Annotated in this window: 93 protein-coding genes and 3 tRNA genes (1 of these 96 only partly in view); 48 read left to right on the forward strand and 48 right to left on the reverse strand. The window is 73.0% G+C overall.

What is annotated here, in order from left to right; translation table 11 throughout:
- Positions 1-225: 225 nt before the first annotated feature.
- Positions 226-528 (reverse strand): CoA-transferase, encoded by a 303-nt coding sequence (locus tag LHA35_RS10260; RefSeq protein ID WP_226607948.1) that lies wholly within the window; start codon positions 526-528, stop codon positions 226-228.
- 304 nt (positions 529-832) lie between these two features.
- Positions 833-907 (reverse strand) — tRNA-Val (locus tag LHA35_RS10265).
- A 131-nt stretch (positions 908-1038) separates the two neighbouring features.
- Here LHA35_RS10265 and LHA35_RS10270 point away from each other — a divergent pair.
- Both LHA35_RS10270 and LHA35_RS10275 read left to right on the forward strand, forming a co-directional pair.
- The gene (locus LHA35_RS10270; RefSeq protein WP_226607952.1) at positions 1039-1923 is read left to right on the forward strand and encodes an N-formylglutamate amidohydrolase; all 885 of its coding nucleotides are present in this window, start codon (positions 1039-1041) and stop codon (positions 1921-1923) included.
- A 510-nt stretch (positions 1924-2433) separates the two neighbouring features.
- Positions 2434-3270 (forward strand): lytic transglycosylase domain-containing protein, encoded by an 837-nt coding sequence (locus LHA35_RS10275; RefSeq protein WP_226607955.1) that lies wholly within the window; start codon positions 2434-2436, stop codon positions 3268-3270.
- Between the two features lie 312 nt (positions 3271-3582).
- Here LHA35_RS10275 and LHA35_RS10280 read toward each other — a convergent pair whose 3' ends face one another.
- Positions 3583-4713 (reverse strand): CaiB/BaiF CoA transferase family protein, encoded by a 1131-nt coding sequence (locus LHA35_RS10280; RefSeq protein ID WP_226607957.1) that lies wholly within the window; start codon positions 4711-4713, stop codon positions 3583-3585.
- A 230-nt stretch (positions 4714-4943) separates the two neighbouring features.
- Between LHA35_RS10280 and zupT the strand changes: the two genes are divergently transcribed.
- The gene (gene zupT / locus LHA35_RS10285) at positions 4944-5738 is read left to right on the forward strand and encodes a zinc transporter ZupT (RefSeq protein WP_226607959.1); all 795 of its coding nucleotides are present in this window, start codon (positions 4944-4946) and stop codon (positions 5736-5738) included.
- Between the two features lie 135 nt (positions 5739-5873).
- Here zupT and LHA35_RS10290 read toward each other — a convergent pair whose 3' ends face one another.
- Both LHA35_RS10290 and LHA35_RS10295 read right to left on the reverse strand, forming a co-directional pair.
- Positions 5874-6839 (reverse strand): Bug family tripartite tricarboxylate transporter substrate binding protein, encoded by a 966-nt coding sequence (locus LHA35_RS10290; RefSeq protein ID WP_226607961.1) that lies wholly within the window; start codon positions 6837-6839, stop codon positions 5874-5876.
- A gap of 174 nt (positions 6840-7013) precedes the next feature.
- Entirely contained in the window at positions 7014-8183 is a 1170-nt protein-coding gene (locus tag LHA35_RS10295; protein WP_226607963.1) for an acyl-CoA dehydrogenase family protein, read from the reverse strand.
- Between the two features lie 167 nt (positions 8184-8350).
- On the opposite strand from LHA35_RS10295, the gene LHA35_RS10300 reads away from it, so the two are divergent.
- Entirely contained in the window at positions 8351-9271 is a 921-nt protein-coding gene (locus tag LHA35_RS10300) for a LysR substrate-binding domain-containing protein (RefSeq protein WP_226607965.1), read from the forward strand.
- Positions 9272-9360: 89 nt separating this feature from the next.
- On the opposite strand, the gene LHA35_RS10305 is transcribed toward LHA35_RS10300, so the two are convergent.
- From LHA35_RS10305 to LHA35_RS10315, 3 genes are all read right to left on the reverse strand, one after another.
- Entirely contained in the window at positions 9361-10989 is a 1629-nt protein-coding gene (locus LHA35_RS10305) for a thiamine pyrophosphate-binding protein (protein WP_226607968.1), read from the reverse strand.
- A gap of 75 nt (positions 10990-11064) precedes the next feature.
- Positions 11065-11487, reverse strand: coding sequence for a hypothetical protein (locus LHA35_RS10310; RefSeq protein WP_226607970.1), 423 nt, complete (start codon positions 11485-11487; stop codon positions 11065-11067).
- 1 nt (position 11488) lies between these two features.
- Positions 11489-12943 (reverse strand): N-acyl-D-amino-acid deacylase family protein, encoded by a 1455-nt coding sequence (locus tag LHA35_RS10315; RefSeq protein ID WP_226607973.1) that lies wholly within the window; start codon positions 12941-12943, stop codon positions 11489-11491.
- A 165-nt stretch (positions 12944-13108) separates the two neighbouring features.
- Between LHA35_RS10315 and LHA35_RS10320 the strand changes: the two genes are divergently transcribed.
- Positions 13109-14353, forward strand: a complete 1245-nt coding sequence (locus tag LHA35_RS10320; RefSeq protein ID WP_226607975.1) for an ABC transporter substrate-binding protein — start codon at positions 13109-13111, stop codon at positions 14351-14353.
- A 52-nt stretch (positions 14354-14405) separates the two neighbouring features.
- Here the strand turns inward: LHA35_RS10320 and LHA35_RS10325 are convergent, their stop codons facing one another.
- Positions 14406-15185 (reverse strand): SDR family NAD(P)-dependent oxidoreductase, encoded by a 780-nt coding sequence (locus LHA35_RS10325; RefSeq protein WP_226607984.1) that lies wholly within the window; start codon positions 15183-15185, stop codon positions 14406-14408.
- 205 nt (positions 15186-15390) lie between these two features.
- Here LHA35_RS10325 and LHA35_RS10330 point away from each other — a divergent pair, with 205 nt between their 5' ends.
- Positions 15391-16704, forward strand: a complete 1314-nt coding sequence (locus LHA35_RS10330; RefSeq protein WP_226607985.1) for a serine hydrolase domain-containing protein — start codon at positions 15391-15393, stop codon at positions 16702-16704.
- Between the two features lie 138 nt (positions 16705-16842).
- Here LHA35_RS10330 and LHA35_RS10335 read toward each other — a convergent pair whose 3' ends face one another.
- The 6 genes from LHA35_RS10335 to LHA35_RS10360 form a co-directional block, all read right to left on the reverse strand.
- Complete coding sequence (locus LHA35_RS10335; RefSeq protein ID WP_226607987.1) at positions 16843-18939, reverse strand: PQQ-dependent dehydrogenase, methanol/ethanol family; 2097 nt, start codon at positions 18937-18939, stop codon at positions 16843-16845.
- Between the two features lie 126 nt (positions 18940-19065).
- Positions 19066-20739 (reverse strand): hydantoinase B/oxoprolinase family protein, encoded by a 1674-nt coding sequence (locus tag LHA35_RS10340; RefSeq protein WP_226607991.1) that lies wholly within the window; start codon positions 20737-20739, stop codon positions 19066-19068.
- Between the two features lie 20 nt (positions 20740-20759).
- Positions 20760-21215, reverse strand: coding sequence for a DUF3574 domain-containing protein (locus LHA35_RS10345; protein WP_226607992.1), 456 nt, complete (start codon positions 21213-21215; stop codon positions 20760-20762).
- Entirely contained in the window at positions 21212-23296 is a 2085-nt protein-coding gene (locus tag LHA35_RS10350; protein WP_226607993.1) for a hydantoinase/oxoprolinase family protein, read from the reverse strand. Before LHA35_RS10350 ends, LHA35_RS10345 begins: the two co-directional genes overlap by 4 nt.
- Entirely contained in the window at positions 23293-24570 is a 1278-nt protein-coding gene (locus LHA35_RS10355) for a hydantoinase/carbamoylase family amidase (protein WP_226607994.1), read from the reverse strand. Before LHA35_RS10355 ends, LHA35_RS10350 begins: the two co-directional genes overlap by 4 nt.
- 238 nt (positions 24571-24808) lie before the next feature.
- Positions 24809-25600, reverse strand: coding sequence for an SDR family oxidoreductase (locus tag LHA35_RS10360; RefSeq protein WP_226607999.1), 792 nt, complete (start codon positions 25598-25600; stop codon positions 24809-24811).
- A 177-nt stretch (positions 25601-25777) separates the two neighbouring features.
- On the opposite strand from LHA35_RS10360, the gene LHA35_RS10365 reads away from it, so the two are divergent.
- Entirely contained in the window at positions 25778-26755 is a 978-nt protein-coding gene (locus tag LHA35_RS10365) for a 2-hydroxyacid dehydrogenase (protein ID WP_226608001.1), read from the forward strand.
- Between the two features lie 50 nt (positions 26756-26805).
- A complete protein-coding gene (locus tag LHA35_RS10370) occupies positions 26806-27771 on the forward strand; it encodes an MBL fold metallo-hydrolase (RefSeq protein WP_226608002.1) in 966 nt (321 codons plus the stop codon).
- Positions 27772-27775: 4 nt separating this feature from the next.
- Here LHA35_RS10370 and LHA35_RS10375 read toward each other — a convergent pair whose 3' ends face one another.
- The 4 genes from LHA35_RS10375 to LHA35_RS10390 all read right to left on the reverse strand — a co-directional run bounded on the left by LHA35_RS10375 (position 27776) and on the right by LHA35_RS10390 (position 31889).
- Positions 27776-28645 carry an amidohydrolase family protein gene (locus tag LHA35_RS10375; RefSeq protein WP_226608003.1) on the reverse strand — a complete coding sequence of 290 codons (870 nt, stop codon included), beginning with the start codon at positions 28643-28645 and terminating at the stop codon, positions 27776-27778.
- Between the two features lie 135 nt (positions 28646-28780).
- On the reverse strand, positions 28781-30343 hold the full coding sequence (locus tag LHA35_RS10380; RefSeq protein WP_226608004.1) for an EAL domain-containing protein: 1563 nt from the start codon (positions 30341-30343) through the stop codon (positions 28781-28783).
- Between the two features lie 67 nt (positions 30344-30410).
- Entirely contained in the window at positions 30411-30941 is a 531-nt protein-coding gene (locus tag LHA35_RS10385) for a carboxymuconolactone decarboxylase family protein (RefSeq protein ID WP_226608009.1), read from the reverse strand.
- A gap of 372 nt (positions 30942-31313) precedes the next feature.
- On the reverse strand, positions 31314-31889 hold the full coding sequence (locus LHA35_RS10390) for a peroxiredoxin (RefSeq protein WP_226608011.1): 576 nt from the start codon (positions 31887-31889) through the stop codon (positions 31314-31316).
- A gap of 279 nt (positions 31890-32168) precedes the next feature.
- Here LHA35_RS10390 and LHA35_RS10395 point away from each other — a divergent pair, with 279 nt between their 5' ends.
- The 3 genes from LHA35_RS10395 to ykgO all read left to right on the forward strand — a co-directional run bounded on the left by LHA35_RS10395 (position 32169) and on the right by ykgO (position 34541).
- Positions 32169-33098, forward strand: coding sequence for a hydrogen peroxide-inducible genes activator (locus tag LHA35_RS10395; RefSeq protein WP_226608013.1), 930 nt, complete (start codon positions 32169-32171; stop codon positions 33096-33098).
- A gap of 30 nt (positions 33099-33128) precedes the next feature.
- Entirely contained in the window at positions 33129-34352 is a 1224-nt protein-coding gene (acdA, locus tag LHA35_RS10400; RefSeq protein WP_264185468.1) for a 3-sulfinopropanoyl-CoA desulfinase, read from the forward strand.
- A 63-nt stretch (positions 34353-34415) separates the two neighbouring features.
- Positions 34416-34541 carry a type B 50S ribosomal protein L36 gene (gene ykgO / locus LHA35_RS10405; protein ID WP_043337704.1) on the forward strand — a complete coding sequence of 42 codons (126 nt, stop codon included), beginning with the start codon at positions 34416-34418 and terminating at the stop codon, positions 34539-34541.
- Positions 34542-34899: 358 nt separating this feature from the next.
- On the opposite strand, the gene LHA35_RS10410 is transcribed toward ykgO, so the two are convergent.
- A complete protein-coding gene (locus LHA35_RS10410; RefSeq protein ID WP_226608014.1) occupies positions 34900-35265 on the reverse strand; it encodes a hypothetical protein in 366 nt (121 codons plus the stop codon).
- A gap of 131 nt (positions 35266-35396) precedes the next feature.
- Here LHA35_RS10410 and LHA35_RS10415 point away from each other — a divergent pair, with 131 nt between their 5' ends.
- Positions 35397-36854, forward strand: coding sequence for an FAD-linked oxidase C-terminal domain-containing protein (locus LHA35_RS10415; protein ID WP_226608016.1), 1458 nt, complete (start codon positions 35397-35399; stop codon positions 36852-36854).
- On the forward strand, positions 36851-38047 hold the full coding sequence (locus tag LHA35_RS10420) for an FAD-binding protein (RefSeq protein ID WP_226608017.1): 1197 nt from the start codon (positions 36851-36853) through the stop codon (positions 38045-38047). The genes LHA35_RS10415 and LHA35_RS10420 overlap by 4 nt, the downstream gene beginning before the upstream one ends.
- A 253-nt stretch (positions 38048-38300) precedes the next feature.
- Here the strand turns inward: LHA35_RS10420 and LHA35_RS10425 are convergent, their stop codons facing one another.
- The gene (locus tag LHA35_RS10425; protein ID WP_226608018.1) at positions 38301-38804 is read right to left on the reverse strand and encodes a MarR family transcriptional regulator; all 504 of its coding nucleotides are present in this window, start codon (positions 38802-38804) and stop codon (positions 38301-38303) included.
- Positions 38805-39219: 415 nt separating this feature from the next.
- Here LHA35_RS10425 and LHA35_RS10430 point away from each other — a divergent pair, with 415 nt between their 5' ends.
- Positions 39220-39957 (forward strand): enoyl-CoA hydratase/isomerase family protein, encoded by a 738-nt coding sequence (locus LHA35_RS10430; RefSeq protein WP_226608020.1) that lies wholly within the window; start codon positions 39220-39222, stop codon positions 39955-39957.
- Positions 39958-40204: 247 nt separating this feature from the next.
- Here the strand turns inward: LHA35_RS10430 and LHA35_RS10435 are convergent, their stop codons facing one another.
- From LHA35_RS10435 to kefF, 3 genes are all read right to left on the reverse strand, one after another.
- The gene (locus LHA35_RS10435; RefSeq protein WP_226608022.1) at positions 40205-41785 is read right to left on the reverse strand and encodes an HWE histidine kinase domain-containing protein; all 1581 of its coding nucleotides are present in this window, start codon (positions 41783-41785) and stop codon (positions 40205-40207) included.
- A gap of 244 nt (positions 41786-42029) precedes the next feature.
- Positions 42030-43934 carry a monovalent cation:proton antiporter-2 (CPA2) family protein gene (locus tag LHA35_RS10440; protein WP_226608023.1) on the reverse strand — a complete coding sequence of 635 codons (1905 nt, stop codon included), beginning with the start codon at positions 43932-43934 and terminating at the stop codon, positions 42030-42032.
- A gap of 3 nt (positions 43935-43937) precedes the next feature.
- Positions 43938-44522: a glutathione-regulated potassium-efflux system oxidoreductase KefF gene (gene kefF / locus LHA35_RS10445; protein WP_226608025.1), complete on the reverse strand. Its 585-nt coding sequence runs from the start codon at positions 44520-44522 to the stop codon at positions 43938-43940.
- Between the two features lie 421 nt (positions 44523-44943).
- On the opposite strand from kefF, the gene LHA35_RS10450 reads away from it, so the two are divergent.
- The 3 genes from LHA35_RS10450 (at position 44944) to LHA35_RS10460 (ending at position 47796) form a co-directional block, all read left to right on the forward strand.
- Positions 44944-46071, forward strand: coding sequence for a helix-turn-helix transcriptional regulator (locus tag LHA35_RS10450; RefSeq protein WP_226608032.1), 1128 nt, complete (start codon positions 44944-44946; stop codon positions 46069-46071).
- Between the two features lie 271 nt (positions 46072-46342).
- A complete protein-coding gene (locus tag LHA35_RS10455) occupies positions 46343-46768 on the forward strand; it encodes a hypothetical protein (protein WP_226608034.1) in 426 nt (141 codons plus the stop codon).
- Entirely contained in the window at positions 46765-47796 is a 1032-nt protein-coding gene (locus LHA35_RS10460) for a hypothetical protein (RefSeq protein WP_226608036.1), read from the forward strand. Before LHA35_RS10455 ends, LHA35_RS10460 begins: the two co-directional genes overlap by 4 nt.
- Before the next feature lie 132 nt (positions 47797-47928).
- Here LHA35_RS10460 and LHA35_RS10465 read toward each other — a convergent pair whose 3' ends face one another.
- The 3 genes from LHA35_RS10465 to LHA35_RS10475 form a co-directional block, all read right to left on the reverse strand.
- Positions 47929-49026 carry a site-specific DNA-methyltransferase gene (locus LHA35_RS10465; protein WP_226608037.1) on the reverse strand — a complete coding sequence of 366 codons (1098 nt, stop codon included), beginning with the start codon at positions 49024-49026 and terminating at the stop codon, positions 47929-47931.
- Between the two features lie 351 nt (positions 49027-49377).
- Entirely contained in the window at positions 49378-49998 is a 621-nt protein-coding gene (locus LHA35_RS10470; RefSeq protein WP_226608039.1) for a ribonuclease HII, read from the reverse strand.
- Between the two features lie 152 nt (positions 49999-50150).
- The gene (locus LHA35_RS10475) at positions 50151-50546 is read right to left on the reverse strand and encodes a cupin domain-containing protein (protein WP_226608046.1); all 396 of its coding nucleotides are present in this window, start codon (positions 50544-50546) and stop codon (positions 50151-50153) included.
- Between the two features lie 172 nt (positions 50547-50718).
- Between LHA35_RS10475 and LHA35_RS10480 the strand changes: the two genes are divergently transcribed.
- Both LHA35_RS10480 and LHA35_RS10485 read left to right on the forward strand, forming a co-directional pair.
- The gene (locus LHA35_RS10480; RefSeq protein ID WP_226608047.1) at positions 50719-51516 is read left to right on the forward strand and encodes an HpcH/HpaI aldolase family protein; all 798 of its coding nucleotides are present in this window, start codon (positions 50719-50721) and stop codon (positions 51514-51516) included.
- A gap of 147 nt (positions 51517-51663) precedes the next feature.
- A complete protein-coding gene (locus tag LHA35_RS10485; protein ID WP_226608049.1) occupies positions 51664-52092 on the forward strand; it encodes a cupin domain-containing protein in 429 nt (142 codons plus the stop codon).
- A gap of 294 nt (positions 52093-52386) precedes the next feature.
- On the opposite strand, the gene LHA35_RS10490 is transcribed toward LHA35_RS10485, so the two are convergent.
- On the reverse strand, positions 52387-53502 hold the full coding sequence (locus LHA35_RS10490; protein ID WP_226608051.1) for a PA0069 family radical SAM protein: 1116 nt from the start codon (positions 53500-53502) through the stop codon (positions 52387-52389).
- A gap of 89 nt (positions 53503-53591) precedes the next feature.
- On the opposite strand from LHA35_RS10490, the gene LHA35_RS10495 reads away from it, so the two are divergent.
- Both LHA35_RS10495 and LHA35_RS10500 read left to right on the forward strand, forming a co-directional pair.
- Positions 53592-54278, forward strand: coding sequence for a TIGR04283 family arsenosugar biosynthesis glycosyltransferase (locus tag LHA35_RS10495; RefSeq protein ID WP_226608052.1), 687 nt, complete (start codon positions 53592-53594; stop codon positions 54276-54278).
- 37 nt (positions 54279-54315) lie between these two features.
- The gene (locus LHA35_RS10500; RefSeq protein ID WP_226608054.1) at positions 54316-54891 is read left to right on the forward strand and encodes a TIGR04282 family arsenosugar biosynthesis glycosyltransferase; all 576 of its coding nucleotides are present in this window, start codon (positions 54316-54318) and stop codon (positions 54889-54891) included.
- Positions 54892-55259: 368 nt separating this feature from the next.
- Here LHA35_RS10500 and LHA35_RS10505 read toward each other — a convergent pair whose 3' ends face one another.
- Positions 55260-55940, reverse strand: a complete 681-nt coding sequence (locus LHA35_RS10505) for an ankyrin repeat domain-containing protein (protein WP_226608165.1) — start codon at positions 55938-55940, stop codon at positions 55260-55262.
- A 236-nt stretch (positions 55941-56176) separates the two neighbouring features.
- Between LHA35_RS10505 and LHA35_RS10510 the strand changes: the two genes are divergently transcribed.
- A complete protein-coding gene (locus LHA35_RS10510; protein ID WP_226608056.1) occupies positions 56177-57196 on the forward strand; it encodes an acyltransferase family protein in 1020 nt (339 codons plus the stop codon).
- Between the two features lie 250 nt (positions 57197-57446).
- Here the strand turns inward: LHA35_RS10510 and LHA35_RS10515 are convergent, their stop codons facing one another.
- The 5 genes from LHA35_RS10515 to LHA35_RS10535 all read right to left on the reverse strand — a co-directional run bounded on the left by LHA35_RS10515 (position 57447) and on the right by LHA35_RS10535 (position 64974).
- Positions 57447-57794, reverse strand: a complete 348-nt coding sequence (locus LHA35_RS10515; protein WP_226608058.1) for a hypothetical protein — start codon at positions 57792-57794, stop codon at positions 57447-57449.
- Positions 57794-59887 carry a hypothetical protein gene (locus LHA35_RS10520; RefSeq protein WP_226608059.1) on the reverse strand — a complete coding sequence of 698 codons (2094 nt, stop codon included), beginning with the start codon at positions 59885-59887 and terminating at the stop codon, positions 57794-57796. Before LHA35_RS10520 ends, LHA35_RS10515 begins: the two co-directional genes overlap by 1 nt.
- Positions 59888-62629 carry a DUF4159 domain-containing protein gene (locus LHA35_RS10525; protein ID WP_226608061.1) on the reverse strand — a complete coding sequence of 914 codons (2742 nt, stop codon included), beginning with the start codon at positions 62627-62629 and terminating at the stop codon, positions 59888-59890.
- A gap of 409 nt (positions 62630-63038) precedes the next feature.
- Positions 63039-63953, reverse strand: coding sequence for a DUF58 domain-containing protein (locus tag LHA35_RS10530; RefSeq protein ID WP_226608063.1), 915 nt, complete (start codon positions 63951-63953; stop codon positions 63039-63041).
- Positions 63946-64974, reverse strand: a complete 1029-nt coding sequence (locus LHA35_RS10535) for an AAA family ATPase (protein ID WP_226608065.1) — start codon at positions 64972-64974, stop codon at positions 63946-63948. Before LHA35_RS10535 ends, LHA35_RS10530 begins: the two co-directional genes overlap by 8 nt.
- A gap of 233 nt (positions 64975-65207) precedes the next feature.
- Between LHA35_RS10535 and LHA35_RS10540 the strand changes: the two genes are divergently transcribed.
- The 6 genes from LHA35_RS10540 (at position 65208) to LHA35_RS10565 (ending at position 71004) form a co-directional block, all read left to right on the forward strand.
- Positions 65208-65741: a DUF1285 domain-containing protein gene (locus LHA35_RS10540; protein WP_226608067.1), complete on the forward strand. Its 534-nt coding sequence runs from the start codon at positions 65208-65210 to the stop codon at positions 65739-65741.
- 112 nt (positions 65742-65853) lie between these two features.
- Complete coding sequence (locus LHA35_RS10545) at positions 65854-66444, forward strand: CoA pyrophosphatase (RefSeq protein WP_226608069.1); 591 nt, start codon at positions 65854-65856, stop codon at positions 66442-66444.
- A 73-nt stretch (positions 66445-66517) separates the two neighbouring features.
- A complete protein-coding gene (locus LHA35_RS10550; protein WP_226608071.1) occupies positions 66518-66772 on the forward strand; it encodes a hypothetical protein in 255 nt (84 codons plus the stop codon).
- Positions 66769-67986 (forward strand): CCA tRNA nucleotidyltransferase, encoded by a 1218-nt coding sequence (locus LHA35_RS10555; RefSeq protein ID WP_226608077.1) that lies wholly within the window; start codon positions 66769-66771, stop codon positions 67984-67986. The genes LHA35_RS10550 and LHA35_RS10555 overlap by 4 nt, the downstream gene beginning before the upstream one ends.
- Positions 67987-67998: 12 nt before the next feature.
- A complete protein-coding gene (locus LHA35_RS10560) occupies positions 67999-69771 on the forward strand; it encodes an ABC transporter ATP-binding protein (protein ID WP_226608079.1) in 1773 nt (590 codons plus the stop codon).
- A 75-nt stretch (positions 69772-69846) separates the two neighbouring features.
- A complete protein-coding gene (locus LHA35_RS10565; RefSeq protein ID WP_226608081.1) occupies positions 69847-71004 on the forward strand; it encodes an MFS transporter in 1158 nt (385 codons plus the stop codon).
- A 40-nt stretch (positions 71005-71044) separates the two neighbouring features.
- Here LHA35_RS10565 and LHA35_RS10570 read toward each other — a convergent pair whose 3' ends face one another.
- On the reverse strand, positions 71045-72016 hold the full coding sequence (locus LHA35_RS10570; RefSeq protein ID WP_226608083.1) for a Bug family tripartite tricarboxylate transporter substrate binding protein: 972 nt from the start codon (positions 72014-72016) through the stop codon (positions 71045-71047).
- Between the two features lie 477 nt (positions 72017-72493).
- On the opposite strand from LHA35_RS10570, the gene LHA35_RS10575 reads away from it, so the two are divergent.
- A complete protein-coding gene (locus tag LHA35_RS10575) occupies positions 72494-72808 on the forward strand; it encodes a DMT family transporter (protein WP_226608084.1) in 315 nt (104 codons plus the stop codon).
- 320 nt (positions 72809-73128) lie between these two features.
- On the opposite strand, the gene LHA35_RS10580 is transcribed toward LHA35_RS10575, so the two are convergent.
- Positions 73129-73272 carry a hypothetical protein gene (locus LHA35_RS10580; protein WP_226608086.1) on the reverse strand — a complete coding sequence of 48 codons (144 nt, stop codon included), beginning with the start codon at positions 73270-73272 and terminating at the stop codon, positions 73129-73131.
- A 153-nt stretch (positions 73273-73425) separates the two neighbouring features.
- Between LHA35_RS10580 and sdhC the strand changes: the two genes are divergently transcribed.
- The 5 genes from sdhC (at position 73426) to LHA35_RS10605 (ending at position 78669) form a co-directional block, all read left to right on the forward strand.
- Entirely contained in the window at positions 73426-73875 is a 450-nt protein-coding gene (gene sdhC, locus LHA35_RS10585; protein ID WP_226608087.1) for a succinate dehydrogenase, cytochrome b556 subunit, read from the forward strand.
- 12 nt (positions 73876-73887) lie between these two features.
- Positions 73888-74304: a succinate dehydrogenase, hydrophobic membrane anchor protein gene (sdhD, locus tag LHA35_RS10590; RefSeq protein ID WP_226608089.1), complete on the forward strand. Its 417-nt coding sequence runs from the start codon at positions 73888-73890 to the stop codon at positions 74302-74304.
- Between the two features lie 22 nt (positions 74305-74326).
- Positions 74327-76138 carry a succinate dehydrogenase flavoprotein subunit gene (sdhA, locus tag LHA35_RS10595; RefSeq protein WP_226608091.1) on the forward strand — a complete coding sequence of 604 codons (1812 nt, stop codon included), beginning with the start codon at positions 74327-74329 and terminating at the stop codon, positions 76136-76138.
- Between the two features lie 14 nt (positions 76139-76152).
- Positions 76153-76935, forward strand: coding sequence for a succinate dehydrogenase iron-sulfur subunit (locus LHA35_RS10600; protein ID WP_226608092.1), 783 nt, complete (start codon positions 76153-76155; stop codon positions 76933-76935).
- Positions 76936-77085: 150 nt separating this feature from the next.
- Positions 77086-78669, forward strand: a complete 1584-nt coding sequence (locus tag LHA35_RS10605; protein ID WP_226608093.1) for an ABC transporter substrate-binding protein — start codon at positions 77086-77088, stop codon at positions 78667-78669.
- Positions 78670-78735: 66 nt separating this feature from the next.
- On the opposite strand, the gene LHA35_RS10610 is transcribed toward LHA35_RS10605, so the two are convergent.
- Positions 78736-79308 carry a peptidoglycan-binding domain-containing protein gene (locus LHA35_RS10610; RefSeq protein ID WP_226608095.1) on the reverse strand — a complete coding sequence of 191 codons (573 nt, stop codon included), beginning with the start codon at positions 79306-79308 and terminating at the stop codon, positions 78736-78738.
- 151 nt (positions 79309-79459) lie between these two features.
- Between LHA35_RS10610 and LHA35_RS10615 the strand changes: the two genes are divergently transcribed.
- Positions 79460-81364: a copper amine oxidase gene (locus LHA35_RS10615; protein WP_226608097.1), complete on the forward strand. Its 1905-nt coding sequence runs from the start codon at positions 79460-79462 to the stop codon at positions 81362-81364.
- A gap of 63 nt (positions 81365-81427) precedes the next feature.
- On the opposite strand, the gene LHA35_RS10620 is transcribed toward LHA35_RS10615, so the two are convergent.
- Together LHA35_RS10620 and LHA35_RS10625 are read right to left on the reverse strand one after the other, a co-directional pair.
- Complete coding sequence (locus LHA35_RS10620; RefSeq protein ID WP_226608098.1) at positions 81428-82819, reverse strand: amidase; 1392 nt, start codon at positions 82817-82819, stop codon at positions 81428-81430.
- Between the two features lie 29 nt (positions 82820-82848).
- Positions 82849-83610: a sulfite exporter TauE/SafE family protein gene (locus tag LHA35_RS10625; RefSeq protein ID WP_226608100.1), complete on the reverse strand. Its 762-nt coding sequence runs from the start codon at positions 83608-83610 to the stop codon at positions 82849-82851.
- Between the two features lie 92 nt (positions 83611-83702).
- On the opposite strand from LHA35_RS10625, the gene LHA35_RS10630 reads away from it, so the two are divergent.
- Both LHA35_RS10630 and LHA35_RS10635 read left to right on the forward strand, forming a co-directional pair.
- The gene (locus tag LHA35_RS10630) at positions 83703-84083 is read left to right on the forward strand and encodes a DUF2171 domain-containing protein (RefSeq protein ID WP_226608101.1); all 381 of its coding nucleotides are present in this window, start codon (positions 83703-83705) and stop codon (positions 84081-84083) included.
- Between the two features lie 147 nt (positions 84084-84230).
- On the forward strand, positions 84231-85157 hold the full coding sequence (locus LHA35_RS10635; protein WP_226608103.1) for a BKACE family enzyme: 927 nt from the start codon (positions 84231-84233) through the stop codon (positions 85155-85157).
- An 89-nt stretch (positions 85158-85246) separates the two neighbouring features.
- Here LHA35_RS10635 and LHA35_RS10640 read toward each other — a convergent pair whose 3' ends face one another.
- The gene (locus LHA35_RS10640; protein ID WP_226608104.1) at positions 85247-85855 is read right to left on the reverse strand and encodes a hypothetical protein; all 609 of its coding nucleotides are present in this window, start codon (positions 85853-85855) and stop codon (positions 85247-85249) included.
- Positions 85856-85891: 36 nt separating this feature from the next.
- Here LHA35_RS10640 and LHA35_RS10645 point away from each other — a divergent pair, with 36 nt between their 5' ends.
- The 4 genes from LHA35_RS10645 (at position 85892) to LHA35_RS10660 (ending at position 89826) form a co-directional block, all read left to right on the forward strand.
- Entirely contained in the window at positions 85892-86722 is an 831-nt protein-coding gene (locus LHA35_RS10645; RefSeq protein WP_226608106.1) for an aldo/keto reductase, read from the forward strand.
- A 3-nt stretch (positions 86723-86725) separates the two neighbouring features.
- On the forward strand, positions 86726-86983 hold the full coding sequence (locus LHA35_RS10650) for a hypothetical protein (protein WP_226608107.1): 258 nt from the start codon (positions 86726-86728) through the stop codon (positions 86981-86983).
- Between the two features lie 158 nt (positions 86984-87141).
- Positions 87142-88758, forward strand: coding sequence for a flavin-containing monooxygenase (locus LHA35_RS10655; RefSeq protein ID WP_226608109.1), 1617 nt, complete (start codon positions 87142-87144; stop codon positions 88756-88758).
- A gap of 15 nt (positions 88759-88773) precedes the next feature.
- The gene (locus LHA35_RS10660) at positions 88774-89826 is read left to right on the forward strand and encodes an alpha/beta fold hydrolase (protein WP_226608110.1); all 1053 of its coding nucleotides are present in this window, start codon (positions 88774-88776) and stop codon (positions 89824-89826) included.
- A gap of 131 nt (positions 89827-89957) precedes the next feature.
- Here LHA35_RS10660 and LHA35_RS10665 read toward each other — a convergent pair whose 3' ends face one another.
- The 6 genes from LHA35_RS10665 to LHA35_RS10690 all read right to left on the reverse strand — a co-directional run bounded on the left by LHA35_RS10665 (position 89958) and on the right by LHA35_RS10690 (position 103374).
- Positions 89958-90848, reverse strand: coding sequence for a DMT family transporter (locus LHA35_RS10665; RefSeq protein ID WP_226608113.1), 891 nt, complete (start codon positions 90846-90848; stop codon positions 89958-89960).
- On the reverse strand, positions 90845-92086 hold the full coding sequence (locus LHA35_RS10670) for a capsule biosynthesis protein (RefSeq protein WP_226608115.1): 1242 nt from the start codon (positions 92084-92086) through the stop codon (positions 90845-90847). Before LHA35_RS10670 ends, LHA35_RS10665 begins: the two co-directional genes overlap by 4 nt.
- A 235-nt stretch (positions 92087-92321) precedes the next feature.
- Complete coding sequence (locus LHA35_RS10675) at positions 92322-93122, reverse strand: formyltransferase family protein (protein ID WP_226608117.1); 801 nt, start codon at positions 93120-93122, stop codon at positions 92322-92324.
- Positions 93123-93147: 25 nt separating this feature from the next.
- On the reverse strand, positions 93148-94467 hold the full coding sequence (locus tag LHA35_RS10680) for an aminotransferase class I/II-fold pyridoxal phosphate-dependent enzyme (RefSeq protein WP_226608120.1): 1320 nt from the start codon (positions 94465-94467) through the stop codon (positions 93148-93150).
- Positions 94468-94747: 280 nt separating this feature from the next.
- The gene (locus LHA35_RS10685; RefSeq protein WP_264185469.1) at positions 94748-102085 is read right to left on the reverse strand and encodes a type I polyketide synthase; all 7338 of its coding nucleotides are present in this window, start codon (positions 102083-102085) and stop codon (positions 94748-94750) included.
- Entirely contained in the window at positions 102082-103374 is a 1293-nt protein-coding gene (locus tag LHA35_RS10690) for a glycosyltransferase family 4 protein (protein ID WP_226608122.1), read from the reverse strand. Before LHA35_RS10690 ends, LHA35_RS10685 begins: the two co-directional genes overlap by 4 nt.
- 239 nt (positions 103375-103613) lie before the next feature.
- On the opposite strand from LHA35_RS10690, the gene LHA35_RS10695 reads away from it, so the two are divergent.
- The gene (locus LHA35_RS10695; RefSeq protein WP_226608123.1) at positions 103614-104045 is read left to right on the forward strand and encodes a hotdog fold thioesterase; all 432 of its coding nucleotides are present in this window, start codon (positions 103614-103616) and stop codon (positions 104043-104045) included.
- A gap of 218 nt (positions 104046-104263) precedes the next feature.
- Positions 104264-104338 (forward strand) — tRNA-Thr (locus LHA35_RS10700).
- A 687-nt stretch (positions 104339-105025) separates the two neighbouring features.
- Here LHA35_RS10700 and LHA35_RS10705 read toward each other — a convergent pair.
- Positions 105026-105099, reverse strand: a tRNA-Gln gene (locus LHA35_RS10705).
- A gap of 176 nt (positions 105100-105275) precedes the next feature.
- Here LHA35_RS10705 and LHA35_RS10710 point away from each other — a divergent pair.
- The 3 genes from LHA35_RS10710 to guaB all read left to right on the forward strand — a co-directional run bounded on the left by LHA35_RS10710 (position 105276) and on the right by guaB (position 109428).
- Positions 105276-106385: a Ppx/GppA phosphatase family protein gene (locus tag LHA35_RS10710; RefSeq protein ID WP_226608124.1), complete on the forward strand. Its 1110-nt coding sequence runs from the start codon at positions 105276-105278 to the stop codon at positions 106383-106385.
- A gap of 14 nt (positions 106386-106399) precedes the next feature.
- A complete protein-coding gene (locus LHA35_RS10715) occupies positions 106400-107074 on the forward strand; it encodes an RlmE family RNA methyltransferase (protein WP_226608125.1) in 675 nt (224 codons plus the stop codon).
- A gap of 833 nt (positions 107075-107907) precedes the next feature.
- Positions 107908-109428: an IMP dehydrogenase gene (guaB, locus tag LHA35_RS10720; RefSeq protein WP_226608126.1), complete on the forward strand. Its 1521-nt coding sequence runs from the start codon at positions 107908-107910 to the stop codon at positions 109426-109428.
- Between the two features lie 83 nt (positions 109429-109511).
- Here guaB and LHA35_RS10725 read toward each other — a convergent pair whose 3' ends face one another.
- On the reverse strand, positions 109512-110297 hold the full coding sequence (locus tag LHA35_RS10725) for an SDR family NAD(P)-dependent oxidoreductase (RefSeq protein WP_226608127.1): 786 nt from the start codon (positions 110295-110297) through the stop codon (positions 109512-109514).
- Positions 110298-110511: 214 nt separating this feature from the next.
- On the opposite strand from LHA35_RS10725, the gene LHA35_RS10730 reads away from it, so the two are divergent.
- Both LHA35_RS10730 and LHA35_RS10735 read left to right on the forward strand, forming a co-directional pair.
- Complete coding sequence (locus LHA35_RS10730) at positions 110512-111180, forward strand: haloacid dehalogenase type II (RefSeq protein WP_226608129.1); 669 nt, start codon at positions 110512-110514, stop codon at positions 111178-111180.
- Positions 111177-112437: the 5' portion of an RsmB/NOP family class I SAM-dependent RNA methyltransferase gene (locus tag LHA35_RS10735; RefSeq protein ID WP_226608131.1), read on the forward strand. Its footprint extends 71 nt past the window's final position; only the first 1261 of its 1332 coding nucleotides appear in the window; it begins with the start codon at positions 111177-111179; the stop codon falls past the right edge of the window. Before LHA35_RS10730 ends, LHA35_RS10735 begins: the two co-directional genes overlap by 4 nt.

Genomic DNA, 112437 nt, shown 5'->3' on the forward strand with positions numbered 1-112437 from the left:
CGCGCCCGCACCTTCACCACATAGGACGGACTGACCAAGAGCCGCTCGGCCACCTCGCGTATCGGCTCGCCCTCGGCCGCCAGAACCCGATCCCGCAGGTCCTGCCCATAGGCCTGCCCACGACGCCACGCCATCGAAGCCTCCAGCCCAAGCTGGACACCTACGAATCACACCACCTCGCGCCGCAGCCAATCACAAGCCGATTCCAGCCAGGGCTACTCGGGTCTAATGGCCGCCGATGACGCGCCGCACCAGCCCCTCATGCCCGAGATGGTTGAGCCCGCGCTCCTTCCCGTCCCCCTGGCCGGCGGCGTAGATCAGCGTCAGGTCGCGCGGGTGGTGCTGATCGAGGAAGCGCTGCTCCAGCGCCGTCGCGATGGCCTCGGCGAAGCCGATGCCGACGAAGCCGCCGGTCGCCACCGTCGCGCCATCGCGGATGAGGCGGACGGCCTCCGCGGCGGTGACGACCTTGCTCAACCGGGTGATCTGCCCCCCGCCCAGCAGGGGATGCCCGCTCTGCGCCGCCACGGTTTCGTTGCCTCCCGGACAGGGTGCCTGGGCTGCGGCTGAAACAGGCCAGTGCGGGGCCGGTTCCGGTCGGCGCCCGTGCGGATGCGGCAGAAGGGAGCGCCCAGGCGATCCGGGTGGCATCATCCATGCGGGCCGGAAGGCGCCAGGTCGGCCGCCGCCTGGCGCGGGACGCGTGCCGGAGACCTGTCACGACCAGGCCGGCCACCGGGCATGGAAGCCCCGTGCGCGTCGAGGCTGCGGCGGCACATGCGCGGTTTGTCACCGCGCTCAGTTCCGAAAAGGCAGGATGTCCCGGAGCAGATGGTGGGCGCGACAGGGATTGAACCTGTGACCCCTACCGTGTCAAGGTAGTGCTCTCCCGCTGAGCTACGCGCCCATCGTCCGGGGTGGCGGTGTTTAGCCCGCCCGTTCGGGGTCGGCAAGCCTCTCGCGGCAATATTCATGGCAGTTGACGGCCTTTGTCGTGGATGACAGGGGACGGCGCCTGTGGCTTGATGGGCGCTGCCGATGGATCTCCCGCAGGACCTGACCCCCGCCCCGACGCTTGCCGCCGAGCCGCCGCCCTATCTGCTGACGCAGCCGGCACGGAGGAGCTCGCCGCTCGTCTTCGCCTCGCCGCATTCCGGCCGGCTCTACCCCGCCGATTTCGTCGCCGCCGCCCGGCTCGACCCCGTCGCGCTCCGGCGCTCGGAAGACGGTTTCGTCGACGAGCTCTTCGCCGCCGCGCCCGAGCACGGCGCGCCCCTGCTGGCGGCGACCTTCCCGCGGGTCTTCTGCGACGTGAACCGGGAGCCCTGGGAACTCGACCCCGGTATGTTCGACGGGCCGCTGCCGGCCTGGGTGAACACCGCCAGCCCGCGGGTCGGCGCCGGGCTCGGCACCATCGCGCGCGTGGTGGCGACGGGAGAGGCGGTCTATCGCCGCAAGCTGAGCTTCGCCGAGGCGGAGGACCGCATTCGCCGCTACTGGCAGCCCTACCACGCGGCGCTTGCCGCGCTGATCGCCGAGACCCGGGACGAATTCGGCTTCTGCCTGCTGATCGACTGCCATTCCATGCCGACCCACCCGGCCCAGGCCGGCAATCCGCCGGATTTCGTGCTGGGCGATGCGCATGGCACGGCCTGCGCGCCGCGGGCGACCCGGCTGGCGGAGGAATTGCTGTCCGGCCTCGGCTACCGGGTGCGGCGCAACGACCCCTATGCCGGTGGCTATGTCACCCGGCATTACGGCCGGCCGCGGGAAGGGGTGCACGCCCTGCAGGTCGAGGTCGCGCGGCCGCTCTACATGGATGAGGCGCGGATCGAGCGGCTGCCGCGCATGGCGGCGCTGCAGGCGGATCTGACGCGGGTGATCGAAGGGCTGACGCGCGCCGACTGGTCGGCGCTGCGCTGAGGCACCGCCCCGGATGCCCGGCAGGGCGCGGGGGAAGGCGCTGCGGGCCTGATGCTGGTGGCGCGCATGGCGCCCTGGTGGCCATGCGCGCAGGTCGCGGTCAGTCCCGCCGGCGACTCATCGCGGACCCGCTGGCCGACCGCGCGAGCAAGGGCCAGCTTCGGAATGCCCGGCACTGCAGGCCATGTGCGGGGGCAAGCCCCAACGTCACCGATTCAGGCACGACGGAATCGTGATCCCGCCCGGCGCCGGCGCGTGCCAAAAAAAAGGCGGTGCCGTGAGGCACCGCCGAGTTTAGGGAGGAAACGTCCAAGAAAACAGACAACCCGGCAACGCCGTGTTGCTGCGATGCACAAGTTAGGTGCCCGCACGGCGCCTGGCAAGGGGTTTTTGCGCTGCAGCATATTTTTGTTGCGGTCACCGCAGCCGGAGCCTCCGGCCTGCCAATTTTCCATTGCTGCCCAGCCATTTGTCACGTGCGGCTGCTGCCGCCCCTGAGGAGACCGCCGCATGCGCCTTGCCGCCGTCGCTGCCCTGGCCCTGGGACTCGCCGTGCCGACGGCCAGGGCGGAGCGGCCGGCGCCGCCCCCCATCGAACCGGGACAGATGTGCCAACAGGCGGTCCAGGCAGCCGAACGGGAGCACCGGCTGCCCGGCGGCCTCCTGCTGGCCATCGCCCGGGTGGAGTCCGGCCGGCCGGATTCCAGCGGCCGTGGCGGCGCCGGCTGGCCCTGGACCATCCATGCCGAAGGGCAGGGGCGCTATTTCGACAGCAAGGCGGAGGCGATGGCTGCGGTCGAGGCCCTGCGCGCCCGGGGGGTGAGGCTGATCGATGTCGGCTGCATGCAGGTGAACCTGCACCATCACCCGGAGGCCTTTCCCAGCCTGGAAGTGGCCTTCGACCCGGCGGCTAATGCCCGCTATGCCGCGCTGTTCCTGACCCGGCTCTATGCCCAGAGCCGCAGTTGGGAACAGGCGGCCGCCCATTACCATTCCCAGACGCCCGAACTGGCGGAAGCCTATCGGTTGAAGGTGATGGCTGCTTGGCCGGCGATGGCGGCCCGCCTGGCGGAGGAGCAGCGGCGCGCCCAACTGGTCGCGGCCTGGACCAATGGCCGCGTGGTCGAGGCGCGCCCGATCCGCGGCAACGGCTTCCAGGTGGTGGCCATGGCGAATGCGCAGGGGCAGCCGGCGGCGGGCCGCGGCCCGGGGACCCCCCTGCTGGTCATGGGCAGGCCGGTGCTGCGGCCCGGCCTGAACAGCACCCCGACGAGCACCGCGACACGGCCCACCACCACGCGGCGCCCCTTGCTGCTGGAAGTGGCGGAAGCACCGACACGGCGATAGGCCGAGCCGTCCGCGACGCGATCACGGACCTGCCGCGGATCGGCCTTCCGTAGGGCGCGCGCCGCGCTGCCGTCCGATCCCGGATGGCGGGAAGGCCCCGGTGCAGCCCCAGAGCGGCGTTCAGGCCCGATGGCTGGCGGCCGCATGCCCGCGATCCGCCGCCCGGCATCCCGCGCCCACAGCGGAACTGCGCCAGGGGCCGGCGGCCGCATGCCGGACACCAGGGCCATGGCGGGCCGCTGGGGAGCCTGGCGCCCCGGCCGGGCGGGCGGCTGCCATTCCGCCCGTGGCCTGCCCGGCAGACGGGCGGTGCTACCCGCCGAATTCCGCCCGGATCGCCGCCGAATGCTGGCCGATCGAGGGCACCGGGCCGAGCGCCCGCGGCCCCTCCGAAAGCCTGGCCGGCGGCGCGCCGATCTGCACCGGGCCGTTCGGCGTCTCCACCGTCACCCGCCGCAGCGCCGGGTGGGTCCGCAGCCCCTCGCAGTCATTGACGAAGCCATAGGCGGTATTGGCGCGCCGCAGCTTCGCCGCGCATTCCTCCCGTGTCAGGGAGGCGAACATGCGGGCGATATGCGCGTCCACCACCGGGCGGTTCGCCACCCGCTCGTTGTTCACGCGGTAGCCCTCCTGCTTCGGCAGCTCGGGCTCGTCCAGGAAATGCGCGCAGAAGCTGGCCCATTCCCGCTCGTTCTGGATGGCGATGAGGACGAGCTGGCCGTCCCTGGTCTCGAAGGCGCCATAGGGACAGATGGAGGGATGCGCGAGGCCGATGCGCGGCGGGTTCTTGCCCGTGCCCTCGTATTGCAGCAGCGGCACCGTCATCCAGTCCGCCATGCCGTCGAACAGGCTGACGGCGATGCCCTTGCCGCGGCCGGTGATGCCGCGCTCGATCAGCGCCTCCAGCACCGCGGCATGGGCGTGCATGCCGCAGGCGATGTCGCAGGCCGAGACGCCGACGCGCCCCGGCCCCTCGGCGCGGCCTGTGATGTAGGCGAGGCCGCTCTCCGCCTGCACCAGCAGGTCATAGGCCTTCATCGTGGCGTAGTCGCCCTCGTCGCCATAGCCCGAGATATCGACGGTGATGAGGCGCGGGTATTTCTCACGCAGCGCCGCGGAGCCGAAGCCCGCGCGCGCCATGGCGCCGGGGGCGAGATTCTGGATGAAGACATCCGCCTTCGCCAGCAGCCTCTCCAGCAGCGCCTTGTCCCCGGGGTTCTTGATGTCGAGGCAGAGGCTCTCCTTGCCGCGGTTCAGCCAGACGAAATAGCTCGACTGGCCCTTCGCCACCGCGTCATAGGCGCGGGCGAAGTCGCCCTCGGCGCGTTCGATCTTGATGACGCGCGCCCCCGCATCGGCGAGGCGGGAGGCGCAGTAGGGCGCGGCGACGGCCTGCTCCATGGAGACGACAAGCAGGCCCGCGAGGGGCTTCGATCCGGTCATGGCGCGCACTCTGGCCGAGGCGCCGGCTTCCGTCGAGGGCACGGGCGGCGATCCCCTGCCCGCCGCGGCGGGCGGGTCTTGACTTCAACCCCGCGCCGCCGTTCCTGCCGGGGAGCCTGGCTCCCGCTGTCGCTCGCTGCGCCGGGGCCAGGGCGACCCGAATGGCCTCGCGGGCGGTGCCATCCGGCCCGTGGCGATCCGCCCGCCGCCGGAGGAACCGCAGACCCATCATGTCCGGCCTGTTCTCAGAAGCCGCCCTCGTCGCGCTGGGCGTCACCGTGCTTGCGGGCCTGTCCACCGTCCTCGGCAGCCTCGCCGTCGCGCGGGCGGACCGGGCGGATCCGCGCCTGCTCGCCGTTGCCCTCGCCTTCGCCGGCGGCGCCATGGTCTATGTCTCGCTGGTCGAGATCCTGGGCAAGGCGGCCGTGGGGCTGACCGCCGAGCACGGGCTCCGCTGGGGGCATGGCCTGGCGACGCTGGCCTTCTTCGGCGGGGTGCTGGTCGTCATCGGGCTCGACCGGCTGGTGCCGAATCCGCATCCGGATGTCGCCGTCACCTCGCCGGCGGAGAAGAGAGAGCTTGGGCGCGTCGGCCTGCTGGCGGCGGCCGCGATCACCGCGCACAACCTGCCGGAGGGGATGGCGACCTTCTTCGCCACGCTCGAGGATCCGGTGCTGGGCAGCACGCTCGCCGTCGCCATCGCGCTGCACAACATCCCGGAGGGCATCTCCATCGCCGTGCCGGTCTTCTACGCCACCGGCAGCCGCTGGAAGGCCGGCATGGCGACCGTCGTGGCCGGCTTCGCGGAGCCGGTCGGCGCCGTTCTCGGTTATCTCGTGCTGGCCCCGATCCTGAGCCCGACCGTGATCGGGCTGATCTTCGGCGCCATCGCGGGCGTCATGGTGTTCCTTGCGCTGGACGAGTTGCTGCCCGCCGCCAAGCGCTATGCCGAGGGCCATGAGGCGACCTACGGGCTGATCGCCGGCATGGGCATGCTGGCGCTCAGCCTGGTGCTGTTGCGATAGGGGCCTGCGCGGGCCGGCAGGCGCCAGCCTGCCGGCTTCGGCGGATCTCCGATCCGACAGGCCGCGATGCCCTGGCCTGGCCATCGGGCCGGAAGACCATGCCCGGGGGAAGGGCAGCCGATGGTGCGCCCCCGCTCAGTCGAGCCGGATGCCAAGCTCCTGGATGATCGGGGCCCATCGCGCCGTCTCCTCCCGGATCATGTGCGCCATCTCCGTCCGGCCCCGGAACACCGCCTGCGTGCCCTGCGTCATGAAATTCGCCTGGATATCCGGGTCGGCGACCGCGACGCGGAAGGCCTCCTCCAGCCGCGCCAGCACTGCCTCCGGCGTGCCGGCGGGCGCGACGAAGCCCTGCCAGCCGGGCACGACCAGGTCGGGGAAGCCCTGCTCCGCCGCCGTCGGCACCTGGTTGAGCGCCGGGTGCCGCTCCCGCCCCAGGAAGGCGATGGCGCGGACGCGGCCAGCATCCACCTGCGCCTTGGCCAGGTTGAAGCCGTCGATCATCAGCTGGATGCGCCCGCCCAGCATGTCCTGCAGCGCCGGCGCGCTGCCGCGATAGGGGACGTGGACGATCTCGGCGCCGGACTGCTTGCGGAAGAGCTCGAAGCCGAGATGCGTGATTCCGCCGGCGCCGCCCGAGCCGAAATTGAGCTGCCCCGGCCGGGCCTTGGCCAGCGCCACCAGTTCGCGGAGGTCGCGCGCCGGCAGATCGGCCGGCACCATGACGAAGAGCGCGCCGGCAGTGACGGTGCCGATGGGCGTCAGGTCGCGCGCCGGATCGAAGGGCAGGTTGGCGTAGAGCAGCGGGTTGACCGCGATGACGCTGTTGTTGACGTGGCCGATGGTATAGCCGTCCGCCGCGCTCTTCGCGACCTCGGCGAGGCCGAGATTGCCGTTCGCCCCGCCGCGGTTCTCGACCAGGACGGACTGGCCGAGCAGCGGCTGCATCTTCTGCGCCAGCGGCCGGGCGACGAGGTCGGAGCCGCCGCCGGGCGGGAAGCCGACGACGATGCGGATCGGGCGGGTCGGGAAGCCCTGCGCGCGGGGCGCGGCCAGGGGAGCCACGGCGAGCGCGGCGGCAAGCAGGGTGCGACGATGCACGGCGTTCCTCCAGGGCGCGGCCGACTGTCGGGCCGCTGCCGCTGGCAGGATAATCAGGCCGCGCCGATGGCGCCAGGACGCTGCGCGGGCCCGGGCAGACCGCCTCCGGTCATGCCGGAGCGGATCGCGGCGGGGCGTGAACGTCCCGGCCTTGCCGCCCGGGGCGGCCGCGGGTCAGTAGCTCCGCGGCATCCCGAGAACATGTTCGCCGATATAGGACAGCACGAGATTCGTGCTGATCGGCGCCACCTGATAGAGCCGCGCCTCGCGGTACTTGCGCTCCACGTCGTATTCCTCGGCGAAGCCGAAGCCGCCATGGGTCTGGATGCAGGCCTCGCCCGCCGCCCAGGCGGCATCGGCGGCCAGCATCTTGCCCATGTTGGCTTCCTCGCCGCAGGGGAGGCCGGCCTCGAATTTCTCGAGGCCGAGCTTCAGCAGCGCCTCGGCGGCGCGCATCTGGGCATAGGCCCTGGCGATGGGGAACTGGACGCCCTGGTTCTGGCCGATAGGGCGGCCGAACAGCACGCGCTCCTTGCTGTAGTCCACGGCCTTCCGGATGAACCACTTGGCGTCGCCGATCGATTCCGAGGAGATCAGCAGCCGCTCGGCATTCATCCCGTCCAGGATGTAGCGGAAGCCCTTGCCCTCGAGCCCGACCAGGTTCTCGGCCGGCACCTCCATGTTGTCGAAGAAGACCTCGGTGGTGTTGTGGTTCATCATCGTCCGGATGGGACGGATGGTCAGCCCCTTGCCCAGCGCCGCCTTCATGTCGACGATGAAGGTCGAGAGGCCGTCGGTCTTCTTGGCGACCTGGTCGCGCGGCGTGGTGCGCGCGAGCAGCAGCATCAGGTCGGAATGCTCGGCGCGGCTGGTCCAGATCTTCTGGCCGTTGACGATGTACCTGTCGCCCTCGCGCCGCGCCACGGTCCGCAGCGCCGTGGTGTCGGTGCCGCTGGTCGGCTCCGTCACGCCGAAGGCCTGCAGGCGCAACTCGCCGCTGGCGATCTTCGGCAGGTAGCGCTTCTTCTGGTCCGGGCTGCCATGCCGGAGGATGGTGCCCATGATGTACATCTGGGCATGGCAGGCGCCAGCATTGCCGCCGGATTTGTGGATCTCCTCGAGGATCGCCGCGGCGGCCGAGAGCGGCAGGCCCGCGCCGCCATATTCCTCGGGGATCAGCGCGCCCAGATAGCCTGCCTCGGTCAGCGCCTGGACGAAGGCGGTCGGGTAGGCACGGTCGCGGTCCACCTGGCGCCAGTACTCGCCGGGGAAGCGGGCGCAGAGCTTCGCCACCTCCTCCCGGATCTCGGCATGCGGGTCGGCGGCGATCAGCGGCTGGTCCATGGGCGAAACTCCTCCGTCACACGGCTTAGGACGGGGCAGGGGGGCTGGCAAGGCAGGCGGCCCGCCCGGGCGTCCCGGCGGTTCGGGGCGCAGCATCGCCATGCGCGAGCCTTCAGGGAATTCGAAAGCGGCGATAGAAGCCATCGAATTCCGTTAAGGCCGACCAGATGGACCTCAGGCAGCTCAGGACCTTCCGGGAGGTGGCGGAGGCCGGCTCGCTCAGCCGCGCGGCGGACCGGCTGCGCCTCGCCCAGCCCGCCCTCTCCCGCCAGATCCGGCTGCTGGAGGAGGAGGTGGGCACCGCCCTCTTCGCCCGGCACGGGCGCGGGATGCAACTGACCGAGGCGGGCACGGCCTTCCTCGCCCGCATCGCCGGCCCGGTGCGCCAGCTCGAGCGCGCGGCGGAGGAGGTGCGGGCGCTCTCGGGCGCGGTCAGCGGCCAGGTCGCGCTCGGCATGATGCCGACGCTGGCCTGCGTGCTGGCGGGGCCGCTGGCGCGGCGCGTGGCGGCGGAGCATCCCGGCATCTCGCTCCGCATCGTGGAGGGCTATACCGGCCATCTCGTCGAATGGGTGCAGCGCGGGGTGACGGATGCGACCCTGCTCTACGGCCCGGCGCGGGAGTTGCACCTGCGCGTCACGGAACTGCTGCTGGAGGAAATGGTGCTGGTCGGCGATGCCGGCAGCGGGCTCGGCCCGGCGCCCGTCCCCTTCGCCGCGCTGGCCGGCCGGCGCCTGGTGCTGCCGAGCCGGGCCCATGGCCTCCGGCGCATCGTGGAGACCGCGGCCGGCCGCGCCCGGATCGCCCTCGACGTGGCGTTCGAGGCGGACAGTTTTGGCGTGCTGAAGGATCTGGTGGAGGCCGGGCTGGGGCAGGCGGTGCTGCCGCGTTCCGCCATCCGGGCCGAGGAGGCGGCCGGGCGGCTGCGCAGCGCGCCGCTGGTGCGGCCGGTGCCGCGGCGGCAGGTGGTGCTGGCCCTGCCGCCGGACCGCCCGCCGTCGCGTGCCACCACGACGGTGCTCGCCCTGCTGGAGCGGGAGGTGGCGGCGCGGGCCGCGGCGGGGGACTGGCAGAAGCTCGGCGGGTAGGAAACCCAGACCGGTCCAGGCCGGGTTCCGGCCTGGCGGGTTGGCGGCACTGCCGCCAACGGCTGGGGAAGGCAGAGCCTTCCCCAGGCTCACTCGGCTGCGAGCCTCTGCGGCAGCACCGCCTCCAGCGAGGTCCGCACCACGATCGCCGCTGCGCCCGGCGCGCGCAGGGCGGCCTCCAGCGCCGGGAGGTCCGCCTTGCTCTCCACCACCGTCACCGGCACGCGGAAGGCGGCGCACCATTGCGCGAAATCCGGGTTGACCAGCGTGGTGCCGGAGACCCGGCCGGGATGCGCCTTTTCCTGGTGGATGCGGATGGAGGCGTAGCTGCCGTTGTCGGAGAGGACGAGCTTGAGCGCCGCCCCGCGCGCCACGGCAACCGCGTACTCCGCGCCCGTCATCAGCGCCCCGCCATCGCCGACCAGGGAGATGACGGTGCGGTCCGGGCAGCGCAGCGCGGCGGCGACGCCGGCCGGGACGCCGAAGCCCATGGCGCCGGAGACCGGCACCAGCAGGCGCTGCGGCGGCACCCAGGCGGTCTTGCGGTAGAAGGGGGCGCCGAAGGTGCCGGCATCGAGCGTGACGATGGCGTCCCGCGGCGCCAGGCGCTCGATCAGCTTCGCCACCTCGGCGAAGGCGACGCCGTCCGGCCATTGCCGGGGCACCACTTGGCAGTCGGAGACATGGATGTCCCGCAGCCTGGCAGTCCAGGCAGCGCGGCCGGCGGGGGCGGCGGGCGCCTCCCCGGCCAGCGCCGCGATGGTCGCCCGCGCATCGGCGGCCAGGGCGAGTTCGGCCGGGAAGAGCCAGCCGAGGAAGCGCGGATCGGCGCAGACATGCACCAGTCGCTGGCCGGCGGCAGGCCAGGTCCAGCCCTGTGTCGTGATGTCGGTCAGCCGCGTCCCCAGCGCCAGCACCAGGTCGGCTTCCGCGAAAGCGGCGCGCTGGGCGTCCGGGTTCCTGAGGCCCAGGTCGCCGGCATAGAGCGGGTGGGTGTTGTCGAAGAGGTCCTGCCGGCGGAAGGAGACGGCGACGGGAAGCTGCCACGCCTCGGCGAAGGCGCGCAGCGCCGCGCGCGCGCCCTCGGCCTCGAAGCCGTGCCCCGCCAGCAGGATCGGCCGCTCTGCCGCCCGCAGCATCGCCGCCAGCCGCGCCGCATCGGCCGGGGCGGGCGGCACGGGGGCGGGGAGGGTCGCCGGCGGCACCGGCGCGCGGCAGTCCATGGCCAGCACGTCCTCGGGCAGGGAGAGCACCACGGGGCCCGGCACGCCGCCCATGGCCATGGCATGGGCGCGGGCGATCAGTTCCGGTACCTGGTCCGGGTCGGTCGCCTCGCCGATCCATTTGGCGACGCCGCGGAACATGGTGGCGTAGTCGATCTCCTGGAAGGCGTTGCGCCGGAGGTCACGCTTCTCGACCTGCCCGATCAGCAGGATCAGCGGCACCGCATCCTGCTCCGCCGTGTGCACCGCGATGCTGGCATTGCAGGCGCCGGGACCGCGGGAGACCAGCACCACGCCCGGCCGCCCCGTCAGCTTGGCATCGGCCACGGCCATGAAGCCGGCGCCGCCCTCGGATCGGCAGGTGACGAGGTCGAGCGAGGGGTGGGCGTGCAGCGCGTCCAGCAGGGCAATGTAGCTCTCGCCCGGCACGCAGAAGGCACGGTCGATGCCCTGGGCGGCGAGGAAGGTGACGAGCTGTTCGGCGGCGGTCGGCATGCGGCGTCCTGGACGGTTCTTATGGAACCGGACTACCGCAGCGCCAGGGGATTGCAAACCATGCCCGGAAGCGGGTCAGGGCGCCCCTTCCGCCATGCGGGCCTCGAGCCGGGCCAGGGCGCCGTCCTCCAGGCCGAGCACCAGCTCGGCCCGCCAGACCCGGCGATCCTCGCCCGGCGCGGCATGGGTGCAGCGCCAGCCTTCGCTGGCGGGCAGGCAGGCGAAGCCCATACCCTCCAGCCGCCGCACGAGCGGCGCCGGCGGCGTGCCGGGCGGGAATTCCCGCAGCAGGTCGCGCTGCAGCGCGGCACCGCCCGCGGCGGGGCCCATTCGGCGATAGCCCTCCAGCGGGGAGGGCGGCGCAGGGTCCGCGCCGAGCCAGGCGATGCCGCCCACCGCCAGCACCAGCAGCAGCCCCACCAGGCCGCCGCGGACCAGCGTCTCCCGCTGCAGGCCGAGCCCGGTGGTGGCGGAGGGCTCCGCCGTCTGGCGCGCCATCTCAGTCGCGGTTGCGGCGGATCAGCCGGCCCGGCGCCTCGCCGGTCATTCCCTTCCCGGTGCGGAAGACCGGCACGCCATTGGTCCAGACCTCCTCGATGCCGTCGCTCTCCTGCTTCGGCTCCTCGAAGGTCGCGCGGTCGATCACCCGGTGCGGGTCGAAGAGCACGAGGTCGGCATAGGCACCCGGGCGCAGCACGCCGCGATCCACCATGCCGAAGAGCTGGGCGGTGCGGCCGGTCATCTTGTGGATCGCCTCCTCCATGGAGAGGAGACCCAGCTGCCGGCTGTACAGGCCGAGCACCCGCGGGAAGGTGCCCCAGAGCCGGGGATGCGGGTGCTCGTCATGCGGGATGCCGTCCGAGCCGATGACCGAGATCGGGTGCTGCATGATCCGCCGCACATCCTCCTCGTCCATCTGGAAGGTGATGGCGCCCGCGGGCAGCAGCTTCTCGGCGGCGGTGCGGATATCGGTGTTCCAGCCGCGCGCGACGTCCTTCAGGTCCTTGCCCGCCATCTCCGGATGCGGGATGGACCAGGTGACGATGACGCGCACATCGTCGCGCAGCCGGTCCGGCATCAGCACGGTGGAGCCGGCGGGGTAGGGGTACATGTCATAGGCCACCTCCTGCATGGAGGCCGCGGCCTCGATCAGCGCCAGAGTCTGGACGCTGCGGCCGTAATTCTCCGGCATCGAGCATTTGTGGTGGCTGATCCAGACCGGCACGCCGACGCGCTTGCCGATCTTCAGCGTCTCCTCGATGGAGGCGCAGACCCGGTCCGCCTCGTCCCGCATATGGGTGAAGTACATGCCGCCCGCGGCCCGCAGCGGCTCGGCCACCGCGATCACCTCCTCGGTCGTCGCATGCATGTTGGGCTTGTACCAGAGGCCGGTGGAGAAGCCGGAGGCACCTTCGGTGAGGGACTCGGCGACGAGGCGGCGCATCTCCGCGATCTCCCGGTCATTGGCCGGGCGGTAGAGGTCGTCGCCCATGACGCGGTGGCGCAGGGTCTGGTGGCCGACGATGGCATAGGTGTTCACCGCCGCCGGGGTCTTGCGCAGCGCCTCGGCATATTCGCCGAAATGCCCGTAGCGGAAGCCGGTCTCGTCGCCGACCAGGTCGAGCGGCGGGACCGGGCGCTTGGTGAAGCGGGCCGGCGCCAGGCTGACGCCGCAATTGCCGACCACCACGGTGGTGACACCCTGGGACGACTTGCAGCGCAGGCACTCGCAGCCCATCAGCACCGCGCGGTCGTCATGGGTATGGGCGTCGATGAAGCCGGGGGAGAGCGCCTTGCCGGTCGCGATCACCTCCCGGTCCGCGCTGGCGCTGCCGAGATCGCCGACCGCCACGATGCGGTCGCCGGTGACGCCGACATCGCCGGTGCGGCGCGGGCCGCCGGTGCCGTCGAACAGGGTGGCGTCGCGGATGATGAGGTCGCAGCGAAGGGCCATGGGCGCGTGAACTCCTGGCGCGAGGGCGCGGGTCTGCCGCAAGGGTTACCCGGATGGCGCCAGGGCGGGAAGGGTGCGGGAAGGCCGCGGCTTGCCAATCCGGCCATGCCCGATCATCCATAGGCCAGGGTCCGGCGAACCGGGCCAGGGAGAGACGATCCGACCATGACCATGCTCGACCGCCGGCAATTCCTCGCCGGCACGGCCGCCGCCGGCGCCGGCCTTGCCACCGCCGGACGGAGCTGGGCGCAGCCGCGCGACGCCACCATCCGCATCGCCGTGCTGGCCGATTTCTCCGGCCCCTATCGAGACACCTCCGGCCCGACCTCGGTCGTCTGTGCCCGGCAGGCGGTGGAGGATTCCGGCATCCTCGCCCGCGGCATCAAGGTGGAGGTGATCCAGGGCGACCACCAGAACCGCCCGGATGCCGCGCTCTCGCTCGCCCGCCGCTGGTTCGACCAGGACGGCGTGGACATGGTCTGCGAGGTCAACAACTCCGCCATCGCGCTCGGCATGGCGAATCTGGTGAAGGAGAAGGACAAGGTCCAGCTCGCCTCCGGCGCCGCCAGCTCCGCCCTGACCGGCGAGCAATGCAGCAGCAACACCATCCAATGGACCTACGATACCTGGATGTTCGCCAACGCCGTTGGCAGCGCGACCGTGCGGGCGGGCGGCGATACCTGGTACTTCCTGACCGCCGATTACGGCTTCGGCCACCAGATGGAGCGCGACACCACCCGCTTCGTCCAGGCTGCCGGCGGCAAGGTGCTGGGGGCCGCGCGCTTCCCCTTCCCGGGCACCACTGATTTCTCCGCCTTCCTGCTGCAGGCGCAGGCCAGCCGCGCCAAGGTCGTCGGCCTGGCCTCGGCGGCCGCGGACACGGTGAACTGCATCAAGCAGGCGAAGGAATTCGGCCTGACCCGGCGCGGCCAGAAGCTGGCGGGCCTGGTGATGTTCACCACCGATATCCATGCCATCGGGCTGGAGGCGGCGCAGGGCCTGCTGCTGTCGGAGGTGTTCTACTGGGACCTGAACGACCGCACCCGCGCCTTCCTCGATCGGGTGAAGCCGAAGACCCCGCAGAACTGGCCGAACCAGGAACATGCCGGCACCTATTCGGCCTGCCTGCACTACCTGAAGGCCGTGGCCGATCTTGGCGCCGCGCGCGCCAAGGCGAGTGGCCTCGAGGTGGTGCAGCGCATGAAGGCGATGCCGACCGAGGATGACTGCTTTGGCCCCGGGCGGGTGCGGGAGGATGGCCGCAAGATCCATCCGGCCTATCTGTTCGAGGTGAAGTCGCCCGCCGAGAGCAAGGGCCCGTGGGACTACTACAAGCTGGTCGGCACCGTGCCGGCCGACCAGGCCTTCCGGCCGTTGAATGAGGGCAACTGCCCGCTGGTGCGGGGGTAGCCGCGCCCGGGTGGAGGTTCCCGGACCTCCACCCGGCAGCGCGGCCGCGGCGTCAGGCCACCATGCCGCCATCCACCGGCAGCGCGGCGCCGGTGATGAAGGACGCTTCCTCCGAGAGCAGGAAGAGCGCGGCATTGGCGATCTCCTCCGGCCGCGCGGCGCGCTGCATCGGGGTGGCGCCGCCGAAGCGCTTCGCCAACTCCTCCACATCGTTGCCGCGGGTCGCGGCCTGGTCGGGCCGCGCGACGAAGACCCGCAGCATGGGCGTGTCCACCGGGCCCGGGCAGACGGCGTTCACCCGGATGCCCTCCGGCGCCAGGCGCTTGGCGAGCGAGCGGACGAAGCCGACCACGCCGAATTTCATCGCCGAATAGACCGGGCTGAAGCCGGAACCCGCGAGGCCGGCGATCGAGGCGGTGAAGAGCAGGCTGCCGCCGCCGCGGGCGCGCAGCTGCGGGATCGCCGCTTCGGTCGTCACCAGGACGGTGCGCAGGTTGAGATCCACGGCAAGCTCGAAATCCGCCATGTCGATCCCCTCCACCGCGGCGGGGCCGGGATGACCGACATGGTTCCAGACGAAATCGAGGCCGCCGAAGCTGGAGGCGGTCTGCAGCACGATGTGGCGGGCGTAGTCGTCCTCCCGCAGGTCGCCGACCAGGCCGATCGCGCGGCCGCCGGCCGCCTTGATCTCCTCCACCACCTGCGCCACCCCTTCCGCGTCGCGGTCCACCACGGCGACCGCGGCGCCTTCGCGGGCGAAGCGCAGCGCCCCCGCGCGCCCCATGCCGGAGGCCGCGGCGGTGACCAGGCCGATCCTGTTCTGCATGCGCATGCTGTCGTTTCCTCCGGGCCCGTGGATCGGGCCATTGTCTTCGCTGGCCGTCGCGCTGCGTCGGCGGACGGCTGCACCGATCCTAGTTCGGTGGCCCGGCCGGCGACAGGGTGAGGCGCCCGCGGGCGGCTTGCCGCGACGCGAGGGGCGCGGCAGCATCCGGCACATCGCGGGATTGCGTTGCCGCGGAAGAGAGGAAACATCCATGAGCACTACCCCGATCGGGCGGCGCGCGGCCTTCGCCGGCGCGGCCGCCGGCCTGGCCGCGGCCGCGCTGCCCGCCGCCGCGCAGACCAACGGCCAGCCCCGCCCGGCCGCGCCGGCGGCGCTGATCCGCGGCTTCTCGCGGGAGCGCCTCGCGCGCATCGCCCCCGTCATGCAGGCGGAGGCCGAGCGTGGCTCCTTCCCCGGCGCCGTCACGCTGATCGCGCGCCAGGGCGAGATCCTGCATCTCGAGGCGCATGGCCACCAGGACGCGGCGAAGACGAAGCGGATGCCGCGGGACGCCATCTTCCTGCAGGCCTCCATGACCAAGCCCATGACCTCGGTGCTGGCGATGATGCTGGTCGAGGAAGGGCGGATGAAGCTCGATGACCCGATCGGCGCGCATCTGCCGGAACTGCGCGAGCTGAAGGTGGAGGTGACGCGGGACGGCCAGACGGAGCTGGTGGCGCCGGTGCGGCCGCCGACGGTGCACGACCTGCTGCGCCACAGCGCCGGTTTCGTCTATGCCTCCGCCTCGCCCTCGCCGCGCATCAAGAGCCTCTACGAGGAAGGCAATATCGAGGGCCGCGCAGGCCCCATCACCGACGAGGAGATGCTGCGGCGGCTCGGGCAGATCCCGCTGGCGTTCCAGCCGGGCACCACCTTCTTCTACTCGATTGCGACCGATGTGCTCGGCCTGCTGGTCGCGCGCGTCGCCGGCAAGCGGCTGGATGCGGTGCTGGAGGAGCGGCTGCTGAACCCGCTCGGCATGCGGGACACGCACTGGTTCGTGCCGGCGGAGAAGCGCGCGCGGCTGGCCGAGGCGCCGGATTCCGATCCGCAGAAGGAGTCCATGTGGAGGAGCTACCGCATCCTGGAGGATGAGCGGGCGACCTCCTACCTCAAGGGCGGCGCCGGCCTGGTCTCCACCGCCGGGGACTACATCCGCTTCGCGCAGATGGTGGCCAACAACGGCGTCCATGAAGGCCGGCGCTACCTGGCCGCGCCGGTGGTGAACTTCATGCTGTCCAACCACACCATCGGCATGGCGGGCTCGCCCATGGCCTCCACCGGGCCGGGCTACGGCTTCGGCCTCGGCTTCGGGGTGCGGCTGCAGGACGGCATGGGCACGGCGCCGGGCAGCACGGGGGATGCCATGTGGGCCGGCGCCTGGGGCACCAGCTTCACCATCGACCGGGCGGAAGGGCTGGTCGCCATCCTGATGGCGCAGGGGCCGAGCAACCGCGTGCGGACGCGGATGATCTTCAAGAACCTGGTCTATGGCGCGATGGTGGAGAGCCTCCGCCGCGCCTGACCACAGCGCGCCGCAGTCCGGTCGGGACTGCGGCGTGCGGTGGCTCCGTGTTGTCGGGGCAGATCCACGCGTCCGGTCCTCCGGCCCCCTGCGCCGTGGGGGTGGGGCGCCGGGCGGGTCCCGGCGCCCGACCCGGCCTCAGCGCGGCCGGACGCTGTCCACGGTGGAGAGGATGAAGGCGCGGATCTGCAGCACCTGCGCCTCCTCCAGCCTGCCGTGGAAGCGGGGCATGCCCTGCTCGACGAAGGCACCGCCGAGCACGAGCTGCGGCAGGGCCTCCATCGTCTCGCGCGTCGCATAGCCGAGATTCGGCACGTTGCCGCCGCTGTTCACCCCCGGCACGCCATGGCAGCCCGCGCAATTCGCCACATAGAGGCCGGTGCCGGGCTCCACATCCTCCTTGCGATAGGCGATGCCGGAGACGAGCGGCCGCCGCTCCACCGTGACCGCTGCCGGCATGGCGGCCGTGCCGCCGAGGCGGAAGGTATAGACCCGGCCGGGCGAGACCCGTTCGGTCGCGCGCTGGACGATGCCATAGACCCCGCCCCAGCCGACCGCGATGGAGACGTATTGCTGCCCGTCGATCTCATAGGTCGAGGGCGCCGCGACCACGCCGGAGCCGACCGGCACCTCCCACAGCTTCCTGCCGCCGCGTGCGTCATAGGCGATAAAGCGGCCATCCGCCGTGCCCTGGAACACCAGGCTGCCTGCGGTGGTCAGCGTGCCGCCATTCCAGGGGGAGTCGTAGGGCTGCGACCAGGCCTCCCGCTGGTTCACCGGGTCCCAGGCGACCAGCCTTCCGAAGGGCTTGGAGGTCGGCTCCACGGCGTTCAGCAGGAAGCCGAGATTCCAGCCCGTGCCGCTCTGGAAGGCGCCCGGCCGGGTGGCGTTCATGCGCCAGTTCTGGTCGGGCGTCAGGGTCAGCGGCACGCCGTGCACCGGCATGTAGACCAGGCCGGTCTCGGGATTGAAGGACATCGGGTGCCAGTTGCGCGCGCCATAGGCGGTCGGGATCGCCTCGAAGGGCTTGACCGGGTCGCGCGCGGCCGGGTTCTCGATCGGCCGGCCGGATTCGTCATAGCCGGTCGCCCAGTTCACCTCGGTATGCGGCCTGGCCGAGATCAGCCGTCCATCCGTCCGGTCGATGACATAGAAGAAGCCGTTCTTCGGCGCGTGCAGGATGACCTTGCGCGGCCGCCCGCCGATGGTGAGGTCGGCCAGGATCATCGGCTGGGTGGCGGTGTAGTCCCAGTTCTCCCCCGGCACATGCTGGTAGTGCCAGACATAGGCGCCGGTATCCGGGTTCAGCGCGACGATCGAGTGCAGATAGAGGTTGTCGCCGCCCGCCGGGCTGCGGAGATGCTGGTTCCAGGGCGAGCCATTGCCCGTGCCGACATACATCAGGTTCAGCTCGGGGTCGTAGGCCATGGTGTCCCACATGGTCCCGCCACCGCCGGCCTCCCACCAGCGCCCGGCCGGGTCCCAGGTCCTCACGGCACGGGCCATGGACTCGTCCTCGGGCGGCTTCGAGGGATCGCCGGGCACCGCGAACCAGCGCCAGGCCTGCTCGCCCGTCTCGGCGTCATAGGCCGTGAGATAGCCGCGCACGCCGTATTCCGCGCCGCCATTGCCGATGACGACCTTGCCCCGGAAGACCCGCGGCGCGCCGGTGATGGTATAGGGGCGGGCGCGATCCGTGATGGTGTCGCGTTCCCAGACCTTCCGGCCGGTCGCGGCATCGAGCGCGAAGAGCCGCCCGTCATAGGAGGCGACATAGACCTTGCCGCGATGCACCGCGACGCCGCGGTTCACCACGTCGCAGCAGCCCTTCTCGCCGTAGTCCCGCGGCACTTCGGGGTCGAAGGTCCAGAGCTTCTCGCCGGTGCGGGCATTGACCGCATGGACCACGGACCAGGAGGCGGTGACATACATCACGCCGCCGACCACGACGGGCGTCGCCTGCACTCCGCGCTTCGAGCCGAGGTCGTAGGACCAGGCGAGGCCGAGCTGCGCGACATTCTCCGCGGTGATCGCGCGCAGCGGGCTGAAGCGGTTCTCGGCGTGGTTCAGCCCGTAGCTGGGCCAGTCCCGGCCGGTCGCGGCATTCTGCCGGATGAAGTCCTGGTCCACCCGCCCAAGGGCGGCGCGGATCTGCTCCGGCGTGAGGGACTGGGCGAGCGCGGTGCCGGTGGCACAGGCGAGGATGGCGCCGAATGCGGCGCGGGCCAGCTTCATCCTGAATGACCTCCCCAAACTCGGACGGCTTCGGTCCTTGTCCGGGAAGGTTAGGTCATCGCAGCTTTCGCACACAACCGCGACGTGTGGCGCTGGCGGCCGGCGCCGCCAACGCCTGCGTGAGCGTCAGGTCTCGACCCCGTAGAGCTCCCGCGCCGCCTGCCTGGTGATCAGTCCGTCCGCGACATCACGCTTCACCAGTTCCGGGTCGCGCTGCTTCGGGTCGCCCATGCCGCCGCCGCCCGGCAGCTTGAGCAGGAGGCGGCGCCCCTTCGGGATCACCTGGAAGCCCTTGGTGCGGAGCGGCGTGCCATTGGCGTCGTTCAGCCCGACCCAGCCGCCGGCCCCCTCGCCACCGCCTTCCCGGCCCTTGGGCGGGTTGGCGACGCGGTCGAAGATGGCGTTCACGGCGAATTCGGCCTCGCCCTTGGCGCCGATCTCCATGATCTGGCCGAAGCCGCCGCGGGTTCGGCCGGCGCCGGCGCTGTCCGGCCGCAGCTCCTTCTTCCAGAAGATCACGGGGGCGACATTCTCCGTCGCCTCCACCGGCATGGTGCGCACGCCGGAGGGGAAGGCGATGCCGTCCAGCCCATCCTTGCTCGGCCGCGCGCCGGTGCCGCCGGAGTTGAAGGTGATGATCTCGAAATCCTCGACCTCCGCCGCCTGGCCCGAGACCTGGCTGCCGCCGCGCAGCGGCGGGTTCCACAGCGCCGAGGAGCCCTCCGCATTCACCCGTTCCGGCACCGCCTGGTGCAGGCAGCCCATCATCAGGTCGGGCAGGAGCTGGCCGACGACATGGCGGACGCTGACCGCATAGGGGCGCGGCGCGTTGAGGATGCAGCCCTCCGGGATCACCATCTGGAAGGGGCTGAGGCTCGCCCAGTTGTTCGGGATCTCGGGCGCCACGACGCATTTGATCCCGAAGCAGGAATAGGCCCGGCAATAGGCGGGCGGGACATTGATGCCGCGCGTCGAGAGGCCGGAGGTGCCGGCATAGTCCACCACGATCCGCCCGTCCTCGATGGTCATGGCGGCGTTGAGCGTCACCGGCGCTTCGTAGCCGTCCGATTTGATCTGCGCGCGGTAGGTGCCCTTGGGGAGCTTCCTGATCTCCTCCAGCGTGGCCTGGAGCGAGCTCTCGAAGATGAAGCCGGCCAGAGGGTCGAGGCTGTCCATGTCGAACTCGTCGAGCATTTCTACGAGTCGCTTGGCGCCCGCGTCGTTGCAGGCGCAGAGGGAGTAAACGTCCCCTTCCAGTTCGACCGGTGTCCGCGAACCGGCGCGGAGGAAGTCGAAGAAGGTCTCGTTCGGCTGGCCGCGGTCGAAGCATTTCACAATGGGGACGTAGAGGCCTTCCTCGAAGACGCTCCGCCCCTCCGGGCCCATGCCGAGGCCGCCGATATCGATGATATGCGCCGTGTTGGCGAAGAGGCCGACGATCTTCCCGCCCCGGAAGGCGGGCGTGACCACCGTCAGGTCATGCAGGTGCCCCGTGCCGAGCCAGGGATCGTTGGTGATGTAGTGGTCGCCCGGCTGCATGGTGTGGGCGGGGAATTTCGCCAGGAAATGCCCGACGCTCTCGGCCATGGAGTTCACATGTCCGGGCGTGCCGGTGACGGCCTGGGCCAGCATGCGGCCCTGCAGGTCGAAGATGCCGGCCGAGAGGTCGCCCGCTTCCCGCACCGTGGTGCTGAAGGCGGTGCGGATCATGGTCTGCGCCTGTTCCTCGACCACCGCGATCAGGCGGTTCCACTGGATCTGGCGCTGGATGGTGGCGAGGGCGCCCTGGGATTCGGCCATCTTCCGGTCCTGCCTTCGAATCAGAAGCCTGCCGCGCAGGCCTTGGTGACGAGGATGCCGACGCTCTGCTGCTGGAAGTCGCGCCGGTAGGTGTCGATGGCGGCCCGCAGGGAGTGCAGCGCCGCCTCGGCCGTCTCGGACGGCACGGTGACGAGGAAAACCTTGGTCGGCTCGGCCAGGGCCTGTCCCTGCCAGGTCCCGACCGCATCCAGGATGGTGGAGCCCTGGGGAAAGCGCGGCGTGAGATGGGCGAGACGGAACCGCTCCCACTCCGCCTCCGGGACCCTGAGGAATTCCCGCCCGTCCTGCCTGACGTTGCGGCCGAAGAAGGCGGTGAGGGCGCTGCGCTCCGTCATCCCGGCGGGGCAGGGGGTGGGCAGCACCACGACCTCCGCCGGCCTGGGCGCGCCGGCGTTGATCGTGCAGCCGCCCGCGAGCAGCAGGCCGGTCAGCGTGGCGCAGCGCGCCAGGGTCATGCGCGCCCGCCCGCCCCGCGATTCTCGAGGTCGAGATAGCCGAGCGAGTCCATCCGGCAGGTCCAGCCCGGCCCGACCAGCGTGCTCGTCTCCGCCTCCGCCACGATGCAGGGGCCCGTCACCATGGCGCCCGGCGCCATGGACGCGCGGTCATAGATGGGCCAGTCCGCGACCTCGCCGGTCACCGTGTCCCGCACCGCCTGGGTGCGGATCGGCGCGGGGGCGGGGGCCGCATGCGCCTCGGCCGCCGGCTCCACCGGCTCGAGGATGGTGGCGACGGTGACCGCGAAGCTCAGGATCTCCACATCGCTGCCCGGCACCGGCCGGTCGTAGAAGCGGGTGTATTCCTGGTCGTAGAGCGCGCGGATGGTCTTCACGTCCTCCGCATCCATGTCGCGCGGCGGCAGCGGCACGGCGATCTCGTGGCCCTGGCCGACATAGCGCATATAGGCGATGCGGCTCTCCTTGGTCTCCGCCCCGAAGGCCCCCTTGGCGACCACCGCCGCCGCCTCGGCGGCCATGCCGGCCAGCAGGGCGTTCACCGCCGCCACGTCGAAGCTGGCGAAGCGCTGGTAGAGGCTGCGGACGACCTCATAGGCCACCGGCGCGCGCAGGAAGCCGATGGCGGAGCCGACGCCGGCGCCGCTCGGCACCAGCAGCCGCCTCACCCCGATCTTCTCCGCGACGCGGTAGCCATGGACGGGGCCCCCGCCGCCGAAGGCGATGATGCTGCGGCCGTCGAACCCCTTGCCGCTCTCGATCGCATGCACGCGGGCGGCGTTGGACATGTTCTCGTCCACCATCTCGACCACGCCGAGCGCCGCCATCTCCGCCGGCAGGCCGAGCCTGCCGCCCACCTCGGCGGCCAGCGCATCCCGCGCCCGCTCCGGATGGAGCTTCAGGTTGCCGCCCGCGAAGGCGTCCGGATCGTAGCGGCCGAGCGCCAGGTTGGCATCCGTTACCGCCGGCCTGGAGCCGCCGCGGCCGTAGCAGGCCGGGCCGGGATCGGCGCCCGCGCTCTCCGGCCCGACGGTGATGCGGCCCATGCTGTCCACCGCGGCGATGGAGCCGCCGCCGGCGCCGATCTCCACCATCTCGATCACCGGGATGCGCAAGGGCAGGCCGGAGCCCTTCTTGAACCGCCCGACCCGCGCCACCTCGAAGGTGCGGGAGGCCTGCGGCTGGAAATCGTCGATCAGGCAGACCTTCGCCGTCGTGCCGCCCATGTCGAAGGACAGCACCTTCGCCAGGCCGCGCTCCTTCGCCACATGCGCCGAGAAGATGGCGCCGCCCGCCGGGCCGCTCTCCACCAGCCGGATCGGGAAGCGCGCCGCGGTGTCCAGCGTGGTGAGCCCGCCGCCCGAGAGCATCATGAAGACCGGGCAGGCGAGGCCCGCTTCCTGCAAGCCGATCTCCAGCCGCCTGAGATAGCTGGCCATCAGCGGCTGCACATAGGCATTGGCGACGGTGGTGCTGAACCGCTCCCACTCCCGCATCTCCGGCGAGACCTCGCTGCTCAGCGAGACCGGCACCTCCGGCCAGAGCCGCTTCACGATCGCCGCCGCCTGCTTCTCATGCGACGGGTTCACGAAGGCATGCAGGAAGCCGATGGCGACCGCCTCGATGCCCTCGGCCTGCATGAAGGCGACGTGCCGTTCCACCGCCGCCTCGTCCAGCGGCAGCAGCACCTTGCCGGTATTGTCCAGTCTTTCGGTGACAGGCAGGCGCCAGCGGCGCGGCACCAGCGGCTGCGGCAGCTCGATGTTCAGGTCGTACTGGTCGTAGCGGCTCTCATTGCCGAGGGCGAGGACGTCGCGGAAGCCCTCCGTCGTCAGCAGCGCGGTCCGGGCACCCTTGCGCTCGATGACCGCATTGGTCGCCAGCGTCGTGCCGTGGATCACCAGGGCGATGTCGGCGGGCGCGAGCCCGGCCCTGGCCAGCACCACCTGCACGCCTTCCAGCACGCCCTTCTCGGGCGCCGCCGGCGTGGTCAGCACCTTGGCGGTCCAGCGCTCCGCGCCGCGCTCGATGGCGAGGTCGGTGAAGGTGCCGCCGATATCGACTGCGAGGCGTGCGGTCACGCTGCATCCCCTTGGCCGTACTCCGCCGCGAAGCGCTGGGCGACCGCGCAGGCCGCCGCGAAATCCTCCATCCGCATGTCTTCCTTCGGGTTGTGGCTGCCGTTCTGGTTGCGCACGAAGAGCATGCCGGCCGGCACACCGGCTTGCGCGAAGGCGGCGGCATCATGCCCGCCGCCCGATGCCATGGAGAGATGCCGGATGCCGAGTGCCTCGGCGGCCCGCTTCAGCCCGGCCTGCACGCCGGCATCCATCAGGCTGGCGCGGCTGCCCGCCTCCGGCCCGAGGTCGAATTGGACGCCGCGCCGCGCCTCGATCTCCGCGACCTTGTCGTAGAGCACCTCGAACAGCGCGTCGCAGGAATGCAGGTTGACGCTGCGGACATCGAGCTGGAAATGCGCCTCGCCGGCGATCCTGGTGAAGCCCGCTTCTGGCGCCGTCGCCAGCACGCAAAAGGTGCAGACCATGCGGTGGCCGCGCGCTTCCAGCTGGCACCAGGCCTCGTCCAGCGCCACGGCCAGGTCGGCGAGCGCGATGGCGGCGTCCCGGCGGTATTTCCGCGGCGTGGCGCCGGAGTGGTTCCACTCGCCCAGCACCTTGCCCTGCCGCAGCCGGCGGCTGCCGGGGATGCCGGTGATGATGCCTACGGGCACTTCCTCGGCCTCCAGCACCGGCCCCTGCTCGATATGCACCTCGAGGAAGGCGGCGACGCCATCGGGGCCGATGGCCTTCTCGCCGCGCTCGATGAAGCCGGGGTCGAAGCCCTCGTCCTTCATGTGCTCGGCGAGCGTCCGGCCGGTGTCCAGCCGCCGCACGCCAAGCTCCTCCGGCTTCATGATGCCGAGCGCGCCGCGGCTGCCGGGATAGCTCGTCGGGAACCAGGCGCCCGCCTCCTCGGCGCGGATCGCCATGACGGTGATGTCGCGCGCCGGGGTGAAGCCGGCGCGCCTCATGCCGGCGACCGCTGCCAGCCCGGCCAGCACGCCCGCGGCGCCGTCGTAATTCCCGCCGGACTTCACGCTGTCCAGGTGGCTGCCCAGGATCACCCGTTTCGCCGCGCGGTCGGCGCCCGGCAGGGTCAGGTAGAGGTTGCCGACGGGGTCGACCTTCCTCTCCAGGCCCAAGGCCTCGCCGGCCTCGGCGAGCAGCGCATGCGCCATGCGCTCGCCGGGCCCGAAGGCCTCCCGCGTGATGCCGGTGCCGTCGAAGCTCTTCTCGCGCAACTCGGCGAACAGGCGCCCGGCCAGCGCGACATCGGGGGTGAGGTTGGGCAGCATCCGAGGCTCCTTGCGGGGTCGCGGCGCGGCCCCGTCCGCCGCTACAGCGGATTGGCGTTCAGAACTGAACGCCAATCCGCTGTAGGCTGATGATTGTCGGGCAGATTCACGCTCCCGGGCGGTGACGCCAGTCCGCGATCTGCTCTAGCGAAGCTCATTCTAGCGAAACTCATGCCGGTTCACGGAACCGGCCGGATCAGGCGGTGGCCGCGGGCGGCCGCCCGCGGCCTGCCCATTTTCAGACCATCCCGCGCACGCGGCCGCCATCCACGCGGATCATGCTACCGGTGATGTAGGCGCCCTTGTCGCTGGCCAGGAAGGCCCCCATCGGGCCGTAGTCGTCCGGCGTGCCGAGCCGCCCGGCCGGGATCTCGGCGGCCGCCTCGGCCAGCGCCTCCTCGAAGGAGACGCCCTTCTGCTTGGCGCGCGCCGTGGTGGTCTGGGTCACCCGGTCGGTCTGGATGGTGCCGGGGGCGAGGACGTTCATCGTCACCCCGTCCTTCGCCACCTCGCCCGAGAGGGTCTTCAGCCAGCCCCAGATCGAGGCCCGCAGCGTGTTGGACAGCGCCAGCGTCGGGATCGGGTGCTGCATGCCGGTGCTGCCCACCACGATCACCCGGCCCCAGCCCTGCTGCCGCATCGCCGGCAGCAGCCGGTTGGTGATGCGGATGGGGGAGACGACGATGTGCTGGAACCACTCCAGCAGCGCCTCCTCGGTGATCTGGGAGGCCGAGCAGGGGGGCGGGCCACCATGGTTCAGCACCAGGATATCGACCCCACCCATGGCGGCCACCGCCGCATCGGCCAGCCGGTCCATGTCCTCGCTGCGGGCCACGTCGGCGACCACGCCCGCGGCCGAGGCCGCGCCCTTCGCCTTCAGCTCCGCTGCCGCCTGGTCCAGCCGGCCCTGGTCGCGGCCGCTGATCACCACCGCGGCCCCCTCGGCCGCCAGCGCATCGGCGATCGACCGGCCGAGGCCCTTGGTTCCGCCCATCACCAGGGCCCTGCGGCCCTTCAACCCGAGATCCATGCGACCGGTCTCCCCTCCGATTCAGGGGGGCGACGGTGCCCCCGGCCAACCAACAAGGCAAGAAGCCGGGGGGAGGTATGCCCCCGCCACCCCCCCTATTTCCGTGAGTTTGGCACCCGTCGGGCTGGCAAGCCGGGACTGCGCTGGTAAAGGGGCCGCAAGAAGGAGATGTCCCCCATGGCCAAGCCGATCCTGCTCGTCACCCGCAAGCTGCCCGAGGCGATCGAGGCCCGCGCCGCGCGCGACTACGACGCCCGCCTGAACCCGCAGGACGAGAACTGGTCCACCAAGGGCGCCGAGATCGCCAGGCGTGCCACCGAGATCAAGGCGGAGGGTATCCTGGGCGCCGCCGGCGACCAGTTCGACGCGGCCTGCATCAAGGCCCTGCCGGAGAGCGTGAAGGTCATCGCCACCTTTTCCGTCGGCTTCGACCATATCGACACCGCTGCTGCGAAGGCGCGCGGCATCGTGGTGGTGAACACGCCGGAGGTCCTCTCCTTCGCCACCGCCGAATGCGCCTTCACCCTCATGCTCATGGCCGCCCGCCGCGCCGGGGAGGGGGAGCGGATGGTCCGCGCCGGCCAGTGGAAGGGCTGGGCGCCGACCCAGCTCATGGGCGTGACGCTGGAGGGCAAGAAGCTCGGCATCCTCGGCTTCGGCCGGATCGGGCGGGAGCTGGCCAACATGGCCCGCGGCTTCCGCATGGAGATCCACTACCGCGACATCCAGAAGCTGCCGCCCGAGATCGAGCAGGGCGCCATCTATCACGACAACGAGGACAGCTTCCTGTCCACCATCGACATCCTGTCGATGCATGTCCCGGGCGGGGAGGCGAACCGCCACTGGCTGAATGCCGCGCGCATCGCCCGGATGAAGAAGGGCGCGCTGGTGGTGAACAGCGGCCGCGGCGTCTCGGTCCATGACGAGAGCCTCATCGCCGCGCTCAGGTCCGGCCATATCCGCGCCGCCGGCCTCGACGTCTATGACGGCGAGCCGAAGGTGAACCCGGGCTATCTGACGCTGGAGAACGTGGCCCTGCTGCCGCATCTGGGCAGCGCCACGATCGAGACCCGCGACGCCATGGGCCACCGGGCGCTGGAGAACCTGGATGCCGTGCTGATCAAGGGCACGGAGCCGCCGCACCGGGTGGCGTGACCCCCGGCCCCCGGCGCATCCTCCCCGCAAGACCCCGGGGAGGATGCCTCATGGAGACCACCCGCCGCGCGACGCTCGCCGCCGCGCCCGCAGCCCCCGCCCTCATCGGCCGGGCCGCCGCCCAGGCGCCAGCGCCCACCACATCGCCTGCCGCCGTGCCGCAGGCGCCGGGCTGGTACCGCTTCCGGATCGGCGGCTTCACCGTCACCACCGTCTTCGACGGCTTCAACCGCCGCCAGGTGGACGGCCTGGTCCGCAACGTCCCGCTGCCGGAGGTGCAGGCGACGCTCGCCGGGAGCTTCCTGCCCACCACCACCTATGACGGCCCCTACACCGTCACCTTCGTCGATACCGGGCGGCTGCTGATCGCCTTCGATGCCGGCACCGGCGGCCAGATGGCGCCGACCGCCGGGCTGCTGGCGCCGAACATGGCGGCGGCCGGGCTGGACCCGGCACGGGTCGGGCTGGTGGTGATCACCCATTGCCACCAGGACCACATCCACGGCCTCACCACGCGGGACGGCACCGCGGTCTTCCCGAATGCCGAGGTGGCGGTGGCCGAGCCCGAATGGGCCTGGTGGAGCGACCCCGGCAACGAGAGCCGCAGCCCGCAGGGCCAGCGGGCGAATTTCGCCAATGTCGCCCGCCGCTTCGCCCCCTACCAGGCGCGGCTGCGCCGCTTCGCGCCAGGGGCGGAGGTCTCTCCCGGCATCCATGCGATCGCCGCGCACGGCCACAGCCCGGGCCACTGCATCTTCCGCGTCGCGGATGACGGGGAGCAGGCGATGATCCTGGCCGACACCACGCATCGGCCGGAGCTCTTCGCCCGCCGCCCCGGCCTGCATGCGGTGTTCGATTTCGACCCGGCCGCCGCCGAGGCGACGCGCCGCCGCGTGCTGGACATGGTGGCGGCCGACCGCATCCGGGTGATCGGCTATCATTTCCCCTTCCCGGCGGCGGGCCACATCCTGCGGGAGGGGGAGGGGTACCGCTATCTGCGGGCGGAGTGGGCCTGAGCTATCACCTCCAGTAGAGCCGCGTCGGGTTCTCCACCAGCACCTGCCGCCGCAGCCCCGCATCCGCCGTGAACAGCGCGAAGAGGTCCACGAGGTCGCCGTCATTCGGCATGTCGCCGCTGATGTTCGGGTGCGGCCAATCGGTGCCCCAGAGCACCCGCTCCGGCGCCGCCTCGATCAGCGCAGCGGCGAAGGGCACGGCATCGGTGAAGGGCCTGCCTGCCGAGGAGACGCGCTCCGCCCCGCACACCTTCACCCAGGCGAGAGGGTTCTGCATGAGGCGCAGAAGCTGCCGGAAGGGCGCCTGGCCGAGGCCCCCCTTCGCCTTCACCCGGCCCATATGGTCGATGACGAAGGGCACCCGCAGCCGGCCGATCCGCGCCGCGTGCTCCAGGATGTCCTCGGCATCCAGGTGCAGCACCACATGCCAGCCGAGCCGCTCGATCCGCCCGAGCACGGCATCGAACACATCGAGGTCGGGGGCACCGCCGAGATGGCGGACGAAGTTGAACCGCACGCCGCGGATGCCGCCCGCATGCAGCCGCGCCAGCTCGTCATCGGTCACGCCGGCATCGAGGATGGCGATGCCGCGATACGCCCCGCCCGAGGCGGCGATCGCGTCCAGCATCGCGGTGTTGTCGGTGCCATGGCAGCTCGCCTGCACGATCACCGCGCGCTCGACGCCGATGGTCCGATGGACGCGCCGCAATTCCTCGACCGGCGCGTCGGGCGGGGTATAGGCGCGCCCCGGCGCATAGGGGTAGCGGCCGGCCGGGCCGAAAACATGGCAATGCGCATCGCAGGCGCCGGGCGGCAGGCGGTGGCGCGGCACATGCGTGTGCGGGTCCGGCGGCTGGCAACTGCGGTCGGTCATCGCCTTCCTCCCCTCCGGGCCGGCGGCGCCCGCCCGAGCCTGCCTGGCCTGCCCGCCAGGGGTGGGCAGGGGCGGAGGCGCGACGATGCCATGCGGGGCGGCCCGGGATGATGGGACGCCGGGCGCGCGGCCCGGTCAACCGCTGCCGGGCAGGGGGCCGGGCCGCCCGAACAGCCAGCCCTGGCCGTAGTCCACGCCCAGCTCCTGCATCAGCCTGGCTTCCGCCTCGGTCTCGATCCGCTCGGCGACCACCCGGGCGCCGACGGTGCGGGCCAGCTCCACCATGCCGGCCACGATGCCGCGGTCCTGCGCGCTGCGCCCCGCCGCCGTCACATAGAGCCCGTCGATCTTCACATAGTCCACCCGGAAGGCGCGCAGATAGCGGAAGGCCGCGGCGCCGGCGCCGAAATCATCGATGCAGAGCGGCAGGCCGCGCTCGCGCAGCGCCTCCACCGTGCGGACCGCCTCGGCCTCGTTCTCGATCTCGGCGGTCTCGGTGATCTCGACCAGCAGGCGGTGGGACAGCAGCGGCTCGGCATCCAGCAGGGCCAGCAGCTTCTCCCGGAAGTCCGGGCTCTGCAGCGTGAGGCCCGACAGGTTGGCGGCGATGCGGCTGCCGCGCGCGGTGCGGGCGGCGGCGCAGACCGCGGCGAGCACCGCCCAGTCCAGCTCCTCCGACAGGCCCGCGGTCTCGGCGAAGGTGATGAACTCCTGCACGCCGCTGACCGGCGCCGCCGCGTCCGGCTCCGGCCGCAGCAGCGCCTCCCAGTGGTGGGGCATGCGGTCGGCGAGTCCGACGATCGGCTGGAAGGCCATGCGGAAGCGGCGTTCGGTGATGGCGCGGCGCAGCCAGACGGCGCGGGCACAGGCTTCCGCGACGAAGCCGGAGAGGCCATCGGCAAAGCCGGCCTGGTCCAGCGCCTCCGGCCCGTCGCGGGTGAAGCTGGCGAGCGCATGGCGCAGCGCGCGGGAGGCCTGCATGGGCGTCAGCCCAGCCGCCTGCAGCGGCAGGCTGCGGGTGGCGACCGAGGCGGCCTCCCCCGCCAGCGCGGCGATGCGGGCGCCGAGCGTGGCGAGATCGGGCTCCTCCTGCGAGATCAGCCCGTAGCGGCCGGCGGCCAGTTCCCCCGCGACGCCGTCGGGGCTGAGGGCGGCGGAGATGGTATCCCGGATCTGGGCGGCGATCTCAGGCGGCGGGGCAAGGGGGCCGTCGGCGCCGCGCAATTCGATAAGCCCGAGCGTGCTTCCGGCCCCGCCCTCCCGTGCCGCCAGCTCGGCCGCATCGCGCAGGGCGGCGGGGCCGGACTGGGGCGGTGCCGTGGCCGGGCTGGCCGGCATGGCGGCGAGGGTGAGGCAGAGCTGCCCCGCCTCCTGGCCGAAGAGCCGCAAGCCGGAGCAGGACATCGGCGTGCTGGCGGCATCGGCGAGCCGGAAGCGGGTAGGGGGCAGCCGGTCGCGCGCCAGCAGGCCGGCGAAGGCGAGGTCGAAGGCCGCCCGGTCCGGTTGTGCCAGCATGTCGCGCACCCGGCGGCCGACCCAGGCCTCGGCCGGGCTGCCGAGGCGGCTCTGCAGCGCCCCGGCGGCGAAGAGGACGCGCCCCTCGGGTGTCACCTCCAGCAGGATCTCGGCCGCGGCGAGGGCGAAGGTCAGGAACCGCTCCCGGTCCGTCACCCGCCTCGCCTGCCCCTTGCCGTCCATTCGCCCGCCGCCCGCCTGGTCCGAGAAGGGGGGACCATGCCGGGGCCGGGTGAAGGCCGGGTGAAGATCAGGCGGCGAGCGCCGCCTCGGCGTCGAGCGTCACGGCCGTCGCATGCACCACCGAGGCGATGCGGACCGCGGCCTGCACCATCTCCTTCGTCATGCCGTGCTGGAGGACAACCTTCTCATGCGCCTCCATGCACATGCCGCAGCCATTGATGGCGGAGACGGCGAGCGACCAGAGCTCGAAATCCGCCTTGTCCACGCCGGGCTTCGCCATGACGTTCATGCGCAGCTTCGCCGGCATCTGGGCGTAGTCGCCATGCACCAGGTGGGTGAAGCGGTAGTAGATGTTGTTCATGCCCATGATGCTGGCCGCGGCCTTGGCGGCGGTCAGCGCCTCCGGGCTCAGCTTCGGCCCGAACTCGCCGACGATCGCCCCGATGACCGTGGCGTTGCGGCTGGCCAGCGCCGAGGCGATGAAGCAGCCGGCGCGCTGCTGCTCGTTCAGCACCGGCTCGGTCGAGAGGCTGCCGAGGTTCAGCTTCTGGTCCTTGGCGTAGTCGGGCAGGGCGTTGCGCAGGGCGTCGAGCGACATGGCGGGCTCCTTCCGTTGCTCTGATTGTCGAGGTGGGCGGAGCGGATGCGGGGCGCGCCTGCATCCGCTCGGCCCACCCTCTCCCGCGCCGGCGGCACGGGAGAGCGCGGGGCTACGGCGGATCGCGTTCATCTCTGGACGCCTGTCCGCCGTCGCTCCTTGTGTTTCGGGCCGGGTCACGTTCCCGGGCGTTCACGCCCGTCCGCGATCTGCTCCAAGGGGGCTGCCGGGTTCGCGTTGACATTGCGCGGCAACGGCAATGGGGACTGCTTGCGTCCTTTTCGGCCGCGCAAGCAGGGTTGGCCGGGACCCCATCGCAGCAAGGCTGCGATGGGAACCGGCGTGGCGGCTACCCCTGCGGCCGGCCCGAACTCAGGCCGCCTTCTCGAACAGTTCCTGCGGCTTCAGGACCTCCTTGCCCTTCTCCCAGTTGCAGGGGCAAAGCTCATCGGTCTGCAGCGCGTCCAGCACGCGCAGCACTTCCTGCGGATTGCGGCCGACATTGAGGCCGTTCACCGAGGCCCACTGGATGGTGCCGTCCGGATCGACGATGAAGGTCGCGCGCAGCGGGACGCCGGCATTCTTGTCGAGGATGCCGAGGCCCTCGGACAGCTCGCGCTTCACATCCGCCAGCATCGGGATCGGCAGGTCGCGGATGTCATCGTTGTAGACGCGCCAGTTCAGGTGCACGAACTCGCTGTCCGTGGAGACGCCATAGACCACGGTGTCGCGGTCGGCGAACTCGCCGGCCAGCTTGCCGAAGGCCGCGATCTCGGTCGGGCAGACGAAGGTGAAGTCCTTCGGCCAGAAGAAGACGACCTTCCACTTGCCGGCATCGGAGTCCGAGGAGATCTCGGTGAAGGACTTGCCCGGGCCGCCGAGGCCCTCCGCCCCGCCCTTCACGGCGGTCAGCTTGAAGGCCGGGAATTTGTCGCCAACGGTCAGCATGCGGTCTGTCCCCTGGGTTGGTTGATGCAATGGACCCTTCGCTCGCGGCGCGGCCGGGGCCGTGCTGCGATGCAGCATGTATGGGGCTGTGCCGCTCCCGTTTCCAATGAATAGTTTTCTGAGTTTCGATCGAGATGATCGATTAAGTATCGGCCAGTACGTGTCGCGCCTTCGCGATGTTGCGATGCGGAATGCCGCCTTGTCCTCCGGCGGCGCCTTCCGTGGTGCAGCATCGACCGCCATGGTACGGAGCCGGCAGCCGGGTTCCGACCGAGGCCGATGACACCCCTCCCTTCGCCGCAGCAGCTCCGCTACCTCCTCGCGCTCGCCGACCATGGCCATTTCGGCCGGGCGGCGGTGGCGTGCGCGGTGACGCAATCCACCCTTTCGGCCGGCATCATCGCGCTCGAGCGGCAGCTCGATGCCGGGCTGCTGGAGCGCGGCGCGGCCAAGCGCCCGGTCTTCACCCCGCTCGGCCTTGAGGTGGTCGCGCGCGCCCGGGAGGCGCTGGCGGCGCTGGGGGCGGTGGCGGAGACCGCGGCCGCGGCGCGCGACCCGCTTGCCGGCCCGCTGCGCCTCGGCGTCATCCCGACCATCGGCCCCTTCCTGCTGCCGCGGCTGATGCCGGCGCTGCGGGATGGCTTCCCGCGCCTGCGCCTCTGGCTGCGGGAGGACCACACGGAGCGCCTTGTGGCGCAGCTCGAAGCCGGCCGGCTGGACCTGCTGCTGCTGGCGCTGCCCTGCGCCTGCGGGGAGGCGGAGACGCTGGCTCTCACGGACGACCCCTTCCTGGCCGCCCTGCCGGCCGGGCACCGGCTGGCGGCGCGGGACCGCGTGCCGGCCGGCGCGCTGGCGGCGGAGCGCTTGCTGCTGCTGGAGGACGGGCATTGCCTCAGGGAACATGCGCTGGAGGCCTGCGGCCTGCCGCATGGCGCCCTGCCGCCCGAGGAGGGTTTTGCCGCCACCTCCCTCCATACCCTGGTGCAGATGGTCGCCAGCGGCCTGGGCGTGACCCTGGTGCCGCGTCTCGCGGTGGAGGGCGGCGTGCTGGCCGGGACGAGGGTGGAGGTTCGGCCACTCGAGAATGCCGACGGGGTGGAGGCAGCGCCAGGCCGCAGCCTGGCGCTCGCCTGGCGCCCGCGGAGTCCGCGCGCCGCGGAATTCCGCGGCCTGGCGCCGGCCATTGCGGCGGCCGTGCGCGGCGGGTAACCGGGAACTCCCTGGGGAGGGAGTGACAGGATGGACGGGCTGACGCCGGAACAGGCGAGGCTGCGCGACCGCGCGCGGGAACTGGCGCGGGAGGCCGCGGCGCAGGCCGCCGGGACCGACCGGACGGAGCAGTATCCCTGGCCGATGGTCCGCCGCATGACGGAGGCCGGCTTCCTCGGCCTGACCATCCCGCGGGAATGGGGCGGCTCCGGCCTCTCCTATATGGATGCCGTCCTGGTCATCGAGGAATTCTCGAAGGCCTGCGCCGTCTGCGGCCGCGTCGCGGTGGAGGCCAATATGGGCGCGATCGGCGCCATCATGGCCTATGGGACCGAGGCGCAGAAGCGCATCGCCGCCGGGCTGGTGCTGGCCGGCGACAAGCCCGCCATCCTGATCACCGAGCCGGAGGCGGGCTCCGCCGCGACCGAGATGCGCACGCGCGCGGTGCGGCGCGGCGAGACCTGGGTGATCGACGGCGACAAGACCTGGATCACCGGCGGCGGCGTCTCCCGCCTCCACCTCGTCTTCGCCCGCGCCGTCGAGGATGGCGAGGAGAAGGGCATCGGCGGCTTCATCGTGGTGCGGGAGGGGGAGGGGATGCCGGCCGGCATGGAGGCGCGCCGCATCCCGTCCCTCGGCCTCCGCGGCATGCCGGAGGCGGATGTGGCGCTGCGCGGCCTGGTTGTGCCCGATTCCATGGTGCTGCGCCCGCCGGGCGGCTGGGCGCGCGGCTTCGGCCGGCTGATGGATGCCTATAACGGCCAGCGCGTCGGCGCCGCGACGGTCGCGCTCGGCCTCGCCGCCGGGGCCTATGACCACGCCCTGGCGCGGGCCCAGGCGCGCCGGCAATTCGGCCGCCCGATCGCGGAATTCCAGGGCCTCGCCTGGATGCTGGCCGACATGTCGATCGAACTGGAAGCCTCCCGCGCCCTGATCTGGCGGGCCGCCCGCTCTGCCGGGCCGAACGGCTTCCCGGACCGGCTGGCCGCCGCCCAGGCCAAGGTCATGGCCGCCGACATGGCGATCCGCGTCACCAACCAGGCGCTGCAGGTCTGGGGCGCCGCCGGCTACAGCCGGGACAACCCGATGGAGCGCTATCTGCGCGACGCCCGGATGTTCGCGATCGCCGGCGGCACGGCGCAGGTGCTGCGGACCCAGGTGGCGGAGCAGATCCTGGGCCGCAGGCTGCCGCAGACCCGGGACGGGTTCCTGCGGCTGGCGGCAGAGGAGGGCCGCAAGACAGCCGCCGGATAGCGCCAACGGTTGACAGCACGCCCGCCTTTCCCTACACGCGCCGCCTCTCGAAGGTCCGCCAAGATGAAGATCCGCAACAGCCTCAAGACCGCGAAGACGCGCGACAAGAACTGCGTGGTGGTGCGCCGCCGCGGCCGTCTGTACGTGCTGAACAAGAAGAACCCCCGGCTGAAGGCCCGCCAGGGCTGAGACGCCACGCCCGCCCCCTGGGGCGGGTCCGATCGGGTTCGCGCACCCGCCGCCGGCTTCGCCGCGGCGGGTTTCCGCGTTTGTGCGGCTGTCCGGTCGCCGGCATGGGGCAGTCCGCCGATTCCCCTCCGCCGCGGCCGAAGGCGCTTCCGGGCGAAGTCCCGGGGGACAGGGGATCGCGCTCCTCCCTGCCCGCCGATGCGCGGTAGCACGCTGTTGTCAGGGCAGGGTTGCGCTGCGCCCGATCGCCGGGGCGGCGCGCCCGGGCCGCGAGCGGCGAGGCATCCGGGCGGGCGCTGGCCCCGCGCGGCCGCACCGCCAGGCCGGGGAGGGGCCCGCCCTGGCCATGCCCGGCGGCTCAGCGCGGCGTCAGCCTTTCCGTGCCCATGCCGCCGCCCGTGGTCCAGCTGCCGCGCAGCCGGCCGTCCGGCTCCACATCGAAGACCGCGATGCCCGGCCGCCCGTCGATCACGAAGGAGACGGCGAGCACGCCGCCCTGGATCAGGCCGAGCCCGATGACCTGCTCGTCCCCGACCTGCCAGCGCGCCACCCAGCTCGCGGCGGGGCCGGCCTGCAGGAGGAACCGCCCCTCATAGGTGCTGCCATCCGGGTTGGTCCCCTCCACCTCATAGAGGCCCTCGCGGATCTGCGCGGCGGCGGGCAGGGTGGCAATCAGGCCAGGCGTCAGCGCTGCGGCGAGCAGCGCGGGGCGGAAGCGGAACAAGCGCATCTCCAGAACTCGCAATCCGCCGGAAACTGCCCGCGCCGCCGGGGCAGGGCAAGCGCGCCGCTTGCCGGGCGGGGCGGTCCGGCCCATTTTCCGCCCAGGATTCGCTGTGGTCAGGAGAGACGGACGTGATCAGGCTGCCCGAGCCGAAGCAGGCGGTGATGGCCCGCCGCGAGGAGATCATCGCCGACCTCCGCCGCCTGGTCCCGGGCGGCCCGCTGGGCGAGGCCGTAATCGGTGAGCCGCTCCGCCTCAAGCCCTATGAGACGGACGGCCTCTCGGCCTACCGCCAGCCGCCGCTCGCCGTGGTGCTGCCGCAGACCACCGAGGAGGTGGCGGCCGTGCTGCGCTACTGCCACCGGAACGGCATCCGGGTGATCCCGCGCGGCGCCGGCACCAGCCTCTCGGGCGGTGCCCTGCCGCTGGCGGATGCGGTCGTCATCGGCCTGATGCGCATGAACCGCATCCTGGAAGTGGATTACGAGAACCGCCTCGCGGTGGTGGAGGCCGGGGTCACCAATCTCGGCATCACCAACCATGTCGCGGGCGACGGCTTCTTCTACGCGCCCGATCCGTCCAGCCAGCTCGCCTGCATGATCGGCGGCAATGTCAACATGAACTCGGGCGGGGCGCATTGCCTGAAATACGGCGTCACCGCCAACAACCTGCTCGGCCTGAAGCTCGTCACCATCGAAGGCGAGATCCTGGAGGTCGGTGGCAGTCACCTGGATGCAGCGGGCTATGACTGGATGGGGCTGCTGACGGGCAGCGAGGGGCAGCTCGCCATCATCACCGAGGTGACGGTGCGCATCCTGCGCGCCGCCGAGGGCCAGCGCGCCATGCTCGCCGCCTTCAAGGGCACGGAGATCGCGGGCGCCGCGGTCGATGCCATCATCGGCTCCGGCATCATCCCCGTGGCGCTGGAGTTCATGGACAAGCCCTGCATCCATGCCTGCGAGGCCTTCGCCCATGCCGGCTACCCGCTGGATGCCGAGGCGCTGCTGATCATCGAGGTCGAGGGCAGCACCGAGGAGCAGGACATGCTGCTCGGCAAGCTGAAGGACATCTGCAGCCGCTTCGACCCGATCAGCCTGAAGGTCGCCCAGACCGCCGAGGAGAGCATGGCGATCTGGAAGGGGCGCAAGGGCGCCTTCGGCGCGGTCGGCCGGATCAGCCCCGATTACCTCTGCATGGACGGCACCATCCCGACCAGCGAATTGCCGCATGTACTGAAGCGCATTGGCGAGATGAGCACGCAGTACGGCCTGCAGGTCGCCAATGTCTTCCATGCCGGCGACGGCAACCTGCACCCGCTCATCATGTTCGACGCCAACGACCCCGAGAGCTTCCGCCGGGCGGAGGCCTTCGGCGCCGACATCCTGAAGCTCTGCGTCGAGGTCGGCGGCTGCCTGACCGGCGAGCACGGCGTCGGCGTCGAGAAGCGCGACCTGATGAATGTGCAGTTCACCCGCGATGAGTTGCGGCTGCAGCGCGCCATCAAGGGGGCCTTCGATCCCGACTGGCTGCTGAACCCCGCCAAGGTCTTCCCGCTGGAGGACAACCCTGGCCTGCAGCAGGCGGCATGAGCGGCCAGGTCCTGACGCCGGCGAGCGAGGCCGACCTCGCCGCCGCGATCGCGGCTGCCTCCGGGGCGGGCGAGCCGCTCGCCATCGAGGGCAACGGCACCAGGCGCGCCCTGCTGCGACCGGTGCAGGCGGCGCGCACGCTCTCGACGCGCGGCCTCTCCGGCATCACGCTCTACCGGCCGCAGGAGCTGATCATCTCCGCGCGCGCGGGCACGCCGCTGCCGGAGATCGAGTCGGCGCTGGCGGAAAAGGGCCAGCACCTGATCGCCGAGCCGCCGGCCCTCTCCGCCCTGTTCGGGGCGGAGCGCCCGCCGACCATCGGCGGGCTGGTCTCGACCAACCTCTCGGGCCCGCGCCGCATCACGGGCGGCGCAATGCGCGACCACGTCATGGGCATCCGCGCCGTCACCGGCACCGGCGAGGTGTTCCGCAGCGGCGGGCGGGTGCTGAAGAACGTCACCGGGCTCGATCTCTGCAAATTGCTGACCGGGGCCTATGGCACGCTCGGCGTCCTCACCGAGGTGACGCTGCGGGTTCTGCCCGCGCCGGCCGCTTCCGGCACCCTGGCGGTGCGCGTGGCGGACCTCGCGGCCGGGGTGCGGGTGCTCTCGGCCGGGCTCTGCAGCCCCTTCGGCGTCTCCGGCGCGGCGCTGCTGCCCCAGGGTACGCAGGATGGCACGGCCGGGCGGCCCGGCCCGCTCGCCCTGCTGCGCATCGAGGATTTCGCCGAGTCCGTCGACTACCGCATCGGGCGCCTCCGCGCGGACCTCGCCGCGATGGGCGAGGTCTCCCGCATCGAGCATGAGGAGAGCCGCGCCCTCTGGGCCGCGGTGCGGGAGGCCGGGCCGCTCGGCGCCGCGCCGGAGGAGGCGGTCTGGCGCGTCTCGGTGAAGCCGACTGCGGGGCCGAGCGTGGCCGCCGCCGCCGGCCTCGACAAGGTGCTGCTCGATTGGGGCGGCGGTCTGGTCTGGCTGGCCGGGCCGGCGACGCCAGAGGCGCATGCCAGGGTGGTTGCCGCGGCCGGGGCCGCCGGCGGCAGCTTCACCCTGTTCCGCGCGCCGGAGCCGCTGCGCGCCGCAGTCGCCGTGCTGCCCGAGGAGCCGGCGCCGCTTGCCGCGATCGGGCGCCGGGTGAAGGCGGTGCTCGACCCGAAGGGGATCCTGAATCCGGGGCGGATGCGCGCCGGCTGCTGATCCGCGCGGCGCGTCCCGGTCCCCTCCGGCACGGATGCCAAGGGCCGCGCCGGGCGCCTACAGCGGATTGCGTTCAGAATTGAACGCCAATCCGCTGTAGACCATTGCTTGCAGAGCAGATTCACGCTCCCAGGCGTTCACGCCCGTCCGCGATCTGCTCAGCCCACCATCGGCCGCAGGCCAGGGATGAGCAGTCCGGGCGCCCGGGGCCGTGATGCGCCGCCGCGGCGCGCCGGCCCGGCCGTCGCCGCGATCAGCCCGAGTCCGGCCGGTACGCCTCCCTGGCCTCCTCCGCCGGCGGCGGGGGGCTCGGCACGGCGAGGCCGGTCGCCACCCGCTCCAGCACCGCGAGGCAGGTGGCGAGTTCCGCCTCCGGGATGCCGGCCAGGATCTCGGCCCGCACGCCGGTCGCCGCCGCCTCGATTCGGTGGATCAGCGGGCGGGCCTTCCCGGTGAGGTGCAGAGTCTTGGCGCGCCGGTCATGGGCGGCTTCCCGCCGCTCGACCAGCCCCTCGCCCTCCAGCCAGTCCAGGGTGCGGACCAGGGTCGGCCCCTCGATCAGCAGCCGGGCGGCGAGATCCTTCTGCGTCATCCCCTCGCCGCCGCGGGAGATGGAGAGCAGGGCCAGCCAGCGCGCCTCGGTCAGGCCGAACTCCGCGATCCGCTGATCGAGGCGCGCGCGCCATCGCCGCGCGATCTGCGCGATGAGGATGCCGAGCCGCCACTGGGTATGGGCGAGGGTGGACCCGTCCCGCATCCGGCAAGGGTAGGACGCCCACGAATAATGAGGAAGCTAGATATTCTCCGGCGGACCGGATGATCCCCACAATCGGTGTGCGGTGCGGCATGCCCCTCGGCACGCCGCCATGGGCGGTCCCTTCCTTCCAGGCGCCCGCCCGCGCCTGTCTGGCCCGGGGCGGAGGGCAGCCGCTACCGGGCGCCGGCCCGGCGCAGGCCATTCCCTGCCGGGCAGCGTCACCGCCGCCGGCTGTCCATGCCCCTCCGCGATCCGCTCCGGGCCATCGGCCGAAGAGCGGGGGCACGCCTCCGGTCGTTCCCGGCCCGCCGCGTTCCGCCCTATCCCTTCGCCCGGTCAGGCCGCATGCTGCCCGGCGGGCAGGATAAGGGAGGGGACGGATGGCGAGGCGCGGCGATGGCACCGGGGTGCCGGCATGAGCCTGGTGCTCGCCAGCCGCGCCGATGGCGTGGCGACGCTCAGCCTGAACCGGCCGGAGCGCGGCAATGCCCTCGGCCCCGATCTGGTCGAGGCGCTCGGCGAGGCCTTCGAGCGTGCGGTCGCGCATGGCGCGCGGCTTCTCGTGCTGCGCGGGGAAGGGCGGCATTTCTGCACCGGCTTCGACCTGACGGATCTCGAGAGCCTCTCGGATGGCGACCTGCTGCTGCGGGTGGTGCGGATCGAGGCGCTGCTCCAGCGCATCCACGCCGCGCCGGTGACGACCCTCGCGGTCGCGACGGGCCGCACTTTCGGCGCCGGTGCCGACCTCTTCGCCGTCTGCGACCGGCGGATCGCCGCGGCGGGGGCGAGCTTCGCCTTTCCCGGCCCCGCCTTCGGACTGGTGCTCGGCACGGCGCGGCTGGCGGCGCTGGTCGGGCGGGACCGGGCAAGGGAGGTGCTGCTCTCCGGCCGCGAGATGACGGCGGAGGCCGCCGTCATGGCCGGCCTCGCCACCGCCGTGCTGCCGCCGGAGGACATCGCGCCCGAGATCGCCCGTGCCGCGGCGGAGGCGGCGCGGCTCGATCCCGCGACGGTCGCCGCCCTGCATCGCCGGACCACGCAGGCCGAGGATGACGCGGACCTCGCCGCGCTGGTGCGCAGCGCGGCGCGGCCGGGGCTGAAGCAGCGGATCCTGGACTACCGCGCGCAGGTGGCGGCGCGGCGGAAGGGATAGCAAGGATCGCCGCAGGCGATGCGCGACCGGAGGCGCGAAGACCAAGGTCCATTGCGGGCTGTAGCGGCGCCTGGGTGGGCCGGGACGAGGCCGAGCGCGCTCAGCTCAAGAACCGGCGGCGGATCGGCGTCCGGGCCTGTGGGCCAGCCGCTACCCACCGGGTCGCCGGCCAGCCTGCCGGCGGGGCCGCGGCCGCCAGGGACGGCGCGGCAGCGGATCGCGGGGGAAACCCGGCCCCGGCCGTGGCTCATGCCGCCCGGTGGCCTGCCGGCACCGTGGCATCGGCAAAGATGCGGGCCGCCGGCAGGCTCAGCTCGCAGATCAGCCCGGCCGGCGCCCATTGCCAGTCGATCCGGCCGCCGAGCTGGTCCGTGATGGTGCCCCGCATGACGCGGGAGCCAAAGCCCGGCCGCTGCGGCGGGCCGGCGATCTCCGGCCCCTCGCTCTCGGCCCAGCGCAGCCGCAGCGCCCCATCCTCCGGCGCGATGGACCAGGTCACCGCGACCCGCCCCTGCGGCACGGACAGGGCGCCGTGCTTGATCGCATTCGTGGCCAGTTCATGCAACGCCATCGAGAGCGGCTGCGCCGCCTGCGCCGCGAGCATCACCGGGGGGCCGGCGACCTGCGCGCGCGGCGGCTCCCCCGGGGCCGCCGGCGTCAGGAAGGACCGCAACTCGCCGCAGACCAGGTCGCGCAGATCGGCGCCGGCCCAGCGCCGCTCGGTCAGCAGCGTATGGGCGCGGGCCAGGGCCGCCACCCGCCCCTCGACCGCGGAGGCATAGGCGCGCGGGTCCTCGGCCGGGGTCAGACGCAGCGCCGCCAGCACCACCGCCAGCGCATTCTTCGCCCGGTGGTCCAACTCGCGCGTCATCAGCACCTGCCGCTCATCCGCGCGGCGCCGCTCCGTCACGTCCCGCAGCAGGCCGGAAACCCGCCAGGCCGCCGGGTCCTCCGCGCTGCCGCGCTGCACCTCCCCACGGATCTGCGCCCAGAGCACGGCGCCGTCCGGCATGGTGACCCGGAACTCCTCCAGCAGCGCGCCGCCCTCGGCCGCCAGGCGCCGCGCCGCCTCCTCCAGCCGCGGCCGTTCCTCCGGATGGGCAATCGCCGGCCGGCCGTGCAGCTCCAGCGGCGCCCCGTCGCTGAGGCCGAGCAGGCGCCGCAGCGCGCCGCGCAGGGCATTGTGGTGGCCGGCGGCGGAACTGGCCTCGAAGGCGACGACCCCGGCCGCCTCCTGGGCGCGGCGCAGCCGGGCCTCGGCCTCCGCCGCCTCCCGGGCGCGGCGCGCCTGCAGGCGCAACTCCAGCTCGTCCATCGCTAGGCCGGCGAGGGCGGTGAGCCAGCGCCGCTCATGCGCGGAGATGCCATCGGGCCGGGGCGTGGTGCCGATGACGCAGACAGTGCCCAGGGCGAAGCCGTCCGGCGTGCGCATGGGCGCGCCGGCATAGAAGCGGACATGCGGCTCCCCGGTCACCAGCGGGTTGTCGGCGAAGCGGGGATCCCGGGTCGCGTCCGGCACCACGAAGACCTCCTCCGGATCGCTCCAGATGGCATGGGCGCAGAAGGCGCAGGAGCGCGGGGTCTGCTGCACGTCGATGCCGATACGGGCCTTGAACCATTGCCGCGTGTCATCGACGAGGGAGATGAGCGCGATCTCCACGCGCAGGAGATCGCAGGCGAGCATCGCCACGCGGTTGAAGGGTTCTTCCTCCGGCGTGTCGAGGATGCGGTAGCGGTGCAGCGCCGCCAGCCGGTCCTCCTCTTGCCGGTCCGCCGGTGATGCCGGCGCACTTCCGTTCGATGCGCCCGTCTCTTCGAAGGCAGCCATACCCCCAAACCCAAGGTGCGGTCGCCATGGTTCATGGTCAGCGACGGCGGAAAAGCATTCATGCGCATACACGCGCAGGTGTGACAAGGCGACTGCCCCGCAACGGGTCGGCGCACCGGCGCGCATGCCGTCCCGCAGGGAGGTTGACGCGGGCGCGCCGCCGCGGTTGCGCAGAGTGCCGGGCCGCCCGCCGCCGTGACAGGCCGCGCGATGCCCACGGCGCGCAGGTCCTGACCGTCCGGCTTCAGCCCGAGGCGGCCGCGTCCCGCTCCGCCGCCCGCTGCCGCGCCTCCTCCACCAGGCTGCCGGTGTCCCAACCATCATCGAGGGCAGTCCGCCCGCGCGCCCGGTCGCGCTCCAGCACCGCCACCAGCTGCTCCGAGGCCTCCCGCATCGCCAGGCTGTAGCTGCCGTCATCGCTGCCGCGCAGCGCGGCCAGGCGCTCCAGCACCCGCAGATCGTGGCGGCGGAAGATCCGCCCGGCGCGCTCGGCCTCATAGGCCGGCATGCCGAGGCGGCGCAGCGCCTCCACCCCCATCTCCAGGGCGGAGCCGAAGGTCTCCCGCACCACCAGATGCGCGCCGGCTTCCATCAGCTCATAGGCATGCACGCGATCGGTGGCGCGGGCCAGCAGCTGGGCCTGTGGGAAATGCCGGCGCACCGTGCCGACGATGCTGTCCGTCGTCTCCTTCGCATCGGTCGCCACCACTACCAGCGCCGCTTCCCCGGCGCCGGCCGCGTGCAGCAGCTCGGGGCGGGAGGCATCGCCGTAGAAGACGCGGAAGCCGAAGCGGCGGAGCTGCTCGATCGTCTCCATGTCATGGTCCAGCACCGTCACGGCATGGCCCTGCGCCAGCAGCAGCCGGCCGACGATCTGGCCGAAGCGGCCGAAGCCCGCGATCACCACGCTGCCCTGCGGCTCGATCGCGTCCGGCTCAGGCGGCAGCGCCGCGCTGGCCAGCCGGTCGGCCAGGCGCCCATGGCCGAGCATCAGCAGCGGCGTCACCGCCATGGAGAGGGCGACGACGGAGACCAGCAGGCTGGCCTCGGCGGGCGGCATCACGCCGTTCTGGACGGAGAAGGCCAGCAGCACGAAGGCGAACTCGCCGCCCTGGGAGAGCACCATGGCGGTCAGCAGCACCTCCGGCCTCGGCCGGCGCGCGGCGAGGCCGAGGCCGGCCAGCACGGCGGCCTTCACCGCGACCAGCAGCAGGACGAGGCCGGCGACGGTGAGCGGCGCCTCCGCCACCTGCGCGAAATCGATCCCGGCCCCGACCGAGAGGAAGAACAGGCCGAGCAGAAGGCCCTTGAAGGGCTCGATGTCGCTCTCGAGCTCGTGCCGGAATTCGCTGTCCGCCAGCACCACGCCGGCGAGGAAGGCGCCGAGCGCGGGGGAGAGGCCGACCGCCTGCATCAGCAGGGTGATGCCGACCACCAGCAGCAGGGCGGAGGCGGTGAAGATCTCCCGCAGGCGCGTCTCCGCGATCATGCGGAAGGCCGGGCGCGTCAGCAGCCGGCCGCCCAGCACCACCGCGGCGACGGCACCGAGCACCGCCAGCGCCTGGCCCCAGGGCGGCAGGGAATCGATCCAGCCGCCGCCATGGCCATGCGCGGCCTCCGCGCCCGCCGCCGGGGCCACCGCCAGCAACGGCAGCACCGTCAGGATCGGGATGACCGCGACATCCTGGAAGAGCAGCACGGCGAAGGAGGTCTCGCCACCACCGGTCCGCAGCAGGCCGCGCTCCGCCAGGATCTGCAGCGCGATGGCGGTGGAGGACATGGCCAGGATCAGCCCGGCGGCGAGGGCCATGCGCCAGTCGAAGCCGAAGGCGAGGCCGATGCCGGCGATGGCCAGCGCGGTGAGCCCGACCTGCAGCCCGCCCGCGCCCAGCACCGGGCCGCGCATGGCCCAGAGCCGCGCCGGCCGCAGCTCCAGCCCCACCAGGAAGAGCATCATCACCACGCCGAATTCGGCAAAATGCATGACGCGTTCGGGCTCGCCCGCGAGGCGAAGGCCATGCGGCCCGATGGCGACGCCCGCCAGCAGGTAGCCGAGCACCGAGCCGAGGCCGAGCCGCCTGGCGATCGGCACTGCCGCGACCGCTGCGCAGAGATAGACGAAGGCTTCCGCCAGCAACCCGCCGCCCATGGCTCAAGCCCCCCCATGGGCGTGCTGCGGCGGCGCGGGCCGCGCCCCGGCCGGCCCGTCGCGCAGCCCTTCCAGCAGCGCGCGATAGGCGGTGGCGTGGCGCGCGAGGGCGGCTTCGTCGAGCAGATGCGTGCCGTGCAGGATGAAGGGCGGCAGCCAGCGCATGCGGCAGAGCCGCGCCGTCGCCTCGAAGGGGCGGAGGAATTCCACGAGGCTGTGGCGGTTCAGCCCCTCCGGCCCATAGGCCGGCTCGCTGCCGCCGGCCGTGACGGCGGACAGCAGCGCCTTGCCCGCCAGGGCGGTGCCGGCCCGGCCATAGGCGAAGCCGTGCTCCAGCACCAGGTCCTGCCACTCCTTCAGGATGGCCGGGCAGGAATACCAGTAGACCGGGTGCTGGAAGACGATGACGTCATGCCGCAGCAGCAGCGCCTGCTCCCGGTCCACATCGATCAGGAAATCCGGATAGGCCTCATACAGGTCGTGCAGGGTGACGTCCGCGATCCCCTCGGCCGCCCGGCGCAGCGCCGCATTGGCGCGGGAACGCCGGCGCGCGGGGTGGGCGAGCAGCACCAGGATGCGCTGGGTCATGGGGGGCCTTTCCGGGGGGCAGGCCAGGGTCGGCGTCGGGCCCCGCCCGGGTCAAGCGGGCCGTTCGGCCGTCGCGCCCGTGCGCCTCCCTCTGCCGCGGCAGCGGACGGGCCCTGCGTATGGGCTGGGCGGCGGCGGGGCTTGCGTGCCCCTTCTGCCGCAAGCACGGCGGCGTCGCGGGGCCCTGTCGCCCGGGCGCAGGGCGCGCCGGGTGGCATGGCCTGGGATCACATTCCGCTGCAAGTCCGGGGATGGCCGCCCGCTCGCGCTTGACCGCGAGCGGGCGTCGGAAAGAGTCCTCGTCCAATGCGCAGCCTGGCCCAGGCGCCGCCGGCTGCAGCCGGTCTGCCCGCAGCCGGGCAGGGTGTAGGCGCCCCGCTGGCCTCCCTCCTCCGCCGGCGACAGAGGAGCCCGGTCCTGCATGCGCCTGCTCACCGATCCCGAACTGCTGAGCGATACGATCGGCGCCATCTACGACTGCGCGATGCGGCCGGAGCGCTGGGAGCTTGTCCTGGCCGAGCTGGCCGGCATGATCGGCGCTCGCCGGGCCTTCCTCGGCATCGGCAGCCCCGGCGGCACGATGAAGGCCATCGTGGTGGACCACGGCATCGATTTCAGCCCTCAGGACGCGGCGCGCTACAACCCCATCAACCCGATCCTGCCTCTCGGCATGGTCTGGCCCTTCGACCGCGCCCTGGTCGCCTCGCGCGACTACGGCCTGGAGGAGCTGCGCGCCACGCGCTTCTACCGCGAGTATCTGGCGCCGCGCGGCGACCTCGACATGATCGGCTTCGCGCTGATGCGCGAAGGCGACGCCACCGGCCACTGGCTGCTCATCACCCAGATGGACCGACCACCCATCACCGCGGAGGAGGCAGCCGGCCTCGAACTCGTCGCGCCGCATGTCCGGCGCGCGGTCGAGATCTCCCGCGTGCTCGGCGACCAGAGCCTCTCGGCCCGCACCTACCGCGCCGCGCTCGAGCGGCTCGATGCCGCGGTGCTGATCCTCGACGGCAAGCGCCGCGTCACCTATGCCAACCCGCAGGCCGAGGCGGCGCTCGCGGCAGGCCGGGTGCTGCGGACCGGGCCGGACGGACGCCTCCGCGGCGCCACCGACGCGGCGGAGCGGGCGCTGCTCCGCGCCGGCGAAGGCACCGCCGGCGGAATCGAGGCGCCCGTTTCCGAGGAGAATGGCGAGGAGCACCTGCTCTTCGCCCTCTCCCTTGATCTCGCGGCCGAGGACCGGCTGGGTCAGGAGGAACGTGCGACGCTCCTCGTCCTGCGCTCCCCGCGCGAGGACACGCGCAATCCGGTCACCATCGCCGCGCGGGTCTTCGGGCTGACGCCGGCGCAGGTCCAGGTGCTCGCCTTCCTCGCCCAGGGACATGCACCCGAGGACATCGCCGGGATTCTCGGGGTCTCGGTCGCAACGGTGCGTTCCCACCTCGCAGACCTGTTCCGCCGGACGGGCACTGCCCGCCAGGCGGAACTCATCGCCCGCACCCTCAGCCTCGCCTCGCCGCTGCGGACGGATCTGCCGCCGGCCTGACGCCGGCGCAGGTCACGCGGGGGCAGGATATGCGGCGCCAGCCCTCGCGCCGCGCTCCCGCCGCGGCTGACGAGCACGCGAGGCCGCGGTCGTTTCCGGCTGCATCCCTCAAACGAAGGATGCGTCGCGCCCTGCCGTTCCGCGGAATTGCCCGCCCGGTGGCGGCCCATCCCGACCCGCGGCGCCCTCCGGTGGCGCCGCAGCAGCCTGCGGCCACCGCCTGCCGTCCGGCAAGGGACGGCACCGGCAGTTCCTGGTGGAGGCAGAGCCCATGGCGCGGCGTGACCCGGATGAGTCCTGCGCGACGAAGCGCAGGGAGGCGCCACGCCCGGTCGGGAGGGGCCGGCACCGTTCCCTCCGCCGCGCGCCCGCCCTGCTCGCCGCCCTCCTCCTCGTGCCGGACGCCCGCGCGGACATGGCGGGTGAGGCGCTGATCGCCTTCTGCCGTCCCCACGCGGCACCCGCCGGTGCCGGCGCTGGCTCTTGCGTCTGCTCCGTCGAGCAGATCGAGCACGCGCTGACGGAGGGCGAGTTCGTGCAGTACATGCTCTGGCGCCGTGCCGCCGGGACGCTGACCCGGTCCGAGCTGCGGCTCGCCACCGGGCTGGCCGCCGCCTGCGGCGAGGAGGCGGCCAGGGCGCGGCGCGCGGCGGCCGTCCTGCCCGTGCCGGCCGCCAACGGGCCGCATGCGCCATGAGCCGGGGCGGCAACCGGCTTCTCGCCCTGGCCGGCCGGAACGGTCCGGCGCTGCTCTGCGGCGGCGTGCTGATCGGCTTCGTCGCGCCGCCGCTGGCGGAGTTGGCGCGGCCACTGATGGGCCTCGCGGTCTTCGTCTTCACGCTCGGCGCTTTCCTCAAGGTCGATGGCGTTGCCTTCCGCGCCGAGGCGGCGGACCGCCGCGGGCTGCTGCTGGTCCTGGCCTGGGCAAGCTTCGGCGTGCCGCTGCTCGCCTATGCCCTGCTGCTCGTCCTGCGGCCGGAGCCGGACCTGGCGCTCGGCTTCCTGCTCTGCTTTCTTGCGCCGCCGGTCGGCAGCGCCGCGGCGATCGCCGCCATGCTCGGTCTCAGCGCGCCGCTCGCGCTGCTGGCGACGGTTGCGGCGACGCTGGCTGCGCCCTTCTACCTGCCCGCGCTCTCGACGGCGCTGGCCGGGGCGGCGCTGGCCATTGACCCACTCCTTCTCTCCGCCCGCCTTGGCGTGATCGTCGGCGGCGCGGCCGGCACCGCTTGGTTGCTGCGGCGCTTCGCCGGGCGCTGGGTGGTGGACAACCCGAATGCGATGACCGGCATCGCCGTCATCGGATTGCTGCTCGTTGCCATCGGCGCCATGCGCGGCATGCAGGCGCAGATCCTCGCGACACCGCAAGCGGCCGCGCTGGTCCTCGGCCTCGCCTTCCTCGCCAATGCCGGGTTCCAGGTCGTGGGCGCCTTGCTGTTCGGCGCCATGGACCGGACGCGCGCACTGACCGTCGGGCTGGTGAGCGGCAACCGGAACATCACGCTGGTCTGGGCGGCGGCGGCCCCCTTCCTCGCGGAGCGGCGCGGGGTCGAGCTCGTTCTCGCCATGAGCGTCTTCCCGATCTTCATGCTGCCCGCGGCGACGCGCCGGCTGCTCGCCGCCCTGCAGCGGCGGCGCGATGCGCCTGGACCGGCACAGCCGAGGCAGGCTGCGCGGCTCCCGGCGGCGGAGCCGGCGCGGGAGGGCGAGGCATACCGGCTGCGGTGAACCGCCCCGGCGGCACGACCGAAGCAGCCGATGCGGCGTGTCTCGACACCCGCGAGGACCGGCAGCCCGGTGATTCTCCCGTGCAGGGAGGCGGCCGCGATGATGGCGGGCGCGGTGGCGCCGGGGCGCGGGTCAGCGCGTCCCGAGCATCTCCGCCCGGTATTCATCCAGCAGCCGCAGCTTCCCGCCGGGCTGCTCGACATGCCAGAAGGCCCAGCCATTGCAACTCGGCGCGTCCTGCACCGCGGCGCCCACCTGGTGGATGGAGCCCTGCGCCCGGCCGCAGCGGATGGAGCCATCGGCTGCGACGGTCGCGTTCCAGCGCCGGGCGCGGTCGGTCAGGACGGTGCCGGGCGGGATCACCCCGCGCTCGACCAGCGCGCCGAAGGGCAGGCGGGGCTGTTCCCGCTTGCCGGCGGTGACCAGGGCGGCGCTTTCCGAGATCGGCTCGATGGCGGCGATGCGCTGCGCCGCGGCCTCGGCATAGGCGGGGTCGCGTTCCAGTCCAACGAAACGGCGGCCGAGCCGGCGCGCCACGGCGCCGGTGGTGCCGGTGCCGAAGAAGGGGTCGAGGATGACCTCCCCGGGCATGGTGCAGCTCAGGATCACCCGGTGCAGCAGCGCCTCCGGCTTCTGGGTCGGGTGCAGCTTGCCGCCCTTCTCGTCGCGCAGCCGCTCGGCGCCGGTGCAGAGCGGGATGAACCAGTCGCTGCGCATCTGCAGGTCCTCGTTCAGCGACTTCATGGCGGCGTAGTTGAAGCGGTAGCGGCTCTCGGGGCCGCGGGCAGCCCAGATCAGCGTCTCATGCGCGTTGGTGAAGCGGCGCCCGCGGAAATTCGGCATCGGGTTCGCCTTGCGCCAGATGATGTCGTTCAGCACCCAGAAGCCCAGGTCCTGCAAGGAGGCGCCGAGGCGGAAGACGTTGTGGTAGCTGCCGATCACCCAGATGGTGCCGTCCTTGCGCAGCACCCGCCGGGCCTCGGTCAGCCAGGCGCGGGTGAAGGCGTCATAGGCCGGCAGGCCGTCGAAGCGGTCCCACTCGTCATCCACCCCGTCCACCAGGCTGTCATCGGGCCGGCGCAGGTCGCCCTTGAGCTGGAGATTGTAGGGCGGGTCCGCGAAGATGGCATGGACCGAGGCCGGCGGGAGCCGGCGCATCAATTCGATGCAGTCCCCGACCATGATCTGGTCGAGCGGCAGATCGAGCCCGGTCCCCACGATGTCCCTCATTCCATTGCTGCGCGCCGGCCTCCGCTTGTGCCGGGGCGGCCCGGATCGGTGCGATCGGGGCGCGAATCCCCACTGCCCGCCAACATCGCCGTGCCGAGTCGCCGGGTCAACCGAAGCCTGGGCGGCTTCGGCATCTGACCTGGCGTGTGTGTTCTTGCGGACTCATACCGACGGCCGTTGATGGTGGCGCATCAACGGCCCCTCCATCGCCGGGCGGTTTGCTCCGCAAAGCTTGGCTACGCCGCACAGGCGGCGGCGCCCGTCCGGGCGCTCGGCGTGAATGGGACATTCATGCCGCTGGTATCGGACCGGTCCAGGCAGGGGGCTGGCCCGGCGGGGCGGCGGGGGGCGTCAGAGGGTGAGCGCCGCCTGGTCCACCGGCGCGAAGCCCCGCCGGTGGTGCGGGCAGGGCCCATGCGCGGCCAGCGCCGCGCGGTGCCGGGCGGTGGGGTAGCCCGCATGGGCGGCGAAGCCATAGGCCGGCCAGCGCGGGTCGAGCCGCGCCATCGCGCGGTCCCGCGTGACCTTGGCCAGGATGGAGGCGGCCGCGATCGAGAGGCTGAGCCCGTCCCCGCCCACCACGCAGCGGACCGGGCAGGGCAGGGGCGGCGGGCGGTTGCCGTCCACCAGCGCGAGGTCCGGCGCCAGGCGCAGCCGCGCCACGGCCCGTGCCATGGCAAGGTGGGTGGCGCGCAGGATGTTCAGCCGGCCGATCTCGGCGGCGGAGGCGGCGGCGATGGCGCATTCCGCCTCGCCGCGCGCGGCAGCCTCCCGCAAGGCGGCGAAGGCGGCGCCGCGCGCCGCCGCCTTCAGGCGCTTGCTGTCGTCCAGCAGGGCGGCGAGGAGCGGCGGGACGCCATTCGGGAAGGCCACGGCGGCGGCGAGGACAGGACCGGCGAGCGGGCCGACCCCGGCCTCGTCCACCCCCGCGACCAGGCCGCCGGCTGCCGCCTCCAGCGAGAAATCGGGCATGCGGCGGAGACTACAGCGGATCGCGCCATATCCGAACGCCGACCCGCCGCGGGGTGCGGCCCGCAGGCCGGATGCAGCCCCCAAGGCGCCATGCCCGTCCGTGAGCCGGCCCTGCCGCCGTGCCCGGACCGGGCGAGCGGCGCGCCGGCGCCTCAGGCCGGAGAGGCGAGCGGCTTGTCCTTTTCCACGACATAGGTGATGGCCAGGCGGCAGTACTTGAGCGTCCTGCCACCATGCGGGGTGTTCGGCGGCACCTGGAAGCCCTCGCCGGCGACGAAGCGCTTTGCCGGCTGGCCCTGGATCTCCAGCTCCAGCTCGCCTTCCGTCACCACCGAGGATTCGATGCCGGGATGCGTGTGGCGGGCGATCACCGTGCCCTCCGGCGCCTCCAGCGTCATCAGGATGGAGATTTTGCCATCGCCCGGATAGTCGATGGTGCTGACCGTCTTGCGCTGGACGCCCTGGGCCTGCGCCGGCTCCACGCCAGTGGCGATGAGACCGGCCGCGCTGCAGATGGCGCAGGTGAGGAAGGCACGACGTGAGGCCATGGGGGCGTCCCTTGTATCGTTCCGTAGTCAGGGAGTAACGCTAGGGCCGCTGCACCGGCCCGGCAATCCGTCGCCTCTCGCCGGAGCGTGTCCGGCCGGAACCCGGCGCTGCATGGCACCGGCGCGGACATGGCAGCTAGGCTCCCGGAGCGACCGCCGCAGGGAGCCGGGAATGACTACGTCCTACCGCCCGCTGAACCGCCTGCGCGCCCTCTGGGCGGAGGACCGCTGTGCGCTGGGCGCCATCGCCACAATTCCCTCCGTCCAGGTGGTGCAGATGCTCGCCGCCGCCGGGCTCGACTTCATCATCATTGACATGGAGCACGGGCCGATCGGCCCGGCGGAGGCGCATGCAATGATCGCCGCGACGCAGGGCACGCCCCTGGTGCCCCTGGTGCGCGTCGCCGCCACCCAGGCCTGGTACGCCAAGGTCCCGCTCGATCTCGGGGCCATGGGCGTCTGCTTCCCGCTGATCTCGACCCGGGCCGATGCCGAGGCGGCGGTGCGCGCCGTGCGCTACCCGCCCGCCGGCGAGCGCGCCTGGGGGCCCTTCTACGCGCCGCCACGCTGGGGCCTCTCGCCGCGCGACTACCAGGACCGTGCGGATGCCGAGGTGCTGGCGATCGCCACCATTGAGCACCAGGCGGCGCTTGCGACCATCGACGAGGTCGTGGCGGTGCCTGGCCTCGACCTGGCCTTCATCGGGCCGGGCGATCTTGCGACCAGCCTCGGCCACCGCGGCCGTGCCGAGCACCCGGATGTCCAGGCCGCGGCAGGGCGGCTGGAGGCGGCGATCCGCCGCAGCAAGGTGGTGCTGGGCGGTGTCGCGCCGCAACCGGAACAGGCCATGGCCATGATCGCGCGCGGCTACCGGGCGCTGGTGGTCGGCTTCGACTGGTCGCTGCTGCAGCGGGGCGTCGCAGCAGCCATCGCGGGGGTGCCGCGCCAGAACGGATCGCGGCGGGCGTGAATGCCCGGGCGCGTCAATCCACTCCACGGACAGCGCGTGGCAGCGGAGGGCGTTCGGAGCCGACCGGACTCCGTTGCAGCGAAGGGTTTGCCTTCGGCGGCGGCCAGCGCCTAGGCTTTCCCCGCCAAGAAGAACACGGAGGCGTCCATGCCCGACGGCACCCAGAAGCCGCAGGCGAGCACGATGCGGAAACGGCTGACTGTGGATGAACCCTCGCCGCGCTCGGTCTTCCTCGACGTGCCGAACATGCCCTGGGAGGAGACCAAGTTCCCCGGCATCAGGTGCAAGACGCTCTACAGCGACGGCAGCGGCATGGCGACGCTGCTGCTGGAACTGGAACCGGGCGCGGTGGTGCCGCTGCATGAGCACACCGCGATCGAGCAGACCTATGTGCTCAAGGGCCATTTCGTGGATGAGGAGGGTGAGTGCCTGCCCGGCCAGTTCGTCTGGCGCCCGGCCGGCAACACCCATATCGCCTGGGCGGGGAAGGAGGGGGCGACGATCCTCGGCGTCTTCCTCAGGCCCAACATCTTCGCCGATGGCAGGCCCTTCTTCACCGAAGAGAAGAAGGCCTAGAGCAGATCGCGGAGGGGCGTGAACGCCCCGCAGCGTGAATCTGCTCTACGGACAATAGCCTGCAGCGGATTGGCGTTCATTTTTGAACGCAATCCGCTGTAGCGCCACCGCGCGCCGCCCCCGCCACCCATCCCCGCCATGCATGGCACCGGCGCGGGGGGGGGCGCCGATGCCATGCACCCCGCCCTGCCGCGCATCGGGGGGGCGTGCGCGGCGGTCGGGATGGCCGGGCGTGCCTGAGGAAGCCGCCTGGCCATGACGTGGGGGGAGGGGCAGGCGGTCCCTGCCGCGGGGCTAGAGCAGCTCCAGCTGCCGCGCCTCCGCCCGCGCCGCCGGCGCCGCGAATTGCGAGCAATCGAGCTTCTGGCCGCGGGCATTCGTGCCCGTCATGCCGAGCCGCGCCGCCGCGACCTGGAAGCGCTGCGCCAGCATGTCGGCATAGACGCCGGTGCCGGTCTGCCGCTGCCCCCAGCGGCTGTCATAGGCGCGGCCGCCGCGCGTCTCCCGCACCAGGGCCAGGATGCGCGCGGCGCGCTCGGGGACATGCGCCTGCACCCATTCCTCGAAGAGCTGGCGGATCTCGAGCGGCAGGCGCAGCAGCACATAGCCCGCGCGGGTCGCGCCGGCGGCGGCACTTTCGGACAAGATCCGCTCCAGCTCCGCGTCGTTGAGCCCGGGGATCATCGGTGCCGCCAGCACGCCCACCGGCACGCCGGCCTGGGCCAGCGCCGCCATCGCCTGCAGCCGCCGGAAGGGGGAGGCCGCGCGCGGCTCCATCCGCCGCGCCAGCTTCGGATCCAGCGTGGTGACGGAAAGGCAGACATGCACCAGGTTGCGCCGAGCCATCCGCGTCAGGATATCGAGGTCGCGCAGCACGCCGGCCGACTTGGTCACGATGGTGACGGGGTGGCCGAAGCGCTCCAGCACCTCCAGCACCTGGCGGGTGATCAGCAGCGTCCGCTCGATCGGCTGGTAGGGATCGGTATTGGCACCGAGCGCGACCGGCCGCGGCGCATAGCCCGGGCGGCGCAGCTCCTTCTCCAGCAGCGCCGGGAGATTGGGCTTGAAGAGCAGCTTCGTCTCGAAATCCAGGCCCGGCGAGTAGCCGATATAGGCATGGCTCGGCCGGGCATAGCAGTAGACGCAGCCATGCTCGCAGCCGCGATAGGGGTTGAGCGAGCGGTCGAAGCCGATATCCGGGCTGTCATTAAAGGTGAGCGCGCTCCTCGCCCGCTCCCGCACCAGGGTGGTCGGCAGCGGCGGCAGGTCGGACATATCCGCCAGCGTGCCCCAGCCATCGTCGAAGGCCTCGCGCGCCGTGCTCTCATACCGGATGGCGGGATTCGAGAGGGCGCCGCGACCCTTGCGCAGCCCAGGGATCCCGGCAGAAACGGAGAGACCGTCCGGCATGGCGGAGTTCCCATTCTGTTCGTCGCCACCTTGCCGGGGGCGGCGCAGGGCTGTCAAGAACATCATAGGAACGAATGGTTAAGGACCCCTTGGAACAAACCCTGTCCATCGTCATCCCGACCCTGAACGCCGCCGGCAGCCTGGGCAGGATGCTGGCCGCCTGCGCCGAGGCCAGGACGGGGATGGGGGCGGAGCTGGTGGTGGCGGATGGTGGCAGCAGCGATGGCACGCCCTCCCTCGCCGAGGCCGCCGGCGCCCGCCTGGTCGCGGCGCCGCGCGGCCGTGGTCCGCAACTCGCGGCCGGTGCCACGGCGGCGCGGGGTGACTGGCTGCTCTTTCTGCATGCCGACACAAGACTTGCCCCGGGCTGGGCGGCGGCGGCGCGCGGCTTCCTGGTGGACCCGGCCAATGCTGGCCGTGCCGCGTATTTCACCTTTGCGTTGGATGATGCCTCGCCCGAGGCGCGGCGGCTGGAGCGGCGGGTGGCCTGGCGCTGCCGCGCCCTGGCCTTGCCCTATGGCGACCAGGGGCTGCTGCTCTCGCGAACCCTCTACGACGCGGTCGGCGGCTACCGGCCGATCCCGCTGATGGAGGATGTGGACCTGGTCCGCCGCCTCGGCCGCCGCCGGCTCGCCGCGCTGCCCGTGCCGGCCGTCACCTCGGCCGAGCGCTGGCGGCGGGAGGGCTGGCGCCGCCGCTCGGCGCGCAACCTGCTCTGCCTGTCGCTCTGGTTCCTCGGCGTGCCGCCGCGGCTGATCCAGCGGGTCTATGCATGAGGGCGGGGCGCACTGGCACGGATCGCCGGATGGGCCGATGAGGAGCGATACGCTGATCATCTTCGCCCGCGCCCCGCGGCTCGGCACCGTGAAGCGTCGGCTGGCGCAGGGGGTCGGCCAGCTCGCGGCGCTCCGCTTCTACCGCGCCCAATTGCGCCGGCTGCTGCGGGAGGTCGGGCGGGACCGGCGCTGGCGGACCGTGCTGGCGACCACACCCGACCATCTCCGCTGGCCCACCGGCCTGCCGATGCGGCCGCAGGGCCGGGGCGATCTCGGCCAGCGCATGGGCCGGGCGCTCGCGCGGCACCGGCGCGCGGTGCTGGTCGGCTGCGACATCCCGGAACTCCGCCGGGCCGATATCGCCGCCGCCTTCCGCGCCCTCGGCCGGGCGCAGGCGGTGTTCGGCCCGGCGGAGGATGGCGGCTACTGGCTGGTCGGCTTCGGCCCGCGCCGCCCGCCGGACCCCTTCGCGCGCGTGCGCTGGTCCACCGGGGAAGCGCTGGCGGACACGCTGGCCAATTGCCGGCGCCATCGGGTGGCGCTGCTGCGCCGGCTGCGGGATGTGGATACCGCCGCGGACCTCGCCGCGCTGCGGCGGCCGGCGCGGGGCTGACCGCACCAGGTCATACCGACCCGCACAAATGCTGACGCATTTGTGCGGCCTCAATCGCCGGCGCCGCCTCCAGCGGCTTGGCTACGCGCCATAGGGCGCGGCGCCCATCCGGGCGCTCAGCCGCCTGCGGCGGCTGCAGGTCAGCCATTATGCGGCCCCGTATCATGCGCGGCGGACGCAACGCCGACCTGCGGCCCGCCTCCTGTGCGGCGAAGCCGGGCCGGCGCCGGCTTCCGAGGGCCGGAAGGTGGCACCTTCCCGCCCGTGGTAGGCCCAATCGGCCTGGACATCAGGCGGCGCGGGTCGGAGAACCGAAGCGCCTCAGGGTGCCTGCTGCTGGCGCGCAGGGTCCCCGGCCAGTGTGCCGATCAGCCCCGCCCGCGGCCGGACTGTGCCGGGCGCGCGGGACGCGAGGCCGGTGCCGAGGCCGGCGCCACCGCCCCCGCGGGACGGCCGGCATCGAAGCCGAGAAAGCCGATCTCCGGGATCGGCGCTCCGCCATCGCCAGCCCAGAGGCGCGGGTTGCGCACGGTCGGCGCCGGCATCGGGATGCCGCGCTCGGCCGCCGGCGCAGGGGGCGGCGGCTCCGCCGTGCGCCGCCCGGCCCGCGGGGGAGGAGGGGCGGCCGGCGCCTCCTCGGGCGGCCCCGCCACCCGGGCGCCGCCGCGGGCCGAGAGCAGGTAGAACATGATCTCCCTCCGCCCCTGGTCCACCGCCGCATCCAGCGGCGTCAGGCCGAGCACGTTCCGCGCATCGAGATCGGCGCCGCGCGCCACCGCGTCGCGCGCGGCCGCCAGGTCGCCGCGGTTGATGGCATCGAACAGCGCGGCATTGGGCGAGAGCACCTGGTTCGGGTCGGCCGGAATGGGCGCGGGCGCGGTGCGGTTCTGCAGGCCGGGCAGAGCGGGTGGCGGCGGGCGGTTGGCACCCGGCGCCGCGGGGGGCATCGGCCGGCCGGTGCCGCGGGCGAATTGCGCGGCGGCCTCCCCGGCCGGCAGGGCGATGCAGGCGAGGAGGGCGAGCGGCAGCAGGCGGGACGGGGCACGCATGGCGCCTGCTTACCCTTTGCGTCGCCGCGCCGCCAGCGTCCTGCGGCCATCTTCCGGGCAGGCGGCGGCGCCCTGGTTGCGAACTCGGGCGGCGAGCCTGTCGAGCGGCGCGCCGGGCGGGCCAGCCGGCGACCCGCGAGGGTGGGGGAGGAGCGAGTGTAGGGCGCCTGGGTGCATAAGAATCCGGAAAGTACTTCCTGCAATCCGGTTTCGGTTACAGGCAGTTTGGGGTGAGCGTGGCAGATAACTCCCGGCAGTTGCTGGAAATTCAGTACCTACGCGCCCTCGCTGCACTGGCCGTCGTCGCCTACCATGCCGGGCAGCGGCCCGGCCTGCCCTTCGGCATCGGTGCCGCCGGCGTTGACGTCTTCTTCGTCATCTCGGGCTTCGTCATGTGGATCGTGACGGCGCAGCGTCCGATCACGCCGCTGCTCTTCCTGCGGAATCGCCTGGTCCGCATCGTGCCGCTGTACTGGTGCGCGACGCTCGGGTTGGTGGTCCTGGCCGCGGCGGTTCCCGCCCTCATCCCGAACCTGCGACCGGATGCGGAACGCGTCCTCATGTCCCTGTTCTTCGTCCCGCATAGGGACCCGCTGGGCGACATCCATCCGGTGCTCGTGCCAGGCTGGACGCTGAATTACGAGATGTTCTTCTACCTGCTCTTCGCGCTGGTCCTGGCGCTGCCGCGCGCCGTGCAACTCCGGGCGATGACGGCGATCCTGGGGGCACTGGTGCTGGCCGGCCTCGTGCTGTCCCTGCCGGGACCGCTTTTCGCCACCTATACCCGGCCGCTGCTCCTGGAATTCCTGGCCGGGATGTGGCTTGCCGAGGCCTGGCTTGCGGGCCGCCTGCCCGGCCGGGCAGCCGGCCTGGCGATGATGCTGCTCGGCTGCGCCATGCTGGTGGCCTTGCAGGTCACCGGCACCTATTCGGATCCATGGCGGGTGGTCATCTGGGGCGTGCCGTCCCTCCTGATCGTCACCGGCACGCTGGCCGTGGCCCCCGGCGGGCTGGGGCGGCTGCCGCTGGCGAAGTGGCTGGGGGATGCCTCCTACTCCATCTACCTCACGCACCAGCTGGTGGTCGGCCTGATGTGGAAAGGCTTCGGCTGGCTCCCGGGGATCGGCTTCGTCGCCCTGTGCCTGGTCGCGTCCTCGATCATCGGGATTGCAAGCTTCCACCTGCTGGAACGTCCGGTGACGGAGGCGCTCAAGCGGCTCGGCAAGCGGCAGGCCGCCACTCCGCAGCCGGCCTGACAAACCCATCCGCCTCAGGACTCCGCGGGCGCTTTCATCGCAACCTCAGGCGTGACGCCAGTCTGTCGCGCAACGAACACGGATTCCTGCCCTGAAGGAGGTTTACCGACCACCCCGATCAGTGACCCCTGCAGCGCGGGTGCCAGTCCGCGTTGAGGCCGCTTCTGCGGCCTGCCGCCAGCGCGGCGCTCCTGCGGTCACGCGTCCGGGCCACCGGTACGGACCCGGCCACGGCGCCTGGCAGGGCGGCTCAGCGGCAGCCATTGCCCCGGAAGGTGAAGCCGCTCACCCGCCCCTCGCGCACGCCGAAGGTGATGGAACAGGCCCGCGCCACCACCAGGGGCGGCGAGTAGATCGGCCCGCCGAAGCGGCGATAGGGCCCGGGCCAGAAGGGGTCGCCGGGATAGACCGTCGTGCTGCGCTCCTCATATTGCAGGAAGCGGGTGCCGCCGGTCTCGTAGGTGGCGCTCGGCACGCCGAGCGCGCCGACCAGCGCCGCCTCGCTCTGCCCGACGAAGGGCTGCAGCCGCGTCTCCAGCGGCGGCTCCTGCGCGCAGGCCGCCAGCAGCAGCAACATCCCGGGCACCAGCCACCGCATCAGCGTCCCTCCCTCCGCCAAGCCAGCACCGCCAGGCCCAGAACCAGCGGCAACGCCAGCCAGGGCGGCAGCAGCGGCATGGCGGCGATGCCGGTCACCGTATGGTCCCCGTTGCGGCGCAGGCCGATCCAGCCCGCGCCCTGCGCGTCGCGGCCGGGCGCCACGCGCCGCAACTCCGGCAGCGCGGGCTCCGCGCCGGCGCCGAGCCAGTGCGCCGCACCGCCGGTCGCCGCCAGCAGCGGGGCGAGCCGCGCCGGGTCGGCCCGCAGATCGGCGACCTCCAGCGGGTTCGCGGCGGCGGCCGCGACGAAGGCGCTGCGCTGCCCGTCCGAGACCTGCCAAACGCCCGGCTGCGCAGCCGGCAGTTCGGCCGTCGCGCGGCCGCCGGGCCCCGGCTGCAGCGGCGCGCGGCGGGTGCTGCCATCCGGCGCGGTGACGGTCACCTCGGGCGGTGGCCCCGCCTCGACGCTGCGGCGCTGGATGTGCAGCCGGCCCGCCTCGATCCGGGCGGTCAGGTCCTCCTCCTCCAGCTCCGGCTCGCGCATCAGCCAGTGCGCGGCGCGGCGCAGCAGCTCGGCCTGCGGCCCGCCGCCATCATGGCCGCGCGACCAGAGCCAGATATGGTCCGACAGCAGCAGCGCGACCCGCCCTTCCCCGACGCGGTCCAGCAGCAGCAGCGGCGCGCCGTCCGCGGCCTCCATCACCGCGGTGCCGCCGCGCTGGTCGGCGCGCATGCTGCGGTACCAGCGGCCCCAGCGCGCCTCCGCCTGCTCGTCAGGGTTGGCGCCCGTCAGCCCCTCCGTCACCGGGTGGCGGGCGCCGAGCGCGGTGACGCGCGGGCGGAAGGCGCCCTCCGCCGCGCCGGCCTGGCCGAGCCCGGCCATGGGCCGCGCCGGCAGCACGGCGCCGAGCGGCGTGCTGGCAAGGCTCACGGGCCCGGCGAATTCCGGCCCGACCGACATCAGCAGCGCGCCGCCGCCGCGGACATAATCCGCGATGTTGCGCAGATAGGTCGGCGGCAGGATGCCGCGATTGGCGAAGCGGTCGAAGACGATCAGGTCGAACTCCCGCAGCTTCACCTGGAACAGCTCGCGCACCGGGAAGGCGATCAGCGCCAGCTCGTTCAGCGGCGTCAGGTCGTCCTTCTCCGGCGGGCGGAGGATGGTGAAATGCACCAGGTCGACGCCCGGATCGGCCTTCAGCAGGCGCCGCCAGGTGCGCTCCCCGGCATGCGGCTCGCCGCTGACGAGCAGCACGCGCAGCCGGTCCCGCACGCCCGTCACGGTGACGACGGCGCGGTTGTTGAGCTCCGAGACCTCGCCGGGCCGCGCCTCGGCCGAGAGCTCGATCACGGTCGGGCCGCCGCGCTCGATCGGCACCTCGATCCGGTGCTCGCGGCCGACCGGGACGCTTTCGACCCGCGCCGGGGAGCCGTCCCGCCGCACCGAAAGCCGCGCCGCGCCGGCGGCGTTTGGGACGCCGAGATCATCGATCGCGACCCGCAGCTCGACGCTCCGCCCAACGATGCCGAAGCCCGGCGCCTCGATGACGCGGAGCCGCCGGTCCACCTCCCCGGCGCGGCCGGGCAGCAGGGCATGGAAGGGCGCCTCGACTGGCGCGGCGGCGGGGATGTCATGCACCTGGCCATCGGTCAGCGCGATGATGCCGGCAAGGCGGGCGCGCGGGATGTCGGCCAGCGCGCGCTCGATCGCGGTGTAGAGGCGGGTGCCCTGGTTGCCGCCCTCCAGCACCTCGACCGTGCGGAGCTCCAGTTCGGGCAGGCGGCCGGCGCGCGCCTCGATGGCGGTGCGCGCGGCCTCGATCTGCGCGGCGCGGTCGCCGATGCGGGCGCTGTCCGAGCGGTCGACTGCCAGCAGGGCGATGTCGGGCCGCGTCTCCCGCGTCTCCTCCACCAGCCGCGGATTGGCGAGGGCGAGCAGGATCAGCGCGAAGACCAGCGCGCGCAGCTTCGCGCCGCGGGCGCGCCGCCAGAAGGCCGGGATGAGCGAGAGGGCGGCGAGGATGCCGAGCGCGGCGATCAGCCAGAGCGGCAGGACGGGCGCGAGGTCGATTCCGGCGAGGGCCTGCTGCATCTAGTTCCCGAGCCTTTCCAGGATGGCCGGCACATGCACCTGGTCGCCCTTGTAGTTGCCGGTCAGCGCATACATCACGAGGTTGACCCCGAAGCGGTAGGCCAGGGTCCGCTGCCGCGTGCCGCCGGGGATGACGGCGAAGGGGTTGTTGCCCCGCCCGTCGATCGCCCAGGCGCTGGCCCAGTCATGCCCGCCGATGATGACGGGCGAGACGCTGTCATTCGCCCGGTCCTGGTCGCGCGCCACCCAGACCTGGCCGCCGGCGAAGCGGCCGGGCAGGTCCGGCAGCAGATAGAAGGCGCGCTTCAGCACATGGTCCTCCGCCACCGGGGCGAGGGGCGGGATGGCGAGGTCCCGCGTCACGCGCCGGAGCGCGGCGCCGGCGCCACTGGCGAAGCCCTCGCCCGAGCCCTCGTCGCGCGTGTCGAACAGGATGATGCCGCCATGGCGCATGAAGTCGTTCAGCGCCCGCACCGCCTGCGCATCCGGCTGCGCTGCGTCCGGCGTCACCACCCAGTAGAGCAGCGGGTAAAAGGACAGATCGTCCTGTCCCGGCGTCACCGCGGCCGGATCGGCCAGCGCCGCGGCGGTGCGGCGGTTGACGAAATCCGAGAGGCCGACGAGGCCCATGCGCAGCGTCTCGTCCACCGAGGCATCGCCGGTCGCGACATAGGCGAGCCGGGTGGCGAGCGCCGGGTCACCCTCCGGCGCGCGCTGCGCCTGCGCGGGCGCCGTGGCCAGCACCGCCAGCGCCAGCACGGCGCCGACCCGTGCGGCGCGCACCGGCCACGCCAGCAGGCCGCGCAGGACCAGCCCGATGAGGAGGTCGGCAGCCAGCAGCAGCAGCGCGGCGGCCAGCAGCCAGGGGCCGAGGTCGCGCTCGGCCGGGATGCCGCCGATGCCGAGCAGCGCGGCGCCGGCCGGCGGCGGCGGCGCGGCGCGCGGGCCGGGGATGGCGCCGCCGAGATTCAGCGCCCGGCGATAGGCGGCATTCGCGGCATCCTGGCCCGGCATGCCGTACCAGCCCGGCGGGTGGCGCGGGGAGGGGATGGTGGTCTCCATGGCCGAGGCGGGCAGGGCCGCCGCCGCCGGCGGCGCGGCGCCGAGCCGGCCGAAGCCGTCCAGCACCTCCAGCGGGGCGAGCGGCGCGTCGCCCTCCGCCCCCTGGATGCCGGCCGAGAGCGCGACGATCCGCCGCAGCATCTGCACGAAGAGGCCCGAGAGCGGCAGGTTCGACCACTCGGCATTGGCGGTGACATGGAACAGCACGACGCGCCCCTGGCCGCGCGCCTCGGCGGTCACCAGCGGCGTGCCATCCGCCAGCCGCGCCCAGACCCGCTCCGAGAGGCGCGGGGAGGGTTCGGCGAGGACCTGCCGCTCCACCGTCACCTCCTCCGGCACCGGCAGGCCGAGGAAGGGCGAGGCTTCGGGGAAGGGGGCGAGGCGCTGCGGCTGCTCCCAGGAGAGGGCGCCGCCGAGCGCCCGCTCGGCGCGCAACGGCACCGGCAGCAGCGGGTCCGGCCGCTCCGCCACGCGCGGCCCGGCGAAGCGCAGCAGCGTGCCGCCGCGCTCCACCCAGCGCGTCAGCGCCTCGCGCTCGGGCCCCTCCGGCACCGGCCGGTCGGCCAGCGCCAGCACGGCGATGGGGCGCGAGAGCAGGCGGTCGAGTGGGCCGCGCCGCAGCTCGGCGAAGGGTGCCAGCGCCCGGTCGAGGTAGAAGAGATCGCCGATCAGCGGTGCGTCGGCGCTCTCCTCCACTGCCGGCAGCAGGCCGACGGGGCGGCGGCGGAAGCGCTCATCCAGCAGCACGACGGCTCCCGCGCCGGTCTCGCCCTCGATCTCCAGCCGGACCACCTGGTTGCGCAGTTCCAGCGGCAGTTCCAGGACCCCTTCGCCCTGCGTCGCCTCGGCGGGGATCGGCACGCTGGCCTGGGCGAGGGCGCGGCCATCGCCGGTGCGGGCCAGCACCACCGCCTCGGTCGGCAGGGGCAGCGGGGCCTGCTGGACGCGGAGGAGCAGCCGGTCGGCCTCGGCCACCGGCGGCGGCAGCAGGCGGACCGGGCGGGACTCGGCCAGCGCCATGGTCAGCGTCCCGGCCTCGGCCAGCGCCACCTGCAGCGGCCCGGCGCCTTCGGCACCGTGCTCGATGCCGTCGCTGACCAGCAGCGCGGCGACGGGGCCGTTCTGCCCGGCGCGCCAGCCCTGGAAGGCGGCAAGGGCCGCAGCGCGGTCGGGCTCCCAGGGCTTGGGCCGCAACGCGGCCAGCCGGGCGCGCAGATCCTCGACCGGCATGGGGCCGAGCACGCGCGGCGCCTCGCCGGTCTCGGAGGGGGCGGTCGCCAGCAGGGCGGCCCGCCGCCCCTCCCGCCCCGCGCGGTCCAGCGCGGCGCCGGCGGCGGCCATGCGCGCCGGCCAGTCGGCTGCGGCGGCCCAGCCATCGTCCACCACCAGCAGCAGCGTGCCCTCGCCCGCCGCGCCGCCGGCGCCCGGGCCCAGCACCGGCCGGGCGAGGCCGAGGATCAGCAGGGCGGCCGCGACGATCCGCAGCAGCAGCAGCCACCACGGGGTGCGCGCGGGCGTCTCCTGGGTGATGGGCAGGTCGCGCAGCAGGCGCAGCGCCGGGAAGGCGATGCGCCGCGGCGCCGGCGGGGTGACGCGCAGCAGCCACCAGAGCACGGGCAGCGCCGGCAGGGCCAGCAGCAGCCAGGGCGCGGCGAAGGCGATCGGGCCAAGGCTCAGCATGGGGGGCTCGGCATCGGGTTGGGGCGCGGCGACTCAGGAGGGGTGGAGGCGCGCGGCAGGGCCGCCATCGGTGCCGCCGCCTGGCCGCCGGGCCCCGGCGCGCGGTGGCGGGCAGGGCGCGACACCCGGCCCGGGCCGGTCTCCCGGGATGCAGGACACAAACCCACGGAAGCCCGCACGCCGGAAAGGCCCGGGCCGGCCCTTCCGGCCGGGCCCTGCTCCACGCCGCCCGAGGGCCGGGGCTTGCAGGCCCGCCGCGGTGCCGGGACAAGGCAGGCGCGGCGGGAGGGGGCCGGCACCACCACCCGGCCCGGCGCGCTCCGTGCCGGGCGGAGAGTCATGCGAAAGCATGGGAGCTGCGGCGAGGAGAGGCCCTGCGGCATGACGGGTGTGTCCACGCGGTCCGGCCCTACTGTGGCGCGAGGGCCTGCCACAGCGCCAGCAAAGCCGTCTGCGGCGGCTGATCGACATGGTGGGTCATGAAGCCCCAGCCCGCGGCGGCGGCGATGGCCGCGATCCCCTCGCGGTGGTGGCGCAGGCGCTCGACATAGATGGCGCGGGCCTCCTCGACCCGGGGCACCAGCACGCCCTGGCCGCCGGCGCCCCATTCGAACAGGACGCGCCCGGCATAGGCCCGGTTGCCTTCGCCGAGGGTTTCCTCCTCGGGGTCCAGCACCTGCAGGATATGCCCGCGCACCGGCCAGGCGGCCAGCATCGCGACCGCGGCGTGGATCTCCTCGAGCGGCGCCATGAAGTCGCCGATCAGCACCGCGCGGGCATGCCGCGGCAGGCCGGGATCGGGGGAGGGCAGGGCGCGGGACCTGGTCACCGCGCCCATCGTCTCGACCAGCGCGGCGAGGCCGGCCCGCCCGGCATGGCTGCGCCCCGGACCGCCGATCAGCCGCACCCGCTCCCCGCCCCTGAGCGCGAGCGCCGCCAGCGCCGCGGTCAGCAGGTCCGCCCGCTCCCGCTTGGTCGGGCGGCCCGGGGAGAAGGACCATTCCATGGAGCGGGAGGCATCGGACCAGAGCGCGATGGTCTGCGCCGCCTCCCACTCCGTCTCGCGGATGAAGAGCCGGTCGCTCTTGGCGCTCTGCCGCCAGTCGATCCGCCCGGCGGCATCGCCAGGCAGGAAGGGGCGGAACTGCCAGAAGGCGTCGCCCTGGCCGGCGCGGCGGCGGCCATGGACGCCCTGCAGGACCGTCGCGGCGACGCGATCGGCCGCCACCACCAGCGGCGGCAGGCGCGCGCCCAGTGCCTCGGCGCGGAGCGCCGCCTGGCCGGGCGGCAGCGAGGCGCGGGGCGGGGTACGGGGCTCAGCCAAGCTGCGCCTTCAGCGTCTCGATGACGTCGGAGACCTGCACGCCCTCGGCGCGGGCGGAGAAGTTCAGCGCCATGCGGTGCCGCAGCACCGGCGCCGCCAGCGCCAGCACATCCTCGATCGAAGGGGCAAGCCGGCCGTCCAGCACGGCACGGGCGCGGGTCGCCAGCATCAGCGCCTGCGCCGCGCGCGGCCCCGGGCCCCAGGCGAGCTGCTTCGCGATGGCCGGCAGCGGGGAGTGTTCGGGCCGCGCGCTGCGGACCAGGCGCAGGATGGCGTCCAGCACGCCCTCGCCCACCGGGATGCGGCGGATCAGCCCCTGCGCCGCGATCAGCTCCGGCCCGGTCAGGGCCTGCACCGGCCTGGCTTCCCGTGCGCCGGTGGTGGCCAGCAGCATGGCGCGCTCGGCGGCCTCGTCCGGATAGGTGATCTCGACCTCCAGCAGGAAGCGGTCGAGCTGCGCCTCGGGCAGCGGGTAGGTGCCCTCCTGCTCGATCGGGTTCTGGGTGGCGAGGACGTGAAAGGGCGTGGGCAGCGGGTGGACATGGCCGGCGACGGCCACCCGGAACTCCTGCATCGCCTGCAACAGGGCGGACTGGGTGCGCGGGCTGGCGCGGTTGATCTCGTCCGCCATCAGAAGCTGGCAGAAGACCGGGCCGGGGATGAAGCGGAAGGCGCGCTTGCCGGCCTCGCTCTCCTCCAGCACCTCGGAGCCGATGATGTCGGCCGGCATCAGGTCCGGGGTGAATTGCACGCGGCGGGCATCGAGGCCGAGCACGGTGCCCAGCGTCTCCACCAGCTTGGTCTTGCCGAGGCCGGGGACGCCCACCAGCAGGGCATGCCCGCCCGAGAGGAGGGTGATGAGCGTCTGCTCCACCACCTCCTCCTGCCCGAAGATCACCCGCCCGACCGACTCCCGCACGCGGTGCAGGCGTTCGCCGAGCGCTTCGACCTCCGCCACCAGCGCGGCGGGGTCGCCGCTGCCGTTCGTGCTGCCCGTCGCGGTTCCGGCCACTTCAATCATCCCAGACCCGATCCCTATATTGGCCCTGCGCGCACCCTGGGTACCCCTTGGGGCATGCCCCGGGGACACGGCGTCACCCGGACGTGTGGATGAATCAGCCTATGGCCAGGAGCGACGCGAACAAAGCGGTGAATGGGGAGGCTGGCGTGCAGAACCGGATGAGGCCGCTGGGCGGCCCGCAACGGAACGCGGCCGGGCCGGATGCGCCTGGTGCGCGGGGAGCCCAGGGGGGCATGGGTGCAAGGGTGAAGCACGAGGTTGGGGAATACGCGATCCGGATCGATCGCAACGGCACCTGGTACTACCAGGGCAGCCCGATCGGCCGGAAGGAGCTGGTCTGTTTGTTCGCCAGCGTGCTGCGGCGGGAGCCGGATGGCAGCTACTGGCTGGAGACGCCGGTGGAGCGCGGCCGGATCGCGGTGGAGGACGCGCCCTTCGTGGCCGTCGAGATGTGGTGGAAGGATTGTGATTGCGGGGACGGCAAGCCGCGGCAATGCCTCGCCTTCCGCACCAATCTGGATGAGATCGTGACGGCGGATGCCGAGCACCCGATCCGCATCCACCTGGACCCGCGGACGCGGGAGCCGCGGCCCTATGTCACCATCCGGCCGGGGCTGGAGGCGAAGATCAACCGCGCGGTCTTCTACGAGCTGGTCGCGCTCGGCCAGACCGAGGTGATCGACGGGCGGGAGGTGCTGGGCGTCTGGAGCGAGGGCGTCTTCTTCCCGATCGACGAGGTGGGTGCGCTGGAGGCAGCCGCGGAATGACCTGGCCCGCAGGGCAGGCAAGGTGGCCCGGTGGCCCGCAGCGGTCCGCCGGACATCCCGCGCGTGTTGATGGTGCGACGGGCCGGCGGACGGCCGAGAGGACGGCGCTGGCGTGACCCCTGCGGATATCGCGGCAAGGCTGGCCGATCCGGCGGCGCTCGCCCTGATCGGCCCGACCCGCTTCAACGATGCGGAAGGCGTCGCCCCCGCCCGCATCGTCCCGGCCGCCGTGCTGGTGCCGATCGTGCTGCACCCGGAGCCGACCATCCTGCTGACGCTGCGCGCGGCGACCATGTCCTCCCATGCCGGCCAGGTGAGCTTCCCGGGCGGGCGGATCGAGGCGGGCGAGACGCCGGAGGCCGCCGCGGTGCGGGAGGCGGCGGAGGAGGTCGGCCTCGACCCCCGGCTGCCGGAATTGCTGGGGCGGCTGCCCGATCACGCCACCGGCACCGGCTTCCGCATCACCCCCGTGGTCGGTTTCGTGCCGCCGCCGCTCAACCTGGTGCCCGACCCGCGGGAGGTGGAGGAGCCCTTCGAGCTGCCGCTCTCGGTCGTGCTGGACCCGCATGCGCCGGAGCGGCGCCAGGCGGAGTGGAAGGGGCGCCTGCGTGAGTTCTGGGTCTGGCCGCATGAGCGCCACTACATCTGGGGCGCGACCGCGGCGATCCTGGTGAACCTGGCGAGGATCCTGCGCGGCGGCTGAGCAGGCTTCGCGGCGCAGGCCGCGCCCGCCGCGTTGGGCATGGCGTGATGCGGCCCCGGAGGATGGCGCCCCGATGGTCTATCTGATCGAGTTCTTCCTCTTCCTCCTGCCTTTCGCGCTCTATGCGCTGTGGCGGCGCTACAACCCGGATATCGAGCCGGGGCCGCGCGTCATGCTGGCCGCCGCCGCCGGGGTGCTGCTGATGCTGGTCTTCGCCATCTGGTACGGGATCTCGGTCTCCATGGCGCCCGATGCCATCTATGTGCCCGCCGAGCTCGGCCCGGACGGGCGGGTGGTGCCGGGCCGGGTGGTGGAGCCGGCGCGGTGACGGAGGACCCGCCGGCGGCGCGGCTCGATCCGCCCGCGCTCCTGCGGCGCGGCGCGCCGGCGGCGGTGCTGGCGACGCTGCCCGGCGCGCGGGCGGTGGGCGGCGCGGTGCGGGACCTGCTGGCGGGCCGGGCGGTGCAGGATGTGGATGTCGCGGCGCCCCTGCCGCCGGAGGCCATCGCGGAGCGCCTGCGCGCCGCCGGCCTCAAGGTCTTCGAGACCGGCCTTGCCCACGGCACGGTGACCGCGGTGCTGGACCGCGAGCCGGTGGAGGTGACCAGCCTGCGGCGGGACGTGGCAACCGATGGCCGCCATGCCGAGGTGGAATGGACCACCGACTGGCGGGAGGACGCGGCGCGGCGGGACTTCACCATCAATGCCATGTCCATGGCGGCCGATGGCGCGCTCTGGGACTATTTCGGCGGCCGGGCGGACCTGGAGGCCGGCCGGGTGCGCTTCGTCGGCGACCCCTCGACCCGCCTGGCCGAGGACTATCTCCGCGCCCTCCGCTTCTTCCGCTTCCAGGCCCGCTACGGGGCAGGGGAGCCCGACCCGGACGCCATCGCCGCCATCCGCGCGGCGGTGCCGGGCCTTGCGCGGCTCTCGGCCGAGCGGGTCTGGATGGAGCTGAAGCGGCTGCTGGCCGCGCCCGATCCGCTGGCGGCCGTGGCGCTGATGGCCGGGACGGGCGTGCTGGGGGCGGTGCTGCCGGAAGGCGCCGACCTCGCCGTGCTGGCCGCCCTGGCGCGGGCCGGCGGGCCGGCCGATCCGCTGCTGCGCTTCGCCGCCCTGGTCGCGCCCGGTGCGGAGGATGCGGGCCTGCCGCAGCGCCTGCGCTGGTCCGCCGCCGAGGCGAGCCGCTACCTGGCCGCCCGCGACCTCGCCCCCGTGCTGCCCGGCCCGGAGGGCGCCGGGCTGCGCCGGCTGCTGGCCGACCTGCCGCCGGAGACGCTGACCGACCGCGCCTGGATCGCCGAGGCCCGCGGCCTGCCCGGCGACTGGCCGGCGCTGCGGGCCCGCATCGCCGCGACCCCCCGGCCGGTCTTCCCCCTCAAGGGCCGGGACGGCATCGCCGCCGGCATCCCGCCCGGCGTCGCGCTGGGAGAGGCGCTGGCCGCGACCCGCGCCTGGTGGCTGGACCGCGGCTGCACGGACGATGCCGAGGCCTGCCGGGCCTATCTCTGCGAATTGGCCGCGCGCACGGCGATCCGATAAACCCCCGGCCCCATGGCCGTCCTTCCCGCCGATCCTTCCTCCCGCGCCCTGATCCGGCGCCTGCTGCACGGCTACCTGATGCAGCACCGCCGCGGCATCGCCCTCGCGGTGCTCTGCACCCTGGCGCTGGCGGGCCTCACCGCCCTCTATCCCATCGTCATCCAGCAGGGCTTCGACCGCTTCACGGCCAACGACCCCCAGCTGATCTGGCTGCTGCCGCTGGTCATCATCGTCGTCACCTGCGCCAAGGCCCTGGCGCAATACGGCCAGGCGGTCGCGGTCCAGTCCGTGGTGCTGCGGGTGATCGAGGCGCTGCAGGGCGATCTGTTCCGCGCGCTCACCCGCGCCGACCTCGCCAGCGTGGTGCGCGAGGCGCCGGCCCGGCATGCCACGAAGTTCACCGTCGATGCCGCGGCGATCCGCGAGGCGCTGACCAAATCCATCAATGGCGGCGCCGATGTTCTGACCGTGGTCGGCCTCATCGCCTCCATGGTCTGGCTGGACTGGCAGATGTCGCTCATTGCCGCCGCCCTCTACCCGATCGCGGTGGTGCCCATCCTGCGGCTCGGCAAGCGCATCCGCCGCGCCTCGGGCGGGATGCAGGAGCGGATGGGCGAGACCGCGGCGCAACTGACGGAATCCTTCGCCGCCGCCCGCGTGGTCCGCGCCTACCGGCTGGAGGCGCAGGAGGAGGCCCGCGCCGCGCATGCCTTCGCGCGGCTGCGCGAGAGCCTCTTCGGCATCGCCCGCACCCGCGCCAGCCTCGACCCGACGCTGGAGGCGCTGGGCGGCATCGCCGTCGCCGCCGTGCTGGGCTTCGTCGGCTGGCGCGTGGCTTCGGGCCAGGGGACGGTGGGCGAGTTCACCGGCTTCGTCGCGGCGCTGCTCATCGCCTCCCGCCCCGTGCGGGCGCTGGGCTCCCTGAACGCCGCGATGCAGGAGGGGCTGGCCGGCCTCTCCCGCGTCTTCGCGGTGGTGGACACGCCGCGCCATATCCTGGACGCGCCGGATGCGGTGCCGCTGCCGGCCGGGCGCGGGCGGGTGGAGTTCGACGCCGTCGGCTTCCGCTATGACGGCACGCCGGATGCCGCGCTGACCAGCCTCTCCTTCACGGCCGAGCCGGGGCAGACCGTGGCGCTGGTCGGCCCTTCCGGCGCCGGGAAGTCCACCGCCCTCGCGCTCGTCCCGCGCCTCTATGACGCGACGGCGGGCGCCGTGCGGCTGGACGGCGCCGATGTCCGGGCGGTGACGCTGGCCTCGCTGCGCGATGCCATCGCCTATGTCGGCCAGGACGCGGTGATGTTCGACGACACCGCCTTCGCCAACATCGCCTGCGGCCGCCCCGACGCGACCGCGGCGGAGGTGGAGGCCGCCGCCCGCGCCGCCGCGGCGCATGACTTCATCGCCGCCTTGCCCGAAGGATACCACACGGTGCTCGGCCCGGGCGGCGGGCGGCTCTCCGGCGGGCAGAGGCAGCGGATCGCCCTGGCGCGGGCGCTGCTGCGCGACCCGCGCGTGCTGCTGCTGGACGAGGCGACGAGCGCGCTGGATGCCGAGAACGAGGCGCTGGTGCAGGCCGCCCTCGCGCGCCTCCGGCAGGGGCGGACGACGCTGGTCATCGCGCACCGGCTCGCCACGGTGCGGGAAGCCGACCGGATCGTGGTGATGCAGGACGGGCGCGCGGTGGAGCAGGGCACCCATGCGGCGCTGATGGCCGAGGACGGGCTCTATGCCCGGCTGGTCAGGACGCAGGCTTTCGACAACACTGAGACCGTCGCCGCCTGAGCCCTCCGGACCTCCCCGTCAGGCCAGAACCTGGCCAGGACCGGTCCGAGTTTCCGAAAGGCCAGCATCCGACCCATGCCACCCCGGAACCGCTGGCTCGAATTGCTGCTGATCGGCGTGGCGCGGGTCGCCATGGGCGTGCAGTTCCAGGCGGTCGGTGCGCTCGGTCCGCTGCTCGTCGGCACGCTGGTCGCCGACTGGGCGGCGCTCGGGACGCTGATCGGTATCTATTCGCTTGCGGGCGTCGCCGTCGCGCTGCCGGCCGGCTGGCTGCTGGCGCGCTTCGGGGACCGGCGCATCCTGCTGGCCGGACTCGCGCTGATGACCGCGGGCGGCATCCTGCTGGCGCTGGCGCCGGGCTACGGCCTGGCGCTGCTCGGGCGGCTCGTCGCCGGCGGCGGCTCGGCGCTGCTCACCATCGCCTGCGCCAAGCGGGTGCTGGACCGCTTCGCCGGCCCGTCCCTCGCCCCGGCCATGGGGGTCATGCTCTCCGCCTGGCCGGTCGGCATCTCGGTCGCGCTGCTGGCCCTGCCGCTGGCGGGGCAGGATTACCGCCTCGGCCTGCTCGGCTCGGCCCTCCTCTGCGGCCTCGCCTTGCCGCTGCTGGCCTGGGCGGTGCCCGAGGGCCAGCGCGGCCCCGCCGCCCGCATGGCCCGGCTGCGGCCGGGCGAGGGGTGGCCGCTGCTCGCGGTCGGCGCGCTCTGGGCCACCTACAACGCCGCCTATGCCGTGCTGCTCGGCTTCGCGCCCGCCTTCCTGGTGGCGCAGGGGGCGAGCGCGGGCATGGCCGGCGCGGTCTCCTCCCTGGTCGGCTGGGCGGTCCTGCCGCTGCTGCCGCTGGGCGGCGCGATCGCCGAGCGGCTGGGCCGGCCCATGCTGGTCTGCGCCCTCTGCCAGGCTGGGATGGTGGCGGCGCTGCTGGCGCTGGTCGCGGGGGCCCCGGCGGCGCCGGCGCTGATCGCCTTCGGCCTGCTGGCCGGGCCGCCGGCAAGCCTGATCATGGCCCTGCTCGGCCGGGTCCTCTCGGCCGAGAGCCGGGCCTTCGGCGTCGGCCTCCACTACATGATGTTCTATGGCGGCCTGGCGCTGCTGCCGCCGCTGGCCGGGCTGCTGCGGGACGTCACGGATGCGCCCGCGGCGCCGATCCTGGCGGCGGCGGGGTTCCTGACGCTGGCGCTGGGCGCGCTCGGGGCGCTGGCCGCCATGCTGCGCGAGCCGCGCCGGCGGGGCTGACCGTGCCGGCCGGGGCGTGCCCACGCCGCGGCCCTGCCCGTCACCCGGGTTTCGCCCCCGCCCGCGCGATCAGCCCGGCGATCCGGGGCATCTCCTCCGCCAGGAAGGCGCGGAGCTGTTCCGGCCCCATCTCCGGCCAGAGCACCGTCGCCGTGCCGTCGAAGAATTCCTGCACCTTCGGGTCGCCCATCGCCTCCCGCATCGCGGCGGAGAGCCGCGCCACCACCCCGCCGGGTGTCCGGGCCGGCACGAAGAGCCCGGCCCAGGGCACCAGCTCGGCGCCGGGGAAGCCGGCTTCCGCCACCGTCGGCACCTCGGGCGCCAGCCGCACCCGCTGGCGGTCCGTGATGCCCAGCGCGCGCAGCCGGCCTTCCCGCACATGCGGCAGGCTGGTCAGCGGATAGTCCCACATCACGTCCAGCCGCCCGCCGATGACGTCGTTCAGACCCTGCGTCCCGTTGGCATAGGGGGCGTGCACCATGCGCGTGCCGGTCGCCTGCAGCAGCGTCTCGGCTGCGAGATGCGGGGAGGTGCCGACGCCGACCGAGGCATAGGTCAGCCCCTCCGGCCGCTCCCGGGCCGCCGCCACCAGATCGGCGAGGCTCCGCCAGGGGCGCTGCGGCGCGCAGATGATGAGGTGCGGGGAGGCGCCGAGGCCGTGCACCGGCGCGAGGTCCCGCTGCGGATGGTAGCGCAGGTTGGGGAACATGGCGGGCGCCGAGGCCATCGGCCCCTGGCTGCCATAGAGCAGGGTGTAGCCATCCGGCGCGGCGCGGGCCACCGCCTCCGCCCCGATGGTGCCGCCGGCGCCCGGGCGGTTCTCCACGACGACGCTCTGGCCGAGGCTCTGGCCCATGCGCTGGGCCAGGGTGCGGGCTGAGGTGTCGGTGATGCCGCCGGCGGCGAAGGGGACGATCCAGGTGATGCTGCGGCTCGGGTAGCCCTGCGCCGCCGCCAGGCCGGGCAGCAGCGCCGGCGCGGCCAGCAGGGCGCGGCGGGTGGGATGGGACATGGTTCGCCTCCCCATGGGTCTTCTCGTTGCGGCCGAGCCTAGGGCGCCGCAGACGCGCAGGGGAATCGCGAACGCATCCCCCATCCTCCCGCCCGGCCTGCCGCCCTGGACGGGAGGGCGAGGAAGCACCGGGGCGCTGCGCCGGCCGGTGATCCCGGTCAGGGCGGGATGCCCGGCAAGCGGCGTGGGCGGATTGCCGTTCGATCCGCACGCCAATCCGCTGGAGGTCATCGCGGGAAGCGCGGCTTCACGCTCCGCGGCGCTCATTTCCTGCCGCGATCCTTGGCAGCGCATGGTTTGCAAAGGCGATTCACGCTGCCGGGCGTTCACGCCCGTCCGCGATCCGCTCGAGCCGGCGCCTGGCGCAGGCTGCAGGGCAGGGCGAAGCGAATGGCGCTGGTCATCGGGCGGGGCCCGCCCATTCCCTGGCGCGCGGCACCGGGGAAGTCTGCGCCTGTCGAGCCGGGAGAGCACCGAATGGCATGGGTCTGGCTGGCGGTCGCCGGCGGTTTCGAGATCGTCTGGGCCGTGCTGCTGAAATACACCGACGGCTTCAGCCGCCTGCTGCCGAGCCTCGCCACCATCGCCGCCATGGCGGTGAGCTTCTACTGCATGTCGCGCGCCTTGCAGGCCCTGCCCATGGGCACGGTCTATGCCGTCTGGGTCGGGATCGGCGCCTTCGGCACCGCCCTCTGGGGCATGGCGGTCGAGGGCGATCCGGCGAGCGCGGCGCGCATCCTCTGCCTCTCGCTCATCCTCGCCGGCGTTGCCGGCCTCAAGCTCGCGAGTTGAGGGCGCATGTCGCGCAGGCGTGTTCGTGCGGCGTCGCATGGCACCGGCCGCCTCCCTTTCCCTGCGCGGCCGGCGCGGGGTTGTTCGCCACCCTGCATCCGGCCGACCATCGAAGCGCCGGCAGGACGGGGCCTGGCGGCCGTGGACGGGGGCGCGCGCCTGGCGCCGGGCCGGGCCGCCCGGCATGGGTCTTCGACGGACATGGCCAGGCCGTCGGCGCCTGAACCTCCGGCCGGATGGCGCCGGCATGGGCTGCGGCGCCGTCGCCCAGGGCATCGGGAACCGCGGCCGGCGGCATCGTCTTGTCATCCGCGCTGCCGTCAGCCCAGCCCGTTCCAGATGGCGATCGCGGCGGCGATCGCGGCCAGCAGGCGGTACAGCAACTCCACCCATGGCCGGATCCGCTGCACCATCGGTGGGCGCGGCGGCGGGGAGGGCGGCGCATCGGGCTGGGACTCGGCCATGTCAGTAGGATAAAATTCCTATGCGGCGGCGTCCACATGGTTACGCAGGAGGTCCCGTGCAATTGACGCTTTGCCGCGGGGCACCATAGAAGGCTTCCGCATGGCTGCCGCGGCTTACGCGGCCCAGCGCAGGACCCCGGAGTGCACTCGACCATGTCCATCATGCAGGATTCGCGCGAGGCGACCATGATCGGTCGCAAATCGGACGGCACGCCCATCCGCCGGCCCCTGTCGCCGCACCTGCAGGTCTACGACATGATGCAGCTGACGAGCGCGCTCTCGATCAGCGGGCGCATCACCGGCGTCATCTGGTCGCTTGGCCTGCTGATGCTGGTCTGGTGGCTGGTGGCGACCGCCACCGGGCCCTCCGCCTATGCCTCGGTCTCCTGGTTCATGACGTCCTTCCTGGGCCTGCTCGGCCTGTTCGGGCTGACCGCGGCGGCCTGGTTCCACACGCTGAACGGCATCCGCCACCTCGCCTGGGATGCCGGCTATGGCTACGACATCCCGACCACCTACAAGTCCGGCCGCTGGGTGCTGATCGGCACAGCGGTTGCGACCGTGCTGACCTGGCTGATCGCCATCATCGCCTGGGCGAGCTGAGGACCTCCTAACATGGCTGGCAACGACTACGCCCGGAACACCACCCTTCGCTCCCCGCTCGGGCGGGTGCGCGGCCTCGGCTCCGCCAAGGGCGGCACCCACCACTGGTGGATGCAGCGCGTCTCCTCCGCCGCGCTGCTGCCGCTGACGCTGTGGTTCGCGCTCTCGGCCGCCTCGCTGGCCGGCGCGCCCTATGAGGTGACGCGGGACTGGATCGGGCATCCGCTGAATGCCGTGCTGCTGCTCGCCGCCATCGGCCTCGCCTTCCAGCACACGGCCTCAGGTCTGCAGGTGATCATCGAGGACTATGCGAATCAGGAATGGGTCAAGGTGGGTGCAATCCTCGCCACCAAGGCCATCTGTTGGTTGCTTGCGATCGCCTCGGCGCTCGCGGTCCTGCGGATCGCGGTCCTCAGGGTAGCGGTCTGAGGCGGAAGGACACGGACGAACGATGAACGCGATCACCTCGCCCTCCCGGGGCGCCTACCGCATCGTTGACCACACCTATGACGTGGTGGTGGTCGGGGCCGGCGGCGCCGGGCTCCGCGCCACCTTCGGCATGGGGGCCGCGGGCCTGAAGACGGCCTGCATCACCAAGGTATTCCCCACCCGCAGCCACACCGTGGCGGCGCAGGGTGGCGTCGGCGCCGCGCTGGGCAATATGGGCGAGGATGACTGGCGCTGGCACATGTACGACACCGTCAAGGGGTCGGACTGGCTCGGCGACCAGGATGCCATCGAATACATGTGCCGCGAGGCGATCCCGGCGATCATCGAGCTGGAGCACTACGGCGTGCCCTTCAGCCGCACCGAGGACGGGCGCATCTACCAGCGCCCCTTCGGCGGCCACATGCAGAACTATGGCAAGACGCCGGCCATGCGCGCCTGCGCCGCGGCCGACCGCACCGGCCACGCCATCCTGCACACGCTCTATCAGCAGTCGCTGAAGCACAACTGCGAATTCTTCGTCGAGTACTTCGCCCTCGACCTCATCATGGACGATGAGGGCGCCTGCCGCGGCGTCATGGCCTGGAACCTCGAGGACGGCTCTATCCACCGCTTCCGCGCCCAGACCGTGGTGCTGGCGACCGGCGGCTATGGCCGCGCCTACTTCTCCTGCACCTCGGCCCATACCTGCACGGGCGATGGCGGCGGCATGGTGCTGCGCGCCGGCCTGCCGCTGCAGGACAACGAGTTCGTGCAGTTCCACCCGACGGGCATCTACGGCTCCGGCTGCCTGGTGACGGAGGGCGCGCGCGGCGAGGGCGGCTATCTCACGAACAGTGAGGGCGAGCGCTTCATGGAGCGCTACGCGCCGACCGCGAAGGACCTGGCGTCCCGCGACGTCGTCTCCCGCGCCATGTCCATCGAGATCCGGGAAGGCCGGGGCGTCGGCCCGCTGAAGGATCACATCCACCTGCATCTCGAGCATCTCGGCGCCGAGATCCTGCATGAGCGGCTGCCTGGCATCTCCGAGACGGCGAAGATCTTCGCAGGCGTGGACGTGACGAAGGAGCCGATCCCGATGCTCCCGACCGTCCACTACAACATGGGCGGCATCCCGACCAACATCCATACCGAGGTGCTGAACCCGACCGCGCAGGACCAGGACCGCGTGGTCCCCGGCCTGATGGCGGTGGGCGAGGCGGCCTGCGTCTCCGTCCACGGCGCCAACCGGCTCGGCACCAACTCGCTGCTCGACCTCGTCGTGTTCGGCCGCGCCGCGGCGCACCGGGCGGCCGAGACGATCAAGCCGGGGGCCTCGCAGCCGCCGCTGCCCTCCAGGGCCGGCGAGAATGCGCTCGACCGCCTTGACCGCGTCCGCCACGCCAAGGGCAACACCGCGGTCGGCGAGCTGCGGCTGAACATGCAGCGGACCATGCAGACGCATGCCGCGGTGTTCCGAACCAGCCAGCTTCTCCAGGAAGGCGTGGAGAAGATGAACAAGGTCCATGCCGGCTATGGCGACATCCGGATCGCCGACCGCTCCCTGATCTGGAACAGCGACCTGGTCGAGGCGCTCGAGCTCGACAACCTCATCGGCAATGCGCTGACCACCATCGTCGGCGCCGAGGCCCGGAAGGAGAGCCGCGGCGCCCATGCGCAGGAGGACTATCCGGAGCGCGACGACGAGAACTGGATGAAGCACACGCTCGCCTGGGTGGACGAGACGGGCAAGGTCAAGCTCGACTACCGCGACGTGAAGATGCGGACGCTGACGAACGAGGTCCAGGTCTTCCCGCCGAAGGCCCGGGTCTACTAAGGAACCACGCCCCCATGGCGACTTTCACGCTCCCGAAGAACTCGACGATCCAGCAGGGCAAGACCCACAGGGCTGAGTCCGGCGCGAAGAATGTCAAGTCCTTCAAGATCTACCGCTACGATCCGGACTCGGGTGAGAATCCCCGGACGGATACGTTTGAGATCGACCTGGATAAGTGCGGCCCCATGGTCCTGGACGCACTTATAAAAATCAAGAACGAGGTGGACAGCACGCTGACCTTCCGGCGCTCCTGCCGGGAGGGCATCTGCGGCTCCTGCTCGATGAACATCGACGGGCTCAACACCCTCGCCTGCCTCAAGCCGATCGAGGACGTGACGGGCGACGTCAAGATCAGCCCGCTGCCGCACATGCCGGTGGTGAAGGACCTGGTGCCGGACCTGTCGCAGATCTACGCGCAGCTCCGTTCCATCGAGCCCTGGCTGAAGTCCGACACGCCGCCGCCCCCGGACGGGGAGCGGCGCCAGTCCAAGGAGGAGCGGGCGAAGCTCGACGGGCTGTGGGAGTGCATCCTGTGCTTCTGCTGCTCCACCGCCTGCCCGTCCTACTGGTGGAATGGCGACCGGTACCTCGGCCCCGCGGTGCTGATCCAGGCCTATCGCTGGATCGCGGACAGCCGCGACGAGGCGACCGGCGAGCGGCTGGACTTCCTGCAGGACCCGTTCCGGCTCTATCGCTGCCACACCATCATGAACTGCGCCCGGACCTGCCCGAAGGGGCTGAACCCGGCGGCCGCCATCGGCAAGATCAAGCAGATGCTGGTCGAGCGCGAGAGCTGATCCCCTGCATCGGCCTCCGGGCCGAGCCGAGCCGAAACAGCCCCGCCGTGCCGCAAGGCCGGCGGGGTTTTTCGTCTCCGCGCCTGGAACGGGCGGCGGCGGCGTCCTACCCTCCTCGGCAAGGCCGAACAGGCCGCTGGGAGCGAGATGATGCCGAGAACCCGCCCTGCCGCCACCATGGCGGCCGTCCTGCTTGCCGCCGCGCTGCCCGCCATGGCGCAGCGCGCGCCCGATGCGCTCGTCATCGGCAATGCCGCGGCGGTGACGACGATCGACCCGCACTACCACAATCTCGGCCCCAACAACGCCATGGGGCAGCACATCTTCGACCGGCTGGTGGAGCGCGACTCGCGCGCCCGGCCGCACCCCGCCCTGGCCGAGAGCTACCGCGCCCTGTCCCCCACGGTCTGGGAGTTCCGGCTGCGCCAGGGCGTCTCCTGGCATGACGGCCGGCCCTTCACCGCTGACGACGTGGTCTTCACCTTCGAGCGCGCGCCGAACGTCCCCAACAGCCCGGGCGGCTTCGGCGGCTTCCTGCGCGCGATCGAGCGGGTGGAGGTGGTGGATGCCCACACCCTCCGCATCCACACGAGGCAGCCGCATCCGCTGCTGCCGCTCGACCTCGCCTCGGTCAGCGTCATCGCCCGCCATGCGGCGGAAGGCGCGGGGACCGAGGACTACAACAGCGGCAAGGCGGCGGTCGGCACCGGGCCCTACCGGCTCTCGGCCTACCGCTCCGGCGACCGGGTGGAGCTGATGCGGAATGACGGCTGGTGGGGCGGGAAGGAGCCCTGGGCGCGCGTCACCGTGCGGTTCCTGCTGAATGACGGCGCACGGACCGCCGCGCTGCTCGCCGGCGATGTGGACCTCATTGAGCAGATCCCGACCACCGATCTCGCGCGGCTGAAGCGGGAGCAGCGGCTCACGGTGACGGAGATCCCCTCGCTGCGCACCGTCTTCCTCTCGCCGGACTATTCCCGCACCGGGCCGCATCCGCTGATCACCGATCATGCCGGCACGCCGCTGCCGCGCAATCCGTTCCATGACCTGCGGGTGCGCAAGGCGCTGTCCATGGCGATCAACCGTGAGGCGCTGGTGGAACGCGGCATGGATGGCGCGGCGGAGGCGACGGGGCAGTGGCTGCCGCGCGGCGCCTTCGGCTTCAACCCGGATGTTCAGCCGGTGGGCTTCGACCCGGAGGGCGCGCGGCGGCTGCTGGCCGAGGCCGGCTTCCCCGAAGGCTTCCGCCTGACCCTGGCCACGCCCAATGACCGCTGGCCCAATGACGCGCGCCTGTCCCAGGCCGTCGCGCAGATGTGGACGCGCATCGGCGTGCGCACCCAGGTGGACGCCATGCCCTTCACCGCCTTCGTGTCCCGCCGTTCCCGGCAGGAACATGCGATCCAGCTCGGTGCCTGGGGCAGCAGCACGGGGGAGGCCTCCAACTACCTGCTGGCCATCGTTTCCACCTTCGACCGCGCGAAGCTCACCGGCCCGTCCAACATGACGCGGCATTCCGACCCGGTGATCGACGACTTCCTCGCGCGCGGCTCGGCGACGATGGATGACGAAGCGCGCGAGGGCCTCTGGCGCGAGGCGGTGGCCTACTACGCGCAGCAGGAGCCGATGATCCAGCTCCTGCAATATGTGAACACCTGGGCGCATCGCCGCGGTCTGGTGCATGACCCGCGCATGGACGAGCGCACCCTCGCGATGGGGGTGCGCCCCAACTGACACCGGTCCGGGCCAGGCTCTGGCCTGGCGGGGTGGTCCGGAGGGGCGGCGCCCCTCCGGGATCGATCACCGGACAGGCGCGGCGAGGTTGTTCGGATCCAGCCCCATCGCCTGCGCCGTGGCCGGGTTGAGCTGCCCGGTCGCCTGCAGCCCGCGCCCCTGCTGGAAGCGCTCGATCGCCGATTGCGTCCCGGCGCCCCAGACCCCGTCCACCTCGCCCTGGTAGAAATTCAGGGCCCGCAGCCTCTGCTGGATGTTCCGCACCGCCGCCTGGCTGAGCTGTCCCGTCGCCATCGCGGCCGGCGTGCCCGGTGCCGGCCCCGCGCCGGGTCCGGCTGCCAGCAACTCGTTCGGGCTCAGCCCCAGCACGGCCGCGGTTGCCGGGTTGAGGTCGCGCGTCGGCATCAGCCCGCGTGTCGCCTGGAAGCGCTCCAGCGCCGCCTGGCTGTCCGGCCCCCAGATGCCATCGGCGCGGCCGGTATAGGCGCCGGCCTGGCGCAGCTTCTCCTGCACCGCCGTGACCGCCGCCGGCGCCAGCGGCTGGGTGTAGAGCAGCGACGGCGCCTGCTGTGCCAGCGCCGGCACCGAGAGGCAGGCCGCGACCGCGAGCGGCGCGAGCCAGGATGTCCGGTGACCCATGGCGTATCCTTTCCCATCCGTATCCGTGACCTTTGGCCCGAACACGCGAAAACCCTCGCGGTTCGGCGACGAACGGGCTGTGATGCGGCGGTGCAGCAAGAGGGGCGGGCAAATGGGCTTGCGGCTGGCGCGATGGGGCCTGGCGGGGTGGATGGCGTTCTGCGGCGCAGCGGCGGCGCATCCGCTGGACCCGCTGACCGGGCCGGAGATCGAGGCGGCGGTCGCCGCCCTGCGTGCCGCCGGCGCCGCCGGGGAAGGGACGCGCTTCATCGCGGTGGACCTGGCCGAGCCGTCCAAAGCCGTGGTGCTCGCCGGCCGGTCCGCGCCGCGCCGCGCCCATGTCGTGCTCCGCCGCGGCACCGCGATGGCGGAGGCGGAGGTGGACCTCGCCAGCGGCCGGGTGGACGGCCCGCGCGCCATCACCGATGCGCAATCCGGCGTGCTGCTGGAGGAGTGGGAGACGGCGGCGAAGCTGACCATGGCGCATCCGGACTGGCAGGCGGCCATGCGCAGGCGCGGCTACACCTCCTTCGGAACGCTGTTCTGCTCGCCGCTCACCGTCGGCTGGTTCGAGACGGCGGAGGAGCGCGGCCGCCGCCTGCTGCGCGTGCCCTGCTACGAGACCGCGGGCGGCCGCACCACCGTGCATGGAAGGCCGATCGAGGGTCTCTTCGCCATCGTCGATCTCGGCGAGCAGCGCGTGCTGCGGGTAGTGGACACCGGCGTGGTGCCGGTACGGGAAGGCCCCGACCGGGTGGACGAGGCCGTCTTCCCCGATCTCCGCCCCGCCATGAAGCCGGTGCTGCAGGCGGCGCCGCAGGGCGGCAATGTCCGTATCGAGGGCCATCAGGTCACCTGGGACCACTGGCGCTTCCATCTGCGGCTCGACCGCCGCTTCGGCCCCGTCATCTCCCTCGCCCGCTGGGCGGAGGGCGGGCGGGACCGCATGGTGCTGTACCGGGGCCATGCCTCGGAGATGTTCGTCCCCTACATGGACGCCTCAGAGGCCTGGTACTTCCGCTCCTACATGGATATCGGGGAATACGGCTTCGGCGGGCTCTCCTCCGCGCTGCAGGCCGGCAGCGACTGCCCGGCGCATGCCGCCTTCCTCGATGCCACGCTGCCGGCGGATGACGGCACGCCGCTCGACCTTCCCGGCGTGCTCTGCGTCTTCGAGCGCAATACCGGCAACCCCGCCTGGCGCCATGCCGAGATCGTGGACCAGACCCATGAGGGCCGGCCGGAGGTCGAACTGGTCGTCCGCAGCATCCCCACCATCGGCAACTACGACTATGTCGTCGACTGGGTCTTCACCGCGCGCGGCGAGATCCGCATTGATGTCGGCGCGACCGGCATGGACGCGGTGAAGGGCGTCGCGGCGCGCAGCATGGCGGAGCCCGGCGCGGCGGCTGAGGTGATGACGGGCATGCTGATCGCGCCCGGCGCCGTCGGCGTCTGGCACGACCACTACATCTCCTTCCGGCTCGACCTGGATATCGACGGGCCCGCCAACAGCTTCCTCCGCGAACGCCTCGCCCCGCGCGCCGCGCAGGGCGGCACGCCGCGCCGCAGCCTCTGGGTGCCGGAACGCATCGCCATGCCGGTGGAGGGCGCGGTGGAGCCGGGACATGGGCCGGAGATCTGGCGCGTGGTGAATCCGGGTGTCACCACCTCACTCGGCCACAATCCAGGCTACGAGATCATCCTCGGCCATGGCGCGGTCTCGCTGCTCGATCCGGAGGACACGCCGCAGCGGCGCGCCGCCTTCACCGGCGCGCCGCTCTGGGTCACGGCCTACGATGCCGCCGAGACGCACGCGGCCGGCGCCTGGCCCAACCAGGCGCGCGGCGGGGACGGGCTGCCGCGCTTCGTGTCGCGCGGGCGGAGCATCGACAATGCCGATCTGGTGGTCTGGGCGACCATGGGCTTCCACCACCTGACCCGGCCGGAGGACTGGCCCGTTCTGCCGACCAAATGGCACCGGATCGAGCTCAAGCCCTATGGGTTCTTCACGCGAAATCCGGCGATCACGCTGCGTAGGGACTTCCAGAAATAGTAAGAAGTCGGGGGAAGGTATTCCCCCCGCGCCCCCCATCCATTTCTGTGATTCTGGCATCCGTCAGGCTTCGATGGGTGGCACGGACTCCAGCAGCCAGCGGGCGATCGCCGCGGCGCGGGCATCCTGCGTCGGCTGGGCCATGACCTGCACGCCCACCGGCAGGCCGCCCACCGCCAGCAGCGGCACCGTCACCGCCGGGGCGAAGAGCATCGAACTCGGCGCGTTGAAGACGAAGTCGCCGGTGGGCCGCGGCGCCAGGGGCTGGCCCGGAACATCGCCTTCCCAGATCGGTGCGGGGCCGGGGCAGGCGAGGGCGATCACCGCATCCGCCAGCGGCGCGATCCGGGCGTGGCGCGCCTGCGCCTCCTCCCGCGCCGCCAGCGCCGCCTGGTAGTCGGCGACCGTCATCGCCTCCGCCTTCGCCAGCACGCCCCTGGCGCGGGCGCTGATGCCCTCCGCGTCCTGGTCCAGCAGGTTGCGGTAGGCCCAGCGGTTCTCCCAGCCGGTCAGCGCATTGCAGACCGCGCGGCCATCGGCGATGCCCTGCTCGAAGCGCTCGACCAGCGGATGGTCGGCGCGGCGGAGCAGCGTGACGCCAGCCGCCGTCACGCGGGCCAGCAGCGCCTCGAAGGCGCGCTTGCTGGCCTCGTCCAGCGCGGCCCAGCCCTCGGTTTCCATCACGATCAGCCGCTCCGGCCGCAGCGCCGCGGGAGGCGCCGCCGGGCCGCACAGCGCCACCTTCCCCGGATCGCCGCCGACGCGGGACGCGATCGCCATCGCCACCAGCCAGGCATCCTCGACGCAGCCGGCATGGGGGCCATGCGTGCTCTGGCTCGTCGCCTGCCGCTCGCCGCGGTTGATGGCGCCCTGGCTCGGCTTCAGCGCGACATTGCCGCAATAGGCCGCCGGCCGGATGATGGAGCCGCCCACCTGCGTGCCGATCGCCGCCGGCACCATGCGCGCGGCGACCGCGGCGGCGGAGCCGGAGGAGGAGCCGCCCGGCGTGCGTCGCGCATCGAAGGGGTTGGTGCTCGGCCCCGGATGCGCGCCGCCGAGTTCCGTCGTCACGGTCTTGCCGAGGATGACGGCGCCGGCCTCCCGCAGCGCCCGCACCGCGGCGTTGTCGCGCTTCGGGAAATTGCCCCGGTAGGCGGCACAGCCCATCTCCGTCGGCATGTCGCGCGTCTCGAGCAGATCCTTGATGCCGATCGGCATGCCATCGATGGGCGAGAGCGGCTGCCCGGCCTTCCAGCGCGCCGTGCTGGCATCGGCGGCCTCGCGCGCCCCGGCGTCGTTCAGCGCGGCCCAGGCGCGCACCACCGGTTCGCGCTCGGCGATCGTCTCCAGGCAGCGCTCCAGGAAGGCGCGCGGCGTGTCCGTGCCGTCGCGGAAGGCGGGCGCCTGGTCATGCCAGGTCAGCGCACGGAAGCTCGTTGGCGAATAGCGACTCATCCTTGGGTTCCTCCTCCGGTCGCGCGATCCTATCGCAGCACGCCGTCCCAGACAGGCAGGCCGAGCAGCGCGGCCAGCGCGATCATGCCGTAGCAGGCCAGGCGGAAGGCCCGCTCGGTCGCCAGCCCGAACATCCGCGCCCCGCCCCAGATGCCGAGGCCATAGGCCGGCGCCGCCACCAGGAAGGGCCCGAGCAGCGCGCCGTCCAGCAGCCCCGCCACGGCATAGGCGATGCCGGCGAAGACCGCCCCCGCCGCCAGATAGAGGCCGAAATTCGCCCGCAACTGCCGCGCCGCGCCCTCGCGTCCCAGCAGATAGGCCATCACCGGCGGCCCGCTGACCATGGCGACGCCGCCCAGCACGCCGCCCGCGACCCCCACCCCCAGCGTCACCGGCCGCGAGGGCGCCCCGCGGAACCGCCAGCCCGAGGCCAGCAGGCCGAGCAGCCCCAGGATCAGCAGTGCCACCCCCCAGCGCAGCGCCAGCGGATCGGCCAGCGCCAGCACCAGCGCGCCGAGCGGCGTGCCCAGCGCGGCACCGGCCGCCAGCCATCCCACCTCCCGCCGGTCGGCCAGCTTCCAGGCGCCCGGCGTCAGCGCCGCGATCGCCACCACCTCCAGGGCCAGCATCAGCGGCGCCGCCCGCTGCGGCCCGATCGCGACGGCGGCGAGGGGGACGAAGATCAGCGCCGCGCCGAAGCCGGAGAAGCCGCGCGCGAGTCCCCCCGCCAGCGCGCCGCCGAGCAGCCAGGCCAGCGCCGCGCCCTGCGGCAGTCCGGGGAGGAGGTCCATCCGGCCGATCCTCGCCTGCCATGCCGCGTCCGGAAAGGGGCGCATCTGTCGCAGCGCCCATTCGTTGAAGCGGCGGACGGGGAGGCAAGACCATGGATCTGAGCAATATCCGCCACGGGATGGAGGTGGTCGGCGCGGACGGCCAGCCCCTCGGCAGCGTCGACCATGTGGAGCACAACCGCATCAAGCTGCGCCGCAACGATCCCGGCGCGGGCGGGCAGCATCACTGGCTGCCGCAGGACATGATCGCGAAGGTGGACGGCAATACGGTTCGCCTGACCATGCCCGCCGAGCAGGCCCGCAGGGCCTGGCAGGGCGGGGCCGCGGAGTCGCCGGCCGGGGAGGGGCGCGCCGGCATGGGGGACGCGCAGACCGGCACCGGCGGCCAGTCCATGGCGCATGCGCAGGAGACGCCCGGCACCCGCCCGGACCAGCCTGTGCCGGGCGGGCCGAGCCGCGACATGCGGCACTGACCAGCGATAGCCCCGGCTGGAGGCCGCCGGGGCGCGGCTGACCGTGACGGGGGCGGCGCCGACCCCAGCGGAAGGCAAAGGCCCCGGCTTCACGCCGCGCCCCATCCCGGGGAGAATGGCGCCATCCGAACCGGAGGAAGACGCGCCATGGCCAAGGTCATCATCAGCTGTGCGGTGACGGGGGCGATCCATACCCCGAGCATGTCCGACCACCTGCCCATCACGCCGCAGGAGATCGCCGAGCAGTCCATCGCCGCCGCCGAGGCCGGCGCCGCCATCCTGCACCTGCATGCCCGCGACCCGAATGACGGCCGCCCGACGCCCGACCCTGCGGTGTTCATGCAGTTCCTGCCGGTGATCAAGCAGTCCACCGATGCGGTGATCAACATCACCACCGGCGGCGGCCTCGGCATGTCGCTGGATGAGCGGCTCGCGGCGCCGCTGCAGGCGAGCCCGGAGATGTGCTCGCTCAACATGGGCTCGATGAACTTCAACATCGCGCCGAGCGCCGCGCGGGTGAAGAAGTGGAAGTACGAGTGGGAGAAGCCCTATCTCGAGAACACCACCAACTACATCTTCCGCAACACCTTCCAGGATATCGAGCAGGTGGTGGAGCGGCTGGGCAAGGGCCACGGCACCCGCTTCGAGTTCGAGTGCTACGATGTCGGCCACCTCTACAACCTCGCCCATATGCTCGACCGCAAGATCGTCGAGCCGCCGCTCTTCACCCAGACCATCTTCGGCATCCTGGGCGGCATCGGCGCCGAGCCGCGCAACCTGATGTTCATGAAGGAGACGGCCGACCGGCTCTTCGGCAAGGACTATGTCTGGTCCGTGCTGGCGGCGGGGCGCAACCAGATGCCCTTCACCACCATGGCGGGCATGCTGGGCGGCAATGTGCGCGTGGGGCTGGAGGACAGCCTCTGGATCGGCAAGGGTCAGCCGGCGAAGAGCAATGCCGAGCAGGTGGCGAAGATCCGCCGGATCCTGGAGGAGTTGAGCCTGGAGATCGCAACCCCCGCCGAGGCACGCGAGATGCTGGCCCTGAAGGGCGGCGACCGGGTGAAGTTCTGACCGCCTGACCCGCAGGGGCGCCGGGTGGCGGCATCCGGCGCCCCGATCCACTCCAGGGCTCCATCGAGGGGGCCGCTGGCCTGCGGCCCTCAATTCGTCCCGAAGAACCGGAACAGCCGCTGCAGCATTTCCCGCCCATCGAAGCCCTCCGGCTCGCGCCCCGGCTCCGGCGGCGCCTCCCGCGCGAAGCGGGCGAGCGCGTCCTTCGTGCCGGCGAGGCGCAGCTCGGTCGGCTCCGCCGTGCTGGCCTGGCCGGTGCCGCCGACGATCCGGACCAGCGCCCGGTCGGCCGCCAGCAGCTCCTGCTCGGCCCGCGCCGCATCCTCGGGCCGCGGGGCGCAGACCACGCTGCGGCCCTCCAACGCGCAGGGCATCTCGAACAGCTTGTTGGGCGGGAAGCGGAGCTGCGCCGTGCCGGTCAGGGCAAGCAGCCCGCGGGAGGCGCCCTCGATCGTCAGCTCCCGCGCCGTGACCGCGGGAACCAGCCGGCCGCGCCGGTCGATGACCTCCAGCGCCAGGCCGGGCGTCGCGCCGGTTGGCTTTTCGACCCAGTCCCTGTGGCGCAGCACGCAGGCGGCGCGGTCGGTCATCGGGTCCTGCCGGCAGGACAGGCGCCAGGAGCCGATCTCCACCGGCGTCTGGGCGAGCGCGGCGAAAGGGGCGGCGAGGGCGAGGAGCAGGGTTGCGGCGCGGATCATGGCCCCGATGATACCGGGGGAAGCGGAGAGCGCGGAATGACGGTTGTGCGGTTGCCGGATGGCACGGAGGTCCCGGCGCTCGGCCAGGGCACCTGGCATATGGGGGAGCGGGGCTCCGACCGGGCGCGGGAGGCAGCGGCGCTGCGGCTCGGGCTCGATCTCGGCATGGTGCTGATCGACACGGCGGAGATGTATGCCGAGGGCGGCGCCGAGGAGGTGGTGGCGGATGCCATCGCCGGCCGGCGCGATGAGGTCTTCCTCGTCTCCAAGGTCTATCCGCACAATGCCGGCGGGAAGAAGCTGGAGCAGGCGCTCGCCCGTAGCCTGAAGCGGCTGCGGGTCGAAACGCTCGATCTCTACCTGTTGCACTGGCGCGGCTCCATCCCGCTGGCCGACACGGTCGAAGCCATGGAGCGGGCGCGCGAGGCCGGGAAGATCCGGCGCTGGGGCGTCTCCAACCTCGATGTCGATGACCTGGAGGAGCTGGGCCCCGCGCTGTCGGACTGCGCCACCGACCAAGTGCTCTACAACCTGGAGGCGCGGGGAATCGAATTCGACCTGCTGCCCTTCTGCCGGCAGCGCGGCATGCCGGTGATGGCCTATTCGCCGGTGGGACAGGGGGGCACGCTGCTGCGGGATGCCGCGCTGAAGCGGGTCGCGGCCCGGCATGGCGTGACGCCGGCCCAGGCGGCGCTGGCCTGGACGCTGCGCGGCCCCGGCGTGATCAGCATCCCGAAAGCCGCGGACCCCGCGCATGTGCGGCAGAACGCCGCGGCGCGCGACCTCCGGCTGACCGCGGAGGACGAGGCGGAGCTGGACGCCGCCTTCCCGCCGCCGAAGCGCAAGCGCTCGCTGGCAATGCTGTAGCTGATGCCCCGCCTGCTTGGCTTCGCGCTGCTGCTGCTCGCGCTCGGGCTTGCGCTCTACGCCGCATGGTCCGGCTGGAGCGCGGCGGGCGATGTCGGGATCGGCGCCCATGGCGTGGTGGCGATGCTGCTGGGCGCCTTCTTCAGCCTGCTGCTGGCGGGTGGGCTGATCGCGCTGATGCTGTTCAGCCGGCGCCGCGGCTACGACCAGGCGGCGGCGGATGCCATGCCGCCACGGCGGCGCCGGCCGCCCGAGGACTGAGGCGACACAGCTTCGGGGCGATGTGGAGAAGGGAAGCGCGACCAGGGCGCGCATCCTGACTGCCTGACGCATGCGGTGCTTGAATCCGCAGCGGCGATTGCCCGACAGTCCCTGCATCGCCTGCGGCACGACAAGCAGGCAGCAAGGGAGGACATCGCATGGCCCAGGCCAGGCCTGACTTCGACGCTGTCGTCATCGGCGCCGGATTCTCCGGCATGCACGCCCTGAAATCCCTGCGCGACCGGCTGGGCCTGAAGGTCCGGGTCTATGAGGCCGGCGAGACGGTGGGCGGCACCTGGTACTGGAACCGCTATCCCGGCGCGCGCTGCGATTCCGACAGCTACATCTACTGCTTCACCTGGGACAGGCAGTTGCTGCAGGACTGGGAGTGGTCCGAGCGCTACCCCGAGCAGCCGGAGATCCTGCGCTACCTGGAGCATGTGGCGAAGCGGCACGACCTGAAGCGCGACATGCGCTTCAACACGCGCGTGACGGGCGCCGAATTCGACGAGGCGAACGACCTCTGGACCATCCACACCAACCAGGATGAGACGGTGACGGCGCGCTTCCTGATCACCGCCGTCGGCACGCTCTCCCACCGCAACATCCCGCAGGTGAAGGGGCTGGATCGCTTCCAGGGCCGCTGGTACCACACCAGCGCCTTCCCCAAGGGCGGCGTGGACTTCACCGGCAAGCGCGTGGCGGTGGTCGGCACCGGCGCGACCGCGGTGCAGGCTATCCCCGTCATCGCGCAGCAGGCCAAGCAGCTCACCGTCTTCCAGCGCACCGCCAATTACTGCGTGCCCGCGCGCAACGGCAAGGTGGACCCGGAGGTCGTGGCGGCCCGCAAGGCGGAGTATGACGACATCGTCCGCCGCATCCGGGAATCCCCCTTCGGGCAGGAACACTACCCGATCCCGAAATCGGTCTTCGACGTCACGCCGGAGGAGCGGGAGCGCATCTTCGACGCGATGTGGGACAAGGGCGGCTTCGCCTTCTGGATCGGCAATTTCCAGGACATGCTCTCGAACCCCGAGGCGAACGAGATCTGCGCCGACTATCTGCGGCGGCGCATCCGCCGCACGGTGAAGGACCCGGAGGTGGCGGAGCGGCTGATCCCGAAGAGCCACTACTACGGCACCAAGCGCCAGCCGCTGGACACCAACTACTACGAGACCTTCAACAAGGACAACGTGCTGCTGGTCGACGCGAAGACCGATGGCGAGATCGAGGAGATCACCGAGCGCGGCATCCGCGCCGGCGGCAAGGAGTACGAGGCGGACATCATCGTCTTCGCCACCGGCTTCGATGCCATGACCGGCCCGCTGAAGGCGCTGAACCTGCGCGGCCGCGGCGGCCGGAAGCTGGAGGAAGCGTGGCAGGACGGGCCGCACACCTATCTCGGCATCGCCGTCGCGGGCTTCCCCAACCTCTTCACCATCACCGGGCCGCAGAGCCCCTCCGTGCTGACCAACATGCCGGCGGCGATCGAGCAGCATGTGGAGTGGGTCACCGACTGCATCGAGGCGATGCGGAAGGAGGGACGCAGGCGGATCGAGGCGGAGTCGGAGGCGCAGGAGGCCTGGGGCCGGCACGTGAACGAGGTGATCAGCGGCACGCTCTTCCCCACCGCCAACTCCTGGTACATGGGCGCGAACATCCCGGGCAAGCCGCGCACCTTCCTGCCCTATCTCGATCCCGCCGGCCTCGGCGGCTACCGCAAGCGCTGCGAGGAGATCGCGGCCAGGGGCTATGAAGGCTTCGCGCTGGCCTGAGGGGAGGGGACGGTCATGGAGAACGCCTACTACTCGCAGGCGGTGCACGGCCCCTTCGAGTTGCACGACATCGGCAATCTGGAACTCGAGGAAGGCGGCACGATCCGCGGCTGCAATCTGGCCGTCGCCACGCATGGCCGGCTGAACGCCGCGAAGGACAACGCCATCCTGGTGCCGACCTGGTATTCCGGGACCAACAAGATCCTGGAGCAGGTCTTCATCGGGCCCGGCCGCGCGCTGGACCCGGAGAAGTATTGCATCATCGTCGTCAACCAGATCGGCAACGGTCTCTCCTCCTCCCCGCACAACACGCCGGCGCCGGCCGGGGCGGGGCATTTCCCGCGCGTGCGCATCGGCGACGACGTGCGCGCACAGCACCGCCTGGTCACGCAGGTGCTGGGGCTGGAGAGGCTGGCGCTGGTGGTCGGCGGCTCCATGGGCGCGCAGCAGACCTATGAATGGGCGGTGCGCTACCCGGAGATGGTGCAGCGCGCCGCGCCCATCGCCGGCACGGCGCGCAATACCGAGCACGACTTCCTCTTCACCGAGACGCTGTGCGAGGCCATCACCTCCGACCCCGGCTTCGCCAGGGGCTTCTACCGCTCGCCCGAGGATGTGCGGGAGGGCCTGCTGCGCCATGCGAAGATGTGGGCGGTGATGGGCTGGAGCACGGAGTTCTTCCAGGCGAAGCGCTACCGGACGCTCGGCTTCTCCTCGCTCGACGACTTCATCGTGAACTTCATGTTCGCCTATTTCAGCACCATGGATCCCAACAACCTGCTCTGCATGGCCTGGAAATGGCAGCGCGGCGATGTCAGCCGCATGACGGGCGGGGACCTGCGCGCGGCGCTCGGGCGGATCAGGGCGAAGACCTTCGTCATGCCGATGAGCTCGGACATGTTCTTCCCGCCCGCCGACTGCCAGGCGGAGTGGCGGCTGATCCCGGATGCGGAATTCCGCCCGGTCGAGACCATCGACGGCCATCTCGCGCTGTTCGGGGCCGACCCGAATGCGATCGCGCAGATCGACCGGCACCTGAAGGAGCTGCTGGCGGCGAAGGTGGCGTAGGGCGGAGGGCCGTTCGGGCTGTCATGCCTGGCTCATGGCGTCCCGACCCGCGGCGGGTGCCGCGCAGCCAGGGCCCGGAGGGCCGCCGGCGTTCGAGGCAGGCCATGCGTCAGCATGTCATGCGCCAGGCATCAGCGCGCTGCCGGCCCCTGCAGCAGCCAGACCGCGGCGGCGCCGAGCAGGACCGCCGCGGCGAGGCCGGGCGTCGGCGCCTCCCCCAGCAGCCAAGCGGCGCCGAGCGCGGTGACGGGCGGGACCAGGAAGAACAGCCCCGTCACCTGTCCCGCCGCGCCGCGCCCCAGCAACCAGAGCAGCAGCAGCGTCGCGCCCACCGAATTCGCCAGCACGGTCCAGAGGAAGGGCGCGAGGAATGCCGCGCTCCAGTCGATCGCACCCGGCCCGCCGGCCTCCAGCGCCAGCCAGCAGGCGGCCATCACCGCCGTGCCGGCCGCGAGCTGCACCGCAGCCGCGCCCAGCCCCTGGCCACCGCCGCCGAAGCGCTTCTGCCACAGCGCCGCGCCGGCGCCGCCGGCCAGCGCGATGGCCGCCAGCAGCATCACCATCGTCCCGCCGGTGCCGCCCGAGAGCTTCTCCCCCACCACCAGCAGCACCGCGCAGAGACCGAGCACCGCCGCCGCCAGCCGGCGCCGGGTGAAGGCCTCCCCCAGCAGCGGGGCGGCGCCGAGGGCGGTCGCCACCGGAATCAGCCCCACCACCAGCCCGGCGATGCCGACCGGCATGCCGAGCGCGATGCCGGCATAGATCCCGGCGTAATGCGCCCCCTGCAGCAGCAGCCCGACCACCACCGCATGGAACAGCGCCGCGCCGCGCGGCCAGGGGGCACGCCAGAGCAGCGCCAGCAGCGCCAGCACCGCGGCGGCCAGCGCGAAGCGCAGGCCCGTCACCGCGAAGGGCGGCCCGTGCCGGATCGCCATGGCGCCGCCGAGGATGCCGGAGCTCCAGAGCGGCACGAAGCCGGCCGCCGCCGCCCGGCCGATCCAGGCAGCTCGGGTCTCGCTCAAAGAATTACATCCGGCAGCGGCTGGTTCACCATGCCCAGATGCAGCCGCCGCACCGCCCCGGCCACCGCCACATCCAGCCCGGGCCGGCCGTAGAACCGCCCGCGCACATGCAGGCAGGCGGCGATGGCGCGGAGGAAGGCATCCGCGAGATGCGGCTCGGGCGGCGGCGCGGCCTGCCAGAAGGCATCGCGCTCCCCCAGCCAGGTGAGGCCCGGCACCTGGTAGATCGCCCGCCCCAGCGCCATGACCGGCCGGCCGAGCGCGATCGCCTGCACCGCGAGGGTGCTGTTGATGGTGACGGTGCCGCGGCAGGCGAGGATCGCCGGCTCGGCCGGCAGGGCGCCGTCCAGCAGATGAACCCGGCCCGCCAGCCCGGCTTCCGCCGCCAGCCGCGCCAGCCTCGATCCCCAGCGCTTCAGCCCGGGATCGAGCGGATGCACCTTCACCAGCAACCGCCCGTCCGCCGGCGCGCCGCGGGCGAAGCTGCCGAGCACGGCCCGCAGCGCCGAATCATTGTCCGCGAAGTCGGAATAGGCGCGGATGGAGTAGTCGTTCTCCATCTGCATGGCGAAGAGCCAGAGCGGCCCGTGCGGCGCCAGTTCGGCCAGCAACCGCGCCGCCTTCGCCGTCTCCGCCCGGCGCCGCCACAGCCGCAGCCCGGTGCCGAGATAGGCCGGCACCGGATGGTGCAGCAGGTAGCTCTCGTAATGCGGGAAGGGCCAGGGCAGCAGGGAAGCGAGATGGGCGGTCACGTCCCAGCGCGCCTGCAGGGCGAAATCGTCCGCGTAGCGCGGCGTGGGGTCGATCGCCGGGCAATTCTCGGCCAGGGTCAGGATCGCCGCCGGGTCGCGCGGGAAGCGGCTGCCCGCGCCCATCGCGTCGCGCTCCAGCACGATCCAGTCGGGGCGGAGATAGCCGTAATCCGTCACCGTCACCGCGATGCCGCGCGCCCGGGCCTCGGCGATGGCGACGAGGTGGTAGGGCCGCTGCTCGCCGAGCAGGACGAGGTCGGTGACCTGCTCCCGCTCCAGATAGGCCGCGATGAAGCCCGGCCAGTCCATGGCGCGGCCGCGAAAATCCGTGGCATCGCTGCCGTCCCAGAACAGCCGGTCGCCGAGGCTGAGATTGATCCGGCGCGTCTGGTGGCCGAGCGCGCGCAGCCCTGCCGCCATCTCGGCGAAGAAGGGGCCGATCGGGCCTTGCAGGAACAGGAAGCAACGCGGCGGTGGGGACGGCATGCGGGGCGTATGTTCCGGCGCGTTTGTCGGAAAGGTTGATTGCCGGCCGGGGCGGCGCGGGTCAAGCCGTGGCCGCGGTGCCGCCGCCCGGCCCGCCGCGGGCAGCACGGCCATGTTGCCCTTGCCTCCGCAGAATCATGAGTGGGGCTGCGGCGGCCTGTCGGCCCCGGCGCCCCGGCTCACGTCCATCCGCTGTCGTTCTTTGTTTTTCGAGCGGAGTCAGGCTCCTTGGCGTTCACGCCCGTCCGCGATCCGCTCCGTGCCAGGCGGCGCGCAGGTCCGCGCCATCCACCAGCCGCCTGCCGCGGGCGGCCAAGCCGCGCAGCAGGGCGGGCGGCGGGAAGGGGCAGTAGGGCAGCGGCGCCACCGGCCGCTCCTCGGCCGTGCCGGCCGCGAGGGCCGCCAGCACCTCCGCCAGCAGCGGCACGCCCGCTAGGTGCAGCGCCCGTGCCGCGGCGCTGGCCGTCACGCCGGGGGGCAGCGGGACCTCCCGCTGGGCCAGGATCCCGCCGGCATCGATACGCGGCACCAGGCGGTGCACGGTGACGCCGAATCGGGGCGTCGCCTCGGCCAGTGCCCAGAGGGTCGGCACCGGGCCGCGATGCAGCGGCAGCAGGGAAGGATGCAGGTTGATCCCGCCGAGCGGCGCCAGCGCGAGCGTCCCGGCCGAGAAGATCTGGTCGAAATGGAAGGAGAGGATCAGGTCCGGCCGCGCCGCCCGCAGCGCCGCCACGGTCTCCGTCCCGTTCACGTCCCGCACCCGGTGCAGCGGGATGCCCCGCGCGGCGGCGAGGCTCTCCAGGCGCGAGGGACCCGGCCGCAGCCCGGGCAGGGCGTAGTTCGCCCAGAGAAAGGGCAGCAGGCGCGGGCCGGAGCGCCGGAGATGCCGCCAGCCCTGCCGCAGCGGGCCGCCGGCCCCGGGGCGGAAGGGGTCGGAGCGGCCGAGCAGCACCACCTGCGCCGCATGGTCCCGCAGGAAGGCCGCGACCGCCTCGGCATTCGGCGCGGCCTCGAGCGTGAAGAGGGCGATGCGCACGGGTCAGGCGGAGGGCAAGCGCCTGCTACACCACGCGCGCCACGGCCGCCCCGCCCCGCGCCGCGACCAGGGCCGCAACGGTGCGGGCGATCTCCTCCTCCGTATGCTCGGCCGAGAGGAAGAAGCGCAGCCGCGCCGAACGCTCCGGCACTACGGGGAAGAGGATGGGCTGGACGTTCACCCCTGCCTCGAACAGCGCCGCCGCCATCCGCGCCGCGGCGACCGAACTGCCCAGGATGACCGGCACGATGCCGAGGCCGGCCGAACTGCCCGTGTCGAATCCCGCCTCCCGCGCCAGCCGCAGGAACAGGGCCGCGTTCGCCTGCAGCTTCGCCACGCGCCAGGGCTCCGCCTGCATCGCCTGCAGCGAGGCCAGCGCGGCGGCGGCGAGCGGCGGGGCGAGCCCGACCGAATAGACGAAGCCCGGCGCCGCATGCCGCAGCAGGTCGATCAACGGCTGTCTTCCGGCGATATAGCCGCCGCAGGCCGAGAGCGTCTTGGACAGCGTACCCATCCAGATATCGACCGCATCGGGCGCGATCCCGCATTGCTCGAAGCTGCCCCGGCCCGTCGCGCCAAGCACGCCGAGCGCATGCGCCTCATCGACCATCAGCAGCGCATCATGCTCGCGCGCCAGGGCGGCGAAGCGCGGGAGGTCGGGCACGTCGCCATCCATGCTGTAATGCCCTTCCAGCACCAGCAGCGCGCGGCCGTGCCGCCGGCGATGCGCCGCCAGCTCGCGTTCCGCGGCCCGCCAGTCATTGTGCGGGAAGGCGACGCGCCGCGCGCCCGAAAGCCGTGCGCCTTCCGCCGCCGAGTTGTGGATGAGCTGGTCGTGCAGGATCAGGTCGCGCGCGCCCATCAGCTGGCCGATGACGGTCACGTTGGTCGCATGGCCGCTGACGAAGGTAAGGCAGGCTTCCGCCGCATAATTCGCCGCCAGCGCCGCTTCCAGCGCGCCATGCACCGGCCGCTCGCCGGAGGCGAGGCGGGAGGCGGAGGCGGAGACGCCATGCCGGTCGATCGCCGCCTTGGCCGCCGCGGCGATGCGCGGATCGCCGTTCAGGCCGAGATAGTTGTAGGAGGCGTAGTTCAGGAAGTCCCGCCCGCCGATCACGGTGCGGGCGCCCGCGACGCCCTCATGCGGCCGGAAATACGGGTTCTCCAGCCCGAGCGCCGCGCCCGCCTCCCGCACCATCTCGATGTCGCGCAGGCCGGGGAGCGTGGAGAGGTCCCGGCCCGGGCTCTCGGCGGGGGCCGCCTCGTCCTCCTTCCCGCCGCGGCGGGACAGGCGCTGCAGCAAGGCGGTGCGGGCCGTGGCGGAAAGGCCGAAGGACTGGGTCATGGCGCGGCGAGCCTCTGCCGGCCGGGCCGGCCGCCGGCAAGCCCTTGCCCGGGCCCGCAACGGCCATGGCAGGGCCGCGGGCCAGCCGGCAGACCCCATGGCCGCCAGCCCGCGGTCATCCCCCGGCGGCCGGGCCGGGGAGGCCGGGGCAGCGGGATCCGCGCCACGGGTCCGCCGCAGGCGGCGTGGACCGCCCGGCCGCGCGCCGCCAACCCCATCCGGGGCTTTCCGCGGCAGGGCCCGCGCCGCATGGCTCCGGCGGATCCGGCGCGCTCCGCCGTCATGCCGCCTTCACCGATGGTCCGGCGGCCAGGGCAGGCTCATGCGCCGCGAGCAGCAGCTCGGCCGCCACCTCCTCCGGCGCGGGGGCATCGCGCAGCGCCTCCGCCAGGCGACGCGCCAGGCTGTCCACCGTCAGCGTGTCCGTCACCGCCGAGAGCGGCACCGGCATGCCCAGCCGCTGCTCCAGCGCGAGGCGCAGCTCCATCCCGCCCAGGCTGTCGAGGCCGAGGCTGCCGAGCGGCGCCTCCGCCGCCACCGCCGCCGGTGGCAGCCGCAGGATGCGGCCAAGCTCGCTGGCAAGCGCCTCCCGCAGCAGGGCGAGCGCCTCCGCCTCCGGTGCGGCGCGCAACCGGGCGCGCAGGTCACCGGCATCGCCCGCCGGTGCCGCGGCGCTGCGCACCGCCTCGAAGCAGGGCTCCTCCAGCACCGCGAGCGCCGCCCGCGCCTCGCCCCAGGCCAGGCGCGCATGGCCGAGCACCGCGGGCCCGGCCGCCAGCAGCGCGGGCAGGGCAGCCAGCGCCTCCTCCGCCGGCAGGGCGGTGGCGCCCAGACGGCGGCGCAGGATCTCCGCCGTGCCGGCCTCCGCGGCCAGGATGCCGGCATCGGCGATCGGGCCCCAGGCGATCACGCTCGCGGGCCTGCCGGCGGCGCGGCGGCGGCGCGCCAGCGCCTCCAGCGCCGCATTGGCCGCGACATAGGCGCCCTGGCCGGGATTGCCGACCGCGACCGTCGCCGAGCCGAACATCAGGAACAGCGCGAGCGGATCCCCGGCGGTCAGCGCATCGAGGCTCTCCGCCACCGCCAGCTTGGCGGCCAGCACGCGCGCCGCCCGCCCGGCCTCCATCGCCGCGGCCGCGCCATCCGCCATGACGGCGGCGGCATGCACCACGCCGCGGATCGGCGGCAGGGTGGCGCGGATGCCCCGCAGCGCCCGGTCGAGCGCAGCCGCATCCGTCGCGTCGCAGGCGATGAGGTTGGCCTTGGCGCCAAGCGCCGCCAGGTCGCGGATGGCGGTCTCCGCCCCCGGCGTCTCCGCCCCGCGGCGGGAGAGCAGGGCGAGGTGCCGCACCCCCTGTGCCGCCAGCCAGCGCGCCGTGGCCAGGCCGAAGCCCTGGGTGCCGCCGACCACCAGCACCGTGCCGCGCGCCGCCTGCTGCAGGGCGGGCGCCCGGCGGGGCAGGGCCGCGGCGGCCGGCGGGCGCACCACCAGCTTGCCGATATGGCCGCTCGCCTGCAGGGTCCGGAAGGCGGTCTCGACCTCCGTCGCGGCGTATTCGGTGGCGGGCAGCGGGCGGAAGGTGCCGTCCCGCAGCCGGTCGGCGATCGAGCGCAGCAGCCGTGCCGCGACCTGCGGCCGGGCGCGCGGCAGCTCGTCCACATCCACTGCGAACCAGGTGACGTTGCGCCGCATCGGCCGCAGCGCGACGCGGCGGTTCTCGGCGAAATCGCGCTTGCCGAGCTCGAGGAAGCGGCCGAAGGGGCGCAGCAGCGCTATGGAGCGCTCCATCGCCTCGCCGGCCAGCGAGTTCAGCACGACATCCACGCAGCCTTCGTCTGCGCCCCGCCCGCCCCACGCCGCCCGCAGCGCGTCGGCGAAGCCGGCATCGCGGCTGTCCAGCACCAGCTCGGCGCCGGCGGCGCGCAGGAAGGCCCGCTTCGCCGGGCTGCCCGCGGTCGCCGCGACGCGCGCCCCGGCAGCCAGCGCCACCTGCAGCGCGGCGAGGCCGACCGCGCCGGCGCCGCCATGCACCAGCACGCGCTCGCCCGGCTCGATCCGCGCCAGCTCCTCCAGCGCATGCACCGCCGTGAGGAAGGCGACCGGCACGGTCGCGGCGGCGGCCGGGTCGATGCCATCGGGTAGCGCCGCCAGCGCTTCCGCCCGCGTCACCGCATGGGTGGCGAGCGCCCGCGGGGCGACGCCGAAGACGCGCTCGCCCGGGGCGAAGGGCACGCCCGCACCGGCCGCCTCCACCACGCCCGCGCATTCCATGCCGAGGCCGGGGCCGGCGAAGCCGGGCAGCAGCGCCTCCTCTGGCAGCAGGCCCTGCGCCCACATCAGGTCGCGGAAATTCACGCCCGCCGCCTCGATCCGGATCGCCACCTCGCCCGGGCCGGGCGGGGGCAGGTCGAGCGGCGCCCAAGCCAGCGTGCCGAGCTGGCCGGGCTGACCGATGCGCAGCGCCGCCGGCCCGGCGGGCGGCGGGGCAGGCGGCAGGCCGGGACGCAGGCGCGGCACCAGCCGCGCCGCGCGGGTCAGCGTCACCTCGGCCTCGGCATCGCCCTCGGCCAGCAGCTCGCCCGCCAGCCGGCGCGCCGCCACCTCCGGCGTCAGGCCGGGGTCGAGGTCGATCCGGCGCGGCTTCAGCCCTGGATGCTCGTTCGCCAGCACGCGGCCGAGGGCGAAGCAGGCGGCGGCGGCCGGGTCATGCGTGCCCGCCTCCGGCTGCTGGCCGCCGGCCGTGACCAGGCGGAAGCCCTGCGCCGCGCCCTCCGCGGCCGCGGCCAGCCGGCCGAGCGCGGCGAGGCTCGCGGCGAGCGCGTCCCCGCCGCCGGCCAGCGCCACCACGAGGCTGCCCTGCAGGGCGGCGGGCGGGGTCCGGGCGGCCTCCGCCAGGTCATGCGCCGCGACCGTCGCGCCGCGCGCCTGCAGCAGCGCGGCCAGCGGGCCACGCAGCCAGCCCATGGCCGCATCGGCGAAGAGGGCGATGCGCCGCAGCTTGGGCGCGGCCAGCACCGCCGCGCCGTCCGGCGCCCGGGCGGCGAGCAGCAACGCCGGCCAGGGTGCGCCGGAGAGCGGCGTGCTCGCGGCCTCCCCCCAGCCGGCCTGGACGAGCGATGCCTCCCAGCCCGCGGCGGTCGGCAGCGGCGAGGTGCCGCCGGGCCCCGACCACCAGGCCGGGTCCTGGCCGCAGCAGAGATCGAAGACCGGGTTGGGAAGCGGTTCCACCAGCAGCAGGGCGGCACCGGGCGCGGCGGCCTGGCGCAGCACCTCCGGCAGCAGCGCACCGGCCCGCAGCCGGGCCCCGGCACCGAGACCGATGACGAGGTCGGCGGCGAGCGGTGGCGGCTCCGCGCCCAGCGGATCCCAGGGGAGGGCGGCATAGTCCAGCCCCGGCATGGCGGGCGGCGTCGCGGGGCCGGGACGGCCCGGCAGGCCGGCGGCGATGAAGCGGACCGCGCGGCCGGAGGCGGCGAGCGCCGCGGCGAGCCGCGCGGTCAGCGGCCCGGGGCCGGCGCCGACCTCCAGCACCCGCAGCGGCAGGCCGGACGGCCAGGCCGCGGCGAAGGCGGCCACCGCCTCGGCCAGCACCGCGCCGAGCCGCGCCTGGCCGGCGCTGTTGGCGGGCGGGCCCTCGGTGAGGGCGGGCTCGGCCGGGGTCTGCCAGTCGGCCAGCGCTGCCGGCAGCCGCTCGGCCGCCAGGGCCGCCCAGGCCAGGTCGGGCGCCAGCACCGGCTGCTCCAGCAGCACCTGCCGCCAGATCCCCTCTGCCGGCGGCAGGTCGGGCGCCGGGACAGGGCGCAGCCCGGCCGGGCCGGGCACGGCGAGGCCCCCTTCGGCCAGCGCCGCCAGCAGGGCATGGGCCTGCGGGCCCGCAGCCGGCGCGGCCGAGAGCGCGGCATGCGCCGCGGCGGCGCAGAAGCCCTCCAGCAGCATGGCGGCCTCGCCCAGTTCGAGCGCGGCGTCCTGGCGCTGCGCGGTGGCAAGGCAGGGGCCGAGCGCCGGCCGCGCGCCGGCGGGCTGGCCGGGCAGGGGCGGGGCGGGCAGCAGCTCCACCCGGAAGGCGGCCTCCGCCGGGTCGGCGCGGCCGGGCAGGCGGATACGCTGGAGGGTGCAGCCTTCCAGCACCGCCACCGGGGTGCCGGCGGCATCGCGCAGCAGCAGGTCGGCGGCGGCGCTGCGCTCCCCGCGGCTGGCCAGCGCGATCTCGGCCTGTCCGGCCGGCGCGGCGCCGGCGCGGACGACCAGGCGGGCGACGCGGACGGGAACGATGCCGGTGCCGGCTTCCGTGGAGCCGTCCGCCAGCAGCCCGACCAGCCCCTGCAGCGCGCCGTCCAGCCGGGCAGGGTGCAGCAGGAAGCCGTCATCCGCCGGCGCCGCCTCCGGCCGGCGCAGCCGGACCGCGGCGCGGCCGGCGGCAGGCTCGATCACCGCATGATCAAGGGATTCGAAGGCCGCGCCGTAATGCAGCCCGGCGGTGGCGGCGAGGCGGCGGATCGCCTCCCCCTCCAGCCGCATGCCCTGCGCCGGCGCCGGCGGGGCGGCGGCGGGCAGGGCGGGCAGGGCGGCCACTGCCGCTTCCAGATGCAGGGTCCAGGGTTCCGGCGCCAGGCGGCGGCGGGATTCCAGGGTGAATCGCCCGGCCTCGTCGAGCGTCGCGCGCAACTCGCGGGCATGCCCGGCCTCCAGCGGCAGGGCGGCATGGATCGCCGCCTCGCGCAGCTCGATGGCCGCGGCCTCCGGATGGCGGGCGCGGCCGGCGGCCAGCGCCATCTCCCACATCGCCGCGGCGGGCAGCACCGGCTCCCCAGCCAGGCGGTGGTCGGCCAGCCAGGGCTCCAGCGCGGTGTCGATATGCCGGCTCCAGTGCCTGGCTTCCGCGCCGCGGCGGAAACCGAGCAGCGGGTGCTCCGCCGGCGGCGCGACGGCCTCCACCGCCTCCACCGTGGTGCCGAACCAGACGCGCTGGCGCTCGAAGGGGGTGTGCGGCAGGCCGCGACGCGTGGCGGGGCCGGCGAAGGCGGGGCCCTGGCGCGGGTCGGCGCCAGCCGCCCAGGCGCGGTCGGCAATCGCCGGGAAGGGGTCGGCCGCGGGGTCGCGGCGGGAGAGGCTGGGCAGGATCGCCGCCTCGGCGCCCGCGGCGCGCAGGGAGTCCCGCAGATAGCCCTGCAGCACCGGGTTGGGCCCGATCTCCAGGAAGAGGCAGGGGCTGCGCCCGGCCGCCTCCCGCATGGCTGCCAGGAATTGCACCGGCGCCCGCAGGTTGCGCCACCAATGCTCCGGCCCGCAGGCGGCCGGGTCGAGCGACGCGCCGGTCACGGTCGAGATCAGTGGCCGCTGCGGCGGCTGCGCCCGGAGGCCGGCCAGGTCGGCCAGCAGCCCTTCCCGCAGCCCGTCCATGGCGGTGCTGTGGAAGGCATAGTCGAGATCGAGGGCGAGGAAGCTCCAGCGCCGCTCCGCCGCCGCCGCCTCCAGCCGCGCCAGCAGGGGCGCCGGGCCGGCGACGGTCAGGCTCTCCGGCGCGTTGATGGCGGCGATCTCGATGCCGCGCCCGTCCAGGGTGCCGAGGGAGTCCAGCACCGGCAGCGCCGCCTCCGCCGAGGCGCCGAGGGCGGCCATGCGGCCCTGGCCGCGCGTCCGGGCCTGGTGGCGGCTGCGCGTGGCGACGAGGCGGGCGGCCTCCGACAGCTCCAGCATCCCCGCGGCGGCGGCGGCCGCGACCTCGCCGACCGAATGGCCGAGGCAGAGGGCGGGGCGGATGCCCTGCGCCGCGAGCGCCGCAACGATGCCGTGCTGCACGGCGAAGAGCAGCGGCTGGGCGACCTCGCTGGCCGCGAGATCCGCGGCCGTCACGCCGGCGGCGAGCCGATCCGTGACGGACCAGCCGAGCAGGGGGGCAAGCGCCGCATCGGCCGCCGCGACGCCCGCGGCGAAATCCGGACTGGCGGCGAGCTGCGCCTGCGCCATGCCGGCGAAGGGCGCGCCATTGCCGCTGAAGATGAAGGCGATGCCCTGGCCCGGCGCGGCGGCACCCTGCGCCGCGGCGCCGGCCTTGCCCGCCTCCCAGGCCGCGAGGCCCTCGGCGAGGGCGGCCGGATCGTCGCCGCGCAGGGCGAGGCGCTGCGCCCAGGGGCCGCGATGGCGGGCGGCGCCGCGCAGCAGGGCAGGCAGCGCCGGGGCGGGCGTCGTGGCCAGCCGGTCCCGCCAGGTGGCGGCCAGCGCCTTCAGGCCGGCGGCGCTGCGGGCCGAGAGCAGCAGGGGCGGCAGCCGCGCGCCCGCCGGCTCGGCCTGCGGCTTCGGCGCGGGCGCGGCGCCGAGCAGCACGGTTGCGTTGGTCCCGCCGAAGCCGAAGCTGTTCACCCCGATGACGGCACGGCGGCGGCCGGGTAGCGGCTCCAGCCTTGTCGGCACGCAAAGGCCGAGGCCGGCGAAATCGATGTTCGGGTTCGGCGTCTCGAAATGCAGGGAGGGGGGAATCTTCCCCTCCTCCAGCATCAGCAGGCCCTTGAGCAGCCCGACCATGCCCGAGGCCGGCTCGGTATGGCCGATATTTGTCTTGGCCGAGCCGATCGGCAGCGGCCGGCCGGCCCGGCGGCGGCCGATCGCCGCGCCGATCGCCGCGGCCTCGATCGGATCGCCGGCGGCGGTGCCCGTCCCATGCGCCTCGAAATAGCCGAGGCGCTCCGGCGCGACGCCGGAATCGGCCAGCACCTGCTCCAGCAGCGCCTGCTGCGCTGCCTGGCTGGGGAGGGAGATGCCCATGGTGCGGCCGGCGGCATTCACGCCGCTGCCGAGGATGACGCCGCGGATGGCATCGCCCGCCGCCAGCGCATCGGCCAGCGGCTTCAGCAGCACCAGGCCGGCGCCTTCCGCCCGCACATAGCCATCCGCCCGCGCGTCGAAGGCATGGCAGCGGCCGGTGGGGGAGAGCATCCCGGCCTTGGCGAAGCCGAGGAAGGGATAGGGCGCGAGCAGCAGGTTCACCCCGCCCACCAGGGCGGCCGGGATGCGGCCGGCGCGCAGCGCCTCGCAGGCCCAGTGCAGGGCGACGAGCGAGGAGGAGCAGGCGGTGTCGATGGTCTGCGCCGGGCCGCGCAGGTCGAAGACATGGCCGATGCGGTTGGCCAGGATCGACAGCGCGCTGCCGGTCATGAGGTAGCGGTCGCCCGAGGCGGGGTCGGGCTGCCGCAGGTCGCCGTAATCGGTCAGCGAGCCGCCGATGAAGACGCCCGTCTCCGTGCCGGCGAGGGCGCCCGGCGGCAGGCCGGCATCCTCCAGCGCCTCGGCGGCGACTTCCAGCAGCAGGCGCTGCTGCGGGTCCATCTCCGCCGCCTCGCGCGGGGAGATGCCGAAGGCACCCGGGTCGAAGCCGGCCACGTCGCCGAGCGTGCCGGCGGCGAAGGTGTAGGACTTGCCGGGCTCGCCGCGCCGCGGATGGGCGAAGAGGCGCTGCTCGAACCGGTCGGCCGGCAGGGTGCCGACGGCATCGCGGCCTTCCGCCAGCAGCCGCCACCAGGCGGCAAGGTCCGGCGCCCCCGGCAGGCGGCAGGCCGCCCCGACGATGGCGATGGCCTGCGCTGCCCGCCGCTGCGGCGGGCGCTGTCCGTGGCGGCTCATGCCGGCATGGCGCCCACCGGCGCCGGCTGGCTATGGCGTGTCGCGATGGGGGCGAGGGCCGGGCGGGGCTCGCGCACCGGCTTGCCGGTCACCTCGGCGAGCAGGGCATCCACTTCGGCGAAATGCGCCTCCCAGTCCGGGGCGTGCCAGTGCCGCAGCCGGGCGAGCTGGGCGGCGCGCGCCGCGCTGTCGGGCCCGGCATAGTCGAGGATGGCGCGGCGCCAGCCGAGTCCGTCCAGCGGATCGAGATAGTCGGGGACATTCCCGCCGACCTCGCGCAGCGCCGGCAGGTCGCTGCAGATGGCGGGCACGCCGAGCGCCAGCGCCTCGGCCAGCGGCAGGCCGTAGCCTTCGGTGAAGCTCGGGAAGAGCAGGGCGCGGGCGCCGGCGAGCAATTCGGTCACCTGGCTGTCGGGCGGCGTGCCGATCTCCTGCACCAGGCCGCGCAGCGCCTCGCACCGGTCCAGCAGGCTCAGCACGCTGCCATTCTCCCAGCCGCGGCGGCCGCAGAGCAGGAGCCTCGGGCTGGTGCGCCCCTCCATCGCCAGGTCGCGCCAGAGATGCAGTAGGAGCTGATGGTTCTTCCGCGGCTCCACCGTGCCGAGGCAGAGGAAATAGGGCTCGGTCGGCAGCAGGGCGGCGGGGCGGCGCAGGGGCCGGATGCCGAGCGGGGCGATGGCGATGGGCGGGGCGGGGCGGCCATGCGGCGCGAGATGGGCGCGCAGCGCGGCCTCGGTCGCCGCCGAGTTCACGATGACGCCGTCCGCGAGGGCCGCGGTGTTGGCGATGCGGGCGGCGTGGCGCGCGGCTTGCCGGGGGCGGGTGTACTCCGGATGGGTCAAGGGGATCAGGTCATGGATCAGCGGCACGAAGCGCGCGCCGGCGCGTCGGAGTTCTCCGATCGGCCCCTGGCGGTCGAGCGAGCGGTGCGAGACCAGCAGGAAGACCGGGTTGCGCACGCTGCGCAGGCGGCGCTGCAGGCTCGCCCGGCCGCCGCCCCGGGCGAGCCCGGCCTGCAGGCCGAGCGCGATGCGCTGCGCGCGGCGCAGGCCGCGGCCGGGCGGGGCGCCGTGTTCCCATACCTCCTCTAGCGCGTCGAGCAGCGCGGCCACACGGTCCCGCGGCAGGGCGGCGAACCAGCCCCAGAGGCTCTGCGCGGTGAAGGTGACGTCCTGTTCCGGCCCGGACAGCCAGCGTCGGGCATAGGCCATTTCGACACGATCGATGCCGGTGGGGGATTTGCGGTGCACGCAGGACAGCAGACGCGAGACATCCAGGACGATGTGCACAGGGCCCCCGAAAGCTGCGCCGGCCGGCAGGGTTGCGTCAGAGCGCCGGAAGAAGTCGCGGGCCTGGCCGCGGGCGACCGGTCCATGGGATTCTGTAGGGCTGCTCACGACTCTTCTTACGATAAAGTAATAAAACTGTCAACTGGGAGTTGATGGATTCGGCCGATGTCTGGTCCGGTTTGACAGGGAGGCACAGGCCGCCATCCTGCTCGCCGCGAAGCGGGAGAGGGGGCGGGGCCATGGGCATCTGGAAGCGGGCGATGCCGGCGGAGAGTTTCGGCGAGCGCCACGCGGCGACCCTGCCCGGCTTGCTCGGCATCCGGCTGGTCGAGCTGGGCGAGGATTACGCCCGTGCCACGATGCCGGTGGATGAGCGCCATATCCAGCCCTTCGGCATCCTGCACGGCGGGGCGAGCGTAGTGCTGGCGGAGACCATCGGTTCCGTCTGTGGGACGCTGGCGCTGGATGAGGGCTGGATGGTGGTGGGACTCGAGGTGAATGCGAACCACCTGGCGCCGGTGCAGAAGGGGGACACGGTGGAGGCGCTGTGCCGGCCGTTGCAGATCGGCCGCACCGTGCAGGTCTGGCAGATCGAGATTCGCCGGGGCGATGGGCGGCTGACCTGCATCTCCCGCCTCACCACCGCCGTGCGTGAGATGCGGGCAGGCTGATCGGGGGTGATGCCGGGCGCAATCGGGCCTGGACATGGGCCGTGTTGGCTCCTCATCCGCGGGCAGCGTCCTGCCGCCCCTGAGGCGCGAGGATGCCAGGAGAATTCTTACCGCTGGGTTGCCCGAATGGCGGCGCCGGCGCCTTCGACGAGGATGACGCGAAGGGGTTGCGCGATCGGGGACGAGCCGTTAGAGAGCCCGGGCTTCCGGACCGGCAAGCTGCCGTAGCTCAGTGGTAGAGCACTCCCTTGGTAAGGGAGAGGTCGAGAGTTCAATCCTCTCTGGCAGCACCATCCGAGCCCATCAAAGTGTCTGGCAGGCTTCCAGCCATACAAGAAGCTGCTGCAAGCGGCCCTTCTGTGACACGTCAGGCGCCGCATCCCAGGACCGGCGTGCATCCCGTCTCCGCAAGGCTGTCCCGGCGCCGCGCCGCCCTGAGATCGGCAGGCGGGAGTTGATCCTCAGCCTCCCTACCCAGGACGCAGCCGAAGCCCGTAGGCGGGTGCCTGATGAACTGCAGGAGCCGGAGGCGCGGCTTGGCGATGGCTTGCGCCGCCTCGGCTCCAGGCCCGGGCCCGTCCGCGAAGGGGCGACCAAGGGCCGGGTCTTGTCGAGTAGTCCGTCCACCGGCCTGGCGCGCAGGGTGAGCCGCCAAGGTCCCGCCCATCTGCTCCAGGGCTGCCCGCAGGTACCCCGACAGGATCGCGTTCAGGCCCGGGCGCCGTCCTTCACGGCAGTCCTCGCCCTTGCCGGCGTGTGCTGAAAGATGTTGCCCAGAATCGCGGTCCGGCGCTCCGCCTCCCGGTCGTGCCGAGTGCTGAGGCTTACGGCGAACTGGCCCTGCGACTTGCCCGAGAGACAATGACGGCGGTGATATTTACCACCACGTCGCGCGGAATGGGACGGTTCGGACCAAACGAAGCCTCGGCGCGCTGGCCGGCTCGTCTAAGCCCTGAGATTTCCTGCGTATTCGAAGCGGCTGGCTGGGGGACCTGGATTCGAACCAAGGCTGCCGGAGTCAGAATCCGGAGTTCTACCGCTAAACTATCCCCCAAGCGGGTCCTGCGCGCCTCCTCGGCGGCAGGGCGGGTCCTATACATCCGCCCGCGACGCTCCGCAACCTCCCTGCTGTCGAAAGCGCTTGCCCCTCACCCCACATTACAGGACGATGGATCAGCACTGCCGCCCGAAGCGGCACCAACACGGAGGTGGGCCGAAGCGCCCCGCGCCATGCCAGACGACACCGCCATCCTCGGGCTGACAGAGCCGCCGGATCCCGCCCCGGAGCGGCATGGTGGCTATGCGGCCCGGTGCGGCACCGTCGTCTCCGCCTATGCGGCGCTCGACCTCGGGACCAATAATTGCCGCCTGCTGGTCGGCGCCCCAACGGGGGGCGGCTTCCGCGTTGTGGACAGTTTCAGCCGCATCGTCCGGCTGGGAGAAGGGCTGGCAGCCACCGGCCGGCTCTCCGAGGCAGCCATGGACCGCGCCATCGCCGCCCTCTCCGCCTGCGCGGACAAGCTCTCCCGTCGTCCCGTCCGGCAATTCCAGGCGGTGGCGACCGAGGCCTGTCGCCGCGCCCATAACGGCCCCGCCTTCCTCGCGCGTGTCGAGGCCGAGACCGGCCTGCGTCCCCGCATCATCTCGGCGCGGGAGGAGGCGGAACTGGCCATGGAGTCCTGCTCCCCCCTGCTGGAGGAGCATGACCGCCGGGCGCTGCTGTTCGATATCGGCGGCGGCAGCACCGAGATCGCCTGGATTCGCGTTCCCGCGGCCGGTGCCCGTCAGGGCCACGCCTCGGCCGAGCTCATCGGCTATGTCTCCATGCCGCTCGGTGTCGTCACGCTGGCCGAGCGCGTCGGCGCCTCCTGCTTCACCCAGGAAGGCTTTGCCGCCGTGGTGGAGGAGGTGGCGGAACATCTCCGCCGCTTCGACCGGGTCCATTGCATCGGGCAGGAAATCCGCTCCGGCGGCGTCCGGCTGATCGGTACCAGCGGCACGGTCACGACGCTCGCGGGCGTCGCGCTCGCCCTGCCGCGCTACCGCCGCCCCCTGGTGGATGGCCGGATCCTGGACACCGAGACGGCCGACCAGGCGCTGGGCGACCTCTTCGCCCTGGGCCGGGCCGGCTTGGCGGCCCATCCCTGCGTCGGGCCGGAGCGGGTTGATTTCGTCCTTCCGGGCTGCGCCGTCTATGCCGCCATCCGCAGGGTCTGGCCGGTGCCGACCCTGACCGTTGCCGATCGCGGCCTGCGGGAGGGCATGCTGCTGCGTATGATCCGCGGCGACCGCTATCCTCGCGATGGCCGTTCCGCCCTGGCGCGTCGCCACGGGCCCTAATTTTCGGGATTGTCATGAAGGGACCACCGCCGGGCGGGCGAGGCGTCACCACGCGCCTGCGCACCGCCAAGGGCCGCTCCACCGCCAGCCAGAAATGGCTGGAGCGGCAGTTGAACGACCCCTATGTCCGTGCCGCCCAGGCGCGCGGCTACCGTTCCCGCGCCGCCTTCAAGCTGGTCGAGATCGACGACAAGGCACGGCTGCTGAAGCCGGGTGCCCGGGTGGTGGATCTCGGTGCTGCCCCTGGCGGCTGGACCCAGGTTGCGCTGGAGCGCATCGGTCCGGCGGGGAAGGTGGTCGCGCTCGACCTGCTGGCCATGGACCCCGTGCCGGGCGCCATCACCCTGCAGGGGGATTTCCAGGACCCGGCGGCCGAGCAGGCGGTGCTGGCGGCGCTGGCCGGCCAGGCGGACCTCGTGCTCTCCGACATGGCGCCGAACACCACCGGCCATGCGGCAACCGACCACCTGCGGATCATGGCGCTGGCTGAACTCGCGCTCGACTTCGCGCTGAAGGTGCTGGCGCCCGGCGGCGGCTTCGTCGCCAAGGTCTTCCAGGGTGGCAGCGAGAAGGGGCTGCTCGAGCAGTTGAAGCAGCGCTTCGCCGCGGTCAGGCATGTGAAGCCGCCGGCCAGCCGCAAGGACAGCAGCGAACTCTATGTCGTCGCCACGGGCTTCCGGCCGGCCTAGAGCAAGGGAAGGCTGGGTGACCCACTCAGGCGGCGTAAACGGATTGCCCGAACGCTGGTCGGCCGTCCGACGCGCATGATGCCGCGTGTCGGACGGCCCGGCACGGATCGCGGGCGGCCGTGCACGACCGCACGCGGGACTCTGCGCGGAAACAAGGTCGCCACCGAATCGGCATTCGGATGGGCAGGCGATCCGCCGTGGTGCGAAGCGCGCCGGAGCCTGCCCCTGCGTCAAAGGTGGGCGCGGCAGCGGGTGGCGCCGAGTGCCGAACGCAATCCGCCGAACGGCGCGATCGGCGGCTGCGGGCGGGCCAGCAGGCAAAGCACGCGCGGCGGGCGGGGATCCGGATTCAACATGTGGACCGGGGCCTCGGCACGGGCTCCCGCAACCCGGGCACGGCGCCGTGGCAGCGGCTTGGCCGGCCCGCGCGCTGCGGCGGATTGCGTTCGGAACTGAATGCCAATCCGCTGCAGTTCCTAGACGGGAGAGCAGATTCACGCTCGCGGGCGTTCACGCCCGTCCGCGATCCGCTCCAGGCTTCGGCTCGGGACCCGCCGCGGTGCCCGGGGGGGCCATCGCGCCCAAGAGGCAGCGCATCGGCGCCGGGGGCGCCCACCTCGCCATCCGCCCTGCGCCCGCGGCACCGGTCCACGCAACGATCATGGCTTCCCCGCTTGCCGCAGCGCCGAGGTTGGGTCTAAGGGGAGCCGCCAAGGCTGCGGATGGTGCCGCCCGCCACTGGCGCGAGTCCCGCCCCAATGGCGGGCCCCCCCTGCGGCGATCGCGCCCCCTGGTCTCCCCCCGGGATGCGCCCGATAGCGAAAGGTCTCCGCATGGCACCCGAATCCCTCCCGGACGCCGCCGGCCCCGAGGGCCGCAAGCGCAGCAGCTTCGTGATCGAGGAGGCCTTCGCCTTCGACGACGTGCTGCTGGTCCCGGCCTATTCCGCCGTCCTGCCGCACCAGACCGATACGCGCACGCGCCTTACGCGCGAGATCGCCCTCAACATCCCGCTCGTCGCCGCCGCCATGGACACGGTGACCGAGGCGCCGATGGCGATCGCCATGGCCCAGGCCGGCGGCATCGGCGTGATCCACAAGAACATGACGCCGGAGGAACAGGCGGCGCAGGTCCGGCGGGTGAAGAAGTTCGAGTCCGGCATGGTGGTGAACCCGGTCACCATCCATCCGGACCAGACGCTGGCCGAGGTCCACGCCCTGCAGGAGCAGCACCGGATCAGCGGCATCCCGGTGGTCGAGCGCGGCTCGGGCCGGTTGGTCGGCATCATCACCAACCGCGATGTCCGCTTCGCCTCCGATCCCGGTACCCGGGTCTATGAACTGATGACGCGGGAGAACCTGATCACCGCGCCGGCCGAGGTGACGCCGGAGCAGGCCCGCACCCTCCTGCACAAGAACCGGATCGAGAAGCTGCTGGTGACGGATGAGGCCGGGCGCTGCGTCGGCCTGATCACCGTGAAGGACATGGAGAAGGCCCAGGCCAACCCCAATGCAGTGAAGGACGCGCTGGGGCGGCTGCGCGTCGCCGCCGCGACCGGCGTGGGCGAGGACGGCATCAGGCGGGTCGAGGCGCTGATCGCCGCTGAGGTGGATGTGGTGGTGGTGGACACCGCGCATGGCCATTCCGGCGGCGTGCTCTCGGCGATCGAGCGCATCAAGCGGATGTCGAACGCGGTGCAGGTCGTCGCCGGCAATGTGGCGACGCCGGAGGGCGTGGAGGCGCTGATCAATGCCGGCGCCGATGCGGTGAAGATCGGCATCGGCCCCGGCTCCATCTGCACCACCCGCATCGTCGCCGGCGTCGGCGTGCCGCAGCTGACCGCGGTGATGGAGAGCGCGGCGGCGGCGCGGGAGAGGGGGGTGCCGGCGATCGCCGATGGCGGCGTCCGGACCTCCGGCGACATCGCCAAGGCGATCGCGGCCGGCGCGGATTGCGTGATGATGGGCAGCCTGTTCGCCGGGACCGAGGAGGCGCCGGGCGAGGTCTTCCTCTACCAGGGCCGGAGCTACAAATCCTATCGCGGCATGGGCTCGCTCGGCGCCATGGCGCGCGGCAGCGCGGACCGGTACTTCCAGCAGGAGGTGCAGGACAGCCTGAAGCTGGTGCCGGAAGGGATCGAGGGCCGCGTCGCCTACAAGGGCCCGGTCGGCGCGGTGGTCCACCAGCTGGTCGGCGGACTGCGGGCGGCGATGGGGTACACCGGCAACGCCACGATCCCCGAGATGCAGGCGAATTGCCGCTTCCGCCGCATCACCGGCGCGGGGCTGCGGGAGAGCCATGTGCATGACGTGGCGATCACCCGCGAGGCCCCGAACTACCGGCTGGAAAGCTGATCTAAGGGTTTCCAAAGGCCTTTCGGCCTTTGGCGGGTGGTCCAGGAGGGCAGCGCCCTCCTGGTGGGGGCAGGCCTCCCGGCTCAGGGCTGCATATGGCTCCCGCCCGAGACCGTCATGTTCTCCCCGGTGATGTAGACGGCGCCGTTCGACAGCAGGAAGCAGATCAGCGGCGCCACCTCCTGCGGCTCGGCGTAGCGGCCGAGAGGAATGCGGGCCATGGTCTGGGCCGCGAATTTCTCGCTGCGGATCACCTCCGTCATCGGCGTCACCACGGTGCCGAAGCCCACCGAATTGCAGCGGATGCCGTAGCGTGCCCATTCCCGTGCCCCGGTCATGGTCATGCCGAACAGCCCGGCCTTGGCAGCGGAGTAGTTCACCTGGCCGATCGAGCCGCGCTTGCCCGCGGTGGAGCTGATGTTGACGATGGCGCCCGTGGTGCCGACCGGCTGCGGCATGGCCTCCTTCGCGCGGTCGATCATGTGCCGCCCGACCGCCTGCATCATCAGGTAGCAGCCGGTCAGGTTCACATCGATCACCGCCTGCCATTGCTGCATCGTCATCTTGGCGAACATGGCCGGGCGGGTGATGCCGGCATTGTTCACCAGCCCATGCACCGCGCCGAAGCGCGCGACCGCCTGGGCGACGCAGGACTCGCCGAAGCCCTCTTCCGCGACATTGCCCAGCACGGGCAGGGCGCGGTCGTGGTCTAGCTCGGCCGCAGTCTTCTCCAGGGTCTCCGGGTTGCGTTCCACCATCACGGCATTGCCGCCGAGGCCGAGCACCAGTTCGGTGATCGCGCGGCCGATGCCCTGGCCGGCGCCGGTGACGATGATGGTGCGGCCCGTGAGGTCCATCGGGTTCTGCATGCGTTGTCCTCCCGCTGGGACCGGATCGCGGGCGGACGGAGTGCTGCCGCGGCCGGGCCGGCCCCTGTGCTACCGATCGGCAAGGCCGTTCTTCCCGGCTTGCCGGTGCAGTCTGCCCCCGTCATGAGCGGAGGGCCAGCCGCGGTGCCGCCGCCGCCCGGCCCCCGTTCCGCCCGACATTGTCCCGAGACCTGTTCTGACCGAAGGACCCGCCATGCCGCCGCCGAAAGCCGCGATCTTCGACGCCTATGGCACGCTGCTCGACGTGCATGCCGCGGTCGGCCACCATGCCGCCCGGCTGGGGCAGCGCGCGCAGCCCGTCTCCGCCCTCTGGCGCGCCAAGCAGATCGAGTGGAGCTGGATCCTCTCTGCGACCGGCGCCTATGAGCCCTTCTGGACGCTGACCGAAAAGGCGCTCGACCACGCGCTGGCCGTGCATGGCCTACGGGATGCGGCGCTGCGGGCCGATCTGCTGGAGGCCTACCGCCGGCTCGATGCCTATCCCGAGGCCGCGCCGATGCTGGCGGCGCTGCGCGCCCGGGGCATCCCGACCGCCATCCTCTCCAACGGCTCGCCCGAGATGCTGGACGCCTCGGTGGCCGCCGGCGGGCTGGGGGCGCTGCTGGACGATGTCCTTTCGGTCCATCCGCTGCGCTGCTTCAAGCCGGATGCCCGGGTCTATGCCCTGGCCATGGCCCGCTTCGCCTGCCAGCCGCATGAGGTGGCCTTCGTCTCCTCCAACCCCTGGGATGCCTATGACGCGATGCGCTTCGGCTTCCGGGTCTTTTGGGTGAACCGGGCCGGCGGGCCGGCGGAATACTGGCTGGACCAGACCGCGACCATCCTGCCCGACCTCGCCGGCCTGCCGGAGCGCCTGGCATGACCCCGGCCGCGCGCCTCGCCGCCGCCATCGACTTGCTGGCAGCGCTGGACGACCAGCCGCGCCGCCCGGCGGATGCCATCGCCAATGATTTCTTCCGCGCCCGCCGCTACATCGGCGGCGGCGACCGCCGCGCCATTGCGGATCGCGCCTGGGGCGTGGTGCGGCAGCGGATGCGGCTGGAATGGTGGCTGGCCCAGATCCAGTGCCGGCCGACCCCGCGCATGCTGGTGGCCGCCGACCTGCTGCTGGCCGAGGGACTGGAGGTGCCGACCGTCCTGCGGGCCTTTCCCGGCGGCCAGTATGCGCCCGAGCCCCTGAACGTGCTGGAGGAGCGGCTGCTGCGCGCCCTCGCCGCCTTCCGCGACAAGGCGGCGGGCGTTCAGGGCCTGGTGCATCCGGCAATGCCGGAGGGCGTGCGGCTGAACCTGCCGGACTGGGTGATCCCCGGCTTCCGCGCCCGCTTCGGCGAGGGCCTGGCCGAGGAGGCGGCGGCGATGGAGCAGCCCGCGCCGCTCGACCTGCGCGCCAACCTGCTGAAGACAACGCGCGAGGCCGCCGCCGCCGCGCTGGGCGCCGAGGGTTTCGAGACAGAGCCGACCCGTTGGTCGCCCTGGGGCCTCCGCCTGCCGAGCCGCCGGCCGGTCACCGCGACGGCGGCCTTCATGGAAGGGCTGATCGAGGTGCAGGACGAGGGCAGCCAACTGATTGCCCTGCTGACCGATGCGCGGCCCGGCCTGCGCGTCGCCGATGTCTGCGCCGGGGCGGGGGGCAAGACGCTCGCCCTCGCAGCCAGCATGCGGAACAAGGGCCGCATCACCGCCTGCGACGTCTCGGCGCCCCGGCTGGAAGGCGCGGTGCGGCGCCTCCGCCGCGCCGGCGTGGACAATGCCGAGCGGCACCTCTTCGCGCCCGGCGACCGCTGGGCCAAGCGCCGGGCCGGGCAGTTCGACCGCGTGCTGGTCGATGCGCCCTGCACCGGCACGGGCACCTGGCGGCGCAACCCGGATGCACGGCTGCGTACCGGTTTCCAGGATCTGCAGGAGCTTCTGGCCAAGCAGCGTGAAATTCTGGACATGGCCGCGGAACTGGTGCGTCCGGCCGGGCGTCTGGTCTACGCTACCTGCTCGCTGCTGCCCGAGGAGGATGAGGACCAGGTTGCTGGCTTCCTCGGCCGCCACCCGGATTTCGTCCCGCTTCCCCTGGCCGAGGCCTGGGCGTCGGCCGGGCCGCCCGGGGAACCGCCGGCCGGGGGCCCAT

It is taken from the genome of Roseicella aerolata, from assembly GCF_020523605.1.
Taxonomy (GTDB): domain Bacteria; phylum Pseudomonadota; class Alphaproteobacteria; order Acetobacterales; family Acetobacteraceae; genus Paracraurococcus; species Paracraurococcus aerolatus.

Excerpts from the sequence above, each read along its gene's own strand:
- LHA35_RS10320 (WP_226607975.1), top strand. The coding sequence starts at position 13,109 with ATGACCATGCTCGACCGCCGGCAATTCCTCGCCGGCACGGCCGCCGCC.
- LHA35_RS10660 (WP_226608110.1), top strand. The coding sequence starts at position 88,774 with ATGGAGAACGCCTACTACTCGCAGGCGGTGCACGGCCCCTTCGAGTTG.
- LHA35_RS10365 (WP_226608001.1), top strand. The coding sequence starts at position 25,778 with ATGGCCAAGCCGATCCTGCTCGTCACCCGCAAGCTGCCCGAGGCGATC.
- LHA35_RS10280 (WP_226607957.1), bottom strand. The coding sequence starts at position 4,713 with ATGACCGGATCGAAGCCCCTCGCGGGCCTGCTTGTCGTCTCCATGGAG.
- LHA35_RS10620 (WP_226608098.1), bottom strand. The coding sequence starts at position 82,819 with ATGAGTCGCTATTCGCCAACGAGCTTCCGTGCGCTGACCTGGCATGAC.
- acdA (WP_264185468.1), top strand. The coding sequence starts at position 33,129 with ATGGACGGGCTGACGCCGGAACAGGCGAGGCTGCGCGACCGCGCGCGG.
- LHA35_RS10680 (WP_226608120.1), bottom strand. The coding sequence starts at position 94,467 with ATGACCCAGTCCTTCGGCCTTTCCGCCACGGCCCGCACCGCCTTGCTG.
- LHA35_RS10395 (WP_226608013.1), top strand. The coding sequence starts at position 32,169 with ATGACACCCCTCCCTTCGCCGCAGCAGCTCCGCTACCTCCTCGCGCTC.
- LHA35_RS10345 (WP_226607992.1), bottom strand. The coding sequence starts at position 21,215 with ATGACCCTGGCGCGCTGCGCCACGCTGACCGGCCTGCTGCTCGCGGGC.
- LHA35_RS10460 (WP_226608036.1), top strand. The coding sequence starts at position 46,765 with ATGAGCCGGGGCGGCAACCGGCTTCTCGCCCTGGCCGGCCGGAACGGT.
- LHA35_RS10470 (WP_226608039.1), bottom strand. The coding sequence starts at position 49,998 with ATGCCCGATTTCTCGCTGGAGGCGGCAGCCGGCGGCCTGGTCGCGGGG.
- LHA35_RS10520 (WP_226608059.1), bottom strand. The coding sequence starts at position 59,887 with ATGCAGCAGGCCCTCGCCGGAATCGACCTCGCGCCCGTCCTGCCGCTC.
- LHA35_RS10325 (WP_226607984.1), bottom strand. The coding sequence starts at position 15,185 with ATGCGCATGCAGAACAGGATCGGCCTGGTCACCGCCGCGGCCTCCGGC.
- sdhA (WP_226608091.1), top strand. The coding sequence starts at position 74,327 with ATGAACGCGATCACCTCGCCCTCCCGGGGCGCCTACCGCATCGTTGAC.
- LHA35_RS10685 (WP_264185469.1), bottom strand. The coding sequence starts at position 102,085 with ATGAGCCGCCACGGACAGCGCCCGCCGCAGCGGCGGGCAGCGCAGGCC.
- LHA35_RS10270 (WP_226607952.1), top strand. The coding sequence starts at position 1,039 with ATGGATCTCCCGCAGGACCTGACCCCCGCCCCGACGCTTGCCGCCGAG.
- LHA35_RS10650 (WP_226608107.1), top strand. The coding sequence starts at position 86,726 with ATGCCCCGCCTGCTTGGCTTCGCGCTGCTGCTGCTCGCGCTCGGGCTT.
- ykgO (WP_043337704.1), top strand. The coding sequence starts at position 34,416 with ATGAAGATCCGCAACAGCCTCAAGACCGCGAAGACGCGCGACAAGAAC.
- kefF (WP_226608025.1), bottom strand. The coding sequence starts at position 44,522 with ATGACCCAGCGCATCCTGGTGCTGCTCGCCCACCCCGCGCGCCGGCGT.
- LHA35_RS10605 (WP_226608093.1), top strand. The coding sequence starts at position 77,086 with ATGCCGAGAACCCGCCCTGCCGCCACCATGGCGGCCGTCCTGCTTGCC.
- LHA35_RS10335 (WP_226607987.1), bottom strand. The coding sequence starts at position 18,939 with ATGAAGCTGGCCCGCGCCGCATTCGGCGCCATCCTCGCCTGTGCCACC.
- LHA35_RS10315 (WP_226607973.1), bottom strand. The coding sequence starts at position 12,943 with ATGGCCCTTCGCTGCGACCTCATCATCCGCGACGCCACCCTGTTCGAC.
- LHA35_RS10500 (WP_226608054.1), top strand. The coding sequence starts at position 54,316 with ATGAGGAGCGATACGCTGATCATCTTCGCCCGCGCCCCGCGGCTCGGC.
- LHA35_RS10725 (WP_226608127.1), bottom strand. The coding sequence starts at position 110,297 with ATGCAGAACCCGATGGACCTCACGGGCCGCACCATCATCGTCACCGGC.
- guaB (WP_226608126.1), top strand. The coding sequence starts at position 107,908 with ATGGCACCCGAATCCCTCCCGGACGCCGCCGGCCCCGAGGGCCGCAAG.
- LHA35_RS10425 (WP_226608018.1), bottom strand. The coding sequence starts at position 38,804 with ATGCGGGACGGGTCCACCCTCGCCCATACCCAGTGGCGGCTCGGCATC.
- LHA35_RS10330 (WP_226607985.1), top strand. The coding sequence starts at position 15,391 with ATGAGCACTACCCCGATCGGGCGGCGCGCGGCCTTCGCCGGCGCGGCC.
- LHA35_RS10535 (WP_226608065.1), bottom strand. The coding sequence starts at position 64,974 with ATGATTGAAGTGGCCGGAACCGCGACGGGCAGCACGAACGGCAGCGGC.
- LHA35_RS10300 (WP_226607965.1), top strand. The coding sequence starts at position 8,351 with ATGGACCTCAGGCAGCTCAGGACCTTCCGGGAGGTGGCGGAGGCCGGC.
- LHA35_RS10385 (WP_226608009.1), bottom strand. The coding sequence starts at position 30,941 with ATGTCGCTCGACGCCCTGCGCAACGCCCTGCCCGACTACGCCAAGGAC.
- LHA35_RS10710 (WP_226608124.1), top strand. The coding sequence starts at position 105,276 with ATGCCAGACGACACCGCCATCCTCGGGCTGACAGAGCCGCCGGATCCC.
- LHA35_RS10670 (WP_226608115.1), bottom strand. The coding sequence starts at position 92,086 with ATGCCGTCCCCACCGCCGCGTTGCTTCCTGTTCCTGCAAGGCCCGATC.
- LHA35_RS10565 (WP_226608081.1), top strand. The coding sequence starts at position 69,847 with ATGCCACCCCGGAACCGCTGGCTCGAATTGCTGCTGATCGGCGTGGCG.
- LHA35_RS10275 (WP_226607955.1), top strand. The coding sequence starts at position 2,434 with ATGCGCCTTGCCGCCGTCGCTGCCCTGGCCCTGGGACTCGCCGTGCCG.
- LHA35_RS10635 (WP_226608103.1), top strand. The coding sequence starts at position 84,231 with ATGGCCAAGGTCATCATCAGCTGTGCGGTGACGGGGGCGATCCATACC.
- LHA35_RS10440 (WP_226608023.1), bottom strand. The coding sequence starts at position 43,934 with ATGGGCGGCGGGTTGCTGGCGGAAGCCTTCGTCTATCTCTGCGCAGCG.
- LHA35_RS10430 (WP_226608020.1), top strand. The coding sequence starts at position 39,220 with ATGAGCCTGGTGCTCGCCAGCCGCGCCGATGGCGTGGCGACGCTCAGC.
- sdhD (WP_226608089.1), top strand. The coding sequence starts at position 73,888 with ATGGCTGGCAACGACTACGCCCGGAACACCACCCTTCGCTCCCCGCTC.
- LHA35_RS10730 (WP_226608129.1), top strand. The coding sequence starts at position 110,512 with ATGCCGCCGCCGAAAGCCGCGATCTTCGACGCCTATGGCACGCTGCTC.
- LHA35_RS10550 (WP_226608071.1), top strand. The coding sequence starts at position 66,518 with ATGGTCTATCTGATCGAGTTCTTCCTCTTCCTCCTGCCTTTCGCGCTC.
- LHA35_RS10390 (WP_226608011.1), bottom strand. The coding sequence starts at position 31,889 with ATGCTGACCGTTGGCGACAAATTCCCGGCCTTCAAGCTGACCGCCGTG.
- LHA35_RS10435 (WP_226608022.1), bottom strand. The coding sequence starts at position 41,785 with ATGGCTGCCTTCGAAGAGACGGGCGCATCGAACGGAAGTGCGCCGGCA.
- LHA35_RS10615 (WP_226608097.1), top strand. The coding sequence starts at position 79,460 with ATGGCGTTCTGCGGCGCAGCGGCGGCGCATCCGCTGGACCCGCTGACC.
- LHA35_RS10655 (WP_226608109.1), top strand. The coding sequence starts at position 87,142 with ATGGCCCAGGCCAGGCCTGACTTCGACGCTGTCGTCATCGGCGCCGGA.
- LHA35_RS10625 (WP_226608100.1), bottom strand. The coding sequence starts at position 83,610 with ATGGACCTCCTCCCCGGACTGCCGCAGGGCGCGGCGCTGGCCTGGCTG.
- LHA35_RS10465 (WP_226608037.1), bottom strand. The coding sequence starts at position 49,026 with ATGAGGGACATCGTGGGGACCGGGCTCGATCTGCCGCTCGACCAGATC.
- LHA35_RS10505 (WP_226608165.1), bottom strand. The coding sequence starts at position 55,940 with ATGCGTGCCCCGTCCCGCCTGCTGCCGCTCGCCCTCCTCGCCTGCATC.
- LHA35_RS10480 (WP_226608047.1), top strand. The coding sequence starts at position 50,719 with ATGACTACGTCCTACCGCCCGCTGAACCGCCTGCGCGCCCTCTGGGCG.
- LHA35_RS10475 (WP_226608046.1), bottom strand. The coding sequence starts at position 50,546 with ATGGCCTCACGTCGTGCCTTCCTCACCTGCGCCATCTGCAGCGCGGCC.
- LHA35_RS10360 (WP_226607999.1), bottom strand. The coding sequence starts at position 25,600 with ATGGATCTCGGGTTGAAGGGCCGCAGGGCCCTGGTGATGGGCGGAACC.
- LHA35_RS10305 (WP_226607968.1), bottom strand. The coding sequence starts at position 10,989 with ATGCCGACCGCCGCCGAACAGCTCGTCACCTTCCTCGCCGCCCAGGGC.
- LHA35_RS10340 (WP_226607991.1), bottom strand. The coding sequence starts at position 20,739 with ATGGCCGAATCCCAGGGCGCCCTCGCCACCATCCAGCGCCAGATCCAG.
- LHA35_RS10420 (WP_226608017.1), top strand. The coding sequence starts at position 36,851 with ATGAGCGGCCAGGTCCTGACGCCGGCGAGCGAGGCCGACCTCGCCGCC.
- LHA35_RS10645 (WP_226608106.1), top strand. The coding sequence starts at position 85,892 with ATGACGGTTGTGCGGTTGCCGGATGGCACGGAGGTCCCGGCGCTCGGC.
- LHA35_RS10630 (WP_226608101.1), top strand. The coding sequence starts at position 83,703 with ATGGATCTGAGCAATATCCGCCACGGGATGGAGGTGGTCGGCGCGGAC.
- LHA35_RS10380 (WP_226608004.1), bottom strand. The coding sequence starts at position 30,343 with ATGGACGGCAAGGGGCAGGCGAGGCGGGTGACGGACCGGGAGCGGTTC.
- LHA35_RS10525 (WP_226608061.1), bottom strand. The coding sequence starts at position 62,629 with ATGCTGAGCCTTGGCCCGATCGCCTTCGCCGCGCCCTGGCTGCTGCTG.
- LHA35_RS10695 (WP_226608123.1), top strand. The coding sequence starts at position 103,614 with ATGGGCATCTGGAAGCGGGCGATGCCGGCGGAGAGTTTCGGCGAGCGC.
- LHA35_RS10580 (WP_226608086.1), bottom strand. The coding sequence starts at position 73,272 with ATGGCCGAGTCCCAGCCCGATGCGCCGCCCTCCCCGCCGCCGCGCCCA.
- LHA35_RS10355 (WP_226607994.1), bottom strand. The coding sequence starts at position 24,570 with ATGCTGCCCAACCTCACCCCCGATGTCGCGCTGGCCGGGCGCCTGTTC.
- LHA35_RS10610 (WP_226608095.1), bottom strand. The coding sequence starts at position 79,308 with ATGGGTCACCGGACATCCTGGCTCGCGCCGCTCGCGGTCGCGGCCTGC.
- LHA35_RS10375 (WP_226608003.1), bottom strand. The coding sequence starts at position 28,645 with ATGACCGACCGCAGTTGCCAGCCGCCGGACCCGCACACGCATGTGCCG.
- LHA35_RS10310 (WP_226607970.1), bottom strand. The coding sequence starts at position 11,487 with ATGGCGCGCCAGACGGCGGAGCCCTCCGCCACCACCGGGCTCGGCCTG.
- LHA35_RS10715 (WP_226608125.1), top strand. The coding sequence starts at position 106,400 with ATGAAGGGACCACCGCCGGGCGGGCGAGGCGTCACCACGCGCCTGCGC.
- LHA35_RS10295 (WP_226607963.1), bottom strand. The coding sequence starts at position 8,183 with ATGGACCAGCCGCTGATCGCCGCCGACCCGCATGCCGAGATCCGGGAG.
- LHA35_RS10600 (WP_226608092.1), top strand. The coding sequence starts at position 76,153 with ATGGCGACTTTCACGCTCCCGAAGAACTCGACGATCCAGCAGGGCAAG.
- LHA35_RS10515 (WP_226608058.1), bottom strand. The coding sequence starts at position 57,794 with ATGCGGTGGCTGGTGCCCGGGATGTTGCTGCTGCTGGCGGCCTGCGCG.
- zupT (WP_226607959.1), top strand. The coding sequence starts at position 4,944 with ATGTCCGGCCTGTTCTCAGAAGCCGCCCTCGTCGCGCTGGGCGTCACC.
- LHA35_RS10570 (WP_226608083.1), bottom strand. The coding sequence starts at position 72,016 with ATGTCCCATCCCACCCGCCGCGCCCTGCTGGCCGCGCCGGCGCTGCTG.
- LHA35_RS10540 (WP_226608067.1), top strand. The coding sequence starts at position 65,208 with ATGGGTGCAAGGGTGAAGCACGAGGTTGGGGAATACGCGATCCGGATC.
- LHA35_RS10370 (WP_226608002.1), top strand. The coding sequence starts at position 26,806 with ATGGAGACCACCCGCCGCGCGACGCTCGCCGCCGCGCCCGCAGCCCCC.
- LHA35_RS10490 (WP_226608051.1), bottom strand. The coding sequence starts at position 53,502 with ATGCCGGACGGTCTCTCCGTTTCTGCCGGGATCCCTGGGCTGCGCAAG.
- LHA35_RS10455 (WP_226608034.1), top strand. The coding sequence starts at position 46,343 with ATGGCGCGGCGTGACCCGGATGAGTCCTGCGCGACGAAGCGCAGGGAG.
- sdhC (WP_226608087.1), top strand. The coding sequence starts at position 73,426 with ATGTCCATCATGCAGGATTCGCGCGAGGCGACCATGATCGGTCGCAAA.
- LHA35_RS10575 (WP_226608084.1), top strand. The coding sequence starts at position 72,494 with ATGGCATGGGTCTGGCTGGCGGTCGCCGGCGGTTTCGAGATCGTCTGG.
- LHA35_RS10485 (WP_226608049.1), top strand. The coding sequence starts at position 51,664 with ATGCCCGACGGCACCCAGAAGCCGCAGGCGAGCACGATGCGGAAACGG.
- LHA35_RS10640 (WP_226608104.1), bottom strand. The coding sequence starts at position 85,855 with ATGATCCGCGCCGCAACCCTGCTCCTCGCCCTCGCCGCCCCTTTCGCC.
- LHA35_RS10560 (WP_226608079.1), top strand. The coding sequence starts at position 67,999 with ATGGCCGTCCTTCCCGCCGATCCTTCCTCCCGCGCCCTGATCCGGCGC.
- LHA35_RS10450 (WP_226608032.1), top strand. The coding sequence starts at position 44,944 with ATGCGCCTGCTCACCGATCCCGAACTGCTGAGCGATACGATCGGCGCC.